The organism is Stenotrophomonas sp. CC22-02 (assembly GCF_004365115.1).
Lineage (GTDB): Bacteria > Pseudomonadota > Gammaproteobacteria > Xanthomonadales > Xanthomonadaceae > Stenotrophomonas > Stenotrophomonas forensis.
This window is the reverse complement of sequence record NZ_SOCO01000001.1, coordinates 3,101,207-3,216,058: the sequence shown is the minus strand read 5'-3', so window position 1 is coordinate 3,216,058 and position 114,852 is coordinate 3,101,207. Positions and strand designations below refer to the sequence as shown.

98 protein-coding genes, 1 tRNA gene, 1 other RNA gene, 1 pseudogene and 1 riboswitch (2 of these 102 only partly in view) are annotated in these 114,852 nt (G+C 67.4%); of the genes and pseudogenes, 47 read left to right on the top strand and 54 right to left on the bottom strand.

Annotation, left to right across the window (positions count from 1 at the left end; all coding sequences use genetic code 11):
* Both N440_RS14685 and N440_RS14680 read right to left on the bottom strand, forming a co-directional pair.
* Positions 1-2,020, bottom strand: partial view of a PAS-domain containing protein gene (locus N440_RS14685; protein ID WP_133935525.1) — the 5' portion only. The gene continues 623 nt to the left of window position 1, outside the view; only the first 2,020 of its 2,643 coding nucleotides appear in the window; it begins with the start codon at positions 2,018-2,020; the stop codon falls past the left edge of the window.
* A gap of 66 nt (positions 2,021-2,086) precedes the next feature.
* The gene (locus N440_RS14680) at positions 2,087-3,253 is read right to left on the bottom strand and encodes a porin (protein WP_008268245.1); all 1,167 of its coding nucleotides are present in this window, start codon (positions 3,251-3,253) and stop codon (positions 2,087-2,089) included.
* A 332-nt stretch (positions 3,254-3,585) separates the two neighbouring features.
* Here N440_RS14680 and N440_RS14675 point away from each other — a divergent pair, with 332 nt between their 5' ends.
* Both N440_RS14675 and N440_RS14670 read left to right on the top strand, forming a co-directional pair.
* A complete protein-coding gene (locus N440_RS14675; RefSeq protein WP_006468434.1) occupies positions 3,586-4,929 on the top strand; it encodes a dicarboxylate/amino acid:cation symporter in 1,344 nt (447 codons plus the stop codon).
* A gap of 230 nt (positions 4,930-5,159) precedes the next feature.
* Positions 5,160-7,451, top strand: coding sequence for an NADP-dependent malic enzyme (locus N440_RS14670; RefSeq protein ID WP_006468371.1), 2,292 nt, complete (start codon positions 5,160-5,162; stop codon positions 7,449-7,451).
* 445 nt (positions 7,452-7,896) lie between these two features.
* Here the strand turns inward: N440_RS14670 and N440_RS14660 are convergent, their stop codons facing one another.
* Positions 7,897-8,643, bottom strand: coding sequence for a basic secretory protein-like protein (locus tag N440_RS14660; protein ID WP_133935523.1), 747 nt, complete (start codon positions 8,641-8,643; stop codon positions 7,897-7,899).
* Positions 8,640-11,990 carry a GH92 family glycosyl hydrolase gene (locus N440_RS14655; protein ID WP_133935522.1) on the bottom strand — a complete coding sequence of 1,117 codons (3,351 nt, stop codon included), beginning with the start codon at positions 11,988-11,990 and terminating at the stop codon, positions 8,640-8,642. Before N440_RS14655 ends, N440_RS14660 begins: the two co-directional genes overlap by 4 nt.
* A gap of 375 nt (positions 11,991-12,365) precedes the next feature.
* Here N440_RS14655 and N440_RS14650 point away from each other — a divergent pair, with 375 nt between their 5' ends.
* From N440_RS14650 to N440_RS14635, 4 genes and pseudogenes are all read left to right on the top strand, one after another.
* Positions 12,366-12,563 carry a zinc-finger domain-containing protein gene (locus N440_RS14650; RefSeq protein ID WP_005410967.1) on the top strand — a complete coding sequence of 66 codons (198 nt, stop codon included), beginning with the start codon at positions 12,366-12,368 and terminating at the stop codon, positions 12,561-12,563.
* A 15-nt stretch (positions 12,564-12,578) separates the two neighbouring features.
* A complete protein-coding gene (locus tag N440_RS14645; protein ID WP_133935521.1) occupies positions 12,579-13,694 on the top strand; it encodes a glycosyltransferase in 1,116 nt (371 codons plus the stop codon).
* Positions 13,675-15,006 carry an O-antigen ligase family protein gene (locus N440_RS14640; protein WP_133936038.1) on the top strand — a complete coding sequence of 444 codons (1,332 nt, stop codon included), beginning with the start codon at positions 13,675-13,677 and terminating at the stop codon, positions 15,004-15,006. The genes N440_RS14645 and N440_RS14640 overlap by 20 nt, the downstream gene beginning before the upstream one ends.
* A gap of 136 nt (positions 15,007-15,142) precedes the next feature.
* Positions 15,143-15,593, top strand: a pseudogene (locus N440_RS14635) (transposase).
* Between the two features lie 42 nt (positions 15,594-15,635).
* On the opposite strand, the gene N440_RS14630 reads toward N440_RS14635, so the two are convergent.
* On the bottom strand, positions 15,636-16,553 hold the full coding sequence (locus N440_RS14630) for an LpxL/LpxP family Kdo(2)-lipid IV(A) lauroyl/palmitoleoyl acyltransferase (RefSeq protein WP_008264987.1): 918 nt from the start codon (positions 16,551-16,553) through the stop codon (positions 15,636-15,638).
* A 60-nt stretch (positions 16,554-16,613) separates the two neighbouring features.
* Between N440_RS14630 and waaA the strand changes: the two genes are divergently transcribed.
* Both waaA and N440_RS14620 read left to right on the top strand, forming a co-directional pair.
* Positions 16,614-17,912, top strand: a complete 1,299-nt coding sequence (waaA, locus tag N440_RS14625) for a lipid IV(A) 3-deoxy-D-manno-octulosonic acid transferase (protein WP_133935520.1) — start codon at positions 16,614-16,616, stop codon at positions 17,910-17,912.
* 224 nt (positions 17,913-18,136) lie between these two features.
* Entirely contained in the window at positions 18,137-19,363 is a 1,227-nt protein-coding gene (locus N440_RS14620) for an amino acid transporter (RefSeq protein ID WP_133935519.1), read from the top strand.
* Positions 19,364-19,461: 98 nt separating this feature from the next.
* On the opposite strand, the gene N440_RS14615 is transcribed toward N440_RS14620, so the two are convergent.
* The 3 genes from N440_RS14615 to N440_RS14605 form a co-directional block, all read right to left on the bottom strand.
* On the bottom strand, positions 19,462-20,820 hold the full coding sequence (locus N440_RS14615; RefSeq protein ID WP_133935518.1) for a TolC family outer membrane protein: 1,359 nt from the start codon (positions 20,818-20,820) through the stop codon (positions 19,462-19,464).
* A 16-nt stretch (positions 20,821-20,836) separates the two neighbouring features.
* Positions 20,837-21,484, bottom strand: coding sequence for a protein-L-isoaspartate O-methyltransferase (locus tag N440_RS14610; protein ID WP_006468193.1), 648 nt, complete (start codon positions 21,482-21,484; stop codon positions 20,837-20,839).
* Between the two features lie 136 nt (positions 21,485-21,620).
* Positions 21,621-22,301: a TetR/AcrR family transcriptional regulator gene (locus tag N440_RS14605; RefSeq protein ID WP_008264859.1), complete on the bottom strand. Its 681-nt coding sequence runs from the start codon at positions 22,299-22,301 to the stop codon at positions 21,621-21,623.
* A 116-nt stretch (positions 22,302-22,417) separates the two neighbouring features.
* Between N440_RS14605 and N440_RS14600 the strand changes: the two genes are divergently transcribed.
* Positions 22,418-23,548 carry an efflux RND transporter periplasmic adaptor subunit gene (locus N440_RS14600; protein ID WP_053450739.1) on the top strand — a complete coding sequence of 377 codons (1,131 nt, stop codon included), beginning with the start codon at positions 22,418-22,420 and terminating at the stop codon, positions 23,546-23,548.
* A gap of 4 nt (positions 23,549-23,552) precedes the next feature.
* A complete protein-coding gene (locus tag N440_RS14595; protein WP_133935517.1) occupies positions 23,553-26,714 on the top strand; it encodes an efflux RND transporter permease subunit in 3,162 nt (1,053 codons plus the stop codon).
* A gap of 396 nt (positions 26,715-27,110) precedes the next feature.
* On the opposite strand, the gene N440_RS14590 is transcribed toward N440_RS14595, so the two are convergent.
* Positions 27,111-28,016: a LysR family transcriptional regulator gene (locus N440_RS14590; protein ID WP_133935516.1), complete on the bottom strand. Its 906-nt coding sequence runs from the start codon at positions 28,014-28,016 to the stop codon at positions 27,111-27,113.
* Between the two features lie 117 nt (positions 28,017-28,133).
* Between N440_RS14590 and N440_RS14585 the strand changes: the two genes are divergently transcribed.
* A complete protein-coding gene (locus tag N440_RS14585; RefSeq protein WP_049456964.1) occupies positions 28,134-28,907 on the top strand; it encodes an SDR family oxidoreductase in 774 nt (257 codons plus the stop codon).
* A gap of 114 nt (positions 28,908-29,021) precedes the next feature.
* Complete coding sequence (locus N440_RS14580; protein WP_133935515.1) at positions 29,022-30,056, top strand: hypothetical protein; 1,035 nt, start codon at positions 29,022-29,024, stop codon at positions 30,054-30,056.
* Positions 30,057-30,104: 48 nt separating this feature from the next.
* Here the strand turns inward: N440_RS14580 and leuB are convergent, their stop codons facing one another.
* The 9 genes from leuB to ilvC form a co-directional block, all read right to left on the bottom strand.
* On the bottom strand, positions 30,105-31,166 hold the full coding sequence (leuB, locus tag N440_RS14575; RefSeq protein ID WP_133935514.1) for a 3-isopropylmalate dehydrogenase: 1,062 nt from the start codon (positions 31,164-31,166) through the stop codon (positions 30,105-30,107).
* Positions 31,156-31,734 carry a 3-isopropylmalate dehydratase small subunit gene (gene leuD / locus N440_RS14570; RefSeq protein WP_133935513.1) on the bottom strand — a complete coding sequence of 193 codons (579 nt, stop codon included), beginning with the start codon at positions 31,732-31,734 and terminating at the stop codon, positions 31,156-31,158. The genes leuB and leuD overlap by 11 nt, the downstream gene beginning before the upstream one ends.
* Positions 31,734-33,152 (bottom strand): 3-isopropylmalate dehydratase large subunit, encoded by a 1,419-nt coding sequence (gene leuC, locus N440_RS14565; RefSeq protein ID WP_133935512.1) that lies wholly within the window; start codon positions 33,150-33,152, stop codon positions 31,734-31,736. The genes leuD and leuC overlap by 1 nt, the downstream gene beginning before the upstream one ends.
* A 60-nt stretch (positions 33,153-33,212) precedes the next feature.
* Positions 33,213-33,986 carry a class I SAM-dependent methyltransferase gene (locus N440_RS14560; protein WP_133935511.1) on the bottom strand — a complete coding sequence of 258 codons (774 nt, stop codon included), beginning with the start codon at positions 33,984-33,986 and terminating at the stop codon, positions 33,213-33,215.
* 10 nt (positions 33,987-33,996) lie between these two features.
* Positions 33,997-35,583, bottom strand: a complete 1,587-nt coding sequence (locus N440_RS14555) for a 2-isopropylmalate synthase (protein WP_053450730.1) — start codon at positions 35,581-35,583, stop codon at positions 33,997-33,999.
* Positions 35,580-36,683, bottom strand: a complete 1,104-nt coding sequence (locus tag N440_RS14550; protein WP_133935510.1) for a threonine dehydratase — start codon at positions 36,681-36,683, stop codon at positions 35,580-35,582. The genes N440_RS14555 and N440_RS14550 overlap by 4 nt, the downstream gene beginning before the upstream one ends.
* A gap of 96 nt (positions 36,684-36,779) precedes the next feature.
* Entirely contained in the window at positions 36,780-37,031 is a 252-nt protein-coding gene (locus N440_RS14545; protein WP_005419108.1) for an ACT domain-containing protein, read from the bottom strand.
* Positions 37,015-38,751 (bottom strand): acetolactate synthase 2 catalytic subunit, encoded by a 1,737-nt coding sequence (gene ilvG, locus N440_RS14540; protein ID WP_133935509.1) that lies wholly within the window; start codon positions 38,749-38,751, stop codon positions 37,015-37,017. The genes N440_RS14545 and ilvG overlap by 17 nt, the downstream gene beginning before the upstream one ends.
* Before the next feature lie 39 nt (positions 38,752-38,790).
* A complete protein-coding gene (gene ilvC, locus N440_RS14535) occupies positions 38,791-39,765 on the bottom strand; it encodes a ketol-acid reductoisomerase (RefSeq protein ID WP_008265163.1) in 975 nt (324 codons plus the stop codon).
* 689 nt (positions 39,766-40,454) lie between these two features.
* On the opposite strand from ilvC, the gene ggt reads away from it, so the two are divergent.
* Positions 40,455-42,173 (top strand): gamma-glutamyltransferase, encoded by a 1,719-nt coding sequence (ggt, locus tag N440_RS14530; protein WP_133935508.1) that lies wholly within the window; start codon positions 40,455-40,457, stop codon positions 42,171-42,173.
* A 623-nt stretch (positions 42,174-42,796) separates the two neighbouring features.
* On the opposite strand, the gene N440_RS14525 is transcribed toward ggt, so the two are convergent.
* Positions 42,797-44,374 carry a BCCT family transporter gene (locus N440_RS14525; protein WP_133935507.1) on the bottom strand — a complete coding sequence of 526 codons (1,578 nt, stop codon included), beginning with the start codon at positions 44,372-44,374 and terminating at the stop codon, positions 42,797-42,799.
* Positions 44,375-44,620: 246 nt separating this feature from the next.
* Positions 44,621-44,722, top strand: a riboswitch (TPP riboswitch).
* Positions 44,723-44,804: 82 nt separating this feature from the next.
* On the opposite strand from N440_RS14525, the gene thiC reads away from it, so the two are divergent.
* From thiC to N440_RS14495, 6 genes are all read left to right on the top strand, one after another.
* The gene (gene thiC, locus N440_RS14520; protein WP_133935506.1) at positions 44,805-46,649 is read left to right on the top strand and encodes a phosphomethylpyrimidine synthase ThiC; all 1,845 of its coding nucleotides are present in this window, start codon (positions 44,805-44,807) and stop codon (positions 46,647-46,649) included.
* Between the two features lie 93 nt (positions 46,650-46,742).
* Positions 46,743-47,414, top strand: coding sequence for an ion channel (locus N440_RS14515; RefSeq protein ID WP_050413344.1), 672 nt, complete (start codon positions 46,743-46,745; stop codon positions 47,412-47,414).
* A 259-nt stretch (positions 47,415-47,673) separates the two neighbouring features.
* Complete coding sequence (locus N440_RS14510) at positions 47,674-50,001, top strand: winged helix-turn-helix domain-containing protein (RefSeq protein WP_133935505.1); 2,328 nt, start codon at positions 47,674-47,676, stop codon at positions 49,999-50,001.
* A 115-nt stretch (positions 50,002-50,116) separates the two neighbouring features.
* Entirely contained in the window at positions 50,117-51,016 is a 900-nt protein-coding gene (locus N440_RS14505; protein WP_049456953.1) for a helix-turn-helix transcriptional regulator, read from the top strand.
* Between the two features lie 49 nt (positions 51,017-51,065).
* A complete protein-coding gene (locus tag N440_RS14500) occupies positions 51,066-53,948 on the top strand; it encodes a TonB-dependent receptor (protein WP_243831353.1) in 2,883 nt (960 codons plus the stop codon).
* 170 nt (positions 53,949-54,118) lie between these two features.
* On the top strand, positions 54,119-54,328 hold the full coding sequence (locus N440_RS14495) for a hypothetical protein (RefSeq protein ID WP_010483987.1): 210 nt from the start codon (positions 54,119-54,121) through the stop codon (positions 54,326-54,328).
* A gap of 60 nt (positions 54,329-54,388) precedes the next feature.
* Here the strand turns inward: N440_RS14495 and N440_RS14490 are convergent, their stop codons facing one another.
* A complete protein-coding gene (locus tag N440_RS14490; RefSeq protein WP_006467784.1) occupies positions 54,389-55,510 on the bottom strand; it encodes an HDOD domain-containing protein in 1,122 nt (373 codons plus the stop codon).
* 151 nt (positions 55,511-55,661) lie between these two features.
* Positions 55,662-56,198 carry an inorganic diphosphatase gene (gene ppa / locus N440_RS14485; RefSeq protein ID WP_005410935.1) on the bottom strand — a complete coding sequence of 179 codons (537 nt, stop codon included), beginning with the start codon at positions 56,196-56,198 and terminating at the stop codon, positions 55,662-55,664.
* A gap of 184 nt (positions 56,199-56,382) precedes the next feature.
* On the opposite strand from ppa, the gene N440_RS14480 reads away from it, so the two are divergent.
* The 5 genes from N440_RS14480 (at position 56,383) to N440_RS14460 (ending at position 62,071) form a co-directional block, all read left to right on the top strand.
* A complete protein-coding gene (locus N440_RS14480) occupies positions 56,383-56,874 on the top strand; it encodes a hypothetical protein (RefSeq protein WP_133935504.1) in 492 nt (163 codons plus the stop codon).
* Entirely contained in the window at positions 56,874-57,350 is a 477-nt protein-coding gene (locus N440_RS14475; protein ID WP_133935503.1) for a hypothetical protein, read from the top strand. The genes N440_RS14480 and N440_RS14475 overlap by 1 nt, the downstream gene beginning before the upstream one ends.
* Before the next feature lie 86 nt (positions 57,351-57,436).
* Positions 57,437-57,937, top strand: a complete 501-nt coding sequence (locus N440_RS14470; RefSeq protein WP_133935502.1) for an RNA polymerase sigma factor — start codon at positions 57,437-57,439, stop codon at positions 57,935-57,937.
* Positions 57,938-58,041: 104 nt separating this feature from the next.
* Positions 58,042-58,974 (top strand): FecR domain-containing protein, encoded by a 933-nt coding sequence (locus N440_RS14465; RefSeq protein ID WP_133935501.1) that lies wholly within the window; start codon positions 58,042-58,044, stop codon positions 58,972-58,974.
* 178 nt (positions 58,975-59,152) lie between these two features.
* Positions 59,153-62,071 (top strand): TonB-dependent receptor, encoded by a 2,919-nt coding sequence (locus N440_RS14460; RefSeq protein ID WP_133935500.1) that lies wholly within the window; start codon positions 59,153-59,155, stop codon positions 62,069-62,071.
* A gap of 103 nt (positions 62,072-62,174) precedes the next feature.
* On the opposite strand, the gene N440_RS14455 is transcribed toward N440_RS14460, so the two are convergent.
* On the bottom strand, positions 62,175-62,432 hold the full coding sequence (locus tag N440_RS14455; protein ID WP_049456981.1) for a DUF2789 domain-containing protein: 258 nt from the start codon (positions 62,430-62,432) through the stop codon (positions 62,175-62,177).
* A gap of 106 nt (positions 62,433-62,538) precedes the next feature.
* Between N440_RS14455 and N440_RS14450 the strand changes: the two genes are divergently transcribed.
* The 5 genes from N440_RS14450 to N440_RS14430 are packed head-to-tail and all read left to right on the top strand — an operon-like array spanning position 62,539 to position 65,491.
* A complete protein-coding gene (locus N440_RS14450) occupies positions 62,539-63,126 on the top strand; it encodes a biliverdin-producing heme oxygenase (RefSeq protein ID WP_008267425.1) in 588 nt (195 codons plus the stop codon).
* Between the two features lie 31 nt (positions 63,127-63,157).
* A complete protein-coding gene (locus N440_RS14445) occupies positions 63,158-63,625 on the top strand; it encodes a YbaN family protein (RefSeq protein ID WP_049456947.1) in 468 nt (155 codons plus the stop codon).
* Positions 63,612-64,340 (top strand): tonB-system energizer ExbB, encoded by a 729-nt coding sequence (gene exbB, locus N440_RS14440; protein ID WP_133935499.1) that lies wholly within the window; start codon positions 63,612-63,614, stop codon positions 64,338-64,340. The genes N440_RS14445 and exbB overlap by 14 nt, the downstream gene beginning before the upstream one ends.
* Positions 64,341-64,349: 9 nt before the next feature.
* On the top strand, positions 64,350-64,775 hold the full coding sequence (exbD, locus tag N440_RS14435) for a TonB system transport protein ExbD (RefSeq protein ID WP_133935498.1): 426 nt from the start codon (positions 64,350-64,352) through the stop codon (positions 64,773-64,775).
* Positions 64,772-65,491, top strand: a complete 720-nt coding sequence (locus N440_RS14430; RefSeq protein ID WP_133935497.1) for an energy transducer TonB — start codon at positions 64,772-64,774, stop codon at positions 65,489-65,491. Before exbD ends, N440_RS14430 begins: the two co-directional genes overlap by 4 nt.
* A 119-nt stretch (positions 65,492-65,610) precedes the next feature.
* Here N440_RS14430 and N440_RS14425 read toward each other — a convergent pair whose 3' ends face one another.
* The gene (locus N440_RS14425; protein WP_008266593.1) at positions 65,611-67,638 is read right to left on the bottom strand and encodes a sodium-translocating pyrophosphatase; all 2,028 of its coding nucleotides are present in this window, start codon (positions 67,636-67,638) and stop codon (positions 65,611-65,613) included.
* A gap of 279 nt (positions 67,639-67,917) precedes the next feature.
* On the opposite strand from N440_RS14425, the gene N440_RS14420 reads away from it, so the two are divergent.
* A complete protein-coding gene (locus N440_RS14420) occupies positions 67,918-68,421 on the top strand; it encodes a hypothetical protein (RefSeq protein ID WP_133935496.1) in 504 nt (167 codons plus the stop codon).
* A 72-nt stretch (positions 68,422-68,493) separates the two neighbouring features.
* Here the strand turns inward: N440_RS14420 and N440_RS14415 are convergent, their stop codons facing one another.
* Both N440_RS14415 and N440_RS14410 read right to left on the bottom strand, forming a co-directional pair.
* A complete protein-coding gene (locus N440_RS14415; protein WP_133935495.1) occupies positions 68,494-68,883 on the bottom strand; it encodes a DUF488 family protein in 390 nt (129 codons plus the stop codon).
* 117 nt (positions 68,884-69,000) lie between these two features.
* Positions 69,001-70,257 (bottom strand): 6-phosphofructokinase, encoded by a 1,257-nt coding sequence (locus N440_RS14410; protein WP_133935494.1) that lies wholly within the window; start codon positions 70,255-70,257, stop codon positions 69,001-69,003.
* A gap of 136 nt (positions 70,258-70,393) precedes the next feature.
* Here N440_RS14410 and N440_RS14405 point away from each other — a divergent pair, with 136 nt between their 5' ends.
* From N440_RS14405 to N440_RS14395, 3 genes are all read left to right on the top strand, one after another.
* Positions 70,394-70,957 carry an adenylate kinase gene (locus N440_RS14405; protein WP_133935493.1) on the top strand — a complete coding sequence of 188 codons (564 nt, stop codon included), beginning with the start codon at positions 70,394-70,396 and terminating at the stop codon, positions 70,955-70,957.
* Positions 70,958-71,286: 329 nt separating this feature from the next.
* Positions 71,287-72,651, top strand: a complete 1,365-nt coding sequence (gene mpl / locus N440_RS14400) for a UDP-N-acetylmuramate:L-alanyl-gamma-D-glutamyl-meso-diaminopimelate ligase (protein WP_133935492.1) — start codon at positions 71,287-71,289, stop codon at positions 72,649-72,651.
* Entirely contained in the window at positions 72,648-73,226 is a 579-nt protein-coding gene (locus tag N440_RS14395; RefSeq protein ID WP_049456934.1) for an LON peptidase substrate-binding domain-containing protein, read from the top strand. The genes mpl and N440_RS14395 overlap by 4 nt, the downstream gene beginning before the upstream one ends.
* A gap of 94 nt (positions 73,227-73,320) precedes the next feature.
* On the opposite strand, the gene N440_RS14390 is transcribed toward N440_RS14395, so the two are convergent.
* Complete coding sequence (locus tag N440_RS14390; protein WP_133935491.1) at positions 73,321-75,318, bottom strand: bifunctional DedA family/phosphatase PAP2 family protein; 1,998 nt, start codon at positions 75,316-75,318, stop codon at positions 73,321-73,323.
* A gap of 85 nt (positions 75,319-75,403) precedes the next feature.
* Here N440_RS14390 and N440_RS14385 point away from each other — a divergent pair, with 85 nt between their 5' ends.
* Both N440_RS14385 and N440_RS14380 read left to right on the top strand, forming a co-directional pair.
* Entirely contained in the window at positions 75,404-76,066 is a 663-nt protein-coding gene (locus N440_RS14385; protein WP_133935490.1) for a serine/threonine-protein kinase, read from the top strand.
* Positions 76,063-76,569 (top strand): DUF2867 domain-containing protein, encoded by a 507-nt coding sequence (locus N440_RS14380; protein WP_133935489.1) that lies wholly within the window; start codon positions 76,063-76,065, stop codon positions 76,567-76,569. Before N440_RS14385 ends, N440_RS14380 begins: the two co-directional genes overlap by 4 nt.
* Positions 76,570-76,678: 109 nt before the next feature.
* On the opposite strand, the gene N440_RS14375 is transcribed toward N440_RS14380, so the two are convergent.
* Positions 76,679-77,362, bottom strand: a complete 684-nt coding sequence (locus tag N440_RS14375) for a hypothetical protein (protein WP_133935488.1) — start codon at positions 77,360-77,362, stop codon at positions 76,679-76,681.
* A 108-nt stretch (positions 77,363-77,470) separates the two neighbouring features.
* Here N440_RS14375 and N440_RS14370 point away from each other — a divergent pair, with 108 nt between their 5' ends.
* From N440_RS14370 to N440_RS14360, 3 genes are all read left to right on the top strand, one after another.
* Positions 77,471-78,289 carry an NAD(P)-dependent oxidoreductase gene (locus tag N440_RS14370; protein WP_006467380.1) on the top strand — a complete coding sequence of 273 codons (819 nt, stop codon included), beginning with the start codon at positions 77,471-77,473 and terminating at the stop codon, positions 78,287-78,289.
* 93 nt (positions 78,290-78,382) lie between these two features.
* Positions 78,383-79,375: a YiiG family protein gene (locus N440_RS14365; protein ID WP_133935487.1), complete on the top strand. Its 993-nt coding sequence runs from the start codon at positions 78,383-78,385 to the stop codon at positions 79,373-79,375.
* Positions 79,376-79,552: 177 nt separating this feature from the next.
* Entirely contained in the window at positions 79,553-80,485 is a 933-nt protein-coding gene (locus N440_RS14360) for a YiiG family protein (protein WP_208322788.1), read from the top strand.
* Between the two features lie 70 nt (positions 80,486-80,555).
* Here N440_RS14360 and N440_RS14355 read toward each other — a convergent pair whose 3' ends face one another.
* Positions 80,556-81,428 carry an ion transporter gene (locus N440_RS14355; RefSeq protein WP_133935485.1) on the bottom strand — a complete coding sequence of 291 codons (873 nt, stop codon included), beginning with the start codon at positions 81,426-81,428 and terminating at the stop codon, positions 80,556-80,558.
* Positions 81,429-81,491: 63 nt separating this feature from the next.
* Between N440_RS14355 and N440_RS14350 the strand changes: the two genes are divergently transcribed.
* Positions 81,492-82,718, top strand: a complete 1,227-nt coding sequence (locus tag N440_RS14350; protein WP_049440495.1) for an acetylornithine transaminase — start codon at positions 81,492-81,494, stop codon at positions 82,716-82,718.
* Between the two features lie 33 nt (positions 82,719-82,751).
* Here N440_RS14350 and N440_RS14345 read toward each other — a convergent pair whose 3' ends face one another.
* Positions 82,752-83,354: an HAD-IA family hydrolase gene (locus tag N440_RS14345; protein ID WP_133935484.1), complete on the bottom strand. Its 603-nt coding sequence runs from the start codon at positions 83,352-83,354 to the stop codon at positions 82,752-82,754.
* 122 nt (positions 83,355-83,476) lie between these two features.
* On the opposite strand from N440_RS14345, the gene azu reads away from it, so the two are divergent.
* Complete coding sequence (azu, locus tag N440_RS14340; protein WP_049456925.1) at positions 83,477-83,926, top strand: azurin; 450 nt, start codon at positions 83,477-83,479, stop codon at positions 83,924-83,926.
* A gap of 101 nt (positions 83,927-84,027) precedes the next feature.
* Here azu and hemL read toward each other — a convergent pair whose 3' ends face one another.
* Together hemL and thiE are read right to left on the bottom strand one after the other, a co-directional pair.
* Positions 84,028-85,317 carry a glutamate-1-semialdehyde 2,1-aminomutase gene (gene hemL, locus N440_RS14335; protein ID WP_133935483.1) on the bottom strand — a complete coding sequence of 430 codons (1,290 nt, stop codon included), beginning with the start codon at positions 85,315-85,317 and terminating at the stop codon, positions 84,028-84,030.
* A 16-nt stretch (positions 85,318-85,333) separates the two neighbouring features.
* On the bottom strand, positions 85,334-85,960 hold the full coding sequence (gene thiE / locus N440_RS14330; protein WP_133935482.1) for a thiamine phosphate synthase: 627 nt from the start codon (positions 85,958-85,960) through the stop codon (positions 85,334-85,336).
* 34 nt (positions 85,961-85,994) lie between these two features.
* Between thiE and N440_RS14325 the strand changes: the two genes are divergently transcribed.
* Entirely contained in the window at positions 85,995-86,219 is a 225-nt protein-coding gene (locus N440_RS14325; RefSeq protein WP_006467103.1) for a rubredoxin, read from the top strand.
* Positions 86,220-86,247: 28 nt separating this feature from the next.
* On the opposite strand, the gene N440_RS14320 is transcribed toward N440_RS14325, so the two are convergent.
* The 8 genes from N440_RS14320 to N440_RS14285 form a co-directional block, all read right to left on the bottom strand.
* Positions 86,248-87,093, bottom strand: a complete 846-nt coding sequence (locus N440_RS14320; protein WP_006467102.1) for a SirB1 family protein — start codon at positions 87,091-87,093, stop codon at positions 86,248-86,250.
* Positions 87,094-87,256: 163 nt separating this feature from the next.
* On the bottom strand, positions 87,257-87,700 hold the full coding sequence (locus tag N440_RS14315) for a DUF192 domain-containing protein (RefSeq protein ID WP_008266483.1): 444 nt from the start codon (positions 87,698-87,700) through the stop codon (positions 87,257-87,259).
* Between the two features lie 20 nt (positions 87,701-87,720).
* Positions 87,721-88,368 (bottom strand): ribose-5-phosphate isomerase RpiA, encoded by a 648-nt coding sequence (gene rpiA, locus N440_RS14310; protein WP_133935481.1) that lies wholly within the window; start codon positions 88,366-88,368, stop codon positions 87,721-87,723.
* 22 nt (positions 88,369-88,390) lie between these two features.
* Entirely contained in the window at positions 88,391-88,870 is a 480-nt protein-coding gene (locus N440_RS14305) for an EVE domain-containing protein (RefSeq protein WP_133935480.1), read from the bottom strand.
* Positions 88,867-89,460, bottom strand: coding sequence for a 5-formyltetrahydrofolate cyclo-ligase (locus tag N440_RS14300; protein WP_133935479.1), 594 nt, complete (start codon positions 89,458-89,460; stop codon positions 88,867-88,869). Before N440_RS14300 ends, N440_RS14305 begins: the two co-directional genes overlap by 4 nt.
* Before the next feature lie 83 nt (positions 89,461-89,543).
* Positions 89,544-89,729: non-coding RNA, 6S RNA (gene ssrS / locus N440_RS14295), on the bottom strand.
* Positions 89,730-89,882: 153 nt separating this feature from the next.
* Positions 89,883-90,179, bottom strand: a complete 297-nt coding sequence (locus N440_RS14290) for a cell division protein ZapA (RefSeq protein ID WP_005410899.1) — start codon at positions 90,177-90,179, stop codon at positions 89,883-89,885.
* Positions 90,176-90,397, bottom strand: coding sequence for a TIGR02449 family protein (locus tag N440_RS14285; RefSeq protein WP_005410898.1), 222 nt, complete (start codon positions 90,395-90,397; stop codon positions 90,176-90,178). Before N440_RS14285 ends, N440_RS14290 begins: the two co-directional genes overlap by 4 nt.
* Positions 90,398-90,548: 151 nt before the next feature.
* Here N440_RS14285 and N440_RS14280 point away from each other — a divergent pair, with 151 nt between their 5' ends.
* On the top strand, positions 90,549-91,097 hold the full coding sequence (locus N440_RS14280; RefSeq protein WP_008265035.1) for a UPF0149 family protein: 549 nt from the start codon (positions 90,549-90,551) through the stop codon (positions 91,095-91,097).
* 5 nt (positions 91,098-91,102) lie between these two features.
* A complete protein-coding gene (locus N440_RS14275) occupies positions 91,103-92,425 on the top strand; it encodes an aminopeptidase P N-terminal domain-containing protein (protein ID WP_133936036.1) in 1,323 nt (440 codons plus the stop codon).
* 703 nt (positions 92,426-93,128) lie between these two features.
* Here the strand turns inward: N440_RS14275 and pepQ are convergent.
* From pepQ to rph, 7 genes are all read right to left on the bottom strand, one after another.
* Positions 93,129-94,460: a Xaa-Pro dipeptidase gene (pepQ, locus tag N440_RS14270; RefSeq protein WP_133935478.1), complete on the bottom strand. Its 1,332-nt coding sequence runs from the start codon at positions 94,458-94,460 to the stop codon at positions 93,129-93,131.
* 75 nt (positions 94,461-94,535) lie between these two features.
* The gene (locus N440_RS14265; protein WP_133935477.1) at positions 94,536-94,910 is read right to left on the bottom strand and encodes a PilZ domain-containing protein; all 375 of its coding nucleotides are present in this window, start codon (positions 94,908-94,910) and stop codon (positions 94,536-94,538) included.
* Complete coding sequence (locus N440_RS14260; RefSeq protein WP_133935476.1) at positions 94,907-97,189, bottom strand: DUF1631 family protein; 2,283 nt, start codon at positions 97,187-97,189, stop codon at positions 94,907-94,909. Before N440_RS14260 ends, N440_RS14265 begins: the two co-directional genes overlap by 4 nt.
* Before the next feature lie 199 nt (positions 97,190-97,388).
* Positions 97,389-98,615 (bottom strand): radical SAM family heme chaperone HemW, encoded by a 1,227-nt coding sequence (gene hemW, locus N440_RS14255; protein ID WP_166671562.1) that lies wholly within the window; start codon positions 98,613-98,615, stop codon positions 97,389-97,391.
* A gap of 57 nt (positions 98,616-98,672) precedes the next feature.
* The gene (gene rdgB, locus N440_RS14250; protein WP_133935475.1) at positions 98,673-99,269 is read right to left on the bottom strand and encodes an RdgB/HAM1 family non-canonical purine NTP pyrophosphatase; all 597 of its coding nucleotides are present in this window, start codon (positions 99,267-99,269) and stop codon (positions 98,673-98,675) included.
* Positions 99,266-99,655 (bottom strand): VOC family protein, encoded by a 390-nt coding sequence (locus N440_RS14245; RefSeq protein ID WP_133935474.1) that lies wholly within the window; start codon positions 99,653-99,655, stop codon positions 99,266-99,268. The genes rdgB and N440_RS14245 overlap by 4 nt, the downstream gene beginning before the upstream one ends.
* A complete protein-coding gene (gene rph / locus N440_RS14240) occupies positions 99,652-100,377 on the bottom strand; it encodes a ribonuclease PH (protein WP_133935473.1) in 726 nt (241 codons plus the stop codon). The genes N440_RS14245 and rph overlap by 4 nt, the downstream gene beginning before the upstream one ends.
* A gap of 124 nt (positions 100,378-100,501) precedes the next feature.
* On the opposite strand from rph, the gene N440_RS14235 reads away from it, so the two are divergent.
* A complete protein-coding gene (locus tag N440_RS14235) occupies positions 100,502-101,362 on the top strand; it encodes a YicC/YloC family endoribonuclease (RefSeq protein ID WP_133935472.1) in 861 nt (286 codons plus the stop codon).
* 42 nt (positions 101,363-101,404) lie between these two features.
* Here N440_RS14235 and selD read toward each other — a convergent pair whose 3' ends face one another.
* From selD to fdnG, 8 genes are all read right to left on the bottom strand, one after another.
* Positions 101,405-102,484, bottom strand: coding sequence for a selenide, water dikinase SelD (gene selD, locus N440_RS14230; protein WP_133935471.1), 1,080 nt, complete (start codon positions 102,482-102,484; stop codon positions 101,405-101,407).
* A 26-nt stretch (positions 102,485-102,510) separates the two neighbouring features.
* Positions 102,511-102,606: transfer RNA gene (locus N440_RS14225), tRNA-Sec, on the bottom strand.
* A 24-nt stretch (positions 102,607-102,630) separates the two neighbouring features.
* Complete coding sequence (gene selB, locus N440_RS14220; protein ID WP_133935470.1) at positions 102,631-104,562, bottom strand: selenocysteine-specific translation elongation factor; 1,932 nt, start codon at positions 104,560-104,562, stop codon at positions 102,631-102,633.
* On the bottom strand, positions 104,559-105,977 hold the full coding sequence (gene selA, locus N440_RS14215) for an L-seryl-tRNA(Sec) selenium transferase (RefSeq protein WP_133935469.1): 1,419 nt from the start codon (positions 105,975-105,977) through the stop codon (positions 104,559-104,561). Before selA ends, selB begins: the two co-directional genes overlap by 4 nt.
* Positions 105,978-105,981: 4 nt before the next feature.
* Positions 105,982-106,965 carry a formate dehydrogenase accessory protein FdhE gene (fdhE, locus tag N440_RS14210; protein ID WP_133935468.1) on the bottom strand — a complete coding sequence of 328 codons (984 nt, stop codon included), beginning with the start codon at positions 106,963-106,965 and terminating at the stop codon, positions 105,982-105,984.
* Between the two features lie 370 nt (positions 106,966-107,335).
* On the bottom strand, positions 107,336-107,983 hold the full coding sequence (locus tag N440_RS14205) for a formate dehydrogenase subunit gamma (RefSeq protein WP_006466573.1): 648 nt from the start codon (positions 107,981-107,983) through the stop codon (positions 107,336-107,338).
* Positions 107,980-108,897: a formate dehydrogenase subunit beta gene (fdxH, locus tag N440_RS14200; protein ID WP_006466571.1), complete on the bottom strand. Its 918-nt coding sequence runs from the start codon at positions 108,895-108,897 to the stop codon at positions 107,980-107,982. The genes N440_RS14205 and fdxH overlap by 4 nt, the downstream gene beginning before the upstream one ends.
* A 10-nt stretch (positions 108,898-108,907) precedes the next feature.
* Positions 108,908-111,976: a formate dehydrogenase-N subunit alpha gene (fdnG, locus tag N440_RS14195; RefSeq protein WP_166671561.1), complete on the bottom strand. Its 3,069-nt coding sequence runs from the start codon at positions 111,974-111,976 to the stop codon at positions 108,908-108,910.
* Positions 111,977-112,269: 293 nt separating this feature from the next.
* Between fdnG and gmk the strand changes: the two genes are divergently transcribed.
* The 3 genes from gmk to N440_RS14175 form a co-directional block, all read left to right on the top strand.
* On the top strand, positions 112,270-112,935 hold the full coding sequence (gene gmk, locus N440_RS14185; protein WP_006466566.1) for a guanylate kinase: 666 nt from the start codon (positions 112,270-112,272) through the stop codon (positions 112,933-112,935).
* Between the two features lie 110 nt (positions 112,936-113,045).
* Positions 113,046-113,345 (top strand): DNA-directed RNA polymerase subunit omega, encoded by a 300-nt coding sequence (gene rpoZ, locus N440_RS14180; protein WP_005410877.1) that lies wholly within the window; start codon positions 113,046-113,048, stop codon positions 113,343-113,345.
* Positions 113,346-113,450: 105 nt separating this feature from the next.
* Positions 113,451-114,852, top strand: the 5' portion of a protein-coding gene (locus tag N440_RS14175; RefSeq protein ID WP_133935466.1) for a bifunctional (p)ppGpp synthetase/guanosine-3',5'-bis(diphosphate) 3'-pyrophosphohydrolase. 761 nt of this gene lie beyond the right edge of the window; 1,402 of the gene's 2,163 nt are visible here — the first part of the coding sequence; the start codon lies at positions 113,451-113,453; its stop codon lies beyond the right edge, outside the window.

Here is a 114,852-nt window from a genome sequence, read left to right as displayed (position 1 = left end):
CGGGAATGCCGGGGCCCTGGTCGTGCACTTCGATCCACAGCAGTCCATCGCGGCGCCGGCAACCGAGCAGCACGCGGCCGCGTTCGCTGTAGCGCAGTGCATTGGACAGGAAGTTCTGCAGGATGCGCCGCAGCAGCGCTTCATCGCTGACCACCACCGCATCGGTATCGACCCAGTCCACCACCAGCCCGCGCGACTGTGCGGCGATGCCGAATTCACGCGCCAGCGTCTGCAGCAGCGGCCCCAGCCGGAATGCCTGCACGCGGGTCGGCAGGCTGCCCGATTCCAGGCGAGCGATGTCGAGCAGGCTGTTGAGGATCGCGTCCTGCGCAGCGAGTGCGGCGTCGATGTGGTCGCTGGTCTGCTGCTGCGCCGGATCGCTCAGCTTGCCGCGCAGCACCGAGACGAACATGCGCGCGGCATTGAGCGGCTGCAGCAGATCGTGCACCGCCGAGGCGACGAAGCGGGTCTTGTAGCGGTTGGCCTGCTCGGCTTCGCGGCGGGCCTCGTCCAGGTCGTGGGTGCGTTCGGCGATGCGATGCTCGAGTGCGTCGGCCAGCGAGCGCAGTTCGCGCGCGGCGTTCTTGTAGCTGGTGATGTCGGCATAGCTGGTGACGAAGCCGCCGTCGGGCAGCGGATTGCCACGGATCTCCAGCACCGTGCCGTCGTCCTTCTCGCTTTCGCGCATGTGCGGGCGGCCACTGCGCAGGTGGTTGAGGCGGCGCTCGATCGCCTCGTCGACCGGGCCCGGGCCCAGCAGGCCGCGGCGCGCGTTGAAGCGGAACAACTCCTCGATGGGCCGGCCCACGCGCACCAGGTCCAGCGGGAAACGGAACAGCTCGAGGTAGCGCGAATTCCACGCGACCAGGCGCAGCTCGCGGTCGATCACCACCACGCCCTGTGGCAGGTGTTCCAGGCTGCGGCTGAGGCCACTGTCGGCGTCGGTGGCCGCCTGCAGCAGGCCATCCTGCGCGGTGCGCAGCTCCTGCGCGTGCTGCTTGAGCAGGGTTTCCAGTTCACGGCGGCTGCGCAGGCGGTGCTTGGCCAGGCGTCGGCGCTGCTGCACGAACAGCACCAGGAAGCCCAGTGCGAGCCACGCGGCGCCACCGGTCAGTGCCGCCGCGCGGCCGGCGGCGGTGGCAGCGCTGGCGTCGTGCAGCAGGTGCAGGTTCCAGCCTTCGGCGGGCAGTGCAAGGCTCTGCCACAGCATCGGCTGTACCAGGGCAGGGTCGAGCAGGCGCACCATGCGGCCACCGTCGGCCAGCACGTCCTCGGTGCGTGCGCGCAGCGGCTGCAGGGCACGGTCGGCGTACTGCCGGGCGTCGAGCATTTCGCGGCGTTCATCAGCGCCCAAGGGGCGCAGCAGGCGGTAGCGCCAGTTGTCCCGGTTGGCCAGGAACACCACGTCGTGGTCATCGCTGGCCAGCACCACATCCGGGCTGCTCAGCCATTCCTGCTCCAGCGCCGACAGCTCGACCTTGATCACCACCACGCCCAGCCGCTTGCCGTCTTCCTCGATGGCCTGCGACAGGTAGTAGCCGGGCACGCCAGTGGTCATGCCGATGCCGTAGAAACGGCCGCGGCCCTGGGCCAGCGCCTGGCGGTAGTACGGGCGGTAGCTGTAGTTCTCGCCGACGTTGGTGGTCGGCTGGTCCCAGTTGCTGGCGGCCACGGCCACGCCGTCGTGGCCGACCAGGGTCAGGGTGGAGGCGCGGGTGACCTCGTTGGCACGCTGCAGCTTGAGGTTCAGCCGCTGCCGTTCGGCAGGCGAGGGCGGCACGCGCAGGGCGTGCAGCAGGTCCGGATCAAGCGCCAGCACCTGCGGCAGCGTGCCGAAACGGTCGATGCGCTGCTGCAGGCCCTGGCCATACAGCTGCAGCTGGCGTTGCACCTGGCTGCTTTCCTCGCCCAATGCGCGGCGCCAGGCGTAATGTCCGGCGGCGACCGCACACAGCACGGTACCGCCGACCATCACCAGGATCGTCAGCAACAGCATCCGATGGCGGCTGAGCCAGTACATGGCGGCAGTCTACGCAGGGCCGGCGGGCGTGGCGTGCACGCCCGCCGGGGTCTGACGTGGAAGGGGTCAGAAGTGCATCTGCGCGCGCAGCTCGAAGATCTCCGGCGTGCTGTGCACGCCACGACGGCTGGCGTCGACCTTCACGTAGTTGGCCTGGAACTTGAAGTGGCTGGTGAGGTACCAGTTCGCACCCAGGGTCAGGTCGTGCTGGCGGCCACCGAGGATGCTGCCGTCGTCGAGGTCCAGGCGGCTGTAACGTGCCACCAGTTCCACCGCGCCGTAGTTGTGCGCGGGCTTGATGTTGGCCACCGCGCCGGCGTTGTACGGGCGCGATTCGCCGGTCAGTACCCAGCTGGCCATCGCGTACTGGCCACTGCCGGTGTAGTCGGGCAGGCCCTTGCGGGTAACGGTGGCCTGCAGGGCTTCGGCCTGCAGCGAGAACGGGCCGCGGATCCAGATGCCTTCCAGGCCGGTGCGGCGGATCTGGTCGGCGGTGACCAGCGCGCCGGAGTCGACGTAACGGATGTCGGTCAGGCCGGCTTCCGGACGTGCGCGCAGGCGTGCGCTGGCTTCGTGGTGCACATCGCGGCCATCGCTGTAGCCGCGCGGATTCTCCTGCGAGTAGGCCACGCCCAGGTGGATCACGTCACCCGGCGCCTTCACCGGCGTCCACACGGCGCGCACCGCCTGGGTGGTGCCGGGGTTGTCGCCCTGCAGGTCCTTGCCGCCATAGGCGCCGGCCTGCAGCAGGTACTGCGGGCGCTCCAGCACCCATTCCACGCCGGTGCGGCGGCCGGCGTAGAACGCCTGCACCGGCAGCGCGGTTTCCAGGAAGCTGCCGGCACGCGAGGAGGTGTTCGCATCCAGGCCGACCGGGGTCTTCATGTAGCCGAAGCGGAAACGGCCGACGTCGCGGCCGAAGAACGCCTTGCTCTCGAAGCGCACGAACACGTCCAGCCAGGTGTCGGCCTGGAAGTCGTAGTAGACCATCGCGTCGTAGACGCCCTTCTTCTTCAACGTTGCGCCGAACTCCTTGCGGCGCACGGCATCATCGTCCTCAAGGCCGCTGGCCGAGGAGAAGTCGTTGTAGTCGTAGGCGATGTTGGCGGTGGCGGCCAGCTCGGTGCCATCGCCGAAGGTGTACTTGGTCGGCCAGTTGTCGAAATCCGCTGCCGAAGCGAAGGCGGGAAGGGCGGCCAGCGACAGGGCCAGCAAGGTGGGAATCGGGCGCATGTTGGGTGCGGCTCTCTCGGATTGCGTGTGGACAGGACATCAACGGCCGCAAGGGCCGGAACTTTCGCAAGGACGCGCCCGGCCGTTCAGCCCGGGCCACCGGCCTCCCCGGGATCGGGCGGTGCGGCGCCAGTGTAGGCACCGTGGCCGCCTGAACCGGGGGGCTAGTACCAATAGGTTATCTGCGCCGGCGTGCCTGGCGCGTACAAAGGCGTCCATTGGTCGCACCCCCCGTGCATGCAGCACGGGGCCCGCGATCAGTTTCCACGGTAACGGTTCCCGGGCTGTCCCGGGGCCGTACGTGCCTGAAAACGCCCCTTCCGGAGTACGCCATGCACATCCCGACCGCAGCCCCGGCGCCTGCAAAGCCATTGCCGATCTATCGCCAGCTGTACTTCCAGGTGATCGTGGCGATCGTCCTGGGCGCCATCCTCGGCCACTACGAACCGCTGATCGGCGAGAAGATGAAGCCGCTCGGCGACGCCTTCATCAACCTGGTGAAGATGATCATCGCGCCGGTCATCTTCCTGACCATCGTCACCGGCATCGCCAGCATGACCCACCTGCGCACCGTGGGCCGGGTGTTCGCCAAGGCGATGGCGTACTTCCTGTTCTTCTCCACGCTGGCGCTGATCGTCGGCATGATCGTGGCGCACGTGGTGCAGCCCGGCGCCGGCATGAACATCAACCCGGCCGAGCTGGACCAGACCGCGGTGCACAGCTACGTCGAGAAGTCGCATGACCTGACCCTGGTCGGCTTCCTGATGGACATCATCCCGAAGACGCTGCTCAGCGCCTTCGTCGACGGCAACATCCTGCAGGTGCTGTTCGTGGCCGTGCTGTTCGGCATCGCGCTGGCGATGGTGGGCGAGAAGGGCAAGCCGGTGCTGAACTTCCTGGAGGCGCTGGTCGCCCCGGTGTTCAAGCTGGTGCACATCCTGATGAAGGCCGCCCCGATCGGTGCCTTCGGTGCGATCGCCTTCACCATCGGCAAGTACGGCGTCGGTTCGCTGATCAACCTGGCCTGGCTGGTGGGCTCGTTCTACCTCACCGCGTTCCTGTTCGTGGCGGTCATCCTGGGCCTGGTCTGCCGCCTGTGCGGCTTCTCGGTGTTCAAGCTGGCGCGCTACCTGAAGGCCGAACTGCTGCTGGTGCTGGGCACCTCCTCGTCGGAGTCGGCGCTGCCGTCGCTGATGGAGAAGATGGAGCGCGCCGGCTGCAGCAAGTCGGTGGTGGGCCTGGTGGTTCCGACCGGCTACTCGTTCAACCTGGACGGCACCAACATCTACATGACCCTGGCCGCGCTGTTCATCGCCCAGGCCACCAACACCGAACTGACCCTGGGCCACCAGATCGCCCTGCTGCTGGTCGCCATGCTCAGCTCCAAGGGCGCGGCCGGTGTCACCGGTGCCGGCTTCATCACCCTGGCCGCCACCCTGGCGGTGGTGCCGGAAGTGCCGGTGGCCGGCATGGCGCTGATCCTGGGCGTGGACCGCTTCATGAGCGAATGCCGCTCGCTGACCAACTTCATCGGCAATGCCGTGGCCACCGTGGTGGTCTCGCGCTGGGAAGGCGCGCTGGACCGCAACCGCCTGCAGCTGGCGCTGGATGGCCGCGAAAGCGAGCTGCCGCCGCCGGTGGATGCGCTGCCCGAGGCGCTGCCGGCCAAGGGCTGATCCAGGTGTGTGGTACCGCGGGGCCGATCACGACAGTGGTACGGCCCCGCGGCGTTTCAAGGCGTCCCACGGCTGTCACGCGAGGCGCCGAAGCTGGTATCAAGGTCTGGTCGCATACGGCACGGAATTGTGCGGTCGCAGCATGCCTGCGACAGGATAGCGACAGGTCCAGACGCTCCAACGGGGGTATCATCCCCTGTCCCTTCTGCCCATTCATGTAACCCACATCGATGTCCAACGAAGATTTCAAACAGGCCGCCCTCGATTACCACCGGATGTCTCCGCCCGGCAAGATCAAGGTTTCCGCTACCAAGCCCATGCTGACCCAGCGCGACCTGTCGCTGGCGTATTCGCCGGGCGTGGCGTACGCCTGTGAAGCGATCAAGGCCGACCCGCAGCAGGCCAGCGAGCTGACCGCGCGCGGCAACCTGGTGGCGGTGATCTCCAACGGCACCGCGGTGCTGGGCCTGGGCAACATCGGCGCGCTGGCCGGCAAGCCGGTGATGGAAGGCAAGGGCGTGCTGTTCCAGAAGTTCGCCGGCATCGATGTGTTCGACATCGAAGTGGATGAAACCGACCCGGACAAGCTGGTCGACATCATCGCCTCGCTGGAGCCGACCTTCGGCGGCATCAACCTGGAAGACATCAAGGCGCCGGAATGCTTCGTGGTCGAGCGCAAGCTGCGCGAGCGCATGAAGATCCCGGTGTTCCATGACGACCAGCACGGCACGGCGATCATCGTCGGCGCGGCCGTGCTCAACGCGATGGCGATCACCGGCAAGAAGATCGAGGACGTGAAGCTGGCGACCACGGGCATGGGCGCGGCCGGCATTTCCTGCGTGAACATGCTGGTGCAGCTGGGCCTGAAGCCGGAGAACATCCTGGCCTTCGATCGCGAGGGTGTGATCCACACCGGCCGTACTGACCTGGACCCGGAAAAGCAGCGCTATGCGCGCGACACCGACAAGCGCACCCTGGCCGAGATCGTCGACGGCGCCGATATCTTCCTGGGCCTGTCCGCACCGGGCATCCTGACCGCCGAGATGGTCAAGACCATGGCGCCGGATCCGGTGATCTTCGCGCTGGCCAACCCGACCCCGGAAATCATGCCGGAAGTGGCGCGTGCCGCGCGTCCGGACGCGATCATCGGCACCGGCCGTTCGGACTACCCGAACCAGGTCAACAACGTGCTGTGCTTCCCGTACCTGTTCCGTGGTGCGCTGGACGTCGGCGCGACCGCGATCAACGAAGAAATGAAGATCGCCTGCGTGCGCGCCATCGCCGCGCTGGCACGCCGTGCCGCCACCGACATGGGCTCGGCCTATGGTGGCGAGACCCCGAGCTTCGGCCGTGAATACCTGATTCCGCGCCCGTTCGACCGCCGCCTGCTGGTGGAGCTGTCGGCTGCCGTGGCCCAGGCCGCGATGGATTCGGGTGTGGCTGCGCGTCCGATCGCCGACATGGGCGCCTACCGCGACAAGCTGGCCCAGTTCGTCTACCGCACCAGCCTGATGATGAAGCCGGTCTACGACCGCGCGCGCAGCGACAAGCAGCGCGTGGTGTATGCCGAAGGCGAAGAGGAAGTGGTGCTGCAGGCGGTGCAGAACGTGGTCGATGACGGCCTGGCGCACCCGATCCTGATCGGCCGCCCGGAAGTGATCGAGTCGCGCATCGAGCGCCTCGGCCTGCGCCTGAAGATCGGCGAGAACGTTGAAGTCACCAACATCAACGACGACCCGCGCTTCAACGAATACTGGCAGTACTACCACGGCCTGACCGGCCGTCGTGGCGTGACCGTGGCCGCGGCGAAGAACCTGATGCGTTCGCGCCCGACCCTGATCGCCGCGGTGATGGTGGCCCGTGGCGAAGCCGATGCGATGCTGACCGGCATCGTCGGCCGCTTCCACAAGAAGCTGGGTTACGTGCGCAGCGTGCTGCCGCTGGAGCCGAAGGTCACCTCGACCTCGGCGATGACCGGCGTGATCAACCAGCAGGGCGTGTTCTTCTTCGTCGATACCCACGTGCAGGAAGACCCGACCGCCGAGCAGCTGTGCGAGGCCACGCTGCAGGCGGCCTACCGCATGAAGCTGTTCGGCATCGAACCGAAGGTGGCGCTGCTGTCGCATTCCAACTTCGGCAGCCATGATTCGAAGGACGCGCTGAAGATGCGCCAGGTGCGCGAGCTGCTGCTCAAGCGCAACCCGCGTCTGAACGTGGACGGCGAAATGCAGGGCGACACCGCGTGGGATGAAGCGCTGCGCCAGAAGCTGCTGCCGGGCTCGACCCTGCAGGGTCGCGCCAACCTGTTCGTGCTGCCGAACCTGGAAGCGGCCAACATCGCCTACAACCTGGTGCGTGTGTTCACCGATGGTGTGGCGATCGGCCCGATCCTGATGGGCGTGAACAAGCCGGTGCACATCCTGACCACCAGCGCGACCTCGCGCCGGATCCTGAACATGACGGCCATCGCGGCGGTGGATGCGCAGATCAGGAAGCAGCTGGAAGCGGAAAAGAAGGCGTAAGCCTTCTTTCCCACTTCCGCTGCCCACGCATTCTTTCTCTACCCCGCCTTCGGCGCGCCCCTTCAACAAGAAGGGGCTCCTGGCCGGAAGAATGATGGCGCTGGCGCGGTTGGACGTCGGCGCAGATGAAAACACCGGGCACTGCCCGGTGTTTTCATTTGTCGCAACGGCCGCCGAACCTGCCACACGCGCTACGCAACCCGGTCATTTCCCTGCAACGCCGCTGCGGCCCAATACGCCCACGCGGCCCGGCCGTGGGAAGGGACCGGACCGGCCTTCCCACCCTGGGCCCGACCACCTCCCCATCGGCGAAAGTGTCATGCGCAATCGAGTGACCCGGCGGTACTTCCAGCAGTTGTTCGCACTGTACGCAGGCTTCGTGCGGTCGCGCTGAGGCCATGATGCGTTGACGCCGGGCCGCGCCCGGCGCGCGCGTGGCGCCTGATCAGTGCCGCCTGCCGCGGCGTGCCGGGGCAGGCGCCGGTGCATCCGAGCGCGGCTTGGCGTACTGCGCCCACAGGGCCGGCAATGCCTTGCCGGTCTGCTTCTGCCACAGCGCCGGTGCATAGCGGCCCTCGCGCAGGGCCTTGTCCAGCGCCAGCACCAGGCCGGGATGCTCGGCTTCGGCCCATTTCAGGAACGCTCCGGTCACCCGGTAGCCGCTGTCGAAGTTCTGCCCCTTCTCGACCTTGCCGGGCAGCGCCCAGCCGGCGGCGGCGTTGTCCATGCCGTAGCGGTCGCGTGCATAGTCCGCGATGCCCTCCACCAGCCAGCCGGGTACCCGTGCATCGCCGTAGCCGGGATAACCCTGCACGATGTGCATCGCTTCATGGGTGACCAGGTCGATGTCGTTCGGGTGCTGCGCCAGCCAACCCGGGTTGATGGTGATCGTTGCTGCCTGGTCCTTGTCACCCACGAAGGCGATTCCGGTGTAGGCCGGATCGATCACGATGCGCACCATGGACGGCGCCGCAGGGTGGAAGTCCGCGCGTTCGCGCAGGTAGGCGAAGTAGAACGTATCGATCACCCGCTTGCGCTGCGGCGCGGCCAGGGCGCCACGTGCGTCCTGGTAGTTCAGCGTCACACCCTCGCGGGTGAGCTGCGTATCGAACGCCTGGGTCTGGCCGACGCTGGAAAAGGGCAGGGCGGCAAGGACCAGGGGCAGCAGACGGTAGCGGCGCATGAGGCTCATTGTACGGCGCCGGGCGCCAGCAGTTCGATCTCTGCCAGTGGCATCCGGCCCGGCGCCAGCAGGCGCAGGCGGTACTCGCTGTAGCGACCGGGCCGGGCGATGCGGAAAGGCCGGGTCTGGCGGGCGGACTCGAAGTCTTCGCCGCTGCGCTGGTCGAGCAGCGTCCAGCTGCCACTGCTGCTGCGTGCCTCCAGTGCCCATTCGCCGCCACGGATGCTGCCGTCACCGCTGGTCAGCGTGTACATCGTAGGGGCGCCGTCGGCCAGCCCGGTCAGCGCGATGGTCGCGCCACCGCCCAGGCCGACCGTGGTACCGGCATCGTCATCCACCAGCGCCGGCAGGGCGCGGCCATCGGCCAGCGTCGCCTTCGCGGTGTGGCCGAGCAGATCGTGCAGCAGCTGCGGACGCTGGCCACGCGCGGTCAGCGAGGGCGGCGCGTCGTCCTCGCCACTGCCCCAGCGCGAAGGCTGCGGGCCCATCACAAAGTCCAGCGTTGCCCCCTTGGCGATCAGTTCGTGCGGCACCCAGGTCCTGGTCCAGGGCTTGCCGTTGATCTTCAGCGAATGCACGTAGACGTTCTCGCGTGAGTTGTTGGCCGCGTTCACGGTCAGCACCGCGCCGCCCTGCAGTTCCACGCGTGCGTGGCGGAATGCCGGCGAACCGATCACGTACTCCGGCGCGCCCATGCGCAGCGGGTACAGGCCCAGCGAGGCCAGCACGTACCATGCCGAGGTCTCGCCGTTGTCCTCGTCACCCGGATAGCCCTGGCCGATCTCGCTGCCGACGTACAGCCGCGACAGGATCTCGCGCACGTGCTGCTGGGTCTTCCAGGGCTGCCCGGCGTACAGGTACATCCACGGGATGTGGTGCGCCGGCTGGTTGCTGTGCGCGTACATGCCCATGCGCACGTCGCGTGCTTCGGTCATTTCATGGATGGTGCCGCCGTAGGAGCCGGCCAGCGCCGGGTCTGCGGTCTCCGGCGTGGCGAAGAAGGCATCCAGCTTGGCGGCCAGCTTGTCGCGGCCCCCGTACAGCGCGGCCAGGCCCTCACCATCGTGGGCGGCGGTGAAGGCGAAGGTCCAGCCATTGGACTCGGTGTAGTCGTGGCCCCACACGCGCGGGTCGTAGCGGCTGGAATCCACACGCCAGTGTCCGTCGGCAGTGCGGCCCTGGAAGAAACCGGCGGCCGGATCGAACATCGTTGCGTAGCTGGCCGCGCGGTAGCGGAAGTAGTCGGCCTCGGTGCTGTAGCGCTCGCGCGCGGCAGGCGTGGTTGCGCGCTTGGCCAGGGCATCGGCCATGTTGGCGACGCCGAAGTCATTGAGCGCGCCTTCCATCGTCCACGACATGCCCTCATGCACGTCGGCACTGGCGTAGCCGCGGAAGGTCGAACGGTCCATGCCCTTGCGGCCAACGTGGCGGTCCGGCGGTACCACGGTCGCGTTCTTCAGTGCGGCGGCATAGGCCTCGGCCGGATCGAAGCCGCCGATACCCTTCAGCCACGCATCGGCGAAGGCCACGTCGGAGCTGGTACCGACCATCAGGTCGGCATAGCCCGGCGACGACCAGCGTGCGATCCAGCCGCCGGCGCGGTACTGCTCGATGAAGCCCTGCACCAGCTGCCCGGCATCGTCGGGCGTGAACAGCGCATAGGCCGGCCACGTGGTGCGGAAGGTGTCCCAGAACCCATTGTTGACGAACACCTTGCCATCGCGCACGGCGGCGAAGGTCCGGGTCGCGCTGCCGTCGGTGTTGTCCTCGCTGGCACTGGCCTGGTTGGCGTAGCGCCAGTCCGGTGCGGCCGCGCTGCCCACGTTCTCGTGGCCGGAATTGGGATACAGGTACAGCCGGTACAGGCTGGAATACAGCGTGGTCTTCTGGTCGTCGCTGGCATCGCCGATATCGAATCGGGCCAGGCGTGCATCCCAGGCATCCTGCGCGCGGCCGGCCACGCTCTCCAGCGTATCGGCCGCAGCAATCTCCAGCGCCAGATTGTGCCGGGCCTGTTCCACCGAGATCAGCGAGGTGGCGATGCGCATGGTCACCCGCCGCTCGCTGCCGGCATCGAACTTGATGTAGCCGGTGGGGCGGCCGGTGTCGATGCGGCCGCTGCTGCGCCACGGCTTGTCGAAACTGGCCGCCACGTACATGCGGCTGGCGCCGTTGGACAGGCCGCTGCGCGTATCGGTGTAGCCGGTCAGGGTCTGCGTGGCGGCATCCAGGGTAAGCCCGCCGCGCGCATCGACATTGTCGAACAGCAGGTTGGCGTCACCGTCTTCGGGGAATTCGAAGCGGAACAGCGCCGCATGGTCGGTCGGCGCGATCGACGCTGCGATGCCGTTGTCGAAGCGCACGTCGTAACGGTAGGGGCGCGCACCCTCGTGGCTGCGATCGAACGACAGCGCGCGCTTGCGGCGGTCGGCGTCGGGTACGCCTCGGCTGGCCGACGGCATCACCTGGAAGGTCTGGCGGTCGCCCATCCACGGGCTGGGCTGGTGGCTCAGCGCAAGCGCCTGCAGCTGCGGACGGTTCTGCGCATCGTTCTGTTCGTTCCAGCGGTACAGCCAGTTCAGTGCACCGGCATCGGTCACCGGGGTCCAGAAGTTGAATCCATGCGGCACTGCCGTGGCCGGGAAATTGTTGCCGCGCGAGAAGGTGCCGTTGGCCTGGGTGCCGCGGGTGGTCAGCACCCAATCGGAGACCCGCTGCGGCCGGGAATGTGGTTGTGCGTCCAGGCGCACGTCATCGATCCAGCCGGAGACCGGTGCACCCTCGGCACTGGCCACCTCCAGTTCGATCGCCACCACGCGACGCCCCTGCAGTGCGGATACCTCGCCCAGGCGTATCGCCTTGCGCGCCCACTGCTGCGGATACAGCGTCTTCGACTCGCCCTGCGCGCGCGCGCCGATGGCCACGCCATGCTGGTCGCGTGCAGCGCTGGACGACACGCGGCTGCCATCGTCCAGCAGCAGGTCCAGCGAGACATACGTCGAGGCCACCGTGTCCTTGCCGACGATTTCCGGAAGCACCAGCCATGACAGCGTGGTATCGGCCTCGATCGGCAGATCGGTTTTGAACAGCGCGCGCCGCCCGCTGCCGCCGTCGCTGCTGTACCGCAGTGCGTGCAGGCCGCTGTAACCGGCATTGCGCTTGGCGGTGTAGGGCGCGGCAGGACCGTTGCCGATCGAGACCTGCAACCCACCCGCCGCCGGGGTCGGGGCCGGGGCCGGCTCGCCCGGCTCAAACGAGGTCTGCAGCCCCTGTGCCAGGGCCGGCGTCGCAGTGGTCGCACAGGCCAGGGCCAGGGCGAGCGGAAGCAAGGCGCGGCGTGGATCGGACAGGGTCATGCAGGGATCTCCCGGAAGGGCTGGCGGCGGGCAGAACCCGCATCGGCGGGCACCACGGACAGCATCGCTCCGCCCGCCGGGATGGCAGTGGGAGAGGCGATGCCGGTCCGGTGGGGGCGGGCCATGCGATCGGGTCGAAGAGGGCAGGTCGGGTCGCGACCTGGCCCGATCCTGCAACAGCCGCCGCGCGCTGACAAGTGCCATTTAGTTCGATCCAAATGCGGGAAATAGCGCGGTCGGCGGTTTCCAGCGCGAACCCGCCGGATCGATTGAAGAAATTGCCCTGCCGATCCGGCCTGCGGGGCGGCGGCGTAATGTCGAGGCGGCCCGGATGCTAGAATCACAGCCCTCGCAACCCGTTCATCGACATCCGCCATGAGCCATACCGCCACCGCGCCCGCCAACGCCGAGAAGCGCTACACCGTGCACCGCAGCGACCTGCCGCTGAGCTGCCCGACCCCGGAAATGGCGCTGTGGAACTCGCATCCGCGCGTGTACCTGCCGATCGAAGACGAGCCCAACGGCGAAGCGCAGTGCCCGTACTGCGGGTCCGTGTTCGTGCTGGCCGACTAAGCGGCCGCCCCTTCGATGCGCCGATTGACCGTGGTGCAGTTGCTGCCGGCGCTGCACTCCGGCGGTGTCGAGCGCTCGACCCTGGAAATCGCTGCGGCGCTGGTCGCCGCCGGCCATCGCGCGCTGGTGGTTTCCGCCGGTGGCCGCCTGGTGCAGCCGCTGCTTGATAGTGGTGCCGAGCACCTCACCCTCGACATCGGCCGCAAGTCGCTGCTGACCCTGCGGCATCTGCCGACCCTGCGTCGCCTGTTTGCCGAGGTCGGCGCCGACATCGTGCATGCGCGTTCGCGGCTGCCGGCCTGGCTGGGCCTGTATGCGATCCGCGCCATGCCTGCCGCACAGCGTCCGCACTGGGTCACCACCGTGCACGGGCTGAACTCACCCAGCCGCTACAGCGCAGTGATGACCAGCGGTGAGCGCGTGATCTGTGTATCCAACACGGTACGCGACTACGTGCGCCGGCATTATCCGACGGTCCCCGAAGCGACGCTGCAGGTGATCCCGCGCGGCGTTGACGTCGCCCAGTTCCCGCGCGTTGCGCGCGCCGACCGTCGGCCGCGGCTGGCACTGGCCGCCGATCATCCGTGGCTGGGGCAGGTGGACGGCCCGCTGATGCTGCTGCCGGGGCGGGGCACCCGCCTGAAGGGCCACGCCCATGCATTGCAGCTGCTGGCCGACGTGCGCGCGGCCGGTGTGCCGGCCCAGCTGTGGATGCTGGGCACCGATGAACCGGGCCGCGAAGCCTATGTAGCGGATCTGCGCAGGCAGGCGGCGGCGCTGGGCGTGGTCGACGCTGTGCAGATCAACTCGCCGACCGCGCGCATCGCCCAGGCCTACGCGGCCAGCGACCTGGTGCTGCAGCTGTCGGACAAGCCCGAAGCGTTCGGCCGTACCGTGGTCGAGGCGCTGTCGGTCGGCCGCCCGGTACTGGGTTGGGACCATGGCGGCGTGGGTGAACTGCTGCGGCAGTTGCAGCCCAGTGGCGCGGTTGCGCTCGGCGATGCGCGCGCACTGAGTGAACGTGCGCTGGCCCTGCTGGCGCAGCCGCCGTCGCTGCCGGCGCGCATCCCGTTTACCCTGCAGGCCATGCAGCGTGACACCCTCCGCCTCTATGCCGACCTTGCCGGCTGACCCCACCGTTGCTCTGCGCGACGACCGCGCCGGGCGCTGGGCACCCTGGTGGGTGCTGGCGTACGTGGCGATGTGGCCGCTGCCGGGCATCGCCGAAACCGTGCTGGGACTGGGCGCGGTCTATGCTGCCGCGCGCATGGTCACGCGCCGGCTGCAGCGCCGCCCGCACCTGTTGAGCACGGCGGCCTGGGCGCTGACCTCGATCCTGTTCCTTGGTTACTGGCTGCCGCAGGCGTTCTCGGCCATCGATGCCATCGACCCGTCGGCGTCGTGGACCAAGGCCGCTGCCGGGCTGCGCTACCTGCCTTTCATGTGGCTGGTGGCAATCGCCGTGGCCACGCCGGAACGGCGGCGGCTGACCTTCGGTGGCCTGGCACTGATCACCGGCGCGTGGACGCTGGATGCACTGGTACAGGCCGTGGCCGGTACCAGCCCATGGTTCTGGTCGCTGGAACACTTGAAACTGGCGGTAAGTGGCCGCGCGTTGTGCCCCGCGGACGAAGCCGCGCTGGCTGACCGGCTCAGTGGTGCGCTCGGGCCGTGCAATCTGAAATTCGGCCAGGTGCTGGCCAGCCTGTCGCCGTTCCTGCTGCTGCCGGTCGCACGGCGCTTCGGCAATGCGGGCTGGTTGCTGGCGGCCGCCGCGCTTGGCTGCGTGCTGTTGCTGGCAGGGGCGCGTGCCGCGTGGATCACCTTCGTGCTGGTGCTGGCCTACAGCGGCGTGCGTCAGTTCGGCTGGAAGCGTCTGGCGCTGCTGGCGCTGATCGCGGTGCTGGCAGCGGGCGCGTTGACCGCCGGCGTGCCACAGCTGCGCGAACGCTTCGCGCGGACCGCGATCGCCTGGGAAGGGAGCGAAGGCGGTGTCGACCAGGCACTGTCCGGTCGCACGCGGATCTGGCAGGCCGCCGTGTGCATGATTGAAGAACATCCGATCAATGGTGTCGGCGCACGCGGCTTCCGCGATGCCTACCCGGCCTGCGTCGCCGATGAAGGTCCGGCGGTATGGGGCAACGCCCCTGCGCTGCATGCCCATCAGATCGTGCTGGAAATCCTGGCTGAAACCGGCGTGCTCGGTCTGCTGCTGTGGTTGGCGGCGGTGGCCCAGGCCTGGCGCGCATGGCGCTATGCGCCGGCCAGCGCGCGTGAGCGTGCGCGCCCGGCGATGCTGGCGCTGGCGGTGACGGTGTTTCCGCTGAACACCCACCTGGCGTTCTATTCCGCGTTCTGGGGCGGCCTGACGGTGATGCTGGCGGCCCTGTTCGCCGGCAGCCTGCTGGCGCGCGAGGCAGAGGATTCCCCGTCGCTGAAGTGACCGCGCACCCGCGCATGGCAGGAATCAATCATGGGGTCGATCAGTAGATCCACGCCATGCGTGGATGGGCTTTCCCGACCCAGTCATGGCCGGACCTCCAATACCGCTGTTCCGGCACGCCGCGCATGCTGGAAGCATGGCCAGCCCCAGACTCCGCTACGGTCGCTGTTCCCAATCCGGCAACGTGTACTTATTGACCACGGCAACCCTCGGCCGCGAACCGTTGTTCGCCGATGCCGCGAACGTGGCGATCCTGATCGACACGCTGCGCTTCGTAGAGCGCAGGGGCTTCAGCCACAGCCTCACCTGGGTGGTGATGCCGGATCACCTGCACTGGCTGATGGAACTGCGCGGGGGGAACCCTGGCTGATGGCATGGCCCTGCTCAAATCACGCAGTGGCCGCCTGTTGAACCAGCATCTGGGCCGACACGGCACGCTGTGGCAGCACGGGTATCATGATCACGCCGTACGTAGCGATGAAAGCCTTCATGAGAAGGCGATGTACATCCTGGCCAACCCGGTCCGCGCGGGCGTGGCCAGCACGTTGGGTGAGTACCCTCATGCCTGGTGCCGTTGGCCGTTGTAGGGGCCGGTACCGAAACGGAGAGCATCCACGCATGGCGTGGATCTACTTGTAGAAATCACTCCGGCCGCCCGGCTGGCGCTTGAAACGGCGGTGGATCCACAGGTACTGGTCGGGGGCCTCGCGCACCATGGCTTCGATGGCCTGGTTGACCCGCGTGGTATCGGCTTCCACGTCTTCGCTGGGGAAGTTCTCCAGCGGCGCGCCGATCTTCAGGAAGTACTTCCCGCCTTCGCGGCGGTGGAAGTACGGGATCACCGCGCAGCCGGTCATCCGTGCCAGCTGGTGGGTGGCGGTGATGGTCGAAGCGGTGTGGCCGAAGAACGGCACGAATACGGTGTCCTTGCCGCGCATGTCCTGGTCCGGCGCGTACCACAGGAAGCCGCCCTTCTTCAGGTGCCGCACAGTGGCGCGGATGTCTTCGTTGGCATACATCGCCTTGGCGTAGCGCAGGCGGCCGAACTTCACCGCCCACTCGTACACCGGGTTCTTGTGCTTGCGGTACATGCCCGACAGGTCGACGTAGTCGCACAACAGGCGGCCACACATCTCCAGGGTCATGAAGTGGCCGGAGACCAGCAGCACGCCACGGCCCTCGGCCTGCATCCGCTGCAGATGTTCCAGGCCCTCGATCTGCACCTGCGGGCGGATGCGGTCGATGCTGCCCCACCAGGCGCGGATGCATTCGAATACGCCCACGCCCAGTGCATCGAAGCTGTCGCGTACCAGGCGCTGGCGCCAGGCCTCGTCCTTTTCCGGGAAGCACAGCTGCAGGTTGACCTCGGCGGCGCGGCGGCGGCTGCCGAGCAGGCGCCAGCTGATCCAGCCGACGCCACGGCCCAGCGCGCGCTGCAGCATCCACGGCAGGCGGGCAATGGCGAAGGCGCCGAACATGACGGCGAACATCGGCCAGTTGCGGGGATCGCGCAGCGACGGGCGGACGGCAGTGGAGGCATCGGACATTGCCCCATTCTACCAACCCGGCCGCGTGTCTTTCCCAGGGGGCTCCCGTATCCTTGCCCCATGCGTAAAGACCCTGTCGAATGGATCCTGCGCGGCCTGTATTCAGCCGTGCTGTACCTGCTGCTGCCGATCACCGTGTACCACCTGGTCTGGCGCGGTTTCCGGGTCCGTGAGTACTTCCGGCGCTGGGACGAGCGCTACGCCTCCTACCCACAGCCGACCGGCCAGCCGCGGGTCTGGCTGCACGCGGTGTCGGTGGGCGAGGTCAATGCCGCCGCGCCGCTGGTGAACGCCCTGCGCCAGCAACGCCCGGATATCCGCTGGGTCATCACCACCATCACCCCGACCGGGTCTGAACGTGTGCGCGCGCTGTGGGGCGACGCGCTGGACCACGTCTACCTGCCGTACGACGTGCCGGGCAGCGTCAATCGCTTCCTCGGCCACTTCCGGCCCAGCCTGGCGTTGATCCTGGAGACCGAGCTGTGGCCGAACATGCTGTTCGGCTGCCGCGATCGCCGCATCCCGGTCTACATCCTCAATGCCCGCCTGTCGGCCCGCTCGCTGCGTGGCTACCGGTTGCTGGCAGCGCTGATCCGTCGCGCCCTGCGCACGGTCACCTGCGTCGCCGCCCAGTCGCAGGATGATGCCGAGCGTTTCGTGCAGCTGGGCGCGACCCCCGGGCAGGTGCAGGCGCTGGGCAACCTGAAGTTCGACATCGCCACGCCGGACGTGCAGGACTTCGTCGCGCAGTTCCATGCGCAGGTACCCGCTGGACGCCCGGTGTGGATCGCCGCCAGCACCCATGACGGTGAGGAGCAGGCGGTGATCGACCTGCACCGTCGCCTGCGCCAGCAGCATCCCGACCTGCTGCTGCTGTGGGCGGCGCGCCATCCCGAGCGCTTCCCGAAGGTGGAGGCCCTGGCGCGCGAGCAGGGCTGGAATGTGGCGACCCGGCGTGCGATGCAGTGGCCGGACGCCGGTACCGATGTGTTCGTCATCGATACCCTGGGCGAATTGATGCCGTTCTATGCCTGTGCGCAGGTGGCGTTCGTCGGCGGCAGCCTGCAATCGATCGGTGGCCACAACCTGCTGGAACCGGCGGCGATGGGTACCGCCGCGGTGACCGGTCCACACCTGCACAACTTCTCCGAGATCTCACGACGCATGCGTGAGGCCGGCGCCTTGCTGGTCGGCGAGGACGTGCAGGCGGTTGGCGATCTGCTGCAGCACCTGCTTGAAGACGCACGCGCACGCGAGGACATGGCGCGCGCCGGGTGCACCCTGGTCAGCAACGGTCGCGGCGCGTTGCAGCGTACGCTGGCATTGGTGGCGCCCCACCTGCCTCCGCCGCGCAGCTGAGGTCGCAGGGGATTCGATCCACGTACTGCGGATCGAATGACGTGATCGACTGCATCAATTCTGCTTAGCGGCGAGATTCCTGTCGTTGCAGGACCGGGGGGCGGTCTACCTGCGTGCCAGCGGTCACACTGCGGCGTGCACGCCACGGATTCTGATACCGCCCTTCGCCGCAGGGTGCCAGCCTGCTGTCGAACGCGCTTGGGCGGGCATCAAGGAACCTTGCGATGGATAGCGACAGTGGCCCGGGCGGCATGCGCGATGCAGGGCCGGGCATGGATCATCTTGCGGTGGTGGCCCTGACCCTGATGCTGGGTGGCAGCGTGATCGCGCTGGTGGGGCAGCACACTGCCGCCCAGGCAGGCCCCGCCATCGTGTTGAGCCTGTTGCTGGCTGCGCTGGGCACAGGGCCGCTGCTGTACTGCCTGCACATCCTGGGCCAGCAGCTGCCGGCGGCCGACGGCCTGCATGGTCTGCTGCAGGCCCGCTGGGGCAGCGCCCCGGCCGGCCTGCTCGGCGGCGCGCTGCTGGCGGAGCTGGTGGCGACCAGCGCTGGCGTGGCGCAATCCATGGCCAGTCATATGCATGCATTGCTGGTCAGCGCTGGCATCGAGGCCGGCAACGCGATGCCGGTCGCGCTGACGGCCACCCTCGGCCTGCTTCTGCTGGGCGTGACCGTGTTGTTGCTACCGAGGCGCGCGGCACTGGTGGCCTGTGCGCTGTTGACGGTGAAACTGGGCACCGGCCTGCTGTTGCTGGCGCTGGCAGCCCGCCACGTGCATTACGCGTTGTGGATTCCGTGGTTGCCGGAAGCCACGGCACCCTATCGCTTCGGGCCAGGCGGGGTATTGGCGGCGAGCGTGCCGCTGCTTGGCGTGTTCGCCTGCGCCGGCCTGGTGCTGGGATTTCCGGGCATGTGCGGCCAGGCGCGCGCGCGACAGACGCTGCTGCTTGCGGGCGTGTTGCTGCTGGCGATGCTGCTGCTGATCGCGCTGGCTGCGTTGCAGGCCGGGCTGGTCGAGTTCCCGGCATTGGCCAGTACGCGACCGCTGTCGATGGCGTTGCAGCAGCATCCGCAACTGCAGTGGATGATGCCGCTGCTGCCGCTGGCGGGGGCGGCCGGGTTGGCGGCGTTGCTGCTGGTGCTGCTGCGGGTGGCGGCGCGGTTGGCAGTGCAGCTGTGGACTGCGGCGCGCGATGCAGCACCCGGATCTACCGCACCGATGATGCGGGTCGTCGTGGTGCTGTCGGCGGCGCTGTTGGCGCTGGCGATGCCGATGGGCACATTGCCGGTGCTGCCTGGCCCGGCAACCCTGCTGGTGATGGCGGCGCTGTGCGTGGCTGTCCTGCGCGCGCAGGTTCCGCTGCCACGCGCCGTGCCGGTGCTGGCCCCCCTGGCTGCCGCGCTGTGCCTGCTGGCCGCAGTGGAGCGGATGCGTGCCTGGCCCGGCTGACGGCAGGGAGGCGCCCAATGCAGGGAAGTTTCTGTCTGCCTCGCCCACAAAAAAGCCACCCTCGCGGGTGGCTTCTTCGTTGCCGGCAAGGCGACGGCTCAGTGCGTGGTCGTTGCCGGGTTGCCCGCGTCCTGGGTCAGCAGGCGGTTGACGTCCTGCAGCTCGGCCACATCCAGTGCGCCCAGCGACTGGCTCAGCAGCAGGCGGTTCTGCAGGAAGGTGTAACGCGCATTGGCGTAATCCAGCTGCGCCGAGAACAGGATGCGCTGGTTCTGGATCACGTCCAGCACGGTACGGGTACCGACTTCCAGGCCAACCTGCGAGGCGTCGTACGCACTCTGTGCCGAGACCACCGCCAGGCGGCGGGCTTCCACTTCGCTGATGCCCTGCACCAGGGTCTGGTAGGCATTGCGGGTGTTGCGGTCCAGCGCGCGCTTCTGCTGTTCGTAGCCGTCCTGGGCGATGTCACGCTGGGCCAGCGCCTGGCGCACGCCGGACTGGGTGGCACCGCCGGCGAAGATCGGCACGCTCAGGGTCAGGCCGATGCTGTTGGTGCGCGCATCGGGCGACAGCGAGCCGGAACCGGTGCTGTCACCCCAGGTCGCGCTCTTGCCCCAGCTGCCACCCAGCGACAGGGTCGGGTAGTGGCCACCGCGGGCGGCCTGCACACCAGCCTCGGCGGCACTGACCTTCAGTTCCTGCGCCTTCAGCGCCGGATTCTGATTGGTCGCCTGGTGCACCAGCTCGTCGATGTTGCCGCGGTTGGCCGGCACTTCCGGGCGGAAGTCGGCCGGCAGGCCGCGCAGGTTGACCACCGGCTGGCCGGTCAGTTCGGTCAGGGCCTGGTAGTTATCGGCCAGGGTGTTCTGCGCAACGATGGTGTTGGCGCGCGCCTGGTCGTACTGGGCGCGTGCTTCGTGCACGTCGGTGATCGGCGCCAGGCCCACTTCCAGGCGCTTGTCGGCGAAGTCGAACTGCTTCTTCGCGGCCGCTTCATTGGTCTGTGCAGCGTTCAGCGATTCGATCGCCACCAGCACGTTGAAGTAGGCCGCCGAGGTGCGCACGATCAGGCTGTCGTTGGCCGAATCGAGGGTGAAGTCCGCCGCCTTGCTCAGCTCGCGCTGCGAACGCAGGTTGTTGATCTGGGTCCAGTTGAACAGCGTCTGGCTGCCGTCGATCGTGTAGTTGCGGCGCTTGCTGGTGATCGTGCCGGAGTTGGCGTCATGGTCCGCCTCGGTGCGCGAGCGGTTCAGCGTGGCCTGGCCGTTGATCTGCGGCAGCAGGGCGGCGCGCGCCTGCACGGCGCCTTCCTTGTCGACCAGCCGGGTCGATTCGGCGGCGGACAGCTGCGGATCGCCATTGCGCGCCATCTCGTAGACCTGCAGCAGGTCGGCGGCATGGGCGGACAACGGCAGCAGGGCAGTGGCCAGCGCAACAGCGAGGGATCGGCGGATCATTGCGGCTTCCTTGGACTCAGAGGTGGAACTGGGGTGCCGGGGCGGCACCGCGCAGGTAATCGATATCGGTTTCGAACAGCGATTCGGTGCTGCCGTCGGCCTTGACCAGCAGGGCCTCCATCGCCGGCGAGCGGCCCTGGATCACGAACAGGCGGCCACCCGGACGCAGCCACGAGGCGAACTGTGACGGCACCACGTCGACCGCACCAGTGACACAGATCACGTCAAAGCGGCGTTCGGTCTGCCATGACAGGGCATCGGCCACTTCGACACGGACATTGGTGCCCAGGCCGGACGCGTCCAGGCGGGCGCGCGCGGCGGCGGCCAGTTCCGGGTCGATCTCCAGGCTCAGCACGTCGCGCGCCAGCGCGCCGATGCAGGCGGCCAGGAAGCCGCTGCCGGTGCCGATTTCCAGCACTTCGTCACCCGGCTGCAGGTCCAGTGCCTGCAGGGTACGGCCCTCGATGACCGGCTTCATCATCTTCTGGCCATGGCCGATCGGCAGTTCGACGTCGGCGTAGGCCAGCGCCCGGTGCGCGTCGGCGACAAAGGCCTCGCGCGGCAGGCGGGCGAGGACGTCGAGCACCTTGATGTCCAGCACGTCCCAGGGACGGATCTGCTGTTCCACCATCAGTTCGCGGGCGTGGGCGTAATCAATCGTCATGAGGTTCAAATCCAGCGCAGTGGGCCGGCCATTTTACCGGTGCCGGAGGCCGGCGGCGCGCCCAGAGCATCAGCTGCCGGGTGGCCGGGGTCGCAGTGCCGGAAGTCATCGCGACCTCCGGTTCGTTCAGTTTTGGTTATCCGGCCGTCCCGGCCCCTCGTGGCGCATAGGCGCGCAGGAAGAAGTCGATGCTGGCGGTCACGTGGGTGAGAGGGTCGCACTCCACCGGTGACAGTGGCATGCCGCACATCATATGCATGTGCACTTCGCCCTTCACCAGGGTCAGGAACTGCTGGCCGGCGAGGTAGTAATCGGCAATCTCCAGCTCGCCGCGTTCGCCGCGCGCGCGCAGGAAGTCGGCCAGGGCCGCGCAGGTACGTTCCGGGCCGGCCTGCCAGAACAGCTCGCGCAGGCGTTCATCGGTTTCCGGGGCCATCATCATGCGCTGGATGGAGATCGCCGCATCGGAGGTGATCAGCTCGAAGAAGGCCAGGCCGATGCCGATCAGCTGGTCGCGCAGCGGGCCGTCCGCGTCGGCCACGAACAGGGCGTCGGGCAGCATTTCAATGCATTTGGACTGCACGGCCTCGGAGAACAGGGTCTCCTTGTCGCCGAAATGGCTGTACACGGTCAGCTTCGAGACGCCCGCCTGGGCGGCGATGGCGTCCATGCTCACGCCGGTATAGCCCTGCTCGATGAACAGTGCCTTGGCTGCTTCAAGGATCGCCGCGCGCTTGCCGAGATCCTTGGGGCGCCCGGGTCCGGCGGCCTTGGCAGCGGGCTTGGCCGACGGCTTGCGGGAAGTGGGAGAACTCATCGCAACAATACTAGACCAAGCGGTTCGATATTTATACTATACCGACCGGTTTATTAAATTGGGCCGGCAGTCGCGGCTCCCCCTTGTTGGACCCTGCGTTTTCAGGACGTTGACCGATGAAGATCGTGCGCTGGATGGGCGGTATGGTGTGGGTGGCTGCGCTGGCAGCCTGTTCGGGACAGGAACAGGCGCCGCAGGCGGCCGTGCCGGTGCTGGTGGTGCATCCCGGTGAGCAGGCCGGGCAGGCGCCGGCGGCGTTCCCGGGCACGGTGCGTGCCCGCCAGGAAAGCCCGCTGTCGTTCCGCGTAGGCGGCAACCTGGTCAAGCGCCACGTCGATGCCGGCCAACGGGTGAAGAAGGGCGACGTGCTGGCCGAGCTGGACGTGGCCGACTTCGCGCTGCAGGCCCGCGCTTCGCAGGCCCAGCTGGCCGCGGCCGAAGCCGACCTGGTGCGCGCCCGCGACGACCTCAAGCGCTATCAGGTGCTGGCCGACCAGCAATTGGTCAGCCGTTCGCAGCTGGACCAGCAGTCTGCCGCGTTCAAGGCGGCGCAGGGCCAGGCCAATGCGGCGCGTGCCAACCTCGATGTGCTGCGCAACCAGGCCGACTACGCGCAGCTGCGCGCGCCGGCCGACGGCGTGATCGCCAGCCGCGAGGCCGAAGCCGGGCAGGTGGTGTCCGCCGGCCAGACCATCTTCAACCTGGCCGCCGACGGTGGCCGCGAAGTGCTGATCGACCTGCCTGAAGCCACCATCCGCGATTACGCGGTCGGCCAGCCGGTGGAGGTGGAGTTGTGGAACCGCCCGGGCCAGCGCCTGCCGGGCACGATCCGCGAGATTGCCGCCGCCGCCGATCCGCAGGCACGTACCTATGCGACCCGGGTCAGCCTGGCGGCCGACGCATTGGCCGATGTCGAACTGGGCCAGAGCGCACGTGTCTACAGCAGCGCCGGCCGCCACGGCACCCTGCAGCTGCCGCTGGGCGCGCTGCAGCGCGGTGCCAACGGTGCCGCCAGCGTGTGGGTGGTCGATCCGGCCAACAGCACGCTGAAGGCTGCGGCGGTCACCACCGGTGCCTACGGCAGCGAGACGGTGCCGGTGCTCACGGGCGTCGGCGCGGGTGACTGGGTGGTCGCCGCCGGTGGCCATCTGCTGCGGGCCGGCCAGCCGGTGATCGCGGTGGACCGGCAGAACCGCCCGGTGCTGAAGCCGGCCGCACCTGCCGCCGCCGCCAAGGCCAAGGAGTAAGCCGGTGCGCCGCTTCAATCTTTCCGAGTGGGCGCTGGCCAACCGTCCACTGGTGCTGTTCGCGATGCTCGCCTTCGCGCTGATCGGCGCCTGGTCGTACAAGCACCTGGGCCAGTCCGAGGATCCGCCGTTCACCTTCAAGGCGATGGTGGTGCGCACGCTGTGGCCGGGCGCCACCGCCGAGCAGGTCTCGCGGCAGGTGACCGAGCCGATCGAGAAGGCGCTGATGAATACCGGCGAGTACGAATTCATCCGCTCGTACTCGCGCCCGGGCGAATCACAGGTGATCTTCATGGCCCGCGACAGCCTGCGTTCCCGGCAGATTCCGGACCTGTGGTACCAGGTGCGCAAGCGCGTGGGCGACATCCGGGCGACGCTGCCGCGCGAGATCGTCGGCCCGTTCTTCAACGATGAGTTCGGCGATACCTACGGCAACATCTACGCGCTGACCGGCAAGGGCTTCGACTACGCCGTGATGCGCGACTACGCCGACCGCATCCAGCTGGAACTGCAACGCGTGCCGGACGTCGGCAAGATCGACCTGGTCGGCCTGCAGGACGAGAAGGTGTGGATCGAGCTGTCCAATACCCGCCTGGCCACGCTGGGCGTGTCGATGCAGCAGGTGCAGCAGGCGCTGGCCGACCAGAACGCGATCACCGGCACCAGCTTCTTCGAGACCGCCACCGATCGCGTGCAGCTGCGCGTGACCGGCCAGTTCAACGATATCGAGGCGATCCGCCAGTTCCCGATCCGGGCCGGCGACCGGACCGTGCACCTGGGTGACATCGCCGAGGTGAAACGCGGCTTCGCCGACCCGGCGTCGCCGAAGATGCGCTTCATGGGCGAAGAAGCGATCGGCCTGGCGGTGGCGATGAAGGACGGCGGTGACATCCTCAAGCTCGGTGCCAACCTCGATGCCGAGTTCGAGCGCCTGCAGAAGACCCTGCCGGCCGGCATGCAGCTGCGCAAGGTGTCCGACCAGCCGCAGTCGGTGGAAGAGTCAGTGGGCGAGTTCGTGCAGGTGCTGACCGAGGCGGTGGTGATCGTGCTGCTGGTCAGCTTCTTCTCGCTGGGCCTGCGTACCGGCCTGGTGGTGGGCGTGACCATTCCGCTGGTGCTGGCGATGACCTTCTTCGTCATGCACTACTTCGACATCGGCCTGCACAAGATCTCGCTGGGCGCGCTGGTGCTGGCGCTGGGCCTGCTGGTGGACGATGCGATCATCGCGGTGGAGATGATGGCCACCAAGATGGAGCAGGGCTACGACCGCCTGCGTGCGGCCAGTTTCGCCTGGGAGTCGACCGCGTTCCCGATGCTGACCGGTACCCTGATCACCGCGGCCGGCTTCCTGCCGATCGCCACGGCGGCATCGAGCACCGGTGAGTACACCCGCTCGCTGTTCCAGGTGGTGACCATCGCGCTGGTGGTGTCGTGGATCGCAGCAGTGCTGTTCATCCCGTACCTGGGCGACAAGATGCTGCCGGACCTGTTCAATCCGCAGCCGCCGAAGCCGGGCAGCCTGTCCGCGCGCTGGCATGCCAGGCGCCAGCAGTGGGCCGACCGCTACCCGGCGCTGGCCAACCTGATCGCACCGCCGCAGCACGGGCACGATCATGACCCGTACCAGCGCCCGTTCTACCGCAGCTTCCGTCGCTTCCTCGACGCCTGCCTGCGCCGCCGCTGGTGGGTGATCGCCGCGACCATCGCCCTGTTCGTGTTCTCGCTGATGATGTTCCGCTTCGTGCCGCAGCAGTTCTTCCCCGATTCGACCCGGCCGGAGCTGATGGTGGACATCGAGCTGGCCGAGGGCGCGTCGCTGCGCTCGACCCAGGCCCAGGCCGAGAAGCTGGAAAAGCTGCTGTCCAGCCGCGACGGCATCGCCAACTACGTGTCCTATGTCGGCACCGGCTCGCCGCGCTTCTACCTGCCGCTGGACCAGCAGCTGCCGGCGACCAACTTCGCCCAGTTCGTGGTGCTGGCCAAGGACATCAAGTCGCGCGAGAGCACCCGCGACTGGCTGCTGCACGAGGTGATCCCGAAGTTCCCGGATGTGCAGATGCGCGTGACCCGCCTGGAGAACGGCCCGCCGGTCGGCTACCCGGTGCAGATGCGCATTTCCGGCGAGCACATCGAGAGGGTGCAGGCGATCGCGCGCCAGGTCGAGGCCAAGGTGCGTGAGAATCCGCACGTGATGAACGTCAACCTGGACTGGAGCGAGCCGAGCAAGGTGGTGCGGCTGGTGATCGACCAGGAGCGTGCCCGCGCGCTGGGCGTGAGCAGTGCCCAGGTCAGCCAGTTCCTGTCCAGTTCACTGGCAGGGCAATCGGTGAGCGTGTACCGCGAAGGCAACCGCCAGATCGAGATGCTGCTGCGTGGTCCGGCCGATGAGCGCAACCAGCTGGAACTGCTGTCGAGCCTGTCGATGCCCACCGCCAACGGCGGCAGCATCACGCTGTCGCAGGTGGCGACGATGGAGTACGGCTTCGAGGACGGCATCATCTGGCACCGCAACCGACTGCCGACGGTGACCGTGCGCGCCGACATCAGCGATGGCATGCAGCCGCTGGACGTGGTGCACCAGATCCTGCCGACGCTGGACGGCATCCGCGCCGAACTGCCCAGCGGCTACCTGCTGGAAACCGGCGGTACGGTCGAGGATTCGGCCCGCGGGCAGAACTCGATCAAGGCCGGCATGCCACTGTTCCTGGTGGTGGTGGCGACGCTGCTGATGCTGCAGCTGCGCAGCTTCTCGCGCGCAGCGATGGTGCTGGTGACCGCGCCGCTGGGCATCATCGGTGCGACCCTGTTCCTGCTGCTGTTCCGCGCGCCGTTCGGCTTCGTGGCACTGCTGGGCACGATCGCACTGGCCGGCATGATCATGCGCAACTCGGTGATCCTGATCGACCAGATCCAGCAGGACATCGACGCCGGCCATGACCGCTGGCATTCGATCATCGATGCCACGGTGCGCCGCTTCCGTCCGATCGTGTTGACCGCGCTGGCTGCCGTACTGGCGATGATTCCGCTGTCGCGCAGCGCGTTCTATGGCTCGATGGCAATCTCGATCATGGGTGGCCTGATCGTGGGTACGGTGCTGACCCTGGTGTTCCTGCCGGCGCTGTACGCGGCCTGGTTCCGGGTCAAGGCGGACGAATCCGGGGCGTGATGCCCCGCGTTCTGCGGCTGCACCCGTCCGCGCATGGCGTGGATGGATCTGCTCGCGGGATCTGCTTTCTGTAGAGCCGAGCCATGCTCTTCGCGCGATGATGGGATGAGTCGAGCATGGCTCGACTCTACAGAGGCATCCACGCATGGCGTGGATGGATCTGCTCGCGGGATCTGCTTTCTGTAGAGCCGAGCCATGCTCGGCTGCTCTTCGCGCGATGATGGGATGAGTCGAGCATGGCGCGACTCTACAGAAGCATCCACGCATGGCGTGGATGGATCTGCTCGCGGGATCTGCTTTCTGTAGAGCCGAGCCATGCTCGGCTGCTCTTCGCGCGATGATGGGATGAGTCGAGCATGGCTCGACTCTACAGAGGCATCCACGCATGGCGTGGATCTACTGCAACTGCAGCCCCGCCCGCAGTACCGGCAACAACCACTCGATGAACACCTGCACGCGTTGCGCGCGGTGCTGCCGGTGCGGCTGCAGCAGGGTCACCGGCAGTGGCTGCGCAACGTGCAGCGGCAGCACTTCCACCAATGCGCCCGAAAGCAGTTCGGCCTGCACGTCGTAGCGCGGAATCTGCAGCAGCCCGAGCCCAGCCACGCAGCAGGCAATCGACGCCTCGGCGCTGTTCACCCGCACCCAGCCTGGCATCGGTAGCGTGCGCAGCTGGCTGCCATCCTGCCACTCCCACGCTTCCACCCGCGCCGTGGTCGGCGAAGCGTAGTTCACCGCGCGGTGCTGCTGCAGGTCGGCAGGATGCTGCGGCTCGCCGTGCTCGCGCAGATAGGCCGGTGCGGCAACGTTGACGAAGTCGAGCTGGCCCAGCGTGCGGGCCACCAGGCTGGAGTCGCTCAGCTGGCCGACGCGGAGTACGGCATCGCAGCCATCTTCGATCAGGTTCACCGCACGGTCGGTCATGCCCAGGTCCAGCTCCACCTGCGGGTAGCGTGCGAAGAAGTCGGGCAGGGCCGGGGCGAGGATGCGGCGGCCGATGCGGCTGGGCACGTCGATCTTCAGCAGTCCCACCGGCTGCGCGTCGTCCTGGCGGAACAGTGACTCGGCGTCCTCGACCTCGGCAATCAGGCGCAGGCAACGGGCATGGAACACGTCGCCATCGTGGGTGGTGGAGACCCTGCGGGTCGAGCGCTGCAGCAGGCGGGTGCCGAGCCGCTGTTCCAGCTCTGCAATGGCCGCCGATACCGTGGATCGGGGCAGGCCGAGCTGGTCGGCGGCGCGGGTGAAGCTGGCGCACTCCACAACCCGGGTGAAGATGCGGAAGCGATCGATCCGGTCCATTGTTCGCTGGCTCTGGAAAGTTAAGTCAATGTGGCGGGCTTTATCCGCGTTTTCTGCACGATATCGTCGTCAGGGCAGGGTTGCCACCCCGGGCAGCCCCCTCCCGAGACCAACGCCATGACCGACCATTCCCTCAAGGGCAAGACCGTGCTGATTGCCGGTGGCGCCAAGAACCTGGGCGGCCTGCTGGCCCGCGACTTTGCTGCGCAAGGGGCCAGGGCCATCGTCATCCATTACAACAGCGCCGCCACCCAGGCCGATGCCGAAGCCACCGTTGCCGCCGTGCAGGCCGCTGGCAGCAAGGCCGTAGCGCTGCAGGGAGACCTGACCTCGGCCGCGGCGATGGAGCGCTTGTTCGCCGATGCGGTGGCGGCGGTGGGCCGTCCTGACATTGCCATCAACACGGTCGGCAAGGTGCTGAAAAAGCCGCTGCTGGAGATCAGCGAAGCGGAGTACGACGAGATGAGCGCGGTCAACGCCAAGGCCGCCTTCTTCTTCCTCAAGGAGGCTGGTCGCCACGTCAATGATGGCGGCCGCATCTGCACTTTGGTCACGTCGCTGCTGGGTGCGTTCACGCCGTTCTATTCCAGCTATGCCGGCACCAAGGCGCCGGTGGAACACTTCACCCGCGCGGCGTCGAAGGAATTCGGCGAGCGCGGCATCTCGGTGACGGCCATTGGCCCGGGTCCGATGGACACGCCGTTCTTCTATCCGGCCGAGAGTGCCGATGCACAGGCGTACCACAAGACCGCAGCGGCGCTGTCCGCATTCACCCGCACTGGCCTGACCGACATCGCCGACATCGTGCCGTGGATCCGCTTCCTGGTCACCGATGGCTGGTGGATGACTGGCCAGACCATCCTGGTCAATGGCGGTTACACCACCAAGTAGAGACGAAACACGCGCGATTGCGGCGAACCTGAAGCGTCGCGCCATGCTCGACGCTTCATCCTGCAGGCCGTCCACGGGCACAATAGGCGGCTGTCCTGGGCCCGGAGTGCCAGCATGTTCCCCCACACGTTCCACGCTTTCACGTTGATGTTGATTGCCTTCAGCGGCGTTGCCGCTGCAACGCCCGCAGGAACCGATGCCCAGCAGTTCCAGCAGAACCTGATTGCAGTGCTGGAATGCCGCGCGACACCGGCGGTGCGGCAGGCACTGGGCAGCCAGCTGCGGGTCGTCCGCTATGGCTCCGCAACGGAACGACCGGCGCACCTGCGTGGCTGGCGCTTCATCGCAGCCGATCACACCGAGATCGAGAGCGCGGCCACGCGCATCGAACTGCCTGCGCCCATCACCGCCAACGGCATCACCACCCGCGAGCTGCTGGCCGACGACCTCGGTCTGGGCATGTCCCTCGATGCGGTGCAGCGTGAGCGCATCGTGGCCGAGGACGGCCTGCAGATGCGGACCAGCACGCTGCACGAGCCGTTCCGGGCCTGGTGGCGACCAGCGTCGGACGTTGCTGCGGCGGCACAGGCCTGGCGGGTGATACGAAGCGAGGGCGCAGGCAACCGCCTGTCGTGTGATTACCGGGAGCGATATCAGAAACTGGACGACCAGCAGGCGGCCGACCGCCTGCGCGAGGACCTGGTAGCGGTTCTGGAGTGCCGCGCGGACGCGGCGGCCTGGCAGCGCTTTGGCGAATTCTGGACGCGTGTCAGCGCGCACAGCCCGCTTGGGTGGCCGTCGCAGGTACGCGCGATGGACGCACCTGCATGCATGGCCCGCGAAGGCGGCTCCCGTTGTGAGCGGATAACGCTCGATGCGCCGATCACCGTGCATGGCCTGGCGGTGTCGTCGGTGATGATCGAGCCCAGTTACGCGTCAGGCCATGTTGCAGCGGACCTGGGCATGGTGCCCGTCGATGATGCACTTCAGGCGGCGATTCCAGGTGCCACGGCGGCCGGGGAAATCATCTGGACCTTGCCGGCAGCACCTCTGCAGGAACGGCCGCGCGAGCGCTTCGTGGTGCGCACCGACGATGGGCGCACCTTGATGGGGTGTGCGACGTCCAAGGCGATCCACAGCGGACGGTAGCCCGACGCGTGCGCGCCGGTGCCGGGCAGTGCCCGGCACCGTCATGCATCAGCCCAGCTTCGCCAGCACCGCATCCGTCGCGGCGGCGGTACTCACCGCCTGGCCCTTGGAGGCCAGGTCGGCAGTGAACACGCCGTCGTCCAGTACCGCATGCACGGCCGCTTCCACTGCAGCGGCTTCCGTTTCCAATCCCAGCGAATGGCGCAGCAGCATCGCAGCGCTGAAGATCGTCGCGTACGGGTTGGCGATGCCCTTGCCAGCGATATCCGGGGCCGAGCCATGGATCGGCTCGTAGATGCCGACCGCGCCCGGTTCACCCAGCGACGCCGACGGCAGCAGGCCCAGCGAGCCGGCCAGCATCGAGGCCTCATCGGTGAGAATGTCGCCGAACATGTTCTCGGTCACGATCACGTCGTACTCGCGCGGCTTGGCCAGCAGGTGCATGGCCATCGAATCAACCAGCTGGTGTTCCAGTGCCACGTCCGGGAATTCTTCCCGGCCGATGCGTGCGGCCACGTCACGCCACAGGCGCGAGGTCTCCAGCACGTTGGCCTTGTCCACCGAGGTGACCTTGCCACGGCGCTGTTGCGCCAGGCGGAAGGCACTGCGCAGCACGCGCTCGATCTCGGCCACGGTGTAGCGGCACAGGTCGCTGGCGCTGTCGGCGTCGCGGGTCTTGTCACCGAAGTAGATGCCGCCGGTCAGTTCGCGCACCACCACGAAGTCCACGCCCTGCAGCAGCTCGGCCTTGATCGGCGAGGCGTGCAGCGCCGCCTCGTGGGTACGTACCGGGCGCAGGTTGGCATACAGGCCAAGCGCCTTGCGGATCGCCAGCAGGCCCTGTTCCGGGCGCACCTTGGCGTTCGGGTCGGACCACTTCGGGCCCCCCACGGCGCCCAGCAGCACTGCATTGGCGGCCTGGCAGGCGGCCAGGGTGGCGGCCGGCAGCGGCTCGCCGTGACGATCGATGGCGATGCCACCGATGTCGTGTTCGCTGAAAGCAAAGGTGTGGTTGAAGCGTTCGGCGACGGCCTTCAGGACGGCAACTGCCGCGGCGGCCACTTCCGGGCCGATGCCATCACCGGGCAGGACAACAATTTCAGCGTGCATGCTCACTCTCGTAACGTTCGATTTCAGGGACACGGCCCAACAGATACCCCAACTGGTCGACACCTTCCAGCAGGCAGGTCTGCGAGAAGCCATCCAGCGGGAAGGAGTAGATGCGGCCATCCGGGGTGCGCAGTTCGCGCGCGGCCACGTCGATGGTCAGTTCATCGTCCGGACGCTGCATCAGCGCCTGCACGTCGGCCTCGTCCAGCACGATCGGCAGCAGGCCGTTCTTGAGCGAGTTGCCGCGGAAGATGTCGGCGATCTCGCTGCTGACGATGGCGCGCAGGCCGAGGTCGGTCAGCGCCCACGGTGCATGCTCGCGCGAGGAACCGCAGCCGAAGTTGCGGCCCGCCAGCAGGATGCTGCGGCCGGCGTTGTGCGGCTGGTTGAAGGCGAAGTCGGCCACCGGCGAACCATCGGCCTGCCAGCGCCAGTCATTGAACGCATTGCGGCCCAGGCCGGCACGTTCGGTGGTGGACAGGAACCGCGCCGGAATGATCTGGTCGGTGTCGATGTTGGTCTGGCGCAGCACCACGCTGGGCGAGCTCAGGGTACGGAAACCGGCCATCACGCCACCTCCTGTGCGAACAGTTCGCGGGTATCGGCCACCTGGCCTTTCACCGCCGCCCATGCCGCGCTCATCGGCGACGCCAGCAGGGTGCGCGAACCGGGGCCCTGGCGGCCCTCGAAGTTGCGGTTGCTGGTGCTCACCGCCAGCTGGCCGGGTGCGACCAGGTCACCGTTCATGGCGATGCACATCGAGCAGCCCGGCTCGCGCCACTCGGCACCGGCCGCGCGCACGATCTCATGGATGCCTTCGGCCTCGGCCTCGCGCTTGACGATCTCCGAGCCCGGCACCACCAGCATGCGCACGCCGTCGGCGACGCGGCGGCCACGCAGCACCTGTGCCACTTCGCGCATGTCGCTCAGGCGGCCGTTGGTGCACGAACCAACGAACACCACATCCACCGGCGTGCCGGCCAGCGCCTTGCCGGCCTGGAAGTGCATGTAGTCCAGGCCCTTCTGCGCGGCGGCATCGTTGGCGGCCGGAATCGGCGCATCCACCGCGATGGCAGTACCCGGATGGGTGCCCCAGGTCAGGGTCGGGCGGATATCGGCGGCGTCGATGTGCACTTCGCTGTCGAAGCGTGCGCCGTCATCGCTGCGCAGCTGCTGCCAGCGCGCCACGGCGGCGTCGAAGTCGGCGCCCTTGGGGCCGCGCGGGGTGTTGGCGACGAAGTCGAAGGTGACCTGGTCCGGGGCGACCATGCCGGCACGCGCGCCGGCCTCGATCGACATGTTGCACAGGGTCATGCGCTGTTCCATGTCCATCGCCGTGATGGTGCTGCCACGGAACTCGATCACGTGGCCGGTACCGCCGTTGACGCCGATCACGCCGATGATGTGCAGGACCACGTCCTTGGCACCAACGCCGGGTGCCAGCGGACCGTCCACGGTGATCGCAAAGGTCTTGGCCTTGCGCTGCAACAGGCACTGTGTGGCCAGCACATGGCCGACTTCACTGGTGCCGATGCCGAACGCCAGCGAACCGAACGCACCATGGGTGGAGGTGTGGCTGTCACCGCAGACGATGGTCATGCCAGGCTGGGTGAAGCCCTGTTCCGGGGCGATCACGTGGACGATGCCGCGGTTGTCCGAGGCCATGTCGAACAGCTCGATGCCGTGCTCGGCGCAGTTGCGTGCCAGCGTGGCGACCTGCGCCTCGGAGGCGGCGCTGGCGTAGGGCAGGGTGCCGTCGGCGGCGGCCGGCAGGGTTGGCGTGGAATGGTCCATCGTCGCCTTGGTGCAGTCCGGCCGGCGCGGCGACAGGCCGCGCTCGCGCAGCTCGGTGAACGCCTGCGGTGATGTCACCTCGTGGATCAGGTGCAGGTCGATGTACAGCACGGCGGGCGCACTGTCGGATTCGGGAACCACCACGTGGGCGTCCCACAGTTTGTCGTACAGGGTGCGGGGTGCGGAAGTCATGCGTGTGCCTGGCAGAAGTACGAAGGTGCGGACATCGGGAAAGATAACGAACGGAACATGTCAGCGGCGACGGGCGAGTACCCGCAGCCGCACGTAGTCGGCCAACGGCTGGCCGGCGGCGTTGCGCGGCAGATCGGCCAGCAACGCGGTGGCGGCCTCGCGCACGGTGGCGCGGGCCTCGGCGGGCAGATCGTCCAGCAGCGGTGCAGCGAATACCCGCAACCAGCCGGCCACGCCGGTTGGCAGCGCAGTCGGGCGCGGCGTGCACTCGATCAGCTGCACCTGGAAGCCATGCTGGCGCAAGCGGTCGGCGTAGGCGTCGGCGCTGGGGAAATACCACTGGAAGGCGCTGGTACCGTGACCATGCGCCACACGCGCGGCCTGCACCGCGGCGATGATCGTGGCCACATTGCCGTGGCCGCCGAACTCGGCAACAAAGCGGCCACCCGGGCGCAGGGCACGGCGCACGCCTTCCAGAACGCGGTCCGGGCCGCCCATCCAGTGCAGGGCGGCGTTGCTGAACACCGCATCGAACTCGCTGTCGAAGGTCAGTGCGCGGCCATCCATCACCTGCGCATCGACGCCACGCGCACGCGCCGCGATCACCAGTTCCGGCGATGCGTCCACGCCGTGGATGCGTGCGCCGCTGAGGGCCAGTTCGGTGCTGAGCACGCCATCGCCACAGCCCAGGTCGAGGATGCGTTCACCGGCGCGCGGGTCGAGCAGGCGCGCCACCGCGCCGCCGAGCAGCGGCACGAAGCCGGCGTCGATCGCATAGTCCTGGGCGTTCCAGTGCTGCCCTGCAGGCAGCGCAATGGTGTCGAAGGCGCTCATGGCGGGTTCCTCAGGCGGTGGCGGGGGTGGGAATGTCGGTGCTGCTGTGGGCGGCGGCCTGGCGCTGGCGCAGCAGGCGGTTGGCAACATCCAGCCAGGCCAGCGCGGAGGCTTCGATGATGTCCTTGCTGGTGCCGGTGCCGTCGTACTCCACGCCCTCGTGGCGCACGCTCAGGTTGGCTTCGCCGCGCGCATCGGCGCCGATGCCGACGCTGTGCACGTGGTAGCTGTCCAGCATCAGCTGCACGCCGGTGGCCGCCGACAGCGCGCCGAACAGCGCATCGACCGGGCCGTCGCCCTGCGCGGTCTCGGCCACGCGGTTGCCATCGGGGTCGGACAGTTCGACCAGCGCGTTGGCGCGGCTGCCGACGTCACTGATGGTCATCGAGGCCAGGCGGTAGCCCTGCGCATTGGAGCCGCCCTGCATCAGCGTCTGCAGATCGGCATCGGTGACCACGCGCTGCTGTTCGCACAGGCCCTTGAACTGCTCGAACACCAGTTTCAGTTCGTCTTCGTCCAGCCAGAAGCCCAGCGCACGCAGGCGCGCTTCGACGGCGGCGCGGCCACTGTGGCGGCCCAGCACCATCTGCGAGTCTTCCCAGCCCACATCTTCCGGGCGCATGATTTCGTAGGTGCCACGATGGCGCAGCATGCCGTGCTGATGGATGCCCGATTCGTGGGCGAAGGCGTTGGCACCGACGATGGCCTTGTTGCGCTGCACCGGCATGCCGACCAGGCGCTGCAACAGCTGCGAAGTGCCGACGATGCGCGGGGTGTTGATCGCGCTGTCCTGCTCGTAGAAGGCCTGGCGCACCTTCAGCACCATCGCGATCTCTTCCAGCGAGCAGTTGCCGGCGCGCTCGCCGATGCCATTGACGGTGCATTCGACCTGGCGCGCACCACCTTCGATGGCGGCCAGCGAGTTCGCCACGGCCAGGCCCAGGTCGTTGTGGCAGTGCGCGCTGAAGATCACGTTGGCGGCATTGGGAACGTCGGCGACGCCGGCGATGACCTGCTGGAACATCGCGCGGATCTCTTCCGGCGTGGTGAAACCGACGGTGTCGGGCAGATTGATGGTGGTGGCGCCGGCGGCGATGGCCACGCGCGAAACTTCAATCAGGTAATCCAGCTCGGTGCGGGTGGCATCCTCGGCCGAGAACTCGACATCGTCGATGTACGAGCGTGCCAGTGATACGTGCTTGCGTACCGACTCCAGTACCTGCTCGCGGGTCATGCGCAGCTTGTGCTCGCGGTGCAGCGGGCTGGTCGACAGGAAGACGTGCAGGCGCGGGTTGGCAGCCGCTTCCAGTGCGCGTGCCGAGGTTTCGATGTCGGCCTGCAGGCAGCGCGACAGCACCGCCAGGCTCAGGCTCGGGCGGCGCAGTTCGCGGCCGATCAGGGCCATCGCCTCACGGTCGGACTGCGAGCTGGCCGGGAAGCCGGTCTCGATGATGTCCACGCCCAGTTCGTCCAGCGCACGCGCCATCACCAGCTTCTGCGGCGGGCTCATGCTGCAGCCGGGGGACTGCTCGCCATCACGCAGGGTGGTGTCGAAGATGCGGATGCGCGGGGTGGTAATTCGTTCAATGGTGGTCACAGGGAAATCTCCTCGACAGCGGGTGCGACGGCTTGCAGGGGGGAAGGGGGAGAGGCAGGGGATGCGAGGGCGCTGGCCTTGCTGGGGGAGCGCGGTGGTGTGCGGTTGGTGTCGCTGCGCCGCCGCCGTGGCTTGCGCGGCGGGCGCGGTCGGATGTCGGTGAGCAGGCCGGCCAGGACGCCGGCGTCGATATTCCCGCCGGAGACCACCGCGCACTTGCGGCGGCCGGCGACGCGGCGGCCGGCGGCCAGCGCCAGCGCGCCAGCACCCTCGGCGATGATGTGTTCTTCCAGCGCCAGCCGGACCAGGGTTTCGCGCAGTTCGGCCTCGCGCACGATCACCACGTCGTCCAGCAGCGAGGTGCACAGCCGGCGGGTCAGGAAGCCGGGGATCTTCACCCGCACGCCGTCGGCCAGCGAAGCGACGGGGGCGATCTCGCGGGTATCGCCGCGGATCGCGCGTGCCATCGAATCGACGCCTTCCACCTGCGCACCCACCACGCGAACGCCCTGCGATTTCAGCGCCAGCGCGACGCCGGAGGCCAGGCCGCCACCGCCGATTGGAACGATCACCACATCCGGTGCGTGTGCGGCCAGCTCGATGCCTACCGTACCCTGGCCGGCGATCACGTCGGCATCGTCGAACGCGGACAGGAAGCGGTAGCCATGGCGCTGCGCCAGTTCCACCGCGAAGGCATAGGCCTCGTCGTAGCTGTTGCCATGCTGGCGCACGGTGGCGCCCCAGTGGGCGACGCCGGCGATCTTGGTTGCCGGAGCGCCGTGCGGCATCACGGTGATGGCGGGCACGTCCAGGCGGTAGGCGGCCCAGGCTACGCCCTGGGCGTGGTTGCCGGCCGAGGCGCAGATCACCGGCCGGGTGTCGCCGCGCTCACGGCCGGCCAGCAACGCATTCAATGCACCGCGTACCTTGTAGGAGCCGGTGCGCTGCAGGTTTTCCAGCTTCAGCCAGGTACCGAAGCGCTCGGCATGGTGCAGCGGCGTGGGTGGCAGGAAGCGGCGCAGGCGGGCCTGCGCAGCCAGCACGTCGGCGACGCTTACGTCGCCGACATCGCTTTCCTGGCTGGCATCAGCGGCCGGCATGGGCCACCAGCGGGGTGCGGGCGACCGCCGCATGCGGGCACGGGCGGCGAAGAAGACGCCTCCGTACCGGCACCGTGGTCGCTACGGTACGGGTGTTCATACGGATGCTCCTTCCACGGCGGTGACCTGCACGGACACGCAGTCGTAGATCTTCTCGATCTGCCGGCACAGCGTTTCCGCCGGGCGCTGGCCGTCCACCACCAGCTGCAGGTGCCAGCGGCCATCGTCGGCCGCCACCGGCGCGCCGCTGATCGCACGCGGCGCGAAACCGCGGCGTTCGGCCATGCCGATCACGCGCAGCAGCGCGCCTTCGGCCGGGTGCAGCACCAGGTCAAGCCGGTAGTGCATTGGGGGTCTCCTGGCGGGCGTGGGCGGGATTGCTTTCCAGCATCGTGCTGTTGGCGGTGTTCGGCGGCACCAGCGGCCACACGTTGGCGCGTGCATCGATGGCCACGTGCAGCAGGGCCGGGCCCGGCTCGGCCAGCAGCGCGGCCAGCCCGCCTTCGACGTCGTCGCGTGCATCGATGCGGGTCGCGGCGATACCGAACACCTGCGCCAGCGCCACGAAGTCCGGGTTATCGGACAGGTCGATCTCGCTGTAACGCTCGGCGAAGAACAGCTCCTGCCACTGCCGCACCATGCCCAGCGAACTGTTGTCCAGCAGCACGATCTTCACCGGCAGCCGGCAACGCGCGATGGTCGCGAGCTCCTGCACGTTCATCATGAAGCTGCCGTCGCCGGACACCAGCACCACGGTGCGATCGGGGCAGGCGAACTGCGCGCCCATCGCCGCCGGCAGGCCGAAGCCCATGGTGCCCAGCGCACCACTGGTGAGGTGGTTGCGCGGGTGGTTGAAGCGGCAATGCTGTGCCACCCACATCTGGTGCTGGCCGACATCGCAGGCGATCACCGCATCGGCCGGCGCCAGCTCGCTCAGGCGCTTCAGCAGGGCCGGGGCGTAGATGTGCTGGCCCGGTGCGTCGTAGCGCGCGGCGAATCGGTCACGATGCTGCGTACAGCGCCTGCGCCATGCGTCCTGGTGGGCCTTGGGGGAGGGAAAGGCCGCACGCAGGGCGCGGATGGCATGGCCGACATTGCCGGGCACGGCGACGTCGGCACTGCGCAGCTTGGAGATCTCGTAGGCGTCGGCGTCGATGTGGACGACGCGGGCGAACGGCGCGAACTCGGCCAGCTTGCCGGTGGCGCGGTCGTCGAAACGCGCCCCCAGCACCAGCAGCAGGTCGCTTTCCTGCACCGCCATGTTGGCGGCGCGGGTGCCGTGCATGCCCAGCATGCCCAACGATTGCGGATGGTTGGCCGGCAGGGCGCCCAGCCCGCGCAGCGTCATCACGGTGGGGATGGCGCTGGCCTCGACGAAGTCACGCAGGTCCTGCACTGCATCGCCCAGCGCGATGCCGCCGCCGGCGTAGACCACCGGCTTTTCGGCGGCCGCCAGTGCGGCGATGGCTTCGGCGATGGCCGCTTCGGCCGGGGCCGGCGGCGGCTCGACGCTGCTCGGCACGTGCGCTGGCAGATGGCTGGCATCGGCCAGCTGCACGTCCTTGGGCAGGTCGATCAGCACCGGGCCGGGCCGGCCCTCGCGGGCGATACGGAACGCATCGGCGACCACGCGCGGCAGGTCGTCAACACTGCGCACCAGCCAACTGTGCTTGACGATCGGCAGGGTCAGGCCGAACACATCCAGCTCCTGGAAGGCGTCGGTGCCCAGCAGCGGCGTGCCGACCTGGCCGGTGATGCAGACCATCGGCACCGAATCCAGCATCGCATCGGCGATGCCGGTGACCAGGTTCGAGGCGCCCGGGCCGGAGGTGGCCACGCAGACGCCGACCTGGCCGCTGGCGCGGGCGAAGCCGTTGGCGGCCAGTGCGGCGCCCTGCTCATGGCGCACCAGGATGTGCTTCAGCGACGAATCCACCAGCGCGTCGTAGAACGGCATGATGGTGCCGCCGGGATAGCCGAACAGCGTGCGGACGCCTTCGGCTTCCAGCGCCTGGGTCAGCCAGCGCGCGCCATTGGGCGGCGCGCTGCGGTGTGTCGAAGAGTTCATGGGGGAACCTTGCAAAGCGGGTGGGGGAGGGCCGCGTGGTTACGCGGCCTGTCCTTGCAACCAGACCATCTTGGCGCGCAGTTCCTTGCCCACCTTTTCGATCGGGTGCTCCAGGTCGGCCTGCTTGAACTTGTTGTAGTTCGGCAGGCCCGCTTCGTACTCGGCCACCCAGTTCTTGGTGAAGGTGCCGTCCTGGATGTCCTTCAGCACTTCCTTCATGCGCGCCTTGGTACCGGCGTCGATCACGCGCGGGCCGCTGACGTAGTCGCCGTACTGCGCGGTCTCGGAAATGAATTCCAGCATGCGCGAGATGCCGCCTTCGTAGAACAGGTCGACGATCAGCTTCAGTTCGTGCAGCACTTCGTAGTAGGCGATCTCCGGCTGGTAACCGGCTTCGACCAGGGTCTCGAAACCGGCCTGCACCAGCGCCGAGGCGCCGCCGCACAGCACCGCCTGTTCGCCGAACAGATCGGTCTCGGTCTCTTCCTTGAAGGTGGTCTGGATCAGGTTGGCGCGGGCGCCGCCCAGGCCACCGGCATAGGCCAGGGCGTAGTCGGCGGCCTTGCCGCTCTTGTCCTGGTAGACCGCCCAGATGCACGGTACGCCGCGGCCGATTTCATACTCGCGGCGCACCAGCGCGCCCGGGCCCTTCGGCGCGACCAGCACCACGTCCAGGTCCTCGCGCGGCTTGATCATGTCGAAGTGCACGTTCAGGCCGTGCGCGAACAACAGCACCGCGCCCTGCTTCATGTTCGGCGCCAGCACGTCGTCGTAGAGCTTCTTCTGCACCATGTCCGGGGTCAGCACGGCGACCAGGTCGGCGTCCTTCACCGCTTCGGCCGGTGCTTTCACGGTGAAGCCGTCGGCCTGCGCCTTGACCTCGGTCGGGCCGCCCGGACGCAGGCCTACCACCACGTCGAAGCCTGATTCGCGCAGGTTCAGTGCGTGGGCGCGGCCCTGGCTGCCGTAGCCGATGACGGCGATCTTGGTCTGGGGCAGGTCGTTGGTGCTCATGGGGGAGGTTCCTTGCGGTGGGAAGAAAAAAGAACGGCCGGTCGTCGAGGTGACGTGCCGGCCGGTCAGGGGAAAGCGGTGGAGGAGGTGCCACGCATCGCACAGGCACAGCTACCACGAGGCGTCGTGGTGGTGCGGGTCCTGGTGTTGAAGGAGGCGTTTTTCATGGTGGTTGCGTCTGAAACCAGGTCCTGAAATGAAAAAACCCGCACCGGGGCGGGTGCGGGTTTTTGATGAGTTCCGGTGTGTTTGTTGCTTACACGCTGGCTCGTCCCGCACCTGTGGGTTGGGTAATAAGTACGAGCACAAGAATCGAACGCAGCGATGCGGCGCCGGTGTCGGCGGCTTCGATGTGGGTTCGCGGTGGCGTGTTGTGATGCAACATGTGATCGAGAGAAACACAGCCGTTTTGGCGATGTCAACCCTCGCGATAGATTTTTTTTCGGTTTCCGCTGCATCCAGCGCAATCGCTTGTGGCGCAAGGATGGTTGCCGCTGAAAGTGTTTCGGTGAACCCGAATTCACTCTTTATCAGGGCAGCTTTTGCGCGGATTCCGGCTTGTATTCGCCTTGCTGGGGGCGGACCAAGGTCCGCACCCAGCAAAGGCCTTCGCCCATGACCTCTGCCCGATACCGCGTGAAGGCCGCAGCGGCGAAGATCGGGGACCACCCTTCCATCGGAACCCGACCGTGTCCCGACGTCTTGCCCGTTCCCTGCTGGCCGCCGCCGTGCTGGCCACCGTGCCCGCACTGTCCTCTGCCGCCGACCGCATCACCGGCCACACCTTCGCCACCCGTTCGGAAGTGATCGCGCCCCATGCCATGGCGGCCACATCGCAGCCGCTGGCCACCCAGATCGCACTCGATGTGATGAAGGGCGGTGGCTCGGCGGTGGACGCGGCAATCGCCGCCAACGCTGCACTCGGCCTGATGGAGCCCACCGGCAACGGCATCGGCGGCGACCTGTTCGCCATCGTCTGGGACCCGAAGACGCAGAAGCTGTACGGCTACAACGGTTCGGGCCGCTCGCCGAAGTCGCTGACCCTGGCCGAGTTCCAGCGCCGTGGCCTGAAGGACATCCCGGCCACCGGCCCCCTGCCGGTCTCTGTGCCCGGCGCAGTCGACGGCTGGTTCGCGCTGCACGACCGCTTTGGCCGCACGCCGATGGCCGACAACCTGGCGCCGGCAATCCGCTACGCCCGCGAGGGCCATCCGGTGGCCGAAGTGATCGCCTACTACTGGGATCGCTCGGTGCCCAAGCTGTCGCAGTACCCTGGCTTCAAGGAGCAGTTCACGATCAACGGCCACGCCCCGCGCAAGGGGGAGATGTGGAAGAACCCGAACCTGGCCAGCACCCTGCAGAAGATCGCCGATGGCGGGCGCGACGCCTTCTACAAGGGCGATATCGCCCGCACCATCGGCGACTACTTCAAGGCCAACGGCGGTTACCTCAGTTACCAGGACATGGCCGACCACCATGGCGAGTGGGTCGAGCCGGTCAGCAGCAACTACCGCGGCTACGACGTGTGGGAACTGCCGCCGAACAGCCAGGGCATCGCGGCACTGCAGATCCTCAACGTACTGGAGGGCTACGATTTCTCGAAGATTCCGTTCGGCTCGCCGGAACATGTGCATCTGTTCGTCGAAGCGAAGAAGCTGGCCTTCGCCGACCGTGCGCGTTTCTACGCCGACATGGCGTTCCAGCCGGCGCCCGTGCAGAAGCTGATTTCCAAGGAGTACGCCGCGCAGCGCCGCGCGCTGATCTCGATGGGCAAGGCGTTGAAGGAAGTGCAGCCGGGCACACCGAAACAGCTGGAAGAGGGCGACACCATCTACATGACCGTGGCCGACGCCGACGGCATGATGGTGTCGCTGATCCAGTCCAACTACCGCGGCATGGGGAGTGGCATGGCGCCGCCGGGGCTGGGCTTCATCCTGCAGGATCGCGGCGAGATGTTCGTGCTGCAGAAGAACCATCCCAACGGCTATGCGCCGGGCAAGCGGCCGTTCCAGACCATCATCCCGGCCTTCATCACCAAGGGCGGCAAGCCGTATGCCAGCTTCGGCGTCATGGGCGGCGCGATGCAGCCGCAGGGTCACGCGCAGATCGTGATGAACCTGGTGGACTTCGGCATGAACCTGCAGGAAGCCGGTGATGCACCGCGCATCCAGCACGAGGGCTCGACCGAACCGACCGGGCAGGCCACGGCGATGACCGATGGCGGTGAAGTGAATCTGGAAACCGGATTCCCGTATGAGACGGTGCGTGCGCTGATGCGCAAGGGGCATCGCATCGTGTTCGCCGACGGCCCATATGGTGGGTACCAGGCGATCATGCGTGATCCGGATACCGGGGTTTACTACGGTGCGTCGGAGAGCCGCAAGGATGGGCAGGCGGCGGGGTACTGAGGTTTCCCGGCCAACGGGCTGAGCCCCCTCTGCGGTGATGGCAGCGATGCGGGGCTTGGCCGGGCGGGTGAGCTGGTCGGGGGACGCCGTGAATCCGTCCCTGGAGGCTTGGCAGCCGCATCCATGCGGCTGACACCCCCGCCCAGCTCACCCGCCCGGCCTCTGACAGTTTCCCTGGCCATCACCGCAGGAAAAGAAAAAAGAAGAGCAAGAGCAAGAGCAACAGCCGCGCGCTTTGGGTTGGGGTCGGAGCCGTTTTCCGCAGGAAAACGGCTCCGACCCCTTCTTGTTTTCCAATACACATCTTCCACGCAAAGCGTGGAAAACCAACCGTCACACGGAAACTGTCGAGGGTGGGGCGGTGTGGGTGTGCAGGACCGTTGGCGCCATGGATGGCGCCATCGAGCCCCCAGGGGTGAGGGCGCTTTGCTTGCGAAGCACTGCTTCGCAAGCGCCCGAACGCACAGCCGCCAGCGGCTGGGCCGGACCGCGGAGCGGGGTTTACGGCGTGTCCTGCCCACCCACACCGCCCCGCCAAACCAGCAGTAATCCAGAGCCGCTTTTGAATTTGACCTGGGCCGTTGCTGGAAAAAAGCGGTGCAGCCGCAGGCTGCAAAACACCCTCAATCCGAATCCTGCGCGCGTGCCGCCTCCGCCTGCGTCTCTTCCTGCGCCGCCATCTCGCGGGCGATCCACGCATCGATCATGTGCCGCTGGCGCTGCGCCTGCCGCCGCTCGCGCGTGTACTCCTGGTCCAGCACCCGGTACAGCGACACCATCACCAGCACCATCAGCAGCGCGAATGGCAACGCTGCGATCGTGATCATGCCCTGCAGCGCATCCAGGCCGCCCGCCAGCAGCAGTGCCGCTGCGATCAATGCCACCGCGATGCCCCAGGCCAGCTTGCGCTTCAACGGCGGATCGCCCGCTTCATCGGTGGACATGCTGGCCAGCACCAGCACCGCCGAATCGGCCGATGTCACGAAGAAGATCATCAGCAGCACCAGCGCGATGCAGGAAAGCAGCAAGGGCAGCGGCATGCTGTCAAACAGGGTGAACAGCACCGTTTCATAGCCGTTGCCCAGTGCCTGTACCAGATCGGCATGGCCGAAGATCTGCGCCCACAGCGCGGTGCCGCCAAACACCGCGAACCAGAAGAAGCCCAGCACGGTCGGTGCCAGCACCACACCGATGACGAACTCGCGGACACTGCGCCCGCGCGAGATGCGCGCGATGAACGAGCCGACGAACGGGGCCCAGGAAATCCACCACGCCCAGTAGAAGATGGTCCAGTCCGCTACCCATGTGCTGCCGGAGAACGGCGACATGCGCAGGCTCATGGTCACCAGCTGGTTGAGGTACGAGCCCAGGGTGGTGGTGAACGTATCGAAGATGAATCCGGTCGGGCCCAGCACCAGCACGGTGGCCGCCAGCAGCGCGGCCAGCGCAAGGTTGAAGTTGGACAGCCACTTCACTCCGCGCTCCACGCCACTGGCGGTGGACGCCATGTACAGCACGAACGCGATGGCGATGATGGTCAGCTGCAGGGGCACGCCCGCATGCAGGCCGAACACGCGCTCCATGCCGGCAGCGATCTGGATGGTGCCGAAGCCCAGCGTGGTGGCCACGCCAATCGCGGTGGCAACGACCGCTGCAATGTTGACCACGCGTCCGATCCAGCCGCGATGGTGGCGGCCGATGATCGGCTGCAGCATGTCGCTGACCAGGCCGCGGCCGTTGCGGTTGAACTGGAACCAGGCCATCGCCAGGCCGATCAGCGCGTAAATTGCCCAGGGGTGCAGGCCCCAATGGAAGAACGCATAGCGCATCGAAGCCCGCGCCGCGTCCATGCTCTGCGGGGCCAGGCCTTCCGGTGGCTTGGTGAAGTGGGAAATCGGCTCGGCGGCGCCCCAGAACACCAGGCCGATGCCCATGCCTGCGGCGAACAGCATCGACATCCAGCTGGCGCGCGAGAATTCCGGTTCGGCATCTTCACCGCCGATGCGCAGGTTGCCGAAACGACCGAAGGCCAGGTACATCAGGAAGGTCAGCGCCAGGAACACGACCAGAAGATAGAGCCAACCGACACTGCGGATGACATCGGCGAGTACCGACTGGACGACGGTATTGAACGGGCCGGGCGCGAAGCCAGCCAGCAGCACCAGGACGAGAACCAGTGCGATGGAAACGCGAAACACCATGAAGGAGCTTCTCCGATCAAGGGATTGAGGGGAGCGAGCAGAGCTTGCAGCGAGGGGCCGGCGGCGTGCAGTGCGAACCGGGCAGGGGCCGCGTCGGCGGCGAAGGAAGCATCGGTCGCTGGAGCGCGACGGACGTGCACGTTACTGAACGCGATGTCACGGTTCTGTTAATACAGAAACAACGGATCCACGCGATGCGCGGCTGCAACGGCCATGAGCTGCAGTGCTTTCTATGCTCTAATGCGCAGCAAGAAGCGGGGGTACCGCGGCCAAACGGCCACGGTTGAGACAGTCCCTTGGAACCTGATCCGGCTCATACCGGCGTAGGGAAGCTTTGCAATGCTGCCATGCCCGGACTCCGCCCAGGGACCGTCCGTGCGTGGCGGCAGTGCGCCGCCGCTTCGTCCCTGACCTTCCTGGACGATGCCCGATGAACGCACAGCTCTCTGCCCTGCAGCAACAGGCCCAGCAACTCTCCGAATCCGTGACCCGGCCCATTCCCGGCTCGCGCAAGGTCCACGTGCCCGGCTCGCGCCCGGACCTGCAGGTGCCGATGCGCGAGATCGCGCTGACCCGCACGCCGACGCTGTTCGGCGGCGAAGAGAATGCACCGGTCACGGTCTACGACACGTCGGGCCCGTATACCGATCCGGAAGTGCGCATCGATCTGTCCGCTGGCTTGCCAGCGCTGCGTCGCGGCTGGGTGGAAGAGCGCGGCGACACCGAGCAGCTCGAAGGCCTGAGTTCTTCATTCGGTCGCGATCGCGAGCATGACCCGAAGCTCGACGCGGTGCGCTTCCCCGCACGCAGCCTGCCGCGCCGTGCACGCGCCGGCGCCAACGTCACCCAGATGCATTACGCACGCCGCGGCATCATCACGCCGGAAATGGAATTCGTCGCCATCCGCGAGAACCAGCGGCTGGATGCGATCCGCGATGCTGGCCTGCTGCAGCAGCATCCCGGCGAGGCGTTCGGTGCGTCGATCCAGAAGATCATCACGCCGGAATTCGTGCGTGACGAGATCGCGCGCGGCCGTGCGGTGCTGCCCAACAACATCAACCATCCGGAAAGCGAGCCGATGATCATCGGCCGCAATTTCCTCACCAAGATCAATGCCAACATCGGCAACAGTGCGGTGTCCTCCGGCATCGCCGAGGAAGTGGAGAAGCTGGTGTGGGCGATCCGCTGGGGCGGCGACACGGTGATGGACCTGTCCACCGGCAAGCACATCCACGAAACCCGCGAATGGATCATCCGCAACTCGCCGGTGGCGATCGGCACCGTGCCGATCTACCAGGCGCTGGAGAAAGTCGACGGCCGCGCCGAAGCGCTGACCTGGGAGATCTTCCGCGACACGCTGATCGAGCAGGCCGAGCAGGGGGTGGACTACTTCACCATCCATGCCGGCGTGCTGCTGCGCTATGTGCCGCTCACCGCCAAGCGGGTGACCGGCATCGTCAGCCGTGGCGGATCGATCATGGCCAAGTGGTGCCTGGCGCATCACAAGGAGAACTTCCTCTACACGCATTTCGAAGAGATCTGCGAGATCATGAAGGCCTACGACGTGACCTTTTCGCTGGGCGACGGCCTGCGCCCGGGCTGCATCGCCGATGCCAACGATGCAGCGCAGTTCGGCGAACTGGAAACGCTGGGCGAGCTGACGAAGATTGCCTGGAAGCACGACGTGCAGACCATGATCGAAGGCCCCGGCCACGTGCCGATGCAGCTGATCAAGGAGAACATGGACAAGCAGCTGCGCGAGTGCGGCGAAGCGCCGTTCTATACGCTGGGGCCGCTGACCACCGACATCGCACCTGGCTACGACCACATCACCAGTGCGATCGGCGCGGCGATGATCGGCTGGTTCGGCACGGCGATGCTCTGCTACGTGACGCCGAAGGAGCATCTGGGCCTGCCCAACCGCCAGGACGTGCGCGACGGCATCATGGCCTACCGCATCGCCGCGCATGCGGCTGACCTGGCCAAGGGTCATCCGGGCGCGCAGGTGCGCGACAACGCACTGAGCAAGGCGCGCTTCGAATTCCGCTGGGAGGATCAGTTCCACCTCGGCCTGGATCCGGAGAAGGCCAAGGAGTTCCATGATGAGACCCTGCCGAAGGATGCGCACAAGCTGGCCCACTTCTGTTCGATGTGCGGCCCGCACTTCTGTTCGATGCGGATCACCCAGGACGTGCGTGACTACGCCGAAGCCGGCATGAAGGCCAAGTCGGAGGAATTCCGCGCCGCCGGTGCCGAGGTGTACCACCAAGGGTGATGCGCGAAGGGTCGTGCCGGCCAGCAGCCGGCACCACCGTTCATCACACCGCGTCCGGCTATCCTCCGCCCATCGCCCCGGGGAAAGGACGCCATGCCTGTTGCCATGACCACCCGCTGGCTGGCCATTGCCCGCCGCCATCCCTCGGCCTGGCTGCTGGGAGCACAACTGCTGGCGGTGCTGCTGTATCCCGCGCTGGATGACACCGCCGCCGGCCGCGCGGCGCTGGGCATGTTCGGGATGGCGGTGCTTGGCCTTGCCCTGTGGGTGGTGCAGCGCAGTCCGCTGGGCACCTGGCTGGCGCTGCTGCTGGCGATCCCCTCGGTGGTGTTCTCGCTGGCCGGCGCCCTGCTGGACCGCAGCGCGCTGCTGACCACGGCGCAGCTGCTGGAGAGCCTGCTGTACTTCTACACCGCCGGTGCGTTGATCGCGTACATGCTGCAGGACCACAAGGTCACCCGCGATGAGCTGTTTGCCGCCGGTGCGACCTTCACCCTGCTGGCCTGGGCGTTCGCGTTTGCGTTCGCGGTGTGCCAGCAGTGGTACCCGGGCAGTTTCCAGGGCACGGGCGGGGGGCCGCAGCGCAGTTGGATGGAATTGCTTTATCTGAGCTTCAGCTTGTTGTCCGGGGTCGGATTGAGCGATGTGGTGCCGCTGCATCCGCAGGCGCGGGCATTGGTCATGCTGGAACAGTTCGCGGGCGTCATGTATGTCGCGCTGGTGGTTTCACGGCTGGTCGGACTGACGATGCTCCGCCGCATGTGAAAATGAACGCCAGATAAAAATTTCGCGCCCGCAAGGGCGCGAATGATGATGCAGATTATGTGAATGCGTCGGCGAGAGAGAGCCTGAGTGTCGACCCCGTCATAGGCGGGGTAACCGGCTTAGGCTAATATCGGTACGCGTAATTGTTTTTGCGGTATGCGCCGATGCTTTGTGCGGAATCTGGCTTTTTGTTGTCCCTGCATGGGGACGGTATCGCTGGTGAAACCTGCCCAGGCCCGTCCCTACTGTATATCGGAAAATGAACAGCAGCGAAACACAGCCGCCCGAGGCCGACCGCATCCAGGTTGGCGAATGCGTCGTCACTTTGTCCTCGCGAGAGGTCGAAGTTTCGGGTGCGCGTCGTCCACGCCGGCTGACACCGAAGGCGCTGGGTGTGCTGCGCGTGCTGCTGCGGCAGCCCGGCCGGGTGGTCACCCGCGAGGAGCTGTTTGCCGAAGTGTGGCCTGACACGCTGCCGACCAACGACGTGTTGACCCAGGCGGTCACGCAGCTGCGCAAGGCGTTTGCCAACGACGACGACAACGGCCAGGCCTATATCGAGACCATCGCCAAGAGCGGCTACCGCCTGCTGGTACCGGTCCAGGTGCTGGAAGCGCCCGAGCCTGCGATGGAGATCGGCGAGATTGCCGATCCGCCGCTGACGCTGGCAGGCGCCGCGGGCGTGGTTCCTGTCAGCATTGCGGTGCCGGCACCGGGCCTGCGCCGGACCTGGCGCCAGGTCCGGCGCAAGGTGCTGCTGGCAGCAGGCCTGCTGATGCTGGCGGCGGTGATCGTGCTGACGATGCTGCTGCTGCGCCGGGCGCCAGTGGCGAGTTCGCCGGTGGATGCGGCTGTCGAGAACGGTGTCCGCGTGATCGGCAGCCCGCAGCGGCCCTACCGGTTGATCACCGCCACCAGTGGCTTCGAGACCTATCCAACACTCTCCCCCGATGGTTCCCAGGTTGCTTATGAAGGCGCCAACGAGGACGGCAAGGGTGGCGGAGCGATCAAGGTGCAGACCTCGGGCAATGCGCCCGCGCGCCAGTTGCTCGCTCCCCCGCTGGGCGCCAGCGATCGTTTTCCCAGCTGGTCGCCGGATGGCCGCGAGATCGCCTTTGCACGGTTCAGCGCCGAAGGCGGCTGCCAGGTGCTGATTGCCAGCGCTACCGGTGGCGCGCTGCGCCAGGCAACGCGCTGTGACGGCACCGAACTGCTCAGTTTCGACTGGACCCCTGACGGCCGTGGGCTGGTATTCGGCAGCATGGTCGGGCGGTATGCGCACCGCGGCATCCGTGTGCTCGACCTGGCCAGTGGTCAGTGGAATGCGGTGGATTACAGTGTCGATACAGACGACTTCGACTATGCGCCGCGCTACTCGCCGGATGGCAAGTGGCTGGTGTTCGTGCGCAACCCGCAGATGGGCGATCTGTGGCGGATGCCGGCCAGCGGCGGCGTCCCGGAGCAACTGACCAACGAAGCGGCCGAGCAGCGGGGCTGGGCGTGGGTCGATGATGGCCGCACCATCGTGTTCGGGCGGCGTGTCGACAGCGAAGTGCGCCTGTACTACCTCGATGTTGAACGCCGCACGCTGCGTGATGCCGGCCTGGACGATGCGCAGTGGCCTGCGGTGTCGCGGCATGGCGGGGTGCTGGCGTTCGTTCACCGGCGTGCGCAGTTCGGTGTGTTCAAGGTGCCGACCGAGGGCGGCAGTGCGCAGCGCCTGTTCGCTTCCAGTGGCCGCGATGGCCAGCCCATGGCGGCGCCTGACGGCCGGCAGCTGGTCTTCACCTCTGATCGTTCGGGCAGTTTCGCCCTGTGGTGGGCCGACATGCAGCGGCCGGACTCGTTGCGGCCGATCGAGGGCCTGCGGCCAGAGGGGCGGCAGGCGCCGGACTGGGCCGCCGACAGCCGCCACCTGCTGGTGGTGGGGCGCGATGAACACGGGCGCACGGTGATCTACGAGATCTCACCGCGAGATGAGCGCCTGCAGGCGTTGCCGGTGCCGGCGGAGCAGCCGCTGCAGGCCCTGTACGGTGCAACCGAGGACCAGCTGCTGGTGGTTGAACGCGATGCGGACCAGCGTACCCGGTTGAGCCTGTTCGATCGCAGTACGCAGCCCTGGCGCCGGCTGGCCAGCATCGACGGGGTATCGCAGGCCCGTTTCGATCGTGGCAGCGGGCGGGTGCTGTTCACGCGCCTGGCGGCTGGCGGGCTGTGGTCGGTCGATCCGGCACTGTCGTCGGCCAGCGTGCGCCAGATCAGCGAGGACCGGCCGAGCCGCTGGCGCTATCGCACCTGGACGGTCGCCGGCAGTGGCGCTATCGGCTACCTGGGAACCTCCACCCGGTGTGGCACGACCCTGGTCCGCATCGAGGCCGGTGTCGAGGCCCCGGAGCGTTGCCTGGATGCGCAACGGCTCAGCGCGGGCAACGGGATCAGTGCCAGCGCCGATGGTCGTGATCTGTACGTGGCCCTGGCGGTGAGCGATGGCGCCGACATCGGCGTCATGCAGCTGCCTCGGCCGGCGCCGACCTTGTTCCCGGCGTTCTCCAGGCTTTTGATTTTCAAGAAGAATTTCTCTTCGTAATTTTTTCGTGCCGTTCTCGCCACGAATTCGTGGCGATCTCGGCAGACTTTCCTGACGTGCTGCCGCCTGATTGGGCAAAACGGAGGCCTGTACTAGGCAAATCCGTGGTGCCCGCATGCGTCAACTCTCACTGGCCGATCGCGGCCAAACCGTCTCTCTCGACAAGTCCCTCGATGAAGGCACGCCCACCTGCCTCGGCGTCGCCCGGCTGGGCAGCCTGCAGACGGCGGGAAGCAGCTTCACGGTGTGGATGCAGGTGCGTGGCAGTTCCTGGGTCGAAGCCAAGGAAGGGCGCTTCCGGCTCCGCCAAGGCGAGTGGATCGCATTCGAGAAGGAGTCCCGGCCGCTGGTGCAGGCGGGCCGCAACGGGTTGTGCGTGGGCCTGAACCTGAACGTTGAGGCGCTGCGGGTACTGACCGAGATGGCCGATTGTGGCCTGTATGCCGGTCGTGGCCGCCTGAACCGCAGCGACGCTCGGGTGGGCCTGCGGCTGTGGCGCGATGCGCTGGCCAGTGGCCAGCCGGCCCATGCGCTCAGGCCGCTGCTGCTGCATCTGGCGAGCCTGCAACGTGGCTTGGCCGAGAACGTGCAGCGCTGCCCGGGACGCTCGCGCAGCCGCAAGCGCCAGGTGTTCGGGCGCATGCAACGCGCAAGGCTCTACCTGGAAGGCAACAGCCATCGCGTGGTGCGGATCGGTGAGCTGGCCGAGCTGACCAACTTCTCCAGCTGGTATCTCTCCAAGACCTTCCAGAGCCTCTACGAAGAGAGTCCTCAGTCGCTTTCGGCACGATTGCGCCTGGAACGGGCCGCCGATCTGCTGCGTGACACCGACATGATGGTGGGTGAGGTCGCCGCAGCGAGTGGATTCGACAACTGCTGCAGCTTCGCCCGCGCCTTCCGCGCCCGCTATGGCCAATCCGCATCGCGCTTCCGCGAAAACGGCGGGGTTCTGCCGCCACATTCTGCAAAGTCTCTGGTTGGGTCGCGCAAATACAGCGTCGCAACGCAATCGTAACGTGCTGGGGTGTTTTAACACGCTGCTAACACGTACCTTGGAGAGATTGATGAACGTTTGTAATCCCGCAGTGCGGCTCGGCCTGCTGCCCGCCGGCATCGCGCTGGCGCTGGCGCCGGCCTTTGCTTCCGCCCAGGAAGCGAAGGCCACGACCGACCTGGACCGCATTTCGGTCACCGGCTCGCGCATCCGCCAGGCGAGCATGGAAACCGCGCAGCCCGTGATCGCGCTGCAGCGCGCCGACATCGAGAAGCAGGGCTTCACCAGCGTCGGCGATATCGTGCAGAACCTGTCGGCGACCGGTTCGCCGGCCATCAGCCGTGCCGACGCCCTGACCTCGGGCGAAGAAGTGGGCGGCCAGTACGTCGACCTGCGCGGCCTGGGCCCGGAGCGCACCCTCGTGCTGCTGGACGGCAAGCGCATGGGCGTCAGCACCGGCGGCTACACCGATCTGGCTGCCATCCCGACCTCGGTGGTCGAGCGCATTGAAGTGCTGACCGACGGCGCCTCGGCGATCTACGGCTCCGATGCCATCGCCGGCGTGATCAACATCATCACCCGCAAGAACTTCGACGGCCTGGAAGCCAGCGTCTACGGCGGCCAGTACGGCCAGGGCGACGGCGAGAAGCAGGTCTACAACTTCGTCTACGGCCAGACCGGTGAGCGCGGTTCGATCACCTTCGGTGCCGAGTACAGCAAGGAAGATCCGGTCTGGGCGAAGGATCGTTCCTTCAGCCGCTACCCGAACGGTCGCTTCCACCCGAACCCGACCGATACGGATGCCAACGGCTGGTCGCCGGCGTCCAACCACGGCGTGCTGATTGATGACATGGGCACCCCGAAGGACGCGAACGACGACGTCTGGTACACCCGTGGCAACAACGGCTCGGGCAACACCATGGCCGATTTCCGCGAATTCGGCACGGCTGACTACACCAATGCCAGCCAGGAAATGTGGCTGCAGAACAAGCTGACCCGTCGTTCGGTGTTCGCCAATGGCAACTACGACCTGACCGACAACATCCGCGCCACCGCGAACGTGCTGTACACCAAGCGTACGGCCACCCAGCAGATCGCCGGCTACCCGTACCAGTCCGAGGTCTACGGCACCCCGCTGTCGGCCGACAGCATCTACAACCCGCTGGGCAAGGACGCGGAATTCATCCGTCGTACCTCCGAAGTGCCGCGTCAGACCGAATCCGAGCAGGAGACCTTCCGCTTCTCGGCCGGCCTGGAAGGTTCGTTCGAGTTCGGCGACAAGTTCTGGGACTGGGACGTGGGTTACGTCTACAACCAGAACAAGGGCGTGAAGACCGGCACCGGCAACCTGTTCATCCCGAACGTGCAGAATGCGGTCGGCCCGTCCTTCATGGACGGCGACGTTGCCCGTTGCGGCACCCCGGGCCACGTCATCGCCGGCTGCACCCCGTGGAACCCGCTGGCACCGTACGGCTCGACCGGCAACGGCTCGCTGGCCGATCCGGCCCTGCAGGCCTACCTGTACCTGCCGAGCCACGATACCTACACCAACACCACCAAGGCCTACAGCGCCAACATCGGTGGCTCGCTGTTCTCGCTGCCGGCCGGTGAGCTGGCCATCGCGGCCGGTTACGAGCACCGCGAAGAAAGCGGCGAGTACAACCCGGATGCGCTGCTGCAGTCGGGCCTGAGCACCGACCTGGCCGGCAAGCCGACCAAGGGCAGCTACAAGCTCGACGAGTTCTACGTCGAACTGAACGTGCCGGTGCTGGCCGACATGCCGTTCGCCAAGGAGCTGTCGCTCGACATGGCCGGCCGCTACTCGGACTACAACACCTTCGGTGACACCATCAACAGCAAGTTCGGCCTGAAGTGGAAGCCGATCGACGACCTGCTGGTGCGTGCGACCTACTCGACCGGCTTCCGCGCCCCGAGCATCTCCAACATGTACGGTGGCACGTCGCAGACCTTCGACGCCTACACCGATCCGTGCGACAGCAGCTTCGGCTCGGCCGCGCGCAACCCGTCGGTTGCCGCAGCCTGCCAGGCGGGCGGCGTTCCGGCCAACTTCCGCCAGATCACCTCCGGCGGTGCGCAGTCGACCGGCCCGGGCACCCAGTCCTACAGCGCCTTCGAGTCGGGCTCCAACCCGGAACTGAAGCCGGAAACCTCCAAGACCTGGACCGCAGGCCTGGTGTACAGCCCGAACTTCGTGCAGGGCCTGGACGTCAGCCTGGACTGGTGGAAGATCCGCATCAACAACGTGATCGCCGCCGAGTCGGTGACCTCGATCCTCAACCAGTGCTACGTGCTGGGCGTGGCGTCGGCGTGTGAGCGTTTCGAACGCGGCACCGACGGCCGCACCGTCAACCAGGTGGTCGACGTCACCCGTACCCTGATCAACGGTGGTTACCAGGAAACCGCAGGTTACGACCTGGGCGTCAAGTACCGCCTGCCGGAGTTCTCCTTCGGCAAGTTCGTCATCGACTGGAAGACCACCTACGTCGATTACCTCGAGTACAAGCGTGACAACGAGGCCGAAACCCCGGTCGAGCAGCACACCAGCTGGGCGACCGGCGATTGGGGTGCCAACTTCCGCGTCCGTTCGAACCTCAATGTCGACTGGACCCTGGGCAACCTGGGCGTGAACTGGGGCGTGCGTTACTACTCGGGCATGAAGGAGCCGTGCTCCTACGATACCGAGTGCAACCTGCCTGACTTCACCTCGGCCTATACCCTGGGCCAGCCGAGCCGCAAGGTCGGTTCGAACACCTTCCACGACGTGCAGGTGCGTTACAACCTGCCGTGGCAGGCCACTGTCTCGCTCGGTGCCAACAACGTGTTCAACCACGAAGGCCCGGTCATGTACAGCCAGCCGAACTCGAGCTTCTCCTACTACGGTGGCTTCGATATCGGTCGTTTCTACTACATGAAGTACACCCAGCGCTTCTGATCGATCGAAGTGCGACAGCAGTAATGGGAGGGCGGGCCGCAAGGCCCGCCCTCTTTATTTGTAGGGGAATTCCGAAACATGTTGGAAGGTGAGCGAAATCACGTTCCTGCCGTGTCGTAATCAACACAGTTGACGGGTCCACTTGCGGACACTTGCACATGGAGAGAGCGATGAAGAGCACGCTGTTGCACAAACTGTCTGCTGCTGCACTGATCTATGCAACATTGGTGGGTGCGGTGTTCGCCCAGACCGGTGGCGTCTGTGGGGGCGGGCTGTATTGCGAGGAGCTTCGCCAGGAATGCCTGGCTGCGGGCAAGTCGAAGGTGTTGTGCGATCTGCAATATCGTCACTGCGTGCAGGATGCCTGCGGCGCGCGCTGATGCAGGAAAGGGCGCGCCGTCAGGCGCGCCCCTTGAGTTCGCTGGGATGCAGTGGTGGGTTCAGGCGTCGCTGGGAACCAGCCCCATCAACGCATTGGCATGCTCGCGCCATAGCGGCAGCTTGTTGAGCACGCCCGCGCGCTGCAGATAGTCCTCGTCCACCGGATCGCCGTTGACCAGGGCCAGTGCAACATGCACCGCACCGGTCACCCAGAAGCTGCGCGTATTGGCGCGCTGCGGCTGCAGGTGGAAGGCCACTGCTTCAATGATCGGCATCGGCAGGCCCCACAGGCCCAGCAGATAGGCGCCCGCCTCGGCGTGGCCGGGACGCGTATCTCCCGCCAGCGATGGCTCGGAACGTTCATTGCGCACACCGGGCAGCAGCAGGCCGATGTCGGCCAGCAGCGCGGCGGTCGCGCCCAGTTCGGCGCTGGATTCGGGCAGCAGGCGTGCGGCCAGCCGCGAGGCAAGCAGCGCGCGCTGCTGCAGCGAATTGCGTTCGGCGGTCGACAGCGTCGGTGCCGAGAACACTTCGCTGGCCAGCACCAGGTCGCGCAGCGTGGCCAGGCCCAGCCGGGTCACCGCGGTGCGCAGGTCGGAGATGGTGCGGCCCTGGCTGAAGAACGCCGAGTTCGACAACTGCAGTACCTTGGCGGCGATGGCCGGATCGGCGGCGACCAGCTTGGCGACGTCAGCGCTGTCGGCATCGTCGTCGTGCTCCAGCGCCTGGGTCAGGCTCAGGTACAGGTGCGGCGGTGATGGCAGCTTCTCGATGCGGCCGATGGCATCGCGCAGGCGCGGGCTGTCCAGCACCTCGCGCAGCTCTTCCAGGCTGGTCAGCGCCTCCAGCAGCACTTCCGGCGCCAGCGGCAACGGCAGGAAGCGATGGGCAACGCCGATCAGGCGTGCCGGCGGCGGCCGGTTGCCATGCAGGGCATCCACCAGCGCGATGCGGATGGTTTCCGGGCGCAGGGTCCGGATCTGGCCCAGCAGCGTGGTGGCATTGAGGTCCGGCAGTTGCGGGCAGACGATCACCGCATCCACGCCCTGCGTGGCCACCGCGGTCATCGCGGTCTGGCCATCGGCGGCGGTCAACGGCTGCCAGTCTTCCCCAAGATCGGCAATGAATTCGGTCAGCTCGGCCGGCAGGCTGGCTGCATCCCCAACAAGCAGAATACGCACGACACATTCCCCTGGCTGTCTCGACGATGGATGTCGACGACGTGTGAAGTGACGCAATTTACCTAATACGACAGCAAGAGTGATGTGCCGTCGTCTTGAAACGTGACCCGCATCGCTCCGGCAGGGCATGCCGGAGCGATCCGGTTCAGGCTCAGGCCTTGCTGTCGAGGTGGCGCTGGTGCGCTTCGATCAGGATCTGCTTGGCCTCGGCGGCGCCGCCCCAGCCGTCCAGCTTGACCCACTTGCCCTTTTCCAGGTCCTTGTAGTGCTCGAAGAAGTGGCCGATGCGCTCCAGCCAGTGGCTGGACACCTGGGCGATGTCTTCAACGTGGGCGTAGCCGCTGAAAATCTTCGAGACCGGCACGGCCAGGATCTTCTCGTCGCTGCCTGCCTCATCGCTCATCTTCAGCACGCCGACCGGACGGCAGCGCACCACCGAGCCCGGCACCAGCGGCAGCGGCAGCACCACCAGCACGTCGGCCGGGTCGCCATCACCGCACAGGGTGCTCGGCACGTAGCCGTAGTTGCACGGGTAGCGCATCGGGGTGGACAGGATGCGGTCGACGAAGATCGCGCCGGTTTCCTTGTCCACTTCGTACTTCACCGGCTCCGAGTCCTTCGGGATCTCGATGATGACGTTGATTTCTTCCGGCGGGTTCTTGCCGGGCGAGACGAGTTCCAGACCCATGGTGTGCTCCAGGTGGGGGTGTAGACGGATAGCTGACCATTTTATGCCTTTGCCGGGCGCTGTGCAGGGGAGGGCAGCCCACGGCACCGCGCGGGGCGTCCTTACGGTCCGCCCGGGGATTGGCTGATGGGGAACCCGGCGCGGGCGGCGCAGGCTGGACCTCCATCTCCAAGGAGTGCTGCCCATGTCCTGGCATGCCCGATTCACCGCCGTCGCGCTGCTGCTGGTGTCCCTGCCGGTGCAGGCCCGAGGCCTGCACGTCGATCTGATCGACTATCCGCGACCGGAGGCCAACTGGGAGCGCGCCTATGGCCTGGAGGCGGCGCTGACGAGGGAGTTCGACGCACGCTGCGCCGATACCTGGTGTGAAGGGCAGTACAGCAATTACCAGGTACTGGAGTTTCGTTGTGCCGTGCTGGCCCATCGCGGCACGGTGCAGCGATGTGCCTGGGTCATTGCCGCCAGCGAGCTGGCGGTACAGGCCGACAGTGGCGAGATTCGCGTCGACAATGGCCGTTGGGTCTGTCCGGTGGAGTTGCATCCGGGGATGCCGGTTGAGGCGTTCCATGCCGCGCTGGACGCGCCGGGTGGCCTGGTGGGGCCCCTGCCCGGGCTCGATCACGGCCTGTTCGACGTGCTGCCCGACTGCATCCGGAATGCGCGGAGGGACGGCTGATGGGCGGGTTCAAGACGCGATGGCTGGCCTGCGGGCTGTTGATGGCGGGGGCCGTGCAGGCCGGTCCGCGCTACGTGGATGCCCGTGACTACCCCGCACCGGGCGCCGGCCACGCGCGTTTCCTCGCCGCCGAGCGGCAGCTGGTGCGCGGCTTTGACGACGTCTGTGGCGATACCTTCTGCGAGGGGGAGTATTACAACCTCAGGGCGATGCGCCTGCGCTGCTCGGTGCAACAATCCACCGGCGTGGTCGCTGGCTGCATCTGGACCTTTTCGGGAAGCTCGACCTGGGTGCAGCAGACCGGGCAGATCGATGCCGATGTCGGCCGCTATGCCTGCGCGGTGCCGCTGGCTGCAGGAACCCGGCTGGACGAACTGTTGGAGGTATGGGGTATTGGATCCGGACATGACGCGCTGCATGCCTTGCTGCCTCGAACCGCTACGAGCATCTACGACGGGCTGACCGACTGCCTGTGAGAGCCGTCAGGAATGCAAACGTGACTGATTCGCATTAACGGAGTAGCATGCGCGGCGCCTCCTTGTCCGTGATACCGGCTCCGCGCATGTCCTCCAATGCCGCCACCCTCACCGAACTGCTGATCCGCGAGCGGTCGGCGCTGCTGCGCCGCGTTCAACGCATCCTGGGGAGCGACAACGGCGCCGAGGACGTGATCCAGGCGGTCTGGTTCAAGGCCCGTGGGGTTGATGACACGCAGTCCATCGACAATCCGCGCGCCTATCTGTACCGGCTGGCGGCCAACCTGGCCACCGACCACGGTCGTGAATCAACCCGCCGCAACCGCCTGCTGGCGGACCACTATCTGTGGGGCCCGGACGAGGTGATCTCGACCGAGGAGCAGGCCATGGCGCAGGACGAACTGCAGCGCGTGCTGGATGCGGCAGGCCACCTGCCGGAGCCGACGCGAACGATCTTCCGTCTCAACCGCCTGCAGGGTCTGACCCAGGCCGAGATCGCGCGCCGGCTCGGCGTGTCGGTCACCACCGTCGAGAACCATGTACGCACGGCGCTGCAACGCCTGGCCTGGGCGCGCAGCGGTCGATGACCGTCCGATCTTGGGGTTGCCCTTCGCTGGAACGTCTTGATCACTGGACCGTGGATGCGGTCTAGTTCCCCTGCCCGCGCTTGAATGCGCCTGTCCGCCAGCCGATGAGCCCGCCGAACATGCTGCCCGCCGCCAATGACGATGCCCTGGCCGAACAGGCCCGGGGCTGGATCGCGTGGCTGGCGTCGGGCGACGTCGGCGAGGCGCGGATGCACGAGTTCGAACGCTGGCTGGCCCAGCCGGAGCACCGCCGGGCCTTCGAACACGAGCGTGCGCTGTGGCGCAGCATCGGGCCGCGTCCGCAGGCCAGGCCGGTGCATCGGCCGCGGTCGCGGCGACTGCGCTGGGCGATGGCTGCGGCGGCGGCACTGGCGATGCTGGTGGCCTGGCCGGAAGCCTGGCTGCGCCTGCAGGCCGATCATCGCAGCACGCATGTCGTGCAGGACGTGCAACTGCCCGACGGCAGCCGTGCAGTACTGGATGCGGACAGCGCGATTGCCGTGCGTTTCGACGCGCATGCGCGCCAGGTCGAGCTGCTGCGCGGACGCGCCTGGTTCGACGTCACCCCTGATGCAGAGCGGCGTTTCAGTGTGCGTGCGGGCAATGGCGTGGTCGAGGACATCTCGACCGCGTTCACCGTCGCGCGCGGCGATGGCCAGGTGGAAACCCAGGTCGGGCAGGGCAGGGTGCGGGTGGCCAGCCCGGCCGACGGTGGCTGGACCTACCTGCAGGTGGGACAGCGCGCGGTCTACGGTGAGCACAGCGGCGTGGCCCGCCTGGAAGACGTGGCAGCGGACAGCGTAGGCGCGTGGCGCCAGGGTGAGCTGCTGCTGGAGCAGGCCAGTGTCGCCGACGCCGTGCAATGGGTGGGACGTTACCGTGCCGGGCCGACCTTCGTGCGCGGTGATCTTTCGCGGCTGCCGGCGGTAAGTGCAGCCTTGCGCATCGATCGCCCGGAACAGGCGCTGGATGCGCTGGCCGCGACGGCCGGTCTGCAGGTGACCCGTCTTCCCTTCGGCGTCGCCATCGTCCAGTAGATCCACGCCATGCGTGGATGCCTTCACCCTCCATCTTCCGCAAATCTCCCTTGGGGTCGTCGCGCTCCCATCCGTCTTACTCCGCGAACGTACCCGCCGCCGCCACGTACGTCGCCGTGTCCGCCTGTGTTGCGGATGACGCCGCGCCCGCGGCACTGATTACCTGACAGGTTCCCCCATGTTCGACTCCCATCGTCCGGGCCGCGTGCTGCGCCCGTCCCGCCTGTGCATCGCATTGCTGGCCGCAGGCCTGGCCAGCGCCGCGCCGTCCGTGCTGGCGCAGAGCGCCCGCGGTGATCACGCCGTCGTGCAGCGTTTCGACATTCCGGCGCAGCCGCTGGACGAAGCGCTGCGCAGCTACATGCGTCAGTCCGGCATCCAGGTCGTCTATCCGGCCACGCTGGCCCAGGGCGTGACCTCGCGTGCGGTCAACGGCAGCCTGTCGGCCAACGACGCGCTGCAGCAGCTGTTGCAGGGCAGTGGCCTGGCAGTACGCCGGGTCAGCGCCGATGCGGTCACGCTGGAAGCAGCGACGCCGGCGCAGGCCGGCGATGGCGTAATCGTCACCGATACGCTGAGCGTGGCCGGCGACCGGGTCGATGCGGGCGCGACCAGCGACGAAGCCCGCCTGCTCGACAGCTACCGCAGCGTCGGCTCCACCACCACGCTCAACCGCACGCACCTGGAGCGCTTCCGCGGCACCTCCAACGGCGACATCGTCAAGGGTGTTGCCGGTGTCACTGCGGGTGACCCACGCGTGGGCAACGGCTTCGACGTCAACATCCGCGGCATCCAGGGCCAGGGCCGCGTGCCGGTGATCATCGACGGTGGCCAGTCCAGCATCGACACCTACCGCGGCTATGCAGGCCAGTCGCAGCGCACTTACCTGGATCCGGACCTGATCTCCAGCCTGACCATCACCAAGGGCCCCAGCCTGCAGGCCAACGCCTCTGGCGGCATCGGCGGCGTGGTCGAGATGGAGACCCTGAAGATCGGTGACGTGCTGCGCGAAGGCCGCGATTTCGGCGTGCGCGTGCGTGGTGGCCTGGCCAACGCCAGCGCCAACAACCTGCCGGCGTACAGCGCCGTGCCGCGCACCGACCGCAGCGCCACCGGCAACCAGTTCTTCAACGTCGCCGCCGCCGGTCATTGGGACCGCTTCGACCTGGTGGCCGCCTACGCCTACCGCGATACGGGCAACTACTTCTCGGGCAAGCATGGCTACGATGACTTCCCGCAGACCCGGCGCACGCTGGCACCGCTGAATCCGCCGCGTACCGAGGTGTTCAACACCTCCTCGCGCTCGAAGTCGGCGCTGCTCAAGGGCACCTGGCGCATCGACGACGCGCAGACGCTTGAGGCGGGCTACCGCCGTTACGAAGGCACCGCCGGCGAGATCATGGCCTCGCAGATCATCCGCGTTGATCGTGACCGCATCCCGCAGTGGGATCCGGGCCACGTCGACATGGACAGCTACACCCTGCGCTACCGCTTCAATCCGGACAGCGAGCTGGTCGACCTGCGCGTCAATGGCACGTACACCGATACCGACAGCGTGATGTACAACAGCCTGACCGGCATCACGCCGTGGTACTTCGACCGCCGCACCGAGTGGTATGACGCGCCCAGCTTCAGTGGCGACCCCGGCTACAAGGATGCCTACCGCAACCCGCTGCGGCAGAAGCGCTTCGGCCTGGACGCCAGCAACACCTCGAGATTCGATACGCACGCGGGTGCGTTCACGCTCGACTACGGCCTGTCCTACAGCGATGAAGACATCGCGCCGGGCAGCTCCGGGCCGGTCATGCACGACGATCTGGTCAACAATCGCTTCCTGCGCAATGCCGAGCGCAAGGAATACAGCGCCGTGGCCTCGCTGAAGTGGCAGCCTGACGAGCATTGGGAGCTGTTGGCCGGTGGCCGCTGGAACCGCGTGGATGTGCATGACCGCAACCGCCTGGCCACGCCCGACGCCTACGAGGTGCAGGGCCAGTACCGCTATACCGAGCTGCTCAACGGCAACCCGGCGCTGCCGTCGTGGCGGGCCAAGCGCATCGCGCTGCTGAACTGGTACCCGGATGCCAACGGCAACTTCACCCAGGAATCGCTGCTGGCCTCGCCGTACAAGAAGGGCACGGTGGCCGACATCGGTGGCTGGAACTTCTACGACGCGGGCAAGGCGCAGGACCTGGAAGTGCCGGTCAGCTGGAGCTGGTCGCAGCCGATCCGCCGCCGCGACAGCGCGTTCTCGCCGACTGCCAGCGTGGCCTACCGCTTCAGCGAAGACACCATGGTCTACGTGAAGTACGCCGAAGGCACCAAGCTGCCAAGCCTGTTCGAGACCACGCTGGGCCTGTTCACCGCTGCCAAGCCGGTGGGTGAACTGAAGCCGGAGCGTGCGCGCAGCTGGGAAATCGGTGCCAGCACCATCCGCTACGACCTGTTCACCGCCGGCGACCGCCTGGCGCTGAAGCTGGCCTACTTCGATACCCGCATCGACGACCTGATCACCCGCGACTACCGCACGCTGTCGGCCGGCCTGATCCGCAACGTCGACCGGTTCAAGGTGTCGGGCATGGAGTTCCAGTCCAGCTATGACAGCGGCAAGCTGTTTGCCGACCTGTCCGCGCACTACTACTTCAAGGCCAAGACCTGTGCGCCGGATATCGCCGCCGAGCGCCGCGCGTATGGCGAACAGCGCAAGAACGCGGAGCTGGCCGGCACGCCGGACTGCGTCGATGGCGGCTTCGAAGGCTCCTACACCAACACGCAGAACCCGCCGCGCTACATGGTCAACCTGACCCTGGGTTCGCGCCTGTTCGACGAGCGCCTGACCTTCGGCACCCGCGTGGTGCACAACGCCGGCCCGATCAGCAAGCTGGACAAGGAATGGAACGTCGGCCTGTCGGCGATCCAGCAGCTGTACCGGCCGACCACCCTGGTCGACCTGTTCGCCAGCTGGAGCTTCAACGACCAGCTGTCGGTGGAGGCGGGCGTGGACAACCTGACCGACCGCTACTACCTGGACCCGCTTGCCCTGGGCGTGATGCCGGCCCCGGGCCGCACCGCGCGGCTGGCGTTGACCTGGAAGTACTGATCGACTGCGCAGTGCGCTTTCGGTGGGTGCGGACCCTGGTCCGCACCGCTCCTGCGGTGTAACGGGTAGCGCCGGGCCATGCCCGGCGCTGCCCATCGCGTGCTTAGCGCCCGGTCGCGGCCTTCACCGCGTCTTCGTGCAGCGATTCGTTCAGCTCATCCACCACCGTGCTCCATGCCGCATCGGCCTGCAGCGATTCAGACAGGAACTGGCGCTGGGCGTCGTTCCAGTACGGCGCCTCGACCACTTCCACATCGGTGGCCAGCTGGTGCTCGCGGATGAAGCGGGCGATGCCCTCGGCGCTGGCCTCCAGGCCGAGCTGCAGGAACAGGTTGGTCATGCGCGGTTCGGTGGTGATCATCATCGGTTCCTGCGGGAAGAAGGGATGGTCCATTATCGGTGCACACGGCCTTGGGGAAAGCCCCGCGGCGAACGTCTACAGCACGACGACCCCCTTGGCATCCCCCATGAACGCACACATCGCCCCTGAAGACAGCCGCAGCCTGCGGCTCAAGGCCGCCACCCGCGACAGCCACGGCGCGCTCGACAAGCGCATCATGGCCGGCGACATCTTCGCCGACCGCAGCAACTTCGCCCGCTTCCTGCGCGTGCAGTACCGCTTCCACCGCAGCATCGACGCGCTGTATGCCAATCCTGCCCTGGACGCACTGCTGCCGGACCTCGGCGAGCGCCGTCGCCTGAAGCAGGTGTCACGCGACCTGCAGGACCTGGAGCAGACCCTGCCGGGTGCGGACATCGCCGCGCTGCCGGCCGACCTTCCGCTGCCGGCGGCGTTGGGCTGGCTGTACGTGGCCGAAGGCTCCAACCTCGGCGGCACCATCCTGTACAAGATGGCGGCCAAGCTGGGACTGGATCGCGATTTCGGCGCCCGCCACCTGGCCGCGCACCCGGATGGCGCTGCGCGCCATTGGCGTGAGTTCACCGCTGCACTGGACGCGGTGCCATTGAGCGCCGAGCAGGAACAACAGGTGATCGATGCGGCCGACGCCGCTTTCCGCAGCGTGCATGGCCACGTCGAAGTGGAATTCGCCTGATGTACGCCTGCCGCCTGCGGGCACCGCGCTGATGCGCTGGCTCTGGTTCGCGCTGGGTTGGGTGATGGTCGGCCTCGGGGTCATCGGCGCGCTGCTGCCGGTGATGCCGACCACCATCTTCCTGATCCTGGCGGTGGGCTGCTTCGCGCGCAGCTCGCCGAAGTTCGAGCAGCGCCTGCTGGCGCATCCGCGCTATGGCCCGTCGCTGCGGCTGTGGCGCGAGCAGGGCGCGGTCTCGCGCAAGGGCAAGGCCTTTGCCAGCGCCGGCATGGCGGTGGGCTTCGCGCTGTTCTGCTGGGGGGCACACCCCTCGTGGCGCCTGCTGCTGGGCGTGGGCCTGTTCTTCGCGGTCAGCGCTGGTTATGTGCTCAGCCGCCCGGCACCCCGCCTGGAGCCCAATCCGGTCGTGGAAGTCGACGATGCCAATGACCCGCGCACGGCCCGCCGCCGTGCCGCGACCCCCGATGCTGATGGAAACCGAGACGATGCTGCCTGCTGACCTGGCCCCCGTGGCTGCCCCTGCACTGACGCCCTGGGGCATGTACCTGGCCGCCGACGTGGTGGTGAAGGGCGTGATGATCGCGCTTGCGCTGGCATCGCTGGCTACCTGGACCGTGCTGTTGGCCAAGGGCTGGGAGCTGGCCCGGCAGGCCCGCCAGCTGCGTGCGGCGCGCGCGCTGTTGCTGCAGGCGCCGAGCCTGCCGGCCGAAAGTGCGGAGGCCAGCGCGCAGCAGGGGACCGCGCTGGCCATGCTGGAGGCCGCACGCACCGAACTGCGTCTGTCGCAGGATCTGGACAGCCGCGACGGCATCAAGGAACGCGTCGCGTCGCGCCTGGACCGCATTGAACTGGAGACCGCGCGCCTGCAGCGACGGGGCATCGGCGTGCTGGCGAGCATCGGTGCAGTGGCGCCGTTCGTGGGCCTGTTCGGCACGGTGTGGGGCATCATGAACAGTTTCATCGGCATCGCCCACAGCAACACCACCAACCTGGCGGTGGTCGCACCGGGCATCGCCGAGGCCTTGCTGGCCACCGCGCTCGGCCTGGTCGCAGCGATTCCGGCGGTGCTGGTCTACAACCATTTCAGCCGCGTGCTGGCCGGCCTGCGCGGCCTGCTCGGTGATCTGTCCGCGGCCGTGCAGCAGCTGGTGTCGCGCGATCTTGACCGCGCCGTACCACGTGCCGCAGCCGCACCGCTGCGCGCGGTGCACTGAGGCGCGGCGATGGCGATCAGGACCGCATCCGACCGCGACGACGCGCCGGAAGAAGCGCACGAGATCAACGTTACGCCCTTCATCGACGTGATGCTGGTGCTGTTGATCATCTTCATGGTGGCCGCACCGCTGGCTACCGTGTCGGTGCCGGTACAGCTGCCGGCCAGCAGCGCCAGCGCCACGCCGCCGGAACAGACGCCGGTGTATGTGACCGTGCAGTCCGACCTGTCGCTGCGCGTGGGCGAACAACCGGTGGCGCGCGATGGGCTGGCCGCTGCACTGAAGGCCGCGACCCACGATGACAGCGGACAGCGCATCTTCCTGCGTGCCGATACCCATGTGCCTTATGGCGAACTGATGGCGACCCTGGATGCGCTGCGCGCAGCCGGATACCTGAAGGTGGCACTGGTCGGGCTGGAGCAGGGCGCACGATGAGCGGACTGCGGCGCTGGGCGACCAGCCTGGCGATCGTGCTGCTGGTGCACGCGCTGCTGATCGGCGCGGCCTGCTGGTGGGCGGCGCGCGCGCCGGCGCTGACCGCCGCCGCCCCGCCTGCGGCGCTGATGCTGGAACTGGCGCCGATGGCGCAGGCGCCGCAGGTACCGCCGCGCGAGGTAGCCACTGGGCCGCTGCAGCAGCAACAGCAGCGGCAGGCGCCGACGCCGGTCGTGCGCGAGCAGCCGAAAGCACCCGTGCAGCCGCAGGGCGACCTGCCTCCGCCCAAGGCACCGGAACCAACGCCCTCGCCGGAGACCGCCGACGCCAATGTCGCGCAGACCAGCGCACCGCCGCAGGTGGCCGCTGACGCTGCCGCGCGCTATAGCGCACCGCAGACCACTGCCGGTGAGCGCAGCCGCGCGGAGGCGACCTGGGAAGGACGCCTGCTCGGGCACCTGCAGAAGCACCGCCGCTATCCGCGCCAGGCCGAGCGCCTGCGTCAGCAGGGCGTGGTCTATGTGCGTTTCGCGGTCGCCCGCGATGGCGCGGTGTCGGGCCTGAAGCTGGGCCGCAGCAGCGGCTTCGAACTGCTGGACCAGGAGACGCTGGACACCGTGCAGCGGGCCAGCCCGGTGCCGGCGCCGCCGGCCGAAGTGGCCGGCGACCCGGTGCAGGTGATGGTGCCGGTGTCGTTCTTCCTGCGCGGGCGCTGATCAGCCGTTGCTTGAGGAAGCGGTCGGAGCCGTAGAGTCGAGCTTGCTCGACTGCTCTTGCGGTGCGGGCCAAAAGCAGTCGAGCAAGCTCGACTCTACGGGTTTGCGCATGGCGTGGATTACAGCAGCGGCACCAGCAGCAGCGCCACGATGTTGATGATCTTGATCAGCGGGTTGATCGCCGGGCCGGCGGTGTCCTTGTACGGGTCGCCGACGGTATCGCCGGTCACCGCGGCCTTGTGCGCCTCGCTGCCCTTGCCGCCGAAGTGGCCGTCCTCGATGTACTTCTTGGCGTTGTCCCAGGCGCCGCCGCCGGTGGTCATCGAGATGGCCACGAACAGGCCGGTCACGATCGTGCCGATCAGCAGCCCGCCCAGTGCCCGCGGCCCCAGCAGCAGGCCGACCACCACCGGTACCGCCACCGGCAGCAGCGACGGCACGATCATTTCGCGGATGGCCGAGCGGGTCAGCATGTCCACCGCCCGGTCGTACTGCGGCTTGCCGGTACCCTGCATGATGCCGGGGATCTCGCGGAACTGGCGGCGCACTTCTTCAACTACCGCACCGGCAGCGCGGCCGACCGCTTCCATTGCCATCGCGCCGAACAGATACGGGATCAGGCCGCCGATCAGCAGTCCGATGATCACCGTGTGGTCACTGAGGTCGAAGCGGAATTCCTGTCCTGGATGCGCGGCCTGCAGGTTGTGGGTGTAGTCGGCGAACAGCACCAGTGCGGCCAAGGCCGCCGAACCGATGGCGTAGCCCTTCGTCACTGCTTTGGTGGTATTGCCCACTGCATCCAGCGGATCGGTGATGTCGCGGATCTCCGAAGGCAGCTCGGCCATCTCGGCGATGCCACCGGCGTTGTCGGTGATCGGGCCGTAGGCGTCCAGGGCGACGATCATGCCGGCCATCGACAGCATCGCGGTGGCAGCGATGGCGATGCCGTACAACCCGCCCAGCGCGAACGCTCCCCAGATCGCCGCGCACACCGCCACCACCGGCAGCGCGGTGGACTTCATCGAGATGCCGAGGCCGGCGATGATGTTGGTGCCATGGCCGGTGGTCGAGGCCTGTGCCACGTGCTGCACCGGCTTGTACTGGGTGCCGGTGTAGTACTCGGTGATCCACACGATCAGGCCGGTCAGTACAAGGCCGATCAGCGCGCAGCCGTACAGCGCCATCGGGCCGTGCACGTTGTCACCCATCAGCCCGGTTGTGATCGGGTAGAACGCAATCGCGGCCAGCACGCCGGAGACGATCACGCCCTTGTACAGCGCGCCCATGATCGAGCCGCCCGGCTTCACCTTGACGAACAGTGCGCCGATGATCGAGGCGATGATCGACACGCCGCCCAGCACCAGCGGATACAACACCGCGTTGGCGCCCGCCTCGGCTAGCATCAGGCTGCCCAGCAGCATGGTGGCGATGACGGTCACCGCATAGGTCTCGAACAGGTCGGCGGCCATGCCGGCGCAGTCGCCGACGTTGTCACCGACGTTGTCGGCGATCACCGCCGGGTTGCGCGGGTCGTCTTCGGGGATGCCGGCTTCCACCTTGCCGACCAGATCGGCGCCGACGTCGGCGCCCTTGGTGAAGATACCGCCGCCCAGGCGCGCGAAGATCGAGATCAGCGAGGAGCCGAAGGCCAGGCCGACCAGGGCGTGCAGCGCCTGTTCCATCGGCAGGCCCATGCGCAGCAGCAGCGCGTAGTAGCCGGCCACGCCCAGCAGGCCCAGCCCGACCACCAGCATGCCGGTGATCGCACCACCTCGGAAAGCGACGTCCATCGCCGCGCTGATGCCGTGGCGTGCGGCCTCGGCGGTGCGCACGTTGGCGCGTACCGACACGTTCATGCCGATGTAGCCCGCCGCGCCGGACAGGACCGCACCCACTGCGAATCCAATGGCGGTGTACCAGCTGAGGAATATGCCGACCAGCACGAACAGCACCACGCCGGCGATGCCGATGGTCAGGTACTGGCGGTTGAGGTAGGCACGTGCGCCTTCCTGGATCGCGGTGGCGATCGCGATCATGCGTTCATTGCCGGTGGGTTGGCGCAGGATCCAGCGCGCCGAGACGATTCCGAACAGGATCGCGAGAATGGCGCAGCCCAGCGCCAGTGACAGCCCGTGACGTTCCAGCATTAGACCCCTCCGCAAAATGGATGGACAAGCATCCAGTGGCGATGAACGCACCACGAGGGGGACGACGGGCTGCAGCCTGGAACCAACCCGTACCGACCTTGGAGGTCGTCCGACGTATGGCGGTGTTCAGCATTCCCTGGTGCCCGCAGTATGCGTTCGACGCACGGTAGAGTCGAGCCGCGCTCGACTGGCCTTTGCCGGCATGCCCGGTCGACAGGCCTTTGCACCCCGTTAAGCCATGCTCTGCAAGCCTGCGCACAGTCCCGAAGGAGATCCCCCATGCGCCTGTCCCTGTTGATGCTTGCCGCCCTGGTGCCTGCCGCCCCGGCATTCGCTGCGGAAACCCCGGAGCTGCAGCGTGCGGTGGGTGCCCCACAGGCGGTGGGCGCAGCGCATACACTGCGCCAGATCCCCGAGGCCTGCGCGCGGTTGGAGGGCGTGTTCACCGGCGATGCGGCAGAGCCGTACCGCTTCTCCGCCGTGCGTACCAGCGAGCAGTGCCAGCCGCGCGCGCGCTTCGTCGACTATGCCAAGGCACAGCCGAGTGCCGACAAGGGCTGGAAGCTCAACGATGTGATCCGCGTGCCCAGCGCCGCGTGCCCGGCGCAGCAGGCGGTGGTGCGGGTGTGGCGCCTGCCGTCGAGCAACAAGGTCGAGCTGGATGGACAGGGCCAGTCGCGCATCTACCTGGAAGAGGCAAAGAAGCAGGCCGCTGCCGGCAAGATTCCGCAGGTGACGATGTTCGCCGCACAGCTGCAGATGGAAGGCAAGGCCTGCAACTGAGGCCGTCCGGCAGCGCGAATCCACGCATCGCGTCGCGTGGGGTAGTGCCGGAGGCTGGCCGGCAACCGGGCATCACCCGGCCAGCGTCGCTCCCCGCGCCACCAGCAGCTCACGCAGCGCCTTGCGGTGGCAGTGCGCCTCATCCTCGCAGTAGCACCCCACGCTGATGTCGCTGTGCTGCGACAGCGCGGCCAGCAGGTCCAGCGCGTGGGCTGCAGCGGGCGCCTTCATCTCGGCCTTGTAGTGACGGAAGAACGCATTCCAGTCGGCCGCGGTTTTCGCCTCGTGCGCCTGCTTCACCAGTTCCGCGCTGGGCGACAGGGTCGGGAACCAGACGTCGTACCAGTCCTGGCGGGCGAACTCGCTGCGCGGCACGCCACGCGGCGGACGCCGCACCGTGCCGATGCGCAGTCCCTCACCGGCGACGCGTGGCATACCGAGTCGAACAACGCGCAGTGCCATGGCACACCTCCAAAAAAAGGGGACGGAGGGGATTAAGTCGCAACCGCCCCAACGCTGATGGGGGAGGGATGACGGAGGGGGGGTTACGACTTAATCCCCTCCGTCCCCTTTTTCGGTTCAGCCCTCGTAGGGCGGCAGCTTCTGCTTCACCGCCACGTTCTTCAGCGTGACGTACTTCGGCAGGCCGTCGGGGCCGTAGGGCAGCGGTGCTTCGCCCTTGATCAGCGGTGACAGGTAGGCGCGCGCCTTGGCGGTGATGCCGAAGCCGTCGCGGCGGATGAAGCCGGCCGGCATCTTCTTCTCGTGGTTGGCGATCTTCGACAGCGGTGCGGCTTCGATCTTCCAGCGGTACGGCGCGTCGCTGCTGCGCACGATCACCGGCATCACGCCGTTCTGGCCCTTCAGCGCCAACTGCACCGCAGCCTTGCCCACCGCCTGCGCCTGCTCCCAGTCGGTCTTGCTGGCCAGGTGCCGGGCCGAGCGCTGCAGGTAGTCCGGCAGGGCCCAGTGCACCTTCAGGCCCAGCTGGTCCTTGACCCGTCCGGCCAGGTGCGCCGCTACGCCACCCAGCTGCGAGTGCCCGAACGAATCCTTGCCGCCGCCGGCGTCGGCGACGAAGCGGCCATCGGCGGTGGCGATGCCTTCCGAGGCCACCACCACGCAGTAGCCGACGCGCTCGACCACCGCCTTCACCTTGGCCAGGAACACCGCCTCGTCATAGGCGCGTTCGGGCAGCAGGATGATGTGCGGGGCTTCGTCATCGCCGTTGCCGGCCAGGCCCGCCGCCGCCGCCAGCCAACCGGCGTGGCGACCCATCGCTTCGTAGATGAAGACGCGGGTGGAGGTCTCGGCCATCGCCGCCACGTCCAGCGCGGCCTCGCGCACCGACACCGCGGTGTACTTGGCGGCCGAGCCGAAGCCCGGGCAGGTGTCGGTTACCGCCAGATCATTGTCGATGGTCTTGGGCACGCCGATGCAGGTCAGGTCGTAGCCCGACGCCTTGGCCAGCTGCGAGACCTTCAGCGCGGTATCGGCCGAGTCGTTGCCGCCGTTGTAGAGGAACCAGCGCACGTCATGCGCGCGCAGCACCTCCAGCAGGCGGTCGTAACGTGCACGGTCAGCGTCCAGTGATTTCAGCTTGACCCGGCACGAACCGAACGCGCCGCCCGGGGTGTGGGCCAGCGCGCGGATGGCGGCGGCGCTCTCCTTGCTGGTGTCGATCAGCTCTTCGCGCAGGGCGCCGAGGATGCCGTTGCGGGCGGCCAGGACCTTGATGCCCTTGGCCCGGGCCTGCTCGATCACCGCAGCTGCGGTGGCGTTGATGACCGCGGTGACACCACCGGACTGGGCATAGAGGAGAGTACCGTTGCGCATGCTTCTACCTGCTCGGGGGAGGGGACATTGCAGGGACATTACCCGGATGCGGTAAAGTGGCGCTATTGCGGTGCAGCGATACCGGACCGTCCGGGACGCGAACCTTCTTTGTTTTCAACACGTTGGAGTCAGGTCAATGCGATTGGTTCTGTTGGGACCGCCCGGTTCGGGCAAGGGGACACAGGCGACGCGCCTGAAGGAAAAGCTGGGGATCGCCCATATTTCGACCGGTGACATGCTGCGCGCGGAAATCGCCGCCGGCACGGAGCTGGGCAAGCAGGCCAAGACGGTGATGGATGCCGGAAACCTGGTGTCGGACGACATCCTGCTGGGCATGCTGGAATCGCGCCTGACCCAGGCCGATGTCGCCAAGGGCTTCATCCTGGATGGCTACCCGCGCAATGTGGCCCAGGCCAATGCGATGGACGGCCTGCTGGCCAAGATCGGCCAGCCGCTGGACGCGGTGGTGCAGTTGGACGTGGCCACCGAGCTGCTGGTCGAGCGCATCGCTGGCCGCGCCCAGGAACAGGGCCGCGCCGATGACAACCCGGAAGCGGTGCGCCAGCGCCTGCAGGTCTACAACGAGCAGACAGCCCCGGTGGTCGACTTCTACGCCGGCCGTGGCACTCTGGCCCGCGTCGACGGCGTCGGTGAGCTGGACGAGATCGAAGCGCGCATCCTGGCGGCGATCAAGGCTTGATCCGGCGGGGCCGGCACACGCTTCCGGCCCCCCGGCGCAAAAAACACAGGCCTGGTCCGCGAGGATCAGGCCTGTGTCGTTTGATAGGCGCCAGCAGAGGGCTTGCTCAGGGCCCCGCAGCATGAGCTCCCTTGGGGATGGCCTCTTGGGGAGTAGGACCGGTTCGGGTACTGCGGCTGGCAGTTCGAATTGTGTCCGGGTTCACAGAACATCGCTATCGGGAATTCCCTGACAGATGATTGGAGTTTTCTCACATCCTGTGTAGGACTTGTCTTACCCAGGCGCGGACATTGGCCCTATACAGCCGTCATCGGTCACAATCCTCGGTCATGAGCAGCGTACATATCCTTGCAATCGCCGGCACCTTCATGGGCGGCGTGGCCGCCCTGGCGCGGGAACTGGGCCATCCGGTCAGCGGCAGCGACCAGGCCATCTATCCGCCGATGTCCACCCAGCTGGAACAGCTGGGCATCACCCTGGACCAGGGCTACCGCGCCGACAGCGTGCCGGCCGGCACCGATGAGGTGGTGATCGGCAACGCGTTGTCGCGGGGCAACGCGGCCGTGGAGGCCGTGCTTGACGCTGGCCAGCGCTACATTTCCGGCGCGCAATGGCTGTCCGAACGGGTGCTGCCGGGACGTGACACCCTGGCCGTGGCCGGCACCCATGGCAAGACCACCACCACCACCATCCTCACCTGGCTGCTGGAAAGCGCCGGGCGTTCGCCGGGCTTCCTGATCGGCGGCGTGGCCGAGGATTTCGGCGTCTCCGCCCGGCTCGGCCAGGGCCGCGAGTTCGTGGTCGAGGCCGACGAGTACGACACCGCATTCTTCGACAAGCGCAGCAAGTTCGTGCACTACCGGCCGCTGGTGGCCATCCTCAACAATCTTGAATACGACCACGCCGACATCTTCCCGGACGTGGCGGCGATCCAGCGCCAGTTCCACCACCTGGTGCGTACGGTGCCGGCGCGTGGCCGCCTGATCGTCAACGGCGAAGACAAGTACCTGGCCGAAGTGCTGGCGATGGGCTGCTGGACCCCGGTCGAGCGCTTCGGATTCGATCCGTCGCTGGAGTGGCATGCCGAGCTGCTGGCTGCCGATGGCAGCGCGTTCCGCGTGCATCATCGAGGCCAGGCGCTGGGTGATGTGCAGTGGTCGCTGCTGGGCCGGCACAATGTGCTCAACGGCCTGGCCGCGCTGGCGGCCGCGCATGCGGTAGGCGTGGCGCCTGCTGATGTGATCCCGGCGCTGGCGCGGTTCCGCAGCGTCAAGCGCCGCATGGAAGTGATCGGCAGCGTTGATGGCATCACCATCTACGACGACTTCGCCCATCACCCGACGGCGATCGCCACCACGCTGGAAGGCCTGCGTGCCAAGGTCGGCGATGCACGCATCGTGGTCGCGATGGAGCCGCGCAGCAACTCGATGCGGCTGGGTGCACATGCACAGGCGCTGGCGCCGTCGCTGGCACTGGCCGATGAAGTGGTGTTCCTGCATCGCCCGGAACTGGCCTGGGATGCTGCCGCGGTGATCGCCGCGGTGCGTGGCCAAGCGCACGCGGTACCCGATACCGATGCACTGCTGGCACAGCTGCAGTCCCATGCACGCAGTGGTGACCATGTGGTGTTCATGTCCAACGGTGGCTTCGACGGCGCACCGCGCCGCTTCCTCGCCGCCCTGCAGGCCCGATGAGCGTCGACAGCTCGCTGCCACTGTTTCCGCTGCACACCACGCTGGTGCCGGGCGCGGCGGTGGGCCTGCGCGTGTTCGAGCGGCGATATCTGGATCTGGTCCGCGACAGCGGCCGCAGTGGCGAGGGCTTTGGCGTCTGCCTGATCCTCGACGGCCAGGAAGTGGGCGCACCGGCGACACCGGCGGCGTATGGCGTGCAGGTGCGCATCGAAGATTTCGATGTCGGCGCCGATGGCGTGCTGCAGCTGCGACTGCGCGGCACCCGCCGCTTCCATGTCGAGCGCACGCGGGTCCGTGACAACGGCCTGGTGGTGGCCGACGTTAGTTGGTGCGAGGAGGATCCCGACGACGAACTGCGGCCACAGCATGCGCTGCTGGCCACGGTGCTCGGGCACATCATCGAACAGGCGGGCGAGGCGTATGCGCCGGCCAACCCGGCCTTGCTGGATCAGGCAAGCTGGGTCGGCTGGCGGTTGGCCGAACTGCTGCCGCTGAGCGAGCAGCAGCGCCTGCAGCTGCTGCAGCTGGACGACCCGCACCAGCGCCTGCAGCAGTTGCTGGGCTGGATGCCGTAGCAGCCTGCCTCGGGTGGGTGTGCACCTTGGTGCACACGCTGGACCATGCGTGGAATGCCATCCACGCATGGCGTGGATCACGCACCGGTACCGGTCAGGGCGTGGTGGTCTTCAACCGCAATACCGGCAACCCGGTCTCGCTGTGCACGTCCTCGCGCTGTGGCAGGCCCTGCACGGCCTCCTTCACCGCGTTCATGGCCGGGTCGACGCCGCGCAGCGGGTGCCACATCCCGATCCATTCGAAGTGGCGCTCGTAGCGCAGGGTCTGCGCGCTGCCCAGCCATAGTGGCGTATCGCCGGGCTGCAGCTGGGCCGGCGCCGGCCACAGGCGCAGTACGTAGCGCTCATCCGGCTGCGCACCCTGGCGCACCATCAGCAGCGCTTCCACCCGCGTTTCCAGCGTGGCCGGCAGTACCGGCAGCTGGTCGGCGCCGGTGTTCTTGTCCAGCATCAGCAGGGCTTCCTGCCAGCCGGCCTGCTCCTGCCGCTTCCAGCCGCGGGCTTCCAGCTGCGCCTGCAGCGGCGCCAGCGGGCCGGCCACCTGCACGTCCAGCGGCCAGCGTTGGTCATCATCGAACTCGTTGCGGCGTGCCGGCAGCGTCGACCAGTCGTGCTGCCACCACGCCTGCATGTCCATCGCCTGCGGCGCCGGCAGGGTCGGTTCAAAGCGCTCCAGCTTCACCGGGATGTGGCGCGGCGCGTACCACATCGCCGCCAGGGCGAAGACGCCGTAGAACAGCCACGCCACCGGCTTCACCCAGAACGAGCGGTTGAAGCGGCGGCGGTAGGCGATGCCCAGCACCAGCAGCCAGAACGTGCCGAACAGCATGCCGCCGATCACATCGCTCAGCCAGTGCGCGCCCAGGTACAGCCGGGAGAAGCCGATCAGGCTGACCACGATGCCCGACACCAGGTACGGCCAGACGCGGGTGCGGCCCGGCATCTCGCGCGCGATCAGCACCGCGAAGAAGCCGAAGGTGATGGTGGCCATGGTCACCGACACCGACGGGAAGCCGAAGCCGCTGCTGGCATCGACCGGGCGCACTACATCCACGGTGGCGCCGAGCAGCATGGTCAGCGCCAGGCCGAAGGCCAGTGCGGCCAGCCAGTGCGCGGCGGCCATCCAGCGCCGGCGCCAGATCAGGTAGCCCATCGCCGCCGCGGTGGCCGGCAGCAGTACCTGCCAGGCGCCCAGCGACGCCAGCGCCGCCATCGGGTAGTCGGCCAGCGGGTTGCGCAGCGCCAGCATGGCCTGGTGCACCAGCAGGTCGATCGCCAGCGGTTCGCCATGCGCGACCACCACGGTCAGCAGCGCGAACCAGCCCCAGCCCAGCACCAGCAGCATCAGCGCCAGCATCGCCAGCGGTACCGATTCGCGTCGTTTCGGGTCGAGCACGCCGACGGTATAACGGCCCAGCGTCGGGTGGCGGTTGGACCAGTCCAGCAGGCGCGCCAGCCAGTTGTCCATGCGTGCGGCCGACCAGCGGTAGCCGTACAGCACGATGGCCCAGACCAGGCCGAGGATCACCATCAGCAGGCCGACCACCACCACCAGGCGTCCGGCCACGGCGGCCACCGCGTCATACGCTTCGCCCAGCACCCAGCCGGGGGCCAGGAACAGCACCGCCCAGGAAATGCTGGCGATGCCGCTGGCCTGCATGTAGCGGCTGGCAGGCATCTTCATCATGCCGGCAATGGCCGGCACGAACGGGCGGATCGCACCGACGTAGCGTGCGATCAGGATGCTCTTGAACGCATTTCGGCGGAACAGGTTCTCGCCGCGGTCGAGCAGCTGCGGATAGCGGCTGAACGGCCAGACGCCGCGCAGGCGGTCACCCCAGCGACGGCCGATCCAGTAGCTGATGCCATCACCGGCGAACGCACCCAGTGCCGCCGCCGCCACCGCGTACGGCCCGGAGATCTGGCCCAGGCCGATGAACACGCCCACCGCGAACAGCAGCGGCAGGGCCGGCACGATGGCGCCGAGAATGATGACCGCATCGCAGAATGCGATGAGGAAGATAACGGCACCCGCCAGCACGGGGTGAGCGGCAATCCACGCGAGGGTGGCGTCGATCCATGAAGAGTCCATTGCCCGATTATAGGGGCGTGAAGGTGACTGGTTCCCAGCCGCTTCGTGACCGTTTGCAACCGGCGCCATCGCCTAGAATGTACCCATGCCGCATACGCCAGACGCTCCACCGCATGCCTTGAAGGCCGACAGCTTCGGCCGGATCCTCCTTGTGAAAGGCCCCGATGGCCCGTTCGTGCGCCGCGATCTGGGCGCCACGCCGCTGTGGCTGCGGCTGCCTGCGTGGTGGCTGGCACGCCGCGAAGCACGCGCGCTGCAGCACATCCATGGCATGCCTGACGTACCGCAGCTGTTGGCCTGGGATGGCCGCCACCTCGACCGCAGCTTCATGGCCGGCGATGCGATGTACCAGCGTCCACCCCGCGGCGACGTGGCCTGGTTCCATTCGGCGCGACGGCTGCTGCAGCACCTGCATCGGCGTGGCGTGGCCCACAACGATCTGGCCAAGGAAGCCAACTGGCTGGTCACGGAGGATGGCCGTCCGGCGCTGATCGACTTCCAGCTGGCGGTGATCGGCGATCCGCGCTCGCGCTGGATGCGCCTGCTGGCCCGCGAGGACCTGCGCCACCTGCTCAAGCACAAGCGCATGTACTGCCGCGAGTCGCTCACCCCGGTGGAGAAGCGCGTGCTCAAGCGCACTTCGTGGGTGCGCAAGCTGTGGTTCGCCACCGGCAAGCCGGTCTACCGCTTCGTCACCCGGCGCATCCTGCACTGGGAAGACAACGAGGGTCAGGGGCCGAAGCCGTGAGGACATCGCAGGTGGTGACCGCTGCGCCGAGCGCGGGCAACGTGCTGCGTGCGCAGATGGCCGGTGCCCACTTTGTACATGCCTGCCAGGCCAGCACACAGCGCGAGGGTCGAACCGCGTTGCAGGCCTACCGTGACATGGCGGCGAGCATTCCCGGCTGGTTCGACGGGCTGATGGCGCTGCGCAACCGTGGCATGCGCCTGCTCGGCATGAAGGACCTGGGTTCGCTGCGCGCAGTGCAGGACATCGAGCAGCCGCGTCCGGGGCAGCGGCTGGGCATCTTTACCCTGCAGTCGCTGGATGCTGATGCCATCGTGCTGGAAGACAACGACCGCCACCTGCGCGTGCAGCTGGCCCTGCATTGGCAGGGCGATGTGCTGGAAGTGGCGACGGTGGTGCACACCCACAACGCGTTCGGGCGCCTGTACATGCTGCCGGTAGCCCCGGTGCACCGGTTGATCGTGCCGCACCTGCTGCAGAAGCAGGTCCGCGCGTATGGGTAGGTCCACGTCATGCGTGGCTGCGCCGGGCAGAAGCGTGTTGTAGAGCCGAGCGATGCTCGGCTGTATCCAGTGAGCCGAGCATGGCTCGGCTCTGCGGAGGCGAGTGACCTTACGGTGCCGCCGGCACCACCTGTTGACCGATGAAGTTGCGCTTGGCGTCGAAGTCGTAGGCGATCTGCAGCTGGCCCACATCCGGGCAGGCGTGGCAGTCGCGCAGCGGTGTGCGGTACAGCAGGCGGATGCCGCCGTTCTCCAGCGGCGTGGCTCCAGCCGACTGCGCCGGTGCGAACGGCGTCGCCTGCGGGTTGGCCTTCAGCAGTTCCTGCACCGTCGGGTCTGCGCGCAGGGTGTCGTCCAGCTGCACGGCATCCACATCGATGCGCTTGCCACTGGCGTCGACCAGGCGGGTGCCTTCGTTGGTGTTGGCGCGGAACGGGTACTCCACCGTGGCCACGCCCAGCCCGTCACTCTCGTGCCAGGCGGTCACGTAGGCCAGTTCGCCGCCGGTGGACAACTGTTCGGCGGCGGTGATCGCATCGGCGCTGGCGCCACCGGCATGCATCGCATCGCGCAGGCAGTCACGCGTGGCCGCATTCTCGCCCTGGCGGCAGGCGTTCAGGTCGCCATCCCAGACCACCGCCTCACTCCAGCGCATCCTGCCATCCGCAGCGGCCTTGGCTGCGCTGGGCGCGTCACCGGCGGGCGGCTCCTTGCCGGGTTCCGGCGAACGGCCCTGGCAGGCGGTCAGCAGGGCGAGCCCCAGGGCAGGCAGCAGCAGGCGGGAACGGCGCATGGCGTGGACCTCGTGCGTTGTCTGGAGTCCCGAGTATCGTCAAGGCCGGGTGAACTCCGCGTCGGCGCGGCATACTAGCCGCTCATTGCATACGCTGGAGTGTGGAACGTGGGCAGTCTGCAGGGCAAAACGCTTTTCATCACCGGAGCCTCGCGTGGCATCGGCCTGGCCATCGCGTTGCGCGCCGCGCGTGACGGCGCCAACGTGGCGATCGCCGCCAAGTCGTCGGTGCCGAACCCGAAGCTGCCGGGCACCATCCACAGCGCGGCCGAGGCGGTTACGGCGGCCGGTGGCCAGGGCCTGGCCCTGAAGTGCGACATCCGTGAGGAAGAGCAGGTGCAGGCAGCCGTCGCCGCCACCGTCGACACCTTCGGCGGCATCGACATCCTGGTCAACAACGCCAGCGCGATCTGGCTGCGCGGCACGCTGGATACGCCGATGAAGCGCTTCGACCTGATGCAGCAGGTCAACGCGCGCGGCAGCTTCCTGTGCGCGCAGGCCTGCCTGCCTTACCTGCTGCAGGCGCCCAACCCGCACATCCTGACCCTGGCACCGCCGCCCAGCCTGGAGCCGAAGTGGTGGGCGCCGCATACCGGCTATACGCTGGCGAAGATGGGCATGAGCTTCGTCACGCTCGGCCTGGCCGCGGAGTTCGGCCCGCAGGGCGTGGCGGTCAATGCGCTGTGGCCGCGCACGGTGATCGCCACCGATGCGATCAACATGATTCCGGGCGTGGATGCCGCCGGCTGCCGCACGCCGCAGATCATGGCCGACGCCGCGCATGCCGTGCTGGTGCGCGAAGCGGCCGGTTTCCACGGCCGGTTCCTGATCGATGATGAGGTGCTGGCGCAGGCCGGTGTCACCGATCTGTCGGGCTATGCGGTGGATCCGTCGCGGCCGTTGCTGCCGGACCTGTTCCTGGATTGAGCGTGACCCGTTGGAAGAGGCCGAGGGCTGCGACCCTCGGCCTGCTGCGCTAGAATGCGCAGTTGTAATCGTTTTCAACAAGGAAGTGAACGCATGTCACGCACTCTTTCCCACGCGGCGCTGGCCGCGTCGCTGTTATTGATCCTGGGCGCCTGCGGTGGCAAGGCGCCGGCAACCGCGGGTGACGCTGGTCCTTCCGGCAAGCCGGAGGCGAGTACCGCGACCTCCGACCCACAGCAGCAGTTGACCGCAAAACTCAACGCCTACATCGGCTGCTTCAACGCGCTTGATTCGAAAACACACGGCAGCATCGAGTCCTACACGCGCTGGATCAAGGACGTCGACGCCGGCCCGAGCGGGCGCGAGACGCAGGTGTACGGGCCGTTCGAGATCAGCGACTACGACATGAAGCAGTGCGACGCGCCGGTGACCGAAGCGATCGCTGCCAAGCCGGCCCTGGCCGATCTTGATGCCGCTGCCGGCCGGTATCAGCAGGCGCTGAAGGCACTGGTGCCGCTCAGCAAGGACGCGCACGACTACTACGATCGCCAGGACTACGAAGACGACCAGTTTGCCAAGGGCAAGCAGATGCATGCGCCATTGATGGCCGCGTTCAAGGACTTCGTGGTTGCCAGCGAAACGTTCAACACTGCACTGGAGCGCCACAACGACGCTGCCCAGCGCGAGCAGCTCAAAGCACTGGAACAGGCCGAGGGGCGCACGCGCGAGTACTACCGCCTGGCGATGATGCTGGAAGCGAAGGCGATCGTGGAGCTGATGACCGATGACGGCTTTGATCAGGCCGCGGCCCGCGAACACCTGGATGCCTTCAACCGCATTTCCGATGAAGCACACGCCAAGGTTGCCGACCAGCAGCCGGGCAAGACGGACTGGGAAGGCTTCGAGCGTGGAGCCGAGAATTTCCGCCGCGAAGGCAAGGAGCGGCTGCAGCGTGTCAGCGAGAACAAGCCCTACACCGATTTCGAACGACGCATGCTTGATTCGCCCTCGATGGCGCCGCGCGGCTCTGCCAGCAAGCTGATGCAGGAATACAACACGCTCGTTTTCCAGAGCAATCGCCAGTAACCGAGGCGGTCATCGCGTCATTTTGTCGTAATCGAACACGTCGATTGCGACTTGACCCATGACGGGGCTCCGAAGGGCGGCCTCTTCCGGCGCTGCCGGGACGGGTGTGGGCGCGATGAACCACGATGACTGCAGTTTTTACTTGTTCAAGGAACTGATTTGAACGCATCCACACGCATGCTTCCGTTGTTTCTGCTTGGCTCGCTGGCAGGCCTGACCGGCTGCAACAAGCCGGCCGGGCTGGCTGTGGCCGACCCCGGGCTGGTAAAGGTCAATGCCTATATCGAGTGCTACAACGGCGTCGAACAGCCCGTTCACGAAGGCTTCCAGACCTACACCGGCTGGATGAAGGATCCCGAGGCCGGCCCGACCGGCAAGGAAGCGCAACCGCGCTCGCCCGGCAAGGTGCTGTCGCACCGGGTCGAGTATTGCGGCCAGGCGATGACCGACGCGCTGGCGAAGACCCCGGCACTGCCGATGGATGGCCCCGCGCGTGACTATCAGCAGGCATTCCAGGCCCTGAATGCCCTGACCGAGCGCGCCGATGGCTACTTCACCCGCGAAGACTACCGTCGTGATGGGGGCGAAGGCATGCGCGCGCAGCATGCGCCGCTGATGCAGGCCTATGCCGCCTTCTTCAAAGCCAGCGAAGCGATGGATGTGGCGCTGGAGAAGAACGAGAACGAGCGCCGCGCCGCGGAGCTGAAGCGGATCGAGGAAAGCGAGGGCCGCTCGCTGGCCTACTACCACCTGCGCATCCTAGGCGATGGCAAGCAGCTGGCCATGGCGTTCCAGGGGGACGCGCCGGACCTGGCGGCATTGCGCAAGCAGCTGGCCGAGTATCAGGCGCTGGTGACCGAAGTGCAGAACGGCGGTGTCGGCAAGGACGACCCGATGTGGGGCCATGTGCAGCGCTCGGCCGACAAGCTGGTGCGTACCGCAGGCCGCGGCGTCGAGCGCCTGGAGCAGGGAAAGCCGATCAGCGCCGAAGCGCTGGCGGCCGAGCGCAAGGCCTCGGGCAGCTGGCTCACCACCGATCCTGAAGGCGCGCAGTCGACGATCCTGGACGCGTACAACGACCTGGTGACCACCAGCAATCGCCTGCGTTGAACGGCGTCGCGCGGCCACGCACCGCGTGGATCCGCCAAGGGCAGCGCCGGGTCATGCCCGGCGCGCGCCTTCAATGGCTGAACGCATCCGGCAGTTCACCACCGCACCTGCGGCAGTGGCGGGCATCCGGCTCGTGGCCTTCCAGCCCGCAGTGCGGGCAGCCGCGGGCATCGCGGCGTGCGGCCAGCTCGGCTTCGCGCATGGTGCTGGCCAGTTCGGCGGTGTAGATGCCGGTGGGCACGGCGATGATGCTGTAGCCGATCAGGATCAGCACCGAGGTGACGAAGCGGCCGAGTACGGTCTGCGGCACGATGTCGCCGAAACCGACCGTGGCCATGGTCACCACCGCCCAGTACATGCTGGCCGGAATGTTGCTGAAGCCATGTTCCGGCCCTTCGATCACGTACATCAGCGCGCCGGCGATGATGGTGATGGTGATCACCGTGAACAGGAATACCAGCACCTTGCGCCGGCTGCGCCACAGCGACGTCATCAGCACGCCGCTTTCCTCGATGTAGCGGGTCAGCTTGAGGATGCGGAACACGCGCAGGATGCGCAGCGCGCGCACCACCAGCAGGCTCTGCGCGCCGGGAATGAACATCGACAGGTAGGCCGGCAGGATCGACAGCAGGTCGATGATGCCCCAGATGCTCACGGCGTAACGCAGCGGGCGCTTGACCACCGCCAGCCGCAGCAGGTACTCGGCGGTGAAGATGATCGTGAACGCCCATTCCAGGATGTACAGGCCGGTGGACCATTCGGCATGCAGGTGCTGCACGCTGTCGATCATCACCACCAGGATGCTGGCGATGATCGCCACCACCAGGATCAGGTCGAAATTGCGCGAAGGCCGCGAGTCGTGGCGGTAGATGATGTCGAACCACCGACGGCGCCAGCCGGTCTCGGTGGCGGGGTTCAGCTGGGGGGCGGAAAACGGTCGCATGGGCGCATTGTGCCGCAGGGGTTCCGGCGCGAGAATGGGGATTCCTGAACCCTGCCGACTGCCATGACCGCCGCTACCGATCCGCTGATCTCCCTTTCGCACTACTACCTGCCGGTCTACAAGCCCCGCCAGGTGGTACTGGAGCGAGGCCAGGGCGCCCGCGTGTGGGACAGCCAGGGCCGTGAGTTCATCGACCTGGCCGCCGGCATCGCCGTGTGTGGCCTGGGCCACAACGACCCGGACCTGGTGGCCGCGCTGGTCGAGCAGGCCGGCAAGCTCTGGCACACCAGCAACGTGTTCTACAGCGCGCCGCCGCTGCACCTGGCCGAAGAGCTGGTGAAGGCCAGCCGTTTCGCCGAGCGCGTGTTCCTGTGCAATTCCGGTGCCGAAGCCAACGAAGTGGCGATCAAGATGGTCCGCAAGTGGGCCTCCAGCCAGGGCCGCCCGGCCGACAAGCGGGTGATCATCACCTTCCGTGGCAGCTTCCACGGCCGCACCCTGGGCGCGGTGACCGCCACGGCCCAGCCGAAGTACCAGGAAGGCTACGAGCCGCTGCCCGGTGGCTTCCGCTACATCGATTTCAACGATGAAGTGCAGCTTGAAACCGCAATGGCCGCCGGTGACGTGGCGGCGGTGATGCTGGAGCCGATCCAGGGCGAGGGCGGCGTGATGCCGGCCAAGTCCGGTTTCCTCAAGCGCGTGCGCGAACTGTGCGATCAGCACAACGCACTGCTGGTGCTGGACGAGATCCAGGCCGGCATGGGCCGCACCGGCACGCTGTTCGCGCACTGGCAGGACGATGTGGTGCCGGACATGGTCACCCTGGCCAAGGCGCTCGGCGGTGGTTTCCCGATCGGTGCGATGCTGGCCGGCCCGAAGGTGGCCGAGACCATGCAGTTCGGCGCGCACGGCACCACGTTTGGTGGCAATCCGCTGGCCGCGGCGGTCGCCCGTGTGGCCCTGCGCAAGCTGGCCTCGGCGGAGATCGCCGCCAACGTCAGCCGCCAGTCGAAGGCGCTGCGCGATGGTTTCGCCCGTATCAACGACGAGTTTGGTGTGTTCAGCGACGTGCGTGGCCGTGGCCTGATGCTGGGCGCGGTGCTGAGCAAGGACTTCGCCGGCCAGGCCGGTGCCATCCTCGACCACGCCGCCGAGCAGGGCCTGCTGACCCTGCAGGCCGGCCCGGACGTGCTGCGCTTCGTGCCGTCGCTGAACATCACCGACGAAGAAGTGGCCGAAGGCCTGAAGCGCCTGCGCGCAGCGATTGCCGCGTTCATCGCCGCGCGCTGATCCTTGGCTGTAGAGCCGGGCCGATGCCCGGCTCTACAGGATTGCGTAGCGCTTCAACACCTTCCCCAACCCGCGCCCGTCGCGCACCGTTTCGGCGTGCAGGCCGGCCGCGCGCGCGCCGCGCACGTTGGCGAAGAGATCATCGAGGAACAAGGTGTGCGCAGGCGCAACCTGCAGTGCCTCGAGCACGCGCTGGAACACCCTCGGCTGCGGTTTGCGCAGGCCGAAATCGGCACTGCAGAACACGCGGTCCCGCAGCGCCGGGAACAGGTCCGGCAGCAGGGCCGGCAATGCCTCCACCATCAGCGCGCCGTTGTTGGTCAGTACCGCCATTGGTAGTTGCAGGGCCTGCAGCCGCTGCAGCACGGCCGCCTGCGGATGGCTGGCGGCCTGCCGTGCGGCCACCCAAGCGGCCACATCGACCGTCCTGCCCAGAAGCCCGCCCAGCTGCGCCAGATAGGTTGGGCCATCCAGTGCGCCACGGTCATGCGCGGCGTCCAGCCCGCTGTCGTACAGCGCGGCCTGCACGGCCTGCGGGGAAACGTCCAGCGCCTGCGCCAGGTGCAGCACGCGCTGCGCGCGCTGGTACTGCACCAGCACGCCATCCACATCCAGCAGCAACAGATCGATCCGCATCGGCCGAGCATGCCATTGCCATGGATGCGCGCAAACCCTGGAGCGTGCATGCGACAGACGGTCGCAGACGGGAGCGCATGGGCCTGCCTAGAATGACGTTTGAATCCGCAGGAGATGCAGCGATGAAGGCTTGGACGGTGGCGGTTGGACTGGGTGCGCTGATGCTGGCGCCATCGGCGATGGCGCGGGTCTGTGCGGTGAGCATCGACAGCACCGACCAGATGAGCTTCAGCAGCCGCGAGATCAAGGTTGCCGCCGACTGCAGTGCGGTGGACCTGACCCTGCGCCACACCGGCAAGCTGGCCGCTACCGCGATGGGCCACAACTGGGTGCTGACCCGCACGGCCGACTACCAGCCGGTGGCGATGGCGGGCATGCGCATGACCCTGGCCGACAGTTACCTGCCGAAGGCCGACAAGCGCGTGCTGGCCCACACCAAGGTCATTGGAGGTGGCGAGACCACGCGCGTGCGCTTCTCCACCCAGGGCCTGCAGAAGGGCGGCGACTATACCTTCTTCTGCTCGTTCCCCGGCCACTTCGCGATGATGAAGGGCAAGCTCGTCTTCGGTTGAAAAAAGGGGACGGAGGGGATTAAGTCGTTTGTGCACAAACGACTTAATCCCCTCCGTCCCCTTTTTGTGCCAACCAAGGTTGGCACCTACCGGGGCAGCACTCAGCCCTTGGCGGCCTTGAACGCCACGCGTGCAGCGGCCAGCGTCGCCTCGATCACGGCATCGTCGTGGGCGCTGGACAGGAAACCGGCCTCGTAGGCGGACGGTGCCAGGAACACGCCCTGTTCCAGCATCGCGTGGAAGAAGCGGTTGAACGCCGGGATGTCGCAGGCGGTGGCCTGCGCATAGGTCTCCACCTTCTCGCTGGTGAAGAACAGCCCGAACATCGCCCCCACGCGGGTGGTGGTCACCGCCACGCCAGCGTCAGCGGCTGCCGCTTCAAGGCCCGCGCACAGGCGCGCGGTGCGCTCGGCGAGGTCGGCGTGGAAGCCTGGCTGCTGGACAAGTTCCAGCATCGCCAGGCCGGCGGCCATCGCCACCGGATTGCCGCTGAGCGTGCCAGCCTGGTAGATCGGCCCGGCCGGGGCGATCTGCTGCATCAGCTCGCGGCGACCGCCATAGGCGCCCACCGGCATGCCGCCGCCGATGATCTTGCCGAAGGTGGTCAGGTCCGGGGTGATGCCGTAGTGCGCCTGCGCACCGCCAAGGGCAACGCGGAAGCCGGTCATCACCTCGTCGAAGATCAGCAGCGCGCCATGCTTCGTGCACAGTTCGCGCAGGTGCTGCAGGTAGCCCTCGCGCGGCGGGATGCAGTTGGCGTTGCCGACCACCGGTTCGATGATCAGGCCGGCGATGTCGTTACCCTGCTGTTCGAACAGGGCGGTGGCCGCGTCGAAGTCGTTGTAGGGCAGGGTCAGGGTCAGCTCGCTCAGCCCGGCCGGTACGCCCGGCGAGGTCGGCACGCCCAGGGTCAGCATGCCGCTGCCGGCCTTGACCAGGAACGAGTCGCCGTGGCCGTGGTAGCAGCCTTCGAACTTGACGATGCGGTTGCGGCCGGTGGCGCCGCGCGCCAGGCGGATCGCCGACAGCGTGGCCTCGGTGCCGGAGTTGACCATGCGCACCATCTCGCACGACGGCACCAGGCGGGTGATGGTCTCGGCCATGGTCACCTCGGCCGCGCACGGCGCGCCAAACGAGAGGCCGTTGTCGATGGCCTTCTTCACCGCCTGGCGTACCGCCGGGTGATTGTGGCCGACGATCATCGGGCCCCAGGAACCGACGTAGTCGATGTAGCGGTTGCCGTCGACGTCGTACAGGTAGGCGCCGTCGGCGCGCTCGACGAAGAACGGCTCGCCGCCGACCGACTTGAACGCGCGCACCGGCGAATTGACGCCGCCCGGCAGCAGCTGCTGGGCGCGGGAGAACAGGGCGTGGGACTTGTCGTGGTTCATGGGGCTTTCCTGGGTGTTACGCGAACTGGGCGAGGAGGGCGTGCTGGGTTGCGACCGGGTCTTCGGCGGCGAACACGCTGCTGACCACGGCGACCAGATCGGCGCCGGCGTCGATGATGGGACCCACATTGTCCGGGGTCAGCCCGCCGATCGCCACTCGCGGCACGCCCAGTGCGGCGCTTTGCCGCAGCAGGTCGGGGTGGGCGCGGCTGCTGGTGATCTTGGTGGTGGTGGGGAAGAAGGCGCCAAAGGCCACATAGCTGGCGCCGGCGGCCACGGCCTTTTCTGCATTGGCCAGCTGGTCGTAGCAGGAGGCGCCGATGATGGCCTCGGCCCCCAACAAGGCACGCGCGCTGGGGATGTCGCCGTCGGTGCCGCCCAGATGCACGCCGGCCGCGCCGACGGCCTTGGCCAGCACCGGGTCGTCATTGATGATCAGCGGTACGCCATGGGCAGCGCACAGGCCCTGCAGCGCCGTGGCCTGTTCCAGCCGCAGGGCGTCGCTGGCGGTCTTGTTGCGGTACTGCAACCAGGTGGCGCCGGCGGCCAGCAGCGGCGCGGTGCGTACCAGCAGGCGTGCGCTATCGGGTTCATCCGGGGTGATCAGGTAGACGCCGCGGGGCGCCGGAGAAGCTGAAGTCATCGATGGCTACCGGTGCGTGGGCCGCGATGGGACAATGGCGGCCCGTGAATCCAGCCCCGATTATCCGATGAGTGATGCCACCCCCACCACCTTGCGTACCTGGATGTGCGTGGTCTGCGGCTTCCTGTACAGCGAAGCGGACGGCCTGCCGGAAGAGGGCATCGCGCCGGGCACGCGCTGGGAGGACATTCCCGAGACCTGGACCTGCCCGGATTGCGGGGTGACCAAGGCCGATTTCGAGATGGTCGAGGTCGACTGACCGGACCGTTGGTCCACACACCGGTAAATCAATGCAGCCGCGGCATCGGTCCGCCGAGGTCGATCAGCTTCTCGCGCAGCCACTGCGCATCGCTGGCCTCGGGGTTGCGCTTCAGATACTGGCCCAGGTCATGACGGGCACCTGCCAGGTACTCCAGCTGCAGGTAGGCCAGGCCGCGGTCGCGCAGGGCGTCGTCCTGTTCCGGGGCCAGCTTGAGCAGGCGATCGGCGCTGCGTGCAGCGCGGTCCCACTCGCCGGCTTCGGCATAGACGCCGTGCAGGTTGCGCAGCATGCGCATCAGGATCGCGCGCGCCGGCGCCGGGTCGAGGATCTGCGCCAGCACCTGGTCGTCGGGCATCTGCCCCCCCAGGTGTGACTTGGCCCGCTCGCGCAGTTCGTCCACGTCCAGTGGCCGGCCACCGTTGAACGGGTCCATCACCAGCACGCCGTCATCCACCGGCAGGCGCACCAGGAAGTGGCCGGGGAAGGACACGCCATCAAGCGGAATACCCAGCCGGCGCGAGACTTCCATCTGCACCAGGGCCAGCGAGATCGGATTGCCCAGGCGCCGCTCGAACACCTGGTTGAGGTAGCTGTTGCGCGGGTCGTAGTACTCGTCGTGGTCGCCGCTGTAGCCCAGCTCGTCGAACAGGTGGCGGTTGATCGCCGCCATCTTCAACGGGCTGTTGTCGATGGCCTCCACTTCCGAGCGGAGGTGGTCGACATGGCTCTGGATCAGCGCGTCGTAGGTGGACGGCTGCAGATCGGGGTATTCATCGCGCGCGATCAGCAGCGCGGTCGGCAACAGCGGCAGCGCCTCGTCTTCGAGGTCGGCCAGTGCATCCCAGTCGGGGAGTGTGATCCGGTCCTGCATGAGCACAGACTGGCGTCATTCGTGGACGGTTTCAAGCGGTGCCGCGTGAAAAATTCAGGGGTCAGATCCCTTTCGCGTGCGAAAGGGATCTGACCCCTGCAGGGTTGCCGGCCAGCGGCCGGCACTACCGCGGGTGCCGGCCGCTGGCCGGCCGCATCGTTTACTACTCGATGCCCGGGCCGAAGGTCAGCGCGGTGCCGTCCTTCAGCTTCAGCTTTTCGGCCTGGCCGGCGTTGAGTTCCAGCACGTAGCGTGCCGGGCCGCCGCTGGGGTAGGGCGGGCACATGTCGCCGGCCGAGCACGGCGGCACGTCGCGCTGCTGGCTGACCAGCTTGCGCTCGTTGTCGAAGTACAGGATGTCCAGCGCGATCTTGGTGTTCTTCATCCAGTACGCCTGCATCTCTTCGCGGTCGTGGACGAACAGCATGCCGTGGTCGGCCGCCATCTGGTCGCGGAACATCAGCCCGCGCGCGCGGGTTTCATCGTTGGTGGCCAGCTCGACCTGGTAACGGGCGCCATCCAGCTCGACCCAGTGGCGGGCCGCGTCGGTGGCGCAGCCGGCCAGGGCCAGCAGCGGAAGCATCAGCAGCGAACGCAACAGCGACATCGTCAGGATCCTTGGAAGGGTCAGAGCACGACCGGCGGCTCGCCGCCGACGATCACCACGTCGGCGCGACGGCGCGCGAACAGGCCGACGCAGACCACGCCCGGCAGCTGGTTGAGCTCGCGCTCGAGCTTTTCCGGATCGGTGATCTGCAGGTTGTGGATGTCCAGGATCTGGTTGCCGTTGTCGGTGACCACGCCTTCGCGCCAGGTCGGCTGGCCGCCGGTCATGTCGCGGATCTGGCGGGCGACCAGGCTGCGCGCCATCGGGATCACTTCCACCGGCAGCGGGAACCCGCCCAGCACCGGCACCTGCTTGCTCGGGTCGACGATGCAGATGAAGCGCTCGCTGGCCTCGGCGATGATCTTCTCGCGGGTCAGCGCGGCACCGCCGCCCTTGATCAGGCACTTGTTCGGGTCGCACTCGTCGGCGCCGTCCACATACAGCGACAGGTTGCCGCTGTGGTTCAGCTCGATCACCTCGATGCCGTGCTGCTTCAGGCGCGCGGTGCTCTGCTCGGAACTGGACACCGCGCCCTTGATGCGGTGCTGGATGCAGGCCAGCGCATCGATGAAGTAGGCCACGGTGGACCCGGTGCCGACACCGACGATCATGCCGTCTTCGACGTATTCGATGGCTTTCTCGGCGGCCAGGCGCTTGGCTTCGGACATGGGAGAACTCTCAGGCAGGGAATCAGGATTTCTTTTCCAGCGACAGCAGCAGCTTCCACTGCGCGGCGGTCACCGGGAACACCGACAGGCGGTTGCCCTTGGCAACCAGCGGGAAGCCTTCGCCGAGCTCGTCGGCGTGCAGCTTGATCTCGTCCAGCGCGATCACCTGCTTGAGCTTGCGGTCGAAGGCCACGTCCACCAGCATCCAGCGCGGGTTCTCGCGCGTGCTCTTGGGGTCGTGGTAGTCGGATGTCGGGTCGAACTGGGTATCGTCCGGATAGGCCGCGCTGGCCACCGTGGCCAGGCCGACGATGCCCGGCACCTTGGTATTGGAGTGATAGAACAGGATGCCGTCGCCGACCTGCATGCCATCGCGCATGAAATTGCGCGCCTGGTAATTGCGCACCCCGTTCCAGGGTTCGACCTTGACCTTGGCCAGGTCATCGATGGAGAAGGCGTCCGGTTCGGACTTCATCAGCCAGTAGCGCTTGCGGGCGGTCATGCGTTCACGGGGGCAGCGGAGGGAAACAGGGTGCCGCCTTCGGTGCAGATCGCATCCACCGGCACGTCCCACGACGCCACCGGCAAGGACTCGACCTGCTGCACCGCGAACGCCGCACCGACCAGCCAGGGCGGCGCCGGCCGGTCATGGCGGAAGGCGAAGCTGCGATCATACCAGCCACCTCCCATGCCCAGCCGCCGGCACTGCGTGTCGAAGCCCACCAGCGGCGCCACCACCAGCGCCATCTGCGCCGGTTCCAGGGTGTCCTGCAGTGCGATGTCCGGCTCGGGAATGCCGTAACGGTTGCTGGTCAGCGGCTGCCCCGGCCGCCATGGCGCGAAGCGCAGCACGTCGCCGGCCAGCACCGGCAGGCAGTAGGTGAGGCCTTCGGGCAGTTGCAGCTGCCAGCGGTGCAGGGCGATTTCGCCGTCCAGCGCCCAGTAGCCGGCTACGGCGCCTTCGCGCGGGGCGAACGGCAATGCCAGCAGGGCATCGGCAAGTGATTCGGCGGCGGCGATGCGCTCAGCGGCGGAAAGGTCGCGGCGGCGTTGCCGCAGGTCGTGGCGCAGGGCCTGGCGCGGGTCGGTCATGGCAGCGTGCGGCAAGGATCAGCCGCCATTGTGCCGCAAAGAACAAGGGCGACGCCCGAAGACGCCGCCCTTGCTGGAATATTGCATTCTCCGCAATGTCGATGCATGCGAAACGACCTTGAACCCGGGGGCTCAAGTGGGAACGCTGGAGAACCATCGGGCTTCCCGCTACAAGGCGGACCTGCACTCCCGGCGCTGTCGCGCTCCCGGTGTCGTTCTTAAGGGACAAGGCGAATGTTTGCACATGCCGTCGAGTACCGCAGAGAACGCGTGGCCATTATAGCCAGCGCGCAGGATCTGGATAGGCCGTTCGTCGGCAACAGTCCGTGCCAATTCAGATATGCGAAAAGGGGACGGAGGGAATTAAGGCGTTTCCAGCACGGAAGGGGCGAATACGCCTTAATTCCCTCCGTCCCCTTTTTCTATGGGGTGCCGTCGATGGCGCGGTCCAGGCGCCGGTTCAGGTCGGCAAGCGTCTGCTGCAGCGCCACTGCCTGGCGGGCATTCTCGTCGCGCAGCAGTTGCAGTTCATGGGCCAGGTTCAAGGCGGCCAGTACCGCCACGCGGTCTACGGCGGCCATGCGGTTGCTGCCGCGGATCTCGCGCATGCGGGCATCGAGCAGGCGCGCGGCGGCCATCAGGCTGTCGCGTTCATCGCCACCGACGCCCACGGTGTATTCACGATCGAGGATGCGGACACTGACCGGTTCGGCGCTCATGTGTGCTGCTCCAGGGATTTGAGCCGGCTGATCATTGCTTCCACCCGCGAGCGTGCCTGCTCGTTCTTGGCCAGCAGCGTGGAACGCTCGGCCACCAGTTGTTCCTGCTGGTGGCGCAGGCTGCGGTTCTCCTCGGCCAGGCGCTGGTTGCGTTCAAGCAACGCCTCCACGCGGGCGGCGAAGTCCTGCAGCTGGGCAAGGGGATCGGCGGGTTCCATGCGGGCACGATAGGCAAGCCGGGCAAGGGCGGTCAAGCGTTGTCGCAGCAAGGCTGGACGGCCACGGGGAGGAGGCCGCCGGATTGCTACACTACGGGGTCTCACGGGCGCGCCGGCGCGCCCCGGGTTTCCTTTCCGAACGAGCCGCACGATGACTGAACTTCCCTCCGTCGACGACGTTAACCGCGCCAGCCAGGAACTGGGCCTGGGCGCTACCGCTGCCGAGCTGCACGGCGCGCTGTGCGGCTGGCTGGCCGCCGGCGGCGCCCCCGGCAACGACTGGCCGGCGCGCGTGCTGGCCGACGACAACCTGCCGCCGGTGGCCGCCGACAGCGTGCTGGGCCAGCTGCTGCAGGTCACCATCAAGCAGCTGGAAGACCGCGACTTCGCCTTCGAGCTGTTGCTGACCGACAGCGATGACGTGGCCGCGCAGGCCGATGCCATGTTCAGCTGGACCCGCTCGTTCCTGGGCGGTTTCGGGCTGGGCAGCGGCGGCCGTCGCCCGACACTGTCCGAAGAGGGCGAAGAAGCGCTGACCGACATGGCCAGCCTGGCCCGTGCCTCCAGCGAGGATTTCGAGGCCGGTGGCGATGATGACGACGACGCCCTGTCGGAGATTGAGGAATTCATCCGCGTGGCGGTGCTGCTGCTGCACGGTGACGTGGTGCTGGCCTCGCGCCATCGGCAGCGCCTGAACTGATGGATATCAAGCAGCGCACCGGCATCGCGGCCGGCGAATACAAGCGTCGCCGCCGCCAGCTGATGGACATGGCCGGCGAGGACGCGATCCTGGTGCTGCCGGCTGCGGCGGAGAAGGTGCGCAGCCTCGATACCCATTATCCGTTCCGGCAGGATTCGGACTTCCAGTACCTGAGTGGCTTCCCCGAGCCGGAAGCGGTGCTGGTGCTGATTCCTGGTCGTCGCCATGGCGAGGCCATCCTGTTCTGCCGCGAGCGTGATCCCGAACGCGAGGCCTGGGACGGCAGCCGTGCCGGCCAGGAAGGCGCGGTGGCGCAGTTCGGCATGGACGATGCCTACCCGATCGACGATCTGGACGACATCCTGCCGGGCCTGCTGGAAGGGCGTTCGCGCGTCTACTACCACTTCGGCCGCGATGCGGATTTCGACCTGAAGCTGATCGGCTGGGTCAACCGCGTGCGCTCACAGGTTCGCCATGGCGCGCAGCCGCCGCATGAGTTCCTGGAGCTGGGCCACCTGCTGCACGAACAGCGCCTGTTCAAGTCCGGTGCCGAAGTGGCGCTGATGCAGCATGCCGCGCAGATCAGCGTGCGCGCCCATCTGGCGGCGATGAAGGCGGCCAAGGCGGGAATCCACGAGTACGAGCTGCAGGCCGAGCTGGAACGCGTGTTCCGCGCCAATGATGCCGTTCCGGCGTACTGCAGCATCGTCGGTGCAGGCCGCAACGGCTGCATCCTGCACTACCGCGACAACAACGCGCGGTCGCGTGATGGCGAACTGGTGCTGATCGATGCCGGTGCCGAGTACCGCGGCTACGCCAGCGACATCACCCGCACGTTCCCGGTGAACGGCCGCTTCAGTGCCGAGCAGCGCGCGCTGCATGACCTGGTCGGAGAGGCACAGGCCGCGGCACTGGCGCAGGCAAAGCCGGGCGTGCCGTACGAGGCCGGTCACCTGGCGGCGGTGCAGACCCTGACCGAGGGCCTGCTGCGGCTGGGCCTGCTGAAGGGCACGCTGGAAAAGAACCTGTCCGAAGGCCTGTACCAGCGCTTCTACCGGCACAAGACCGGGCACTGGATCGGGCTGGATGTGCACGACGTGGGCGATTACCGCCTGGCCGGTGATTCGCGCCTGCTGGAGCCGGGCATGGTGTTCACCATCGAGCCGGGGTTGTACATCGGCGTGGACGACACGACGGTGGAGCCACGCTGGCGCGGTATCGGCATCCGCACCGAGGATGATGTGCTGATCACCGATGACGGCCATCGCGTGTTGACCGAAGGCCTGGCGCGCAGCGCTGACGAGATCGAAGCGTTGATGGCGGGGTAAGGGTTTCTTGGCAGGGCTTGCAGCCCTGCACCTGCTGAAACGCAACAGCAACGGCAGAAGCTGATATTCCGTGGGATGGCGGGGCGGTGTGGGTGGTCAGGACACGCCGTAAACCCATCCATGGGGGCTCGATGGCGCCATCCATGGCGCCAACGGTCCTGCCCACCCACACCGCCCCACCTCTGACAGGTTCACGCGGCGGTTGGTGGGTGCCGACCGTTGGTCGGCACATCTGTCAGATATCGAATGAATCATCCACGCATGGCGTGGATCTACTGGCCACTGCGGCTGTTGGTAGGTGTCGACCTTGGTCGGACACGCAGCGAGCGCAGCAAGCGACCCGCCTTGGACAGGTTCACGCGGCTGTTGGTGGGTGCCGACCGTTGGTCGGCACATCTGTCAGGTATCGAATGAATCATCCACGCATGGCGTGGATCTACTGGCCACTGCGGCTGTTGGTAGGTGTCGACCTTGGTCGACACGGAGCGAGCGCAGCAAGCGACCCGCTTTTGATTTTCATTTTCTTTTCCGTGGTTGGACGCGCGCAGGAAACTGTCAAAGGCCGGGCGGGTTGGGTTGGCAGGACCGTTGGCGCCATGGATGGCGCCATCGAGCCCCCATGGATGGGTTTACGGCGTGTCCTGCCAACCCACCCCGCCCGGCCAAGCGCGGCTTTTGCTCTAAGCATCCAACCACGAGGGGCTCAGCCGTTGGCCGCAGCAAACTCCGGCCGCGTCAGATTGTCCGCCTCGCCCTCGGTGCACAGCACTTCGTCCTCGATGCGGATGCCGCCATACGGACGGAAGAAGTCCACGCGATCCCAGTTGATCGCATCGCCATGGCCTGCGTCCTTCACTTCGTTCAACAGCATGTCGATGAAGTACAGGCCCGGTTCGATGGTCACCACCATGCCCGGCTCCAGCACGCGGGTCAGGCGCAGGTAGGGATGCCCCGCCGGGCGCTCGACGCGGCCGCCTTCGTCGCTGGCCGCGAAACCGGCCACGTCGTGCACCTGCAGGCCGATCAGGTGGCCGATGCCGTGCGGGAAGAACGCGGCGCTGACGCCGGTCTCCACGGCGGTCTGCGGCGACACCTTGATGACGTCGAAGTCCTTCAGTACGCCCATCAGCGAGAGATGCGCGTCCACGTGCAGCTGCTTGTAGTCGAAGCCGGCGCGCACCGCCGCGCACATCTGCTGCTGGGCGGCATCGACGGCGGCGATCATCGCGGCGAACTCGTCGTGGCCATGCGCGGCGTAGGTGCGGGTGATGTCGCTGGCGTAGCCGTGCGCGCTGGCGCCGGCATCGATCAGGAAGCTGCGCAGCGGCTGCGGCGCCTTGCGCCCCAGTTCGGTGTAGTGCAGCACGGCGGCGTGTTCGTTCAGCGCGACGATGTTGCCGTACGGCAGTTCATTGGCATCCTGGCCGACGGCCTGGCAGTAGGCCATGTGGATGCTGAATTCGTCGGCGCCATTGCGGAACGCGGCCTCTGCGGCACGATGGCCACGCACGCCCAGCACCTGTGCCTGGCGCATCAGCGCGATTTCATACGGCGTCTTGTAGGCGCGGTGCCATTCCAGGTAGTTCAACACCGGCGCTGGGTTGTTCGGTACGAATGCACCCAGCGTGCTCTGCGGCTCGCCGAGGATCGCGCAGCGCGACGGGTCGGCCGGCAGCAGCGCCAGCGCTTCTTCGGGCGTGCGGATGATGTGGATGTCGAAGTGGTCCACCCACCAGCCGCTCGGTGCATCCGGCACCACGTGCCAGTAATCGAAGGGCTGGTGGAAGATCACCGCCGGGCGCTTGCCGGGCGTGAACACGATCCAGCTGTTCGGCACGCGGGTCAGCGGCAGCCAGGCCTTGAACTGCGGATTCACCGCGTACGGGTAGTCGCGATCGTCGAACACCTGGTAGTGCAGGGTGCCACTGGGCACTACCAGGTGATCGAAGCCGCCGCGGGCCAGCGCCTGTTCGGCACGTCGGCACAGCACGGCCAGGTGGTCGGAATACAGGGCGCCGGGGTCTTGCTGGATCATTGCGGTGGCTCGACACGGAAAACGGCCCTAGATTCTGCCGCATACCGCGAAAAACCGCTGTGCCGGAACCGGCACTCAGGCCGTCGAAACCGGTCCCTCGTCGCTGTCTTCGCCCACCCATTGGCGCAGCAGCTGCCGATGTTCGCGTGACAGGGTGAGGAAGCGGAAGCCGGTCCAGCTCTGTCCCGGCACGTGCGCCGGTTCACTCCACAGCAGGTGCACGCCCACGTCGATGGCTTGCTGGTGGCCATCTGCCATCGGCAGCGGGAATCGCAACTGGTACAGCGCATCCTCGCGCAGCGGCACGCTGGCCAGCATCAGCATGCCGGTTTCGGAGACGTTGCCGAGGCGGCCCACCACGCTGTCGCGCATCTGGTCGGTGACCGGCACCAGGTCCGAGACCTGGCGGCGCGGTGCGCGACGGGTGTCCTGTGGCGGCTGGGTGTTCATGCAGGGGTTTTCCGGGTGTGGCCAGCGGCCAGGGCGCGCAGCGCATCGAGGCTGGCCTGCCAGGCACGATCGACCAGGCGGCCCTTGTCTTCGGTGACCAGCTGCGCGCGGCCCGCGCTGAGCTGGCGGGCAAGGGTATCCAGGTCGGTATCGGCGATCTTCTGTCCGCGTGGATTGACCATCAGCGCGTGGCCGGTCAGCAGGCTGTACCAGGACAGGCGCTGGCGGCGCAGCGTGCCATCGCCGGTGTCGATGTCGAACCAGCTGCCGAACGGCAGGGTGGACAGCTGCTGGTAGGCGGCTTCTTCGGCACTGCTGCGTGGCTCGGCGGGCGCGCCTGCGCTGGACGTGCCGGCATGCTCGCCCAGTCGCGCGCGCGCTTTCAGGCGGGCGCTGAGTTCGGTACGCGAGGTGCTCTCATCCTCGCCGCCGGGCGTGGCCAGGCGACGCGCGACGGCGGCGGCCTCCTCGGCGTGGTAGCCGACCTGCACCAGTGCCGCTTCCACCTCGGTGGCCAGCGCAGCGTCGGTGCCACCGGCAGCGTCCGCGGTCTGGGCGGTCACCGCCGCGATGCGCTGGGTCTGCTGCAGGCGTTCCTGCCACTGCGGTGAATCGTCACCATGGCGCAGGCGGGTCAATGTCAGGGCGTCGGCCCACGCCTGGCGCAGCAGAGTCTGCACGAAGCGTGGCGGCGCCTGCGTATCGCAGCACTGGTCGATCTGTGCACTGGCCTGGCGTCGTGCCAGGTCCAGGCGTTCCTTGCCGCGCGCGGCCTCAACGTGGCGGCGCTCGGCCAGCTCGGCGCGATGGGCGGCCGCGCGCTGGTGCTGCTGCACGTCTTCATTTGCGGCAGCGAAGGCCTCGGGTGTGCGCGCATCCTGGCCGAGCAGCCCCTGCACGCTCTGCGCCATGCGCTGCAGCAGCTGGGGGTCGACGTCATCATCGCCGAGCCAATGGGCACCGGCTTCGGCGATCTGGTTGAGCAGTTCGCGGGCGGGGTGCTCGTCACGCACGAAGAAACCAGGGTCGGCCATGGCCGCGCGCGCCAGCGGCACCTGCAGGCGCGCCAGCAGCGCGGCCGGTACCGGGTCGGGACGTTGCTGCTGCTGTACCTGCTGCATCAGCAGGCGCAGCAGGTCGAGATTGTCGCGGTCGTGGCTGCCCAGCTGGGCCTGCGCGCCATGTTCGCTGCGCAGCTGGGCGACTACTGCGCTCTGCAGGTCGGCAAGGCCGGTGGCGGCACTGGACTGGGCCTGCAGGCGTGCGAGCACCGCATCCACGGCGGCGCTGGGTACCGCAGCGGACGGCGTGGGCGCGGTACTGGCGTGCCGGGCCTGCTGCAGCAGGTCGTGCAGCGCACTGCCGGTGGAGGTGGTCAGCCCAGGCACGGCGGTGTCGCGGCCACCGGCGTCGCTGACCGCCTCCTGCACCAGGTTCGACCACGAGCCTGACGGTGCCGATCCGTTCCAGCCGGTCAGCGGCGCTGCCGGGGCGCGCTTGGCCGGCTGCGTCGCGCGGCCACCGCCGACGGAGTGGGTGATGATGCGTCGCGTGCTCGACGAACGCGCCAGGTAGGGCGTGTAGACCAGGCCGGGCAGAACGCCGTGCTGGGCCAGCAGCGCATTGGCGCGGTCTAGCACATCGCCCAGCCGTTCCAGCACCTGGCGTTCGAAGCTGCGATACAGCGCCAGCTGTACGTCGGCGCCGAGGGCGTCCTGCTCCGCGAGCCGGCGCACCATCGCGCACAATGCCTGCGGCGCCAGCGGCAGCGCGTCGGCCTCGAATGCCGGCGCCGCCGCCAGCACGCCCAGCCGTTGCCCGAGCAGGTTCAGGGCATTGGTCGAGCGCAGGGTTTCGCGCCGGATCATCTCGGTCAGCAGCAGGTCGCGGTCGACGTCATGCTCGGCCACCAGCGACAGCCCCAGCATGCCGGGCAGCGGCGGCGGGGTGGCCCCGGCGGGGGCTGCACTCGCAGGTTCGCGCAGGCGCGCCAGGGCCTCGGCAACGGCATCCAGCATGCGGTCGGGGAAGTGGCCGGCAAAGGCATGCAGTTGGCCGCGCTGGGCCATCAGTTCGGCCTGCTGCAGTGGATTGCGCGCGCGATCGGCGTCGTGCAGCAGGGTCTGTTCCAGCGCTTCGACGGTCAGGATCAGCGGCGCGGCCAGGGTCTGCCGGCACAGGCCGATCAACGCGCCCAGCAGTTCGCGCACCCGCGGCGGCAGGTCGGCCGCGGCCAGGCGGGCCTTGTCGGCAGGGGTGGGGGAAAAAACAGCTGACATCGGCGAGCGGTACCCGGATTCCCGCGGATCGATCCTGTGAATCTACCGTGTCGGCCGATGTCGGCGCTACTTTAGGGTGAATGTGAAATGCATCTGCCGGGCATGGCCCAGATGCGCGGTAGTGCCGGCCGCTGGCCGGCAACGCGATCCGCACCGGATTGCCGGCCAGCGGCCGGCACTACCCGTTACGGCGGAGGCCTTACTCCTCCAGGAACAGGCTCACCACATCGTTGGTGAAGCGGCGGCCCAGCTCGGTTGGCTGCACGTGGCCGTCCGCCATGTGCAGCCAGCCGCGCTGCACGGCGTCAGCCAGCGGTGCGTCCAGCACACTGCGCGGCAGGCCGGTGCGCGACTCGAAATCGCGCAGGCTGAAACCTTCATGCAGGCGCAGCAGGTTCAGCATGTACTCGAACGGCAGCCGCCCGGGTGCGATGACATCGTCACCGCCGAACGAGGCAGGGGTGCCTGCGCTGTCGAGGTAGGCCTGCGGATGTTTCAGTTTCCAGCGTCGCAGCACGTGCTCCTCGGCGCCGGAACTGATCTTGCCGTGCGCGCCGGCGCCGATGCCCAGGTAGTCGCCGAAGCGCCAGTAGTTCAGGTTGTGCGCACTCTGCCGGCCAGGGCGCGCGTAGGCGCTGACCTCGTACTGGCCAAAGCCGGCCTGTGCCAGCAGGGCCTGGCAGTGTTCCTGCATGTCCCAGGCGTTGTCCTCATCGGGAATGCCCTGCGGCGGCCGTGCGAAGAAAACGGTATTCGGTTCCAGGGTCAGCTGGTAATGCGAGATGTGCGCCGGCTGCAGTGCGAAGGCGCGCTCCAGATCGGCCTCGGCGCCGGCCAGGGTCTGTTCCGGCAGCGCGTACATCAGGTCGATGTTGAAATTGTCGTAGCCCGCGTCCTGCGCCATCTTCACCGCGCGTTCAGCCTCGCCACTGTCGTGGATGCGGCCCAGGCGCTTGAGCATCGCGTCGTCGAAACTCTGGATGCCGAAACTGAGGCGGTTCACGCCGGCCGCGCGGTAGCGGTCGAAACGGCCGTGTTCGGCGGTGCCCGGGTTGGTTTCCAGGGTGATCTCGGCATTGGGCGCGAAGCGCAGGCGCGCGCTGGCCTGTTGCAGGAAACGGTCGATCGCTTCCGGCGGGAACAGGCTGGGCGTGCCGCCACCGAAGAACACGCTGTGCACCACCCGGCCCCAGACCAGCGGCAGGTCCTGGTCCAGGTCACGCAGCAGGGCGTCGATGTAGGCATCGAACGGCAGCTCGCCCTTGGCCTGGTGCGAATTGAAATCGCAGTAGGGGCATTTGCGCACGCACCACGGCAGGTGCACGTACAGCGACAACGGCGGCGGCACCAGGCGCGGCGCAGTGTCGTGGTCGCCCGGGCAGGTTTCGCCGGGCAGGTGGTTGCAGTGGTCGTGGGGGTGCGGCATGGGCTTCATCGGTAGTGCCGGCCGTTGGCCGGCTTCCCTTGGGTAATCAGGAACGAATCAATACAGCGTGGCCAGCTGCTGCTTGAGCTGCTGCAGGGCGAGGGCGCGGTGGCTGATGGCGTTCTTCAGGGCCGTCTCCATCTCCGCGGCGGTCAGGCCGTGGGTGGTATCCAGGAACACCGGGTTGTAGCCGAAGCCGTTGCTGCCGCGCGGTTCGCGGGTGATCTGTCCTTCCCAGCGCCCTTCGCAGATCAGCGGCTGCGGGTCGGTGGCATGGCGCAGCAGGACGATCACCGCGTAGAAGCGGGCGCCGCGCTGGTCGTCGGGCACTTCGGCCATCGCGTCCAGCAGCTTGGCGTTGTTAGCCGCGGCATTGGTCGGTTGGCCGGCATAGCGCGCGCTGTACAGGCCCGGTGCACCGCCGAGGGCATCGACGATCAGGCCCGAATCATCGGCCAGCGCCGGCAGGCCGGTCGCTTCGCAGGCCGCGCGCGCCTTCAGCAGCGCGTTCTCGACGAAGGTCAGGCCGGTTTCTTCCACGTCGCCCAGGCCCAGCTCGGCGGCCGAGGTGATCTGCAACGGCAGGTCGGCGAGGATCTCCTGCATTTCCACCAGCTTGCCGGCGTTGTGGCTGGCCAGTACCAGTTTCTTCATTGGCGGGGCTCCAGCAGGTCCCAGGTGTTGCCGTACAGATCGCGGAACACCGCGACCGTTGCATAGGGCTCTTCGCGCGGTGCTTCCAGGAACTCGACCCCGGCGGCCAGCATCGCCGCGTGGTCGCGGTGGAAGTCGTCGGTGTTGAGGAAGAAGGCGACCCGGCCACCGGTCTGGTTGCCGATGCGGCTGCGCTGTTCCTCGTTGCTGGCGCGGGCCAGCAGCAGGGCGGCGGCGCTGCCGTTGGTCGGCCCGACCACCACCCAGCGCTTGCTGCCCTGGTCGATGTCTTCCAGCAGCAAGAAGCCGAGCTTGCCGGTGTACCAGGCGATGGCTTCGTCGTAGTCGGCCACCACCAGAGTGGTCAGGGCGATACGGCGGTTCATGCCGACAGCGCCGCCTGCTGCGCGTCCAGCAGTTCGCGCACGCCCTTCTCGGCCAGGCCCAGCAGGGCGTCCAGTTCATCACGGCGGAAGGCATGGCCTTCGGCGGTGCCCTGCAGTTCGATGAAACCGCCACCGTCGTTCATCACCACGTTCATGTCGGTATCGCAGTCGCTGTCTTCGGCGTAGTCCAGGTCAAGCACCGGGGTGCCGCGGTACACGCCCACCGACACGGCCGCGACCGCGCCCAGGATCGGGTTGCGCTTGATCTCGCCGCGCTTCATCAGCACGTTCACCGCATCGACCAGGGCCACGTAGGCGCCGGTGATGGCGGCGGTGCGCGTGCCACCGTCGGCCTGCAGCACGTCGCAGTCGAGGGTGATGGTGCGTTCGCCCAGCGCGTTGCGGTCCACGCAGGCTCGCAGGCTGCGGCCGATCAGGCGCTGGATCTCCAGCGTGCGGCCGCCCTGCTTGCCACGCGCCGCTTCGCGGTCGCTGCGGGTGTGGGTGGCGCGCGGCAGCATGCCGTACTCGGCGGTCACCCAGCCTTCGCCCTTGCCGCGCAGGAAGCCCGGCACGCGGTTCTCGACACTGGCGGTGCACAGCACGCGGGTTTCACCGAAGCACACCAGCACCGAACCCTCGGCATGGCGGGTGAAGCCGCGTTGGATGACGACCGGGCGGAGCTGGTCGGGCTGGCGGCCGCTGGGGCGGGAATCGGACATGGTGCAGGTTCCGTAATGGCGTGGGAGTACGCCGCCATGCCCGCGGCCTTCACGGGGCGGGCAAGGGGGCTCAGGTGAGGGCGCTAGGGTACCATTCCCCCTTTGCACGCACCGGACACAATCCATGATTCGAAGCATGACCGCCTATGCCGGCGGCGAGCGGGTCACCCCGTGGGGCACGCTGGGCTGCGAGCTGCGCTCGGTCAACCACCGCTTCCTGGAGGTCGGCACCCGCCTGCCCGAGGAACTGCGGGCGCTGGAGCCGCAGCTGCGTGAACGCATTGCAGCGCGCCTGAGCCGCGGCAAGCTGGATCTGGTGATGCGCCTGCGCGCGCCGGAAGCGGCGGGCAGCCTGCAGGTCAATGAGGTGCTGCTGGGGCAGCTGGGCCAGCTGGCACACCGGCTGACCTCCGATTTCCCCAACCTGCAGGTCAGCTTCACTGAACTGCTGCAGCTGCCGGGCGTGACCCAGGGCGAGGCCACCGACGCAGCGGCGTTGCAGGCCGAGGCGCTGTCGCTGCTTGATCAGGTGCTGGACGGCTTCGTTGCCGCCCGCGAGCGCGAAGGCGACAAGCTGTCCACGGCCATTGCCGAGCGCGTGGATGGCATCGAGCGCATCGCCGCCGAAGTGCGCACCCTGATTCCGGCCATTCGCGACGGCCAGCGCGCCAAGTTGGCCGCACGCCTGGCCGACCTGCCGCACCCGGTCGATCCCGGCCGCGCCGAGCAGGAACTGGTGCTGTGGCTGCAGAAGCTGGACGTGGATGAGGAACTGGACCGCCTGGGCAGCCACATCGTCGAGATCCGCCGCGTGCTCAAGCAGCGCGAGCCGGTCGGCCGCCGCCTGGACTTCCTGCTGCAGGAATTCAACCGCGAAGCCAATACGCTGGGCTCGAAGTCGGTGGACAGCCGCACGTCCAATGCCGCGGTGGAACTGAAGGTGGTGATCGACCAGATCCGCGAGCAGGTGCAGAACATCGAGTGAGACGGCAGGGGCGCCTTCGGGCGCCCCTCTTCGGTCCGGCACTCAGGCCACGCTGACGCCCGGCGATCCCGCGTTCAGGCGGCCCACCACGGCTGCCTGGGCGAACCCTGCATCGTGGAAACAGGCCAGCACCGCATCCACCGCTTCCGGCGCGCACGACACCAGCAGGCCACCACTGGTCTGCGGATCGGTCAGCAATGGCTGCCAGTGCGCCGCCATGCCTGCGGCGAAGCGCACGTCGCTGCCATACGAGGCCCAGTTGCGGCTGGAGGCACCGGTCACGCAGCCTCGCTGCAGCAGGTCCAGCACCTGTGGCAGCAGCGGCACCTGTGTGCTGTCCACCTCGGCGGCGACGCCGCTGGCGCGGCACACTTCCAGCAGATGGCCGAGCAGGCCGAAGCCGGTGACGTCGGTCATCGCGTGCACACCGTCCAATGCGGCCAGCGGCACGCCAACGCTGTTCAGGCGGGTGGTGGAATCGACCATCTGCCGGTAGCCGTCGGCATCCAGCAGTTCCTTCTTCAGCGCCGACGAATACACGCCCACGCCCAATGGCTTGCCCAGCACCAGCACATCGCCGGCGCGAGCATCGGCATTGCGCTTGAGTCGGTGTGGATCGAGCACGCCGATCGCGGCCAAGCCGTAGATGGGCTCCACCGAATCGATGCTGTGGCCGCCGGCAACCACGATGCCGGCGGCGGCGCAGGCGCGTTCACCACCCTGCAGGATGCCGCGGATGGTGTCGTGTGGCAGCACGTTGATCGGCATGCCGACGATGGCCAGCGCGAACAGTGGCCGCGCACCCATCGCATACAGGTCAGACAGCGCGTTGGTCGCAGCGATGCGGCCGAAGTCGAACGGGTCGTCGACGATCGGCATGAAGAAATCGGTGGTGGCGACGATCGCCTGGCGATCATCGAGGCGATACACCGCCGCGTCGTCGCTGGTCTCACGCCCGACCAGCAGTTCGGCCGGTGCGGGAAGCGCCGGAATCCCACGCAGCAGCTCGGAAAGCACACCCGGCGCGATCTTGCAGCCGCAACCACCACCATGGGCCAGCGAGGTCAGGCGTTGCCGGGCATCGGCGGGTGAAGGGGCGGGGGACTGCGCGTGCGTGGCCATGCCGACATCTCCTGCGGAAACACCAATGGCGGAAGGCAGCAGGAGTCGAACCTACCAGGGAACGATCGACGCCCCCTACTGGGTTTGAAGCCCAGCCGCATGCCCGGATGCGCATGCCTTCCAAAAGTACGGCGATGCCGGGGCGCTCAACCGTGGGGGGCGTTCCATTGCAGATCGCCGCGCGGCCGATGCTGGTCACCGACGCGTCGAGTGTAGCCAACGCGATTGAAGAACTCCAAGATCTGGATGCTGCGCTTGCGGCCCAGGCCGATGGCATCGCGGAAGGCGGCCGCATCCACGGTGCCCGTGGCCTGTGACAGCTGCGCGATGATCGCAGCGAGTTCGGCGATGCGGGCCGGTGCATAGAACAGGTCCGGTACCACCTGGAACAGTTCGCCGCGCGCTGCGGCGCGACGCAGGATGGCGCGGACGTCTTCTTCGGCGAGGCCAAGCCCGTCGGCCAGGGTACGCACCCACGGCGGATCGAAACCGCCGGTGTGCAGCTGTGGCAGTACGCGATCGATCAGCTGGCGTTCGCGTTCCGGTGGCGCGTGGTCGTGGCCGGGCAGGCGCCACCAGGCCCCCACGCGCTGCACGCTGCCGTGGTCGAGCAGATCCTGCAGCAGCGCGTTCCACAGGCCGGTCGCCAGCGCAGGAAGGGTACTGCGCTGCAGGCGTCCGCTGTCGACACCGGGTTCGTCCGGTCGTCGCTCGTGCCAACCCCGCAGCGAGGTGATCACCTGCTCGCCAAGCGCCTGCCAGTGCCGGGCGAGGATGATCACCGTGTCATCCCGGGTGTTGATGCGCCGCGCGTCCGCGGGCAGGTCGATGCGATCGGCGGCACGTCGGCAGTAGCGTTGCAGGGCGGTAGCGGGAATGCCGGCAGGCGCCTGTTGCAGCAGCGGGCCAGGCCCGGCGCCGGCCGCCAGTTGCTCCAGCGCCGCCAGCCACGCAAGCCGGGCCGGGCTGCGCCGCCGCCGTTGCGGGGGCTCCGGGTCAAGCACGATGCCGCCTCCCAACGTGTGGGTGGCCGCCGAGTCGCGGGCGATGAAACGGTCGCCGCACATCGCGCAGACCGGTACATCGAACACCAGCTGCACGAGCTGTCCGTTGCCGTGGTCATGATCCTCCAGCAGCACCGCATGGGCCTGCCGGTGCATCGTGCCCCAGTGGATGTGCAGGGGCGCCCGCTCGCGCAGTGGCAGCGCCAGCGCGGAAAGCCGCAGGCGCACGTCGACCCGGGTGGTGGCCCGCATCGCACGCGGATCGGCAATCCAGTCGCCACGATTGATGTCGTCGCGGGCGATGGCCGCCAGGTTCAGTGCGCAGCGCTGCCCGGCCATCGCGTGGTCGCTGGCCTGGTTCTGCGCATGGATGCTGCGCACGCGCACGTCGGTGGCAGCCGGCATCAGCTGCAGATGCTCGCCTGCGGCGGCGATGCCGCCGTGCACCGCGCCGGTCACCAGCGTGCCGTGCCCGGCCAGCGAGAACACGCGATCCACCGGCATGCGGAACAGTTCACGGCGCAGGGCGTCCTGGCGCGCGTTGGCATCGCCCGCGGCCCACGCGTGCAGGTGGGCGCGCAACGCGTCGATGCCTGCATCCCCGGGTGCGGTGCTGTTGCAGGCAAACACAGGGGCATCCTGTAGTGGCGTGCCGGCCAGCAGCGCGGCGATCTCGATCTCGACCCGGGCGATGCGCGCGGCATCCACGCGGTCGATCTTGGTCAGTGCCACCACGCCGCGGTTCACACCCAGCAACTGCAGGATCGCCAGGTGCTCGCGGGTCTGCGGCATCACCCCATCGTCGGCAGCGACCACCAGCAGGGCGACATCGATGCCGGTGGCGCCGGCCACCATCGTGTGCACGAAGCGCTCGTGGCCCGGCACATCCACGAAGCCCAGCGTCGCGGCGGGGCCCTGCGCGTCGGTGCCTTCAAGGGGCACGTACGCGTAACCCAGCTCGATGGAGATGCCGCGCGTGCGTTCTTCCTGCAGACGATCGGTCTCGATGCCGGTCAGGGCGCGTACCAGGCGCGTCTTGCCATGGTCGATATGCCCGGCGGTGCCGACGATCATGCCTGCAGCGTGCTCCATTGGGCGAGGAAGTCCGCTTCGTCGGCAGGTTCCAGGCAACGCAGGTCCAGCCACAGCGCATCATCGGCGATGCGACCCAGTATCGGCCGAGGCAGCTGGCGCAGGCGCGTGGCCAGGCGATCCAGACCGCCACGACGGGCTGATGTGATCCGTAGCCCGGCGCTGGCCAGCTGCGCCTGCGGTTGCGCGCCGCTGCCAATCTGGCTGTGCATCGGTGCCGGTTCAACGCTGTAGTCGGCCGTCATCGCGGACCGCATCGGCGGCAGCAGGCGCTGCGCCTGTGCGTCGATATCCTGTTGCGTGCGCGACAGCAGCCGCAGGGTCGGCAGCCGTTGTGCCAGCAGCTCGGGTTCGCGGTACAGGGCCAGCACCGCTTCCAGTGCGGCCAGTCCCATCTTGCCCATGCGCAGTGCCCGCTTCAGCGGGTTGCGGTTGATCCGCGCAATCAGGTCGGCGCGGCCGGCGATGATGCCGGCCTGCGGCCCGCCCAGCAGCTTGTCGCCGCTGAATGAGACCAGATCCGCACCGGCGGCCAGCGCCTCCTGCACGGTTGGCTCGTGCGGCAGGCCGAAGGTGGCCAGGTCACACAGGCTGCCACTACCCAGGTCCACCACCAGCGGCAGGCCATGCTGATGCGCGATTGCCGCCATCGCCGCGGTATCGACCTTGGCGGTGAAACCCGTAATCGCGTAGTTGCTGGCGTGCACTTCCATCAGCAGCGCCGTGCGCGCGCCGATGGCGTTGGCGAAATCGGCCGGGTGGGTGCGGTTGGTGGTACCCACTTCCAGCAGCCGCGCGCCAGCACTACGCATCACGTCGGGAATGCGGAAGGCGCCGCCAATCTCGACCAGCTCGCCGCGTGAAACCACCACCTCGCGACGGTTGGCCAGGCTGTTGAGCAGCAGCAGGACCGCCGCCGCATTGTTGTTGACCACGGTGGCGGCTTCGGCGCCGGTCAGCTCGCAGACCAGCGCCTGCACCCGTGCATCGCGGTCGCCACGACGGCCGCGGCTGATGTCGAACTCCAGATCGACCGGCGCGGTCATCGCGCGGATGACCGCGTGCACGGCGGTTTCGGGCAACAGGGCGCGGCCGAGGTTGGTGTGCAGTACGGTGCCGGTCAGGTTGAACATCGGCTGCAGGTCCAGCCGCGCATCGACGGCCAGTGCGGCTTCGAGTGCGGCGACCAGCGCTGGCTCCTCGACGGCGTGTTGCAGCTGCGCGGCTGAAAACCCGCCGGCGCTGATGGTGTTGCGGAGCACCTGCAGGTGCGAACGCAGCAGCTGGGTGATGCGGCTGCGACCGTGGCCGTCGATCAGCGCCGCCAATGCAGGCAGGCGCAGCAGCCGGTCCAGCGAGGGCAGGGCGGTGGCCGATGCCGGGGTCGTGGCTGTCATCGCCTCAATCGCCGTCGGATTGCCACAGCAGCGGATTCTGGCTGGCGCGCACATAGCCTTCCTCGCCCAGCAGCAGGTCCAGCGACAGCGTGCCGAGATCATCGGCGACCGGTTCCAGCGCCGGGTCCTTCTCCAGATACAGGATCTTGCGGTAGCTGTGGCAGTGATCGCAGGTCTCGGCACGTACGGCGCTTTCACGTACGGCTTCGCCGCTGTCGCCGTCCACATCGGCCAGGGCGCGGTAGGCGATATCCTTGCCGGCGGCGCCGCACTGGCTGCACTGCACGCGCACGTAGTGCCACTGGCAGGCACACAGCGAGCACGACAGGTAGCGGTAGGACGCGTAGGGCGGCCGTGCCTGCACTACGCTGGCCACCGGCAGAGTGCCGCACAACGGGCACAGCCCCGGCGCATCGGCCAGCGGTTTCAGGTCGGTCGGTCGGAAGCTGTCGGCCAGCACTGCCCAGTACACCTGCAGCGCGCTCATCACCAGCAATGCAGCCACCGCATCCAGCGAAGGCGCGTCATCACGCTCCAGCACCGCATGCGCCTGTGCATCGAGCCATGCGTCATCGGCAGCGGCAACGCGCTGCAGTTCCTGCCGGGTTTCCGCCGGCAGCCCGGCCTCATCGGCGCAGTGCCTGCACAGCGTGCGCAACCAGTCGCGCCAGTGCCCATCCAGCTGCAGCGTGTTGGCCGGCCGCAACGGCATCCCGGCGCCGGCCGCCGCACTCGATTGCTGGGAACGCGCCTGCGCCTGCAGGGTCTCGCGTTGCTGCGGCGTCAACTCGTCCAGCAGCGACTGCTGCGCATCGGCCAGGGCCGCCAGCAGCTGCAGATAGCCGCCGATGGCGCTGTGCGCAGCCAGGCTGCGCAATCGCGCCGCACGTCCGGCGAACAGCGACGCGGTATCGGGCAGGATGATGCGCGGAACATCGCGCGAGGCCAGCGTCTCGATCTCACCGGGTTCAAGGATGCGTTGCGCCATGCCGGGCCAGCCATGAAGAACCAGCCTCCATCCTCGCCGTTGTCGGCGCTGGCGTCCAGCGCTTCAAAGTCAATGCAGTCGAGCAATGCAGTCGAGCATGGCTCGACTCTACAAAAGCCGATTTCGATCATTGCCGTTCATTGTGTCGACCAAGGTCGACACCCACCAACAGCAGCGGGAAACCCACAGCACCGGGAAAATGTCGAAGGCGGGGCACTGTGGGTTTGCGGGGTGTCCGCGGCATGGATGCCGCGGCCAAGCCCCCAGGGACGGGTTTACGGCGTCCCCGCAAACCCACAGTGCCCCGCCATCCCACGGAGAGCCGCTGTTGCTGTGGCTTGCAGCGGGTGCAGGGCGGCAGGCCCTGCCACTAGCCCTCTTCCCGCCGCCCGCGCAGGATGTCCCGGAACCACTGCCGATGGTGCTTGTACGCCCACCCATAGGTCACCTTGCCCTGGGTCATCGCCCGCACCGAACCCTTGATCCAGATCGCCGCATAGATATGCACCACGATCGCGCAGACCAGCACCCAGCCGAACAGCGCATGGGCCAGCACCGAGAAGCGGATCACCCCGATCGGGAAGAAGTGGCTGAAATACTGCCGCCAGATCACGAAGCCGGTCAGCAGCAGCGCCGACAGGCAGCCGATGATGGCCCAGAACAACAACTTCTGGCCGGCATTGAAGCGGCCGACCGGCGGCAGCTTCTCGTCCTCGTTGCGCAGCACATCGCGCATGCCGCGCAGCCACGCGCGGTCGTCGGCAGTGGGCAGGTTGTCGCGCCACATGCGGAAGGCCAGCAACGCGAAGCCGATCACCATGGCCAGACCGATGAACGGGTGCAGGATGCGCGTCCACGGCCCGCCGCCGAACAGCTGGGTCAACGGAAACAGGGCAGGGTGGAACAGCGCCAGCCCGGACAGCGCGGTCAGCACGAAGCAGATCGCCACGATCCAGTGGTTGATGCGGGTCGGCGCGCGGTAGCGGATGATCTGCCGCGGGTGCGGTGCGTACTTCATGGCCGCTGCTCCTCTTCGATCTTCTTCGCCTCGTGTTCGGCCGCTTCCTCTTCCTCGTCGTTCACCGTGTTGCGGCCGATGCCGATGTAATGCAGGAAGCCGACAAAGGCGGTAGCGGCGATGGCCAGCACGCCCAGCGGCTTGGCCACCCCCTTCCACACTTCCACCATCGGGCTGATGCGCGGGTCCCTGGGCAGGTCGGCGTACAGTTCGGGCTTGTCGACGTGCTGCAGCACGTACATCACATGGGTGCCGCCGACGCCCTGAGGGTCATACAGGCCGGCGTTCTCGTAGCCGCGTGATTTCAGGTCCTCCACGCGGCCGGCGGCATGCTCGGTCATCGCCTGCTTGCTGCCGAAGGTGATCGCGCCGGTCGGGCAGGTCTTCACGCAGGCCGGCTCCTGGCCCACCGCGACGCGGTCCGAGCACAGCGTGCACTTGTAGGCCTTGTGGTCCTTCTTGGAAATGCGCGGTACGTCGAACGGGCAGCCGGTGACGCAGTAGCCGCAGCCAATGCAGTTCTCTTCCTGGAAGTCGACGATGCCGTTGGCGTACTGGATGATCGCGCCAGGCGACGGGCAGGCCTTCAGGCAACCCGGATCGCTGCAGTGCATGCAGCCTTCCTTGCGGATCAGCCACTCCAGCTTGCCCTTCTCATCCTCGTACTCGCGGAACTTCATCACCGTCCACGACTGTTCGCTCAGGTCCGGCGGGTTGTCATAGCTGCCGACGCAGCTGCCGACCTCGTCGCGCAGGTCGTTCCACTCCATGCAGGCGACCTGGCAGGCCTTGCAGCCGATGCACTTGCTCACATCGATCAGCTTGGCGACCTGGCCGGTGTGCGCACCACGCGCCTCCGGCGAGGGCGTGGTGGTGGCCGAGCGGCGGATGATGTCCAGCGATTGCAGTGACATGACGTGTCTCCTACACCTTCTCGACCTTGACCAGGATGCACTTCGACTCGGGCGTCTGCGAGTTGCCGTCACCGATGGCGTTGGTCAGCGTATTGGCGATGTAGCCGGGCTTGGCCGCACCGAGGAAGCCCCAGTGGATCGGTATGCCCACCTGGTGCACGGTCTTTCCATCGATCTGCAGGGCTTTGATGCGCTTGGTCACCATCGCGACGGCTTCGATATGGCCGCGCTTGGAACTCACGCGCACGCGGCTGCCGTTGTTGATGCCCAGCTCGTCGGCCAGCGCCGCGCCGATCTCGACGAACTGCTCGGGCTGGATGATGGCGTTGAGCTTGCCGTGCTTGGTCCAGAAGTGGAAATGCTCGGTCAGGCGGTAGGTGGTGGCCACATGCGGGAACTCGTCCGGCGAGCCGATCTGCGCACGGTCGCTGGCAAACACGCGCGCGGCCGGGTTGTTCAGCGTCTGCGCCTGGCCGGGGCTGAGCGGGTTGCTGCGCAATGGTGTATCGAACGGCTCGTAGTGTTCCGGGAACGGGCCCTCGGCCATGCCGGCCTTGGCGAAGAAGCGGGCGATGCCTTCGGGGTTCATGATGAACGGCCCCATGCCGCCGGCTGGATCTTCGTCGGCCTTGAAGTCGGGCACGTCCACGCTGCCCCAGTTCTTGCCGTTCCACGCCAGCAGCGTGCGTCGCGGGTCGAATGGCTGGCCGGCCACATCGCACGAGGCGCGGTTGTACATCACGCGGCGGTTGGCCGGCCACGCCCAGGCCCAGCCCAGCGTATTGCCGATGCCGGTCGGGTCGCTGTTGTCACGCCGCGCCATCATGTTGCCAGTCGGGCCCCACGCGCCGATGTAGATCCAGCAGCCCGACGAGGTGCTGCCATCGTCGCGCAGGTCGCCGAACGCGGCCAGCTGCTCGCCGGCCTTGCGCACCAGCCTGGTCGGGTCCTTGGGATCGAACACGTCCACCAGTGCTTTGCCGTTGTATTCCATCGCCAGCTCTTCCGGCGTCGGCACCTCCGGGTTGGAATACTTCCAGGCCAGATCACGCACCGGCTCCCACCATGCGCCGCCGTCCTTCTCGTACATCGCCTTGATGCGATGGAACAGCTCGGACATGATCTCGATGTCGCTGCGTGCTTCGCCCGGCGGGTTGGCGCCCTTCCAGTGCCACTGCAGCCAGCGCGAGGAGTTCACCACCGCGCCGTTTTCCTCGGCGAAGGAGGTGGTCGGCAGGCGGAACACTTCGGTCTGGATGGCGCGGGGATCGACATCGTTCAGCGCGCCGTGGTTCTGCCAGAACGCAATCGTCTCGGTTTCCAGCGGGTCCATGCTGACCATGAACTTCAGCTTGGAGAACGCGCTGATCAGCTTGCCCTTGTTCGGCGCCGAGGCCAGCGGGTTGAAGCCCTGGCAGATGTAACCGTGGATCTTGCCTTCGTTCATCAGCTCGTACGCCTGCAGCATGTCGTACGGCTTGTCGAGCTTGGGCAGGTAGTCGAAGCACCAGTTGTTGTCGGCGGTGGCGGCGTCGCCCCACCACGATTTCATCAGGCTGACGTGGAACTTCGGATAGTTCTGCCAGAACGACATCTGGTTGGCGCGCAGCGGTTTCTGCGTGCGCTTGGCGATGTAGGCGTCGTAGTCCTGTTCGTCCTGTTTCGGCAACGTCAGGTAGCCGGGCAGCAGGTCGGACATCAGGCCGATGTCGGTCAGGCCCTGGATGTTGGAATGCCCGCGCAGCGCGTTCATGCCGCCGCCAGCCACGCCGATGTTGCCCAGCAGCAGCTGCACCATGGTGCCGGCACGCACGTTCTGCGCGCCCACCGAGTGCTGCGTCCAGCCCAGCGCGTACAGGATGGTCATCGCCTTGTCCTTGCCGGCGGTGGACGCGATCATGTCCCAGACCTGGCGGATGCTGTCGGCCGGCGTACCGCAGATGCGTTCGACCATTTCCACGGTGTAGCGCGCGTAGTGCTGCTTGAGCAGGGTATAGACGCAGCGCGGGTCCTTCAGCGTCGGGTCGCTGCGCACGAAGCCATCATCACCATAGACGTAGTCCCAGCTGGAGCGGTCGTAGCTGCGCTTCTCTTCGTTGTAGCCCGAATACAGGCCGTCCTTGAAGGCGAATTCGTCCTTCACCAGGAACGACATGTCGGTGTAGTTCAGCACGTACTCGTGCTGGATGCGGTCCTCGGTCAACAGGTAGTTGATCAGGCCGCCCAGGAACACGATGTCGGTGCCGGTACGGATCGGCGCATACACGTCGGCCACCGCGGCCGAGCGATTGAAGCGCGGGTCGACCACGATCAGGCGGGCCTTGTTGTGTGCCTTCGCTTCGGTCACCCATTTGAAGCCGCACGGGTGCGCCTCGGCGGCATTGCCACCCATGATCAGGATCAGGTCGGCATTCTTGATGTCGACCCAGTGATTCGTCATCGCACCACGGCCTAGCGTCGGGGCAAGACCTGCCACCGTCGGGCCGTGTCAGACACGTGCCTGGTTGTCGAATGCCAGCATGCCGAGGGAGCGCACGACCTTGTGGGTCAGCACCGCGGTTTCATTGCTGGTGGCCGAGGCCGCCAGCATGCCGGTGGTCAGCCAGCGGTTGACCGTCTGCCCGGCCTCGTTCTTCTGCACGAAGTTGGCATCACGGTCTTCCTTCATCAGCCGCGCGATGCGGTCCAGCGCATCGTCCCAGCTCAGCCGCTTCCATTCGTTCGAGCCCGGTGCGCGGTACTCGGGGTAGAGCAGGCGCGACTTGCTGTGGATGATGTCGGCCAGGCCGGCACCCTTCGGGCACAGCGTGCCGCGGTTGACCGGATGGTCCGGGTCGCCTTCGATATGGAAGATGCTCGGCTCGGCGTTCTTGGCGCCATCGCCGAGGCTGTACATCAGGATGCCGCAGGCCACCGAACAGTAGGTACAGGTGTTGCGGGTCTCGGTCGCGCGGGTCAGCTTGTACTGCCGGACCTCCGCGAGCGCGATGCCGGGCGCGAAGCCCATCAATGCCAGGCTGGAGCCCACCAGGGTTGTCCCGGTGACCTTCAGGAACTGGCGGCGACTCATCGAGGGCATGCCGTTCTCCTTGGATGGCGGGGCGGCACGCAGACCACCCGGCTGTCGGTAGGTACGGCCCGGTTATAGCACAGGCCCCCGGATGCCCATGTGGCACAAGGTCCGGCCGCCTCGCCAAGGGGCGCGAAAAGGGGCGGCTCTGGTAAAGTTGCGTGCCCGCACCCCGGGGAGCCGTCTGCCGGGCCTGGTTCCAGGATGTTCCGCGCAGCCTCCGCCGTCCTGGCGCGATCCTCCGCGCCGGATCTGGAACATCGAGGAAAAATTTTGCGAAATCAACCAGTTGGGTTCCGTGCATGAGCGCCCCGTCACCTTCGTCGGACGCCGTCGCGCGCGGCACGCTGTACATCGTTGCCGCCCCCTCCGGCGCCGGCAAGAGCAGCATCGTCAACGCCACGCTGGCGCGTGATCCGCAGATCGCCCTGTCGATTTCCTTCACTTCGCGTGCGATGCGCCCGGGTGAGGTGAACGGCCAGCACTACCACTTCGTCAGTGCCGAAAAGTTCGAGCAGATGATCGCCGCCGGCGATTTCTTCGAGCATGCCTGGGTGCACGGCGACTGGAAGGGCACCGCCCGGCAGTCGGTGGAGCCGCAGCTGGCTGCCGGCCAGGACGTGCTGCTGGAAATCGACTGGCAGGGCGCGCAGCAGGTGCGCCAGCTGGTGCCGGGCACGGTCACCGTGTTCATCCTGCCGCCGTCCAAGCAGGCGTTGCAGGACCGCATGCGCAAGCGCGGCCAGGACAGCGAGGCGGTCATCGCCCAGCGCCTGGGCGCGGCGCGTGACGAGATGCTGCACTTCAACGAGTTCGACTACGTGATCGTCAACGAGGTGTTCGACACCGCCGTGGACGAGCTGTGCGCCATCTTCACCGCCAGCCGCCTGCGCCGGGAGGCCCAGAAGGTCCGCCACGCCGGCCTGATCCAGGCCCTGTTGACCCCCGATCCGGGCGCAACTGACTGATTCCAAAAGAATCGGATGGGGGTTGGCTTGATTTTGTCCAGCCCCTGCCAGTACACTCCGTCCCCTTTCCCTCATTCGACTGAGCGGCCGACCGGTCGCCGGGAGCCCGTATGGCCCGCATCACCGTAGAAGATTGCCTGGAAGTCGTTAACAACCGTTTCGAACTGGTCATGATGGCTTCCAAGCGTGCCCGCCAGCTCGCCAACGGCGTGCAGGCCACGCTGGACAACAGCGAGACCGAGGACAAGCCGACCGTGCTGGCGCTGCGCGAAATCGCCGCCCGCAAGATCGACAACGCGCTGATCGACGAAGTCGAGAAGGCCGAGCGTGAGCGCGCCGAGCGCGAAGCGCTGGAGTGGGCCGCCGCGGAAGTGGTCGCCGACGAAGACATGTCCAAGAACGACGATTGATCGCATCGATCAGAGTCATTGCTGGATAGCCGAACAGCCCGCCCCGCGCGGGCTGTTTCGCATTCAGGATTTGCCGTAAACGTCGCGCTGGAATAGGCTTCGGGCATGAACCCAGGCCCCACTGCCAAGGTCGCCGCAGCCGCCACTGCCGCCGTACCCGACTACGTCCTCCAGCTTGAACGCGCCGCCCATTACCTGCCGCCGGAGCAGCTGCCGCTGCTGCGCCGTGCCTGGGAAGTCGGATCCGCCGCGCACGCTGGGCAGACGCGCAAGTCGGGCGAGCCCTATATCACCCATCCGGTGGCCGTGGCCCAGGTGCTGGCCGAGCTGGGCCTGGACGTGGAAGCACTGATCGCCGCGATCCTGCACGACACCATCGAAGACACCCCGCTGACCCGCGAGGAGCTGGCTGCCGAGTTCGGCGAAGCCGTGGCCGAACTGGTCGACGGCGTGACCAAGCTGGACAAGCTGAAGTTCCGTGACCGCCAGGAAGCGGCCGCCGAGAGCTTCCGCAAGATGCTGCTGGCGATGTCGCGCGACCTGCGCGTGATCATGATCAAGCTGGCCGACCGCCTGCACAACATGCGCACGCTGGGCGCGCAGAGCCGCGAGGCACGTGGCCGCATCGCCCGCGAGACGCTGGAGATCTACGCACCGATCGCCCAGCGCCTGGGCATGAGCCTGGTCAAGAGCGAACTGCAGAACCTCGGGTTCAAGGCGCTGTATCCGTGGCGCCATGCAATCATCGAAAAACATATCCGCAGCCAGCCGGTGGTGCGCCGCGAAGCGATGGCGCAGGTGGAAGTGCAGCTGTCGCAGCGCCTGGCCAAGGAAGGGATCGAGCATCGGCTGATCAGCCGCATCAAGACCCCGTGGAGCATCTACAACAAGATGCGCGACGAGAACAAATCCTTCGACCAGGTGATGGACGTGTTCGGCTTCCGCCTGGTCGTGCGCAGCGTACCCAGCTGTTACCACGCGCTGGGTTCGGTGCATGCCACCTTCAAGCCACTGGATGGGCGCTTCCGCGATTTCATCGCCATTCCCAAGGCCAACGGTTACCAGTCGCTGCATACCGTGCTGTTCGGGCCCTATGGTTCGCCGATCGAGGTGCAGATCCGCACCGAAGAGATGGACCTGATCGCCGAACGCGGCGTGGCCGCGCACTGGACCTACAAGTTCGGTGGCGACTCGCCCAACAGCGCACAGAGCCGTGCCCACGCCTGGATCGTCGAGCTGATCGATTCGCAGCGCGCCGCCGGGTCCTCGCTGGAATTCCTCGACAACGTCAAGGTCGACCTGTTCCCGGACGAGGTCTACCTGTTTACCCCGAAGGGCAAGATCCTGGCCCTGCCGCGCAACTCCACCGCGCTCGATTTCGCCTATGCCGTGCATACCGACGTCGGCAACATGGCGGTGGCCTCGCGGGTGGACAAGAAGCTGGTGCCGCTGCGCACCAAGCTGGTGTCGGGCCAGTCGGTGGAAATCATCACCGCGCGCTCGGCCA

Coding starts and splice junctions, on each gene's coding strand:
- N440_RS14445 (WP_049456947.1), top strand. CDS start 63,158: ATGCGCTGGCTCTGGTTCGCGCTGGGTTGGGTGATGGTCGGCCTCGGG.
- rpiA (WP_133935481.1), bottom strand. CDS start 88,368: ATGTCCGAAGCCAAGCGCCTGGCCGCCGAGAAAGCCATCGAATACGTC.
- leuD (WP_133935513.1), bottom strand. CDS start 31,734: ATGGCCGGTTTCCGTACCCTGAGCTCGCCCAGCGTGGTGCTGCGCCAG.
- N440_RS14600 (WP_053450739.1), top strand. CDS start 22,418: ATGAAGATCGTGCGCTGGATGGGCGGTATGGTGTGGGTGGCTGCGCTG.
- N440_RS14580 (WP_133935515.1), top strand. CDS start 29,022: ATGTTCCCCCACACGTTCCACGCTTTCACGTTGATGTTGATTGCCTTC.
- N440_RS14360 (WP_208322788.1), top strand. CDS start 79,553: ATGCTTCCGTTGTTTCTGCTTGGCTCGCTGGCAGGCCTGACCGGCTGC.
- N440_RS14590 (WP_133935516.1), bottom strand. CDS start 28,016: ATGGACCGGATCGATCGCTTCCGCATCTTCACCCGGGTTGTGGAGTGC.
- rdgB (WP_133935475.1), bottom strand. CDS start 99,269: ATGAAGAAACTGGTACTGGCCAGCCACAACGCCGGCAAGCTGGTGGAA.
- N440_RS14315 (WP_008266483.1), bottom strand. CDS start 87,700: ATGTCGCTGTTGCGTTCGCTGCTGATGCTTCCGCTGCTGGCCCTGGCC.
- N440_RS14320 (WP_006467102.1), bottom strand. CDS start 87,093: ATGCAGGACCGGATCACACTCCCCGACTGGGATGCACTGGCCGACCTC.
- N440_RS14350 (WP_049440495.1), top strand. CDS start 81,492: ATGACCGCCGCTACCGATCCGCTGATCTCCCTTTCGCACTACTACCTG.
- N440_RS14675 (WP_006468434.1), top strand. CDS start 3,586: ATGCACATCCCGACCGCAGCCCCGGCGCCTGCAAAGCCATTGCCGATC.
- N440_RS14235 (WP_133935472.1), top strand. CDS start 100,502: ATGATTCGAAGCATGACCGCCTATGCCGGCGGCGAGCGGGTCACCCCG.
- exbB (WP_133935499.1), top strand. CDS start 63,612: ATGCTGCCTGCTGACCTGGCCCCCGTGGCTGCCCCTGCACTGACGCCC.
- hemL (WP_133935483.1), bottom strand. CDS start 85,317: ATGAACCACGACAAGTCCCACGCCCTGTTCTCCCGCGCCCAGCAGCTG.
- N440_RS14660 (WP_133935523.1), bottom strand. CDS start 8,643: ATGAGCCTCATGCGCCGCTACCGTCTGCTGCCCCTGGTCCTTGCCGCC.
- ilvG (WP_133935509.1), bottom strand. CDS start 38,751: ATGAACTCTTCGACACACCGCAGCGCGCCGCCCAATGGCGCGCGCTGG.
- ilvC (WP_008265163.1), bottom strand. CDS start 39,765: ATGAGCACCAACGACCTGCCCCAGACCAAGATCGCCGTCATCGGCTAC.
- N440_RS14365 (WP_133935487.1), top strand. CDS start 78,383: ATGTCACGCACTCTTTCCCACGCGGCGCTGGCCGCGTCGCTGTTATTG.
- N440_RS14500 (WP_243831353.1), top strand. CDS start 51,066: ATGAACGTTTGTAATCCCGCAGTGCGGCTCGGCCTGCTGCCCGCCGGC.
- mpl (WP_133935492.1), top strand. CDS start 71,287: ATGAGCAGCGTACATATCCTTGCAATCGCCGGCACCTTCATGGGCGGC.
- N440_RS14260 (WP_133935476.1), bottom strand. CDS start 97,189: ATGTCAGCTGTTTTTTCCCCCACCCCTGCCGACAAGGCCCGCCTGGCC.
- azu (WP_049456925.1), top strand. CDS start 83,477: ATGAAGGCTTGGACGGTGGCGGTTGGACTGGGTGCGCTGATGCTGGCG.
- N440_RS14265 (WP_133935477.1), bottom strand. CDS start 94,910: ATGAACACCCAGCCGCCACAGGACACCCGTCGCGCACCGCGCCGCCAG.
- ppa (WP_005410935.1), bottom strand. CDS start 56,198: ATGGGTCTGGAACTCGTCTCGCCCGGCAAGAACCCGCCGGAAGAAATC.
- rpoZ (WP_005410877.1), top strand. CDS start 113,046: ATGGCCCGCATCACCGTAGAAGATTGCCTGGAAGTCGTTAACAACCGT.
- fdhE (WP_133935468.1), bottom strand. CDS start 106,965: ATGGCGCAACGCATCCTTGAACCCGGTGAGATCGAGACGCTGGCCTCG.
- N440_RS14290 (WP_005410899.1), bottom strand. CDS start 90,179: ATGAGCGCCGAACCGGTCAGTGTCCGCATCCTCGATCGTGAATACACC.
- N440_RS14465 (WP_133935501.1), top strand. CDS start 58,042: ATGAGCCCGCCGAACATGCTGCCCGCCGCCAATGACGATGCCCTGGCC.
- N440_RS14650 (WP_005410967.1), top strand. CDS start 12,366: ATGAGCCATACCGCCACCGCGCCCGCCAACGCCGAGAAGCGCTACACC.
- N440_RS14395 (WP_049456934.1), top strand. CDS start 72,648: ATGAGCGTCGACAGCTCGCTGCCACTGTTTCCGCTGCACACCACGCTG.
- N440_RS14455 (WP_049456981.1), bottom strand. CDS start 62,432: ATGATCACCACCGAACCGCGCATGACCAACCTGTTCCTGCAGCTCGGC.
- selD (WP_133935471.1), bottom strand. CDS start 102,484: ATGGCCACGCACGCGCAGTCCCCCGCCCCTTCACCCGCCGATGCCCGG.
- thiC (WP_133935506.1), top strand. CDS start 44,805: ATGAACGCACAGCTCTCTGCCCTGCAGCAACAGGCCCAGCAACTCTCC.
- N440_RS14205 (WP_006466573.1), bottom strand. CDS start 107,983: ATGAAGTACGCACCGCACCCGCGGCAGATCATCCGCTACCGCGCGCCG.
- N440_RS14505 (WP_049456953.1), top strand. CDS start 50,117: ATGCGTCAACTCTCACTGGCCGATCGCGGCCAAACCGTCTCTCTCGAC.
- exbD (WP_133935498.1), top strand. CDS start 64,350: ATGGCGATCAGGACCGCATCCGACCGCGACGACGCGCCGGAAGAAGCG.
- leuB (WP_133935514.1), bottom strand. CDS start 31,166: ATGCACGCTGAAATTGTTGTCCTGCCCGGTGATGGCATCGGCCCGGAA.
- N440_RS14515 (WP_050413344.1), top strand. CDS start 46,743: ATGCCTGTTGCCATGACCACCCGCTGGCTGGCCATTGCCCGCCGCCAT.
- N440_RS14655 (WP_133935522.1), bottom strand. CDS start 11,990: ATGACCCTGTCCGATCCACGCCGCGCCTTGCTTCCGCTCGCCCTGGCC.
- N440_RS14425 (WP_008266593.1), bottom strand. CDS start 67,638: ATGCTGGAACGTCACGGGCTGTCACTGGCGCTGGGCTGCGCCATTCTC.
- N440_RS14585 (WP_049456964.1), top strand. CDS start 28,134: ATGACCGACCATTCCCTCAAGGGCAAGACCGTGCTGATTGCCGGTGGC.
- N440_RS14645 (WP_133935521.1), top strand. CDS start 12,579: ATGCGCCGATTGACCGTGGTGCAGTTGCTGCCGGCGCTGCACTCCGGC.
- N440_RS14630 (WP_008264987.1), bottom strand. CDS start 16,553: ATGTCCGATGCCTCCACTGCCGTCCGCCCGTCGCTGCGCGATCCCCGC.
- N440_RS14640 (WP_133936038.1), top strand. CDS start 13,675: ATGCCGACCTTGCCGGCTGACCCCACCGTTGCTCTGCGCGACGACCGC.
- N440_RS14305 (WP_133935480.1), bottom strand. CDS start 88,870: ATGACCGCCCGCAAGCGCTACTGGCTGATGAAGTCCGAACCGGACGCC.
- thiE (WP_133935482.1), bottom strand. CDS start 85,960: ATGACTTCAGCTTCTCCGGCGCCCCGCGGCGTCTACCTGATCACCCCG.
- N440_RS14615 (WP_133935518.1), bottom strand. CDS start 20,820: ATGATCCGCCGATCCCTCGCTGTTGCGCTGGCCACTGCCCTGCTGCCG.
- N440_RS14415 (WP_133935495.1), bottom strand. CDS start 68,883: ATGGCACTGCGCGTTGTTCGACTCGGTATGCCACGCGTCGCCGGTGAG.
- N440_RS14280 (WP_008265035.1), top strand. CDS start 90,549: ATGACTGAACTTCCCTCCGTCGACGACGTTAACCGCGCCAGCCAGGAA.
- N440_RS14525 (WP_133935507.1), bottom strand. CDS start 44,374: ATGGTGTTTCGCGTTTCCATCGCACTGGTTCTCGTCCTGGTGCTGCTG.
- gmk (WP_006466566.1), top strand. CDS start 112,270: ATGAGCGCCCCGTCACCTTCGTCGGACGCCGTCGCGCGCGGCACGCTG.
- N440_RS14460 (WP_133935500.1), top strand. CDS start 59,153: ATGTTCGACTCCCATCGTCCGGGCCGCGTGCTGCGCCCGTCCCGCCTG.
- leuC (WP_133935512.1), bottom strand. CDS start 33,152: ATGACTTCCGCACCCCGCACCCTGTACGACAAACTGTGGGACGCCCAC.
- N440_RS14480 (WP_133935504.1), top strand. CDS start 56,383: ATGTCCTGGCATGCCCGATTCACCGCCGTCGCGCTGCTGCTGGTGTCC.
- N440_RS14405 (WP_133935493.1), top strand. CDS start 70,394: ATGCGATTGGTTCTGTTGGGACCGCCCGGTTCGGGCAAGGGGACACAG.
- N440_RS14450 (WP_008267425.1), top strand. CDS start 62,539: ATGAACGCACACATCGCCCCTGAAGACAGCCGCAGCCTGCGGCTCAAG.
- fdxH (WP_006466571.1), bottom strand. CDS start 108,897: ATGTCACTGCAATCGCTGGACATCATCCGCCGCTCGGCCACCACCACG.
- N440_RS14345 (WP_133935484.1), bottom strand. CDS start 83,354: ATGCGGATCGATCTGTTGCTGCTGGATGTGGATGGCGTGCTGGTGCAG.
- selB (WP_133935470.1), bottom strand. CDS start 104,562: ATGATCGTCGGCACCGCCGGGCATATCGACCATGGCAAGACGCGCCTG.
- N440_RS14385 (WP_133935490.1), top strand. CDS start 75,404: ATGCCGCATACGCCAGACGCTCCACCGCATGCCTTGAAGGCCGACAGC.
- N440_RS14355 (WP_133935485.1), bottom strand. CDS start 81,428: ATGCGACCGTTTTCCGCCCCCCAGCTGAACCCCGCCACCGAGACCGGC.
- N440_RS14300 (WP_133935479.1), bottom strand. CDS start 89,460: ATGACCGACCCGCGCCAGGCCCTGCGCCACGACCTGCGGCAACGCCGC.
- N440_RS14545 (WP_005419108.1), bottom strand. CDS start 37,031: ATGCACTACCGGCTTGACCTGGTGCTGCACCCGGCCGAAGGCGCGCTG.
- N440_RS14670 (WP_006468371.1), top strand. CDS start 5,160: ATGTCCAACGAAGATTTCAAACAGGCCGCCCTCGATTACCACCGGATG.
- pepQ (WP_133935478.1), bottom strand. CDS start 94,460: ATGATCCAGCAAGACCCCGGCGCCCTGTATTCCGACCACCTGGCCGTG.
- N440_RS14245 (WP_133935474.1), bottom strand. CDS start 99,655: ATGAACCGCCGTATCGCCCTGACCACTCTGGTGGTGGCCGACTACGAC.
- N440_RS14470 (WP_133935502.1), top strand. CDS start 57,437: ATGTCCTCCAATGCCGCCACCCTCACCGAACTGCTGATCCGCGAGCGG.
- N440_RS14285 (WP_005410898.1), bottom strand. CDS start 90,397: ATGGAACCCGCCGATCCCCTTGCCCAGCTGCAGGACTTCGCCGCCCGC.
- selA (WP_133935469.1), bottom strand. CDS start 105,977: ATGACAGCCACGACCCCGGCATCGGCCACCGCCCTGCCCTCGCTGGAC.
- N440_RS14430 (WP_133935497.1), top strand. CDS start 64,772: ATGAGCGGACTGCGGCGCTGGGCGACCAGCCTGGCGATCGTGCTGCTG.
- hemW (WP_166671562.1), bottom strand. CDS start 98,615: ATGCCGCACCCCCACGACCACTGCAACCACCTGCCCGGCGAAACCTGC.
- waaA (WP_133935520.1), top strand. CDS start 16,614: ATGCGTAAAGACCCTGTCGAATGGATCCTGCGCGGCCTGTATTCAGCC.
- N440_RS14495 (WP_010483987.1), top strand. CDS start 54,119: ATGAAGAGCACGCTGTTGCACAAACTGTCTGCTGCTGCACTGATCTAT.
- N440_RS14390 (WP_133935491.1), bottom strand. CDS start 75,318: ATGGACTCTTCATGGATCGACGCCACCCTCGCGTGGATTGCCGCTCAC.
- N440_RS14620 (WP_133935519.1), top strand. CDS start 18,137: ATGGATAGCGACAGTGGCCCGGGCGGCATGCGCGATGCAGGGCCGGGC.
- N440_RS14510 (WP_133935505.1), top strand. CDS start 47,674: ATGAACAGCAGCGAAACACAGCCGCCCGAGGCCGACCGCATCCAGGTT.
- N440_RS14375 (WP_133935488.1), bottom strand. CDS start 77,362: ATGCGCCGTTCCCGCCTGCTGCTGCCTGCCCTGGGGCTCGCCCTGCTG.
- N440_RS14680 (WP_008268245.1), bottom strand. CDS start 3,253: ATGCGCCCGATTCCCACCTTGCTGGCCCTGTCGCTGGCCGCCCTTCCC.
- N440_RS14605 (WP_008264859.1), bottom strand. CDS start 22,301: ATGAGTTCTCCCACTTCCCGCAAGCCGTCGGCCAAGCCCGCTGCCAAG.
- N440_RS14550 (WP_133935510.1), bottom strand. CDS start 36,683: ATGCCGGCCGCTGATGCCAGCCAGGAAAGCGATGTCGGCGACGTAAGC.
- N440_RS14560 (WP_133935511.1), bottom strand. CDS start 33,986: ATGAGCGCCTTCGACACCATTGCGCTGCCTGCAGGGCAGCACTGGAAC.
- N440_RS14610 (WP_006468193.1), bottom strand. CDS start 21,484: ATGACGATTGATTACGCCCACGCCCGCGAACTGATGGTGGAACAGCAG.
- rph (WP_133935473.1), bottom strand. CDS start 100,377: ATGTCCGATTCCCGCCCCAGCGGCCGCCAGCCCGACCAGCTCCGCCCG.
- N440_RS14410 (WP_133935494.1), bottom strand. CDS start 70,257: ATGCGCAACGGTACTCTCCTCTATGCCCAGTCCGGTGGTGTCACCGCG.
- N440_RS14325 (WP_006467103.1), top strand. CDS start 85,995: ATGGCGGCCCGTGAATCCAGCCCCGATTATCCGATGAGTGATGCCACC.
- N440_RS14475 (WP_133935503.1), top strand. CDS start 56,874: ATGGGCGGGTTCAAGACGCGATGGCTGGCCTGCGGGCTGTTGATGGCG.
- N440_RS14420 (WP_133935496.1), top strand. CDS start 67,918: ATGCGCCTGTCCCTGTTGATGCTTGCCGCCCTGGTGCCTGCCGCCCCG.